This is a genomic window from Thalassospira marina, assembly GCF_002844375.1.
Lineage (GTDB): Bacteria > Pseudomonadota > Alphaproteobacteria > Rhodospirillales > Thalassospiraceae > Thalassospira > Thalassospira marina.
This window is the reverse complement of the sequence record NZ_CP024200.1, coordinates 451,199-532,500: the sequence shown is the minus strand read 5'-3', so window position 1 is coordinate 532,500 and position 81,302 is coordinate 451,199. Positions and strand designations below refer to the sequence as shown.

General features: G+C 54.2%; 63 protein-coding genes (1 of these 63 cut by a window edge). 30 read left to right on the top strand and 33 right to left on the bottom strand.

All coding sequences use genetic code 11. From position 1 onward, the window contains the following. From CSC3H3_RS22540 to CSC3H3_RS22520, 5 genes are all read right to left on the bottom strand, one after another. A protein-coding gene (locus CSC3H3_RS22540; RefSeq protein WP_101286626.1) for a GntR family transcriptional regulator crosses the window boundary here: on the bottom strand, positions 1-460 show its 5' portion. 221 nt of this gene lie to the left of the window's left edge; the window shows 460 of its 681 coding nt (coding positions 1-460); it begins with the start codon at positions 458-460; its stop codon lies off the left edge, out of view. Between the two features lie 149 nt (positions 461-609). After that, positions 610-1,611, bottom strand: coding sequence for a 4-hydroxyproline epimerase (locus CSC3H3_RS22535; RefSeq protein ID WP_101286625.1), 1,002 nt, complete (start codon positions 1,609-1,611; stop codon positions 610-612). Positions 1,612-1,628: 17 nt separating this feature from the next. After that, the gene (locus CSC3H3_RS22530; RefSeq protein ID WP_101286624.1) at positions 1,629-2,876 is read right to left on the bottom strand and encodes an NAD(P)/FAD-dependent oxidoreductase; all 1,248 of its coding nucleotides are present in this window, start codon (positions 2,874-2,876) and stop codon (positions 1,629-1,631) included. A 107-nt stretch (positions 2,877-2,983) separates the two neighbouring features. Beyond that, positions 2,984-3,880, bottom strand: coding sequence for a dihydrodipicolinate synthase family protein (locus tag CSC3H3_RS22525; protein ID WP_101286623.1), 897 nt, complete (start codon positions 3,878-3,880; stop codon positions 2,984-2,986). A gap of 171 nt (positions 3,881-4,051) precedes the next feature. Beyond that, positions 4,052-5,215: a glycosyltransferase family 4 protein gene (locus CSC3H3_RS22520; RefSeq protein WP_101286622.1), complete on the bottom strand. Its 1,164-nt coding sequence runs from the start codon at positions 5,213-5,215 to the stop codon at positions 4,052-4,054. A gap of 180 nt (positions 5,216-5,395) precedes the next feature. On the opposite strand from CSC3H3_RS22520, the gene CSC3H3_RS22515 reads away from it, so the two are divergent. After that, the gene (locus CSC3H3_RS22515) at positions 5,396-7,546 is read left to right on the top strand and encodes a bi-domain-containing oxidoreductase (protein ID WP_101286621.1); all 2,151 of its coding nucleotides are present in this window, start codon (positions 5,396-5,398) and stop codon (positions 7,544-7,546) included. Here CSC3H3_RS22515 and CSC3H3_RS22510 read toward each other — a convergent pair. Both CSC3H3_RS22510 and glpK read right to left on the bottom strand, forming a co-directional pair. Beyond that, positions 7,537-8,481: an AEC family transporter gene (locus CSC3H3_RS22510; protein ID WP_101268512.1), complete on the bottom strand. Its 945-nt coding sequence runs from the start codon at positions 8,479-8,481 to the stop codon at positions 7,537-7,539. The genes CSC3H3_RS22515 and CSC3H3_RS22510 overlap by 10 nt on opposite strands. Before the next feature lie 152 nt (positions 8,482-8,633). Further along, a complete protein-coding gene (glpK, locus tag CSC3H3_RS22505) occupies positions 8,634-10,127 on the bottom strand; it encodes a glycerol kinase GlpK (protein WP_101286620.1) in 1,494 nt (497 codons plus the stop codon). A gap of 238 nt (positions 10,128-10,365) precedes the next feature. Between glpK and CSC3H3_RS22500 the strand changes: the two genes are divergently transcribed. Together CSC3H3_RS22500 and CSC3H3_RS22495 are read left to right on the top strand one after the other, a co-directional pair. After that, entirely contained in the window at positions 10,366-11,535 is a 1,170-nt protein-coding gene (locus CSC3H3_RS22500) for a UDP-N-acetyl glucosamine 2-epimerase (RefSeq protein ID WP_157831992.1), read from the top strand. A gap of 80 nt (positions 11,536-11,615) precedes the next feature. After that, complete coding sequence (locus CSC3H3_RS22495; protein WP_101286618.1) at positions 11,616-12,167, top strand: hypothetical protein; 552 nt, start codon at positions 11,616-11,618, stop codon at positions 12,165-12,167. A 114-nt stretch (positions 12,168-12,281) separates the two neighbouring features. Here the strand turns inward: CSC3H3_RS22495 and CSC3H3_RS22490 are convergent, their stop codons facing one another. Next, positions 12,282-13,742, bottom strand: a complete 1,461-nt coding sequence (locus CSC3H3_RS22490) for an NAD-dependent succinate-semialdehyde dehydrogenase (protein ID WP_101286617.1) — start codon at positions 13,740-13,742, stop codon at positions 12,282-12,284. A 317-nt stretch (positions 13,743-14,059) separates the two neighbouring features. On the opposite strand from CSC3H3_RS22490, the gene CSC3H3_RS22485 reads away from it, so the two are divergent. The 5 genes from CSC3H3_RS22485 to CSC3H3_RS22465 all read left to right on the top strand — a co-directional run bounded on the left by CSC3H3_RS22485 (position 14,060) and on the right by CSC3H3_RS22465 (position 20,434). Further along, the gene (locus tag CSC3H3_RS22485) at positions 14,060-14,923 is read left to right on the top strand and encodes an outer membrane lipoprotein-sorting protein (protein WP_101286616.1); all 864 of its coding nucleotides are present in this window, start codon (positions 14,060-14,062) and stop codon (positions 14,921-14,923) included. 230 nt (positions 14,924-15,153) lie between these two features. Continuing rightward, positions 15,154-17,949 (top strand): MMPL family transporter, encoded by a 2,796-nt coding sequence (locus CSC3H3_RS22480; RefSeq protein WP_101286615.1) that lies wholly within the window; start codon positions 15,154-15,156, stop codon positions 17,947-17,949. 1 nt (position 17,950) lies between these two features. Further along, positions 17,951-19,345: a hypothetical protein gene (locus tag CSC3H3_RS22475; RefSeq protein WP_101286614.1), complete on the top strand. Its 1,395-nt coding sequence runs from the start codon at positions 17,951-17,953 to the stop codon at positions 19,343-19,345. Between the two features lie 163 nt (positions 19,346-19,508). Continuing rightward, entirely contained in the window at positions 19,509-19,958 is a 450-nt protein-coding gene (locus CSC3H3_RS22470) for an antitoxin Xre/MbcA/ParS toxin-binding domain-containing protein (RefSeq protein WP_101286613.1), read from the top strand. Next, complete coding sequence (locus tag CSC3H3_RS22465) at positions 19,955-20,434, top strand: RES family NAD+ phosphorylase (RefSeq protein ID WP_101286612.1); 480 nt, start codon at positions 19,955-19,957, stop codon at positions 20,432-20,434. Before CSC3H3_RS22470 ends, CSC3H3_RS22465 begins: the two co-directional genes overlap by 4 nt. A 486-nt stretch (positions 20,435-20,920) precedes the next feature. On the opposite strand, the gene CSC3H3_RS22460 is transcribed toward CSC3H3_RS22465, so the two are convergent. The 5 genes from CSC3H3_RS22460 to CSC3H3_RS22440 all read right to left on the bottom strand — a co-directional run bounded on the left by CSC3H3_RS22460 (position 20,921) and on the right by CSC3H3_RS22440 (position 26,785). Then, positions 20,921-21,682: a DeoR/GlpR family DNA-binding transcription regulator gene (locus CSC3H3_RS22460; protein ID WP_101268530.1), complete on the bottom strand. Its 762-nt coding sequence runs from the start codon at positions 21,680-21,682 to the stop codon at positions 20,921-20,923. A gap of 28 nt (positions 21,683-21,710) precedes the next feature. After that, a complete protein-coding gene (locus tag CSC3H3_RS22455) occupies positions 21,711-22,646 on the bottom strand; it encodes a sugar-binding transcriptional regulator (protein ID WP_101268532.1) in 936 nt (311 codons plus the stop codon). Between the two features lie 95 nt (positions 22,647-22,741). Further along, positions 22,742-23,674, bottom strand: a complete 933-nt coding sequence (locus CSC3H3_RS22450; protein WP_101286611.1) for a sugar phosphate isomerase/epimerase family protein — start codon at positions 23,672-23,674, stop codon at positions 22,742-22,744. Further along, positions 23,674-25,182: a glycerol-3-phosphate dehydrogenase gene (locus CSC3H3_RS22445; RefSeq protein ID WP_101286610.1), complete on the bottom strand. Its 1,509-nt coding sequence runs from the start codon at positions 25,180-25,182 to the stop codon at positions 23,674-23,676. Before CSC3H3_RS22445 ends, CSC3H3_RS22450 begins: the two co-directional genes overlap by 1 nt. Position 25,183: 1 nt before the next feature. Beyond that, positions 25,184-26,785: an FGGY-family carbohydrate kinase gene (locus CSC3H3_RS22440; RefSeq protein ID WP_101286609.1), complete on the bottom strand. Its 1,602-nt coding sequence runs from the start codon at positions 26,783-26,785 to the stop codon at positions 25,184-25,186. 524 nt (positions 26,786-27,309) lie between these two features. Between CSC3H3_RS22440 and CSC3H3_RS22435 the strand changes: the two genes are divergently transcribed. The 4 genes from CSC3H3_RS22435 (at position 27,310) to CSC3H3_RS22420 (ending at position 31,602) form a co-directional block, all read left to right on the top strand. Continuing rightward, positions 27,310-27,960, top strand: a complete 651-nt coding sequence (locus CSC3H3_RS22435) for a DUF2291 family protein (RefSeq protein ID WP_101286608.1) — start codon at positions 27,310-27,312, stop codon at positions 27,958-27,960. After that, the gene (locus CSC3H3_RS22430) at positions 27,957-29,504 is read left to right on the top strand and encodes a sugar ABC transporter ATP-binding protein (RefSeq protein WP_101286607.1); all 1,548 of its coding nucleotides are present in this window, start codon (positions 27,957-27,959) and stop codon (positions 29,502-29,504) included. The genes CSC3H3_RS22435 and CSC3H3_RS22430 overlap by 4 nt, the downstream gene beginning before the upstream one ends. A gap of 11 nt (positions 29,505-29,515) precedes the next feature. Further along, positions 29,516-30,550: an ABC transporter permease gene (locus CSC3H3_RS22425; protein ID WP_101286606.1), complete on the top strand. Its 1,035-nt coding sequence runs from the start codon at positions 29,516-29,518 to the stop codon at positions 30,548-30,550. A gap of 101 nt (positions 30,551-30,651) precedes the next feature. Beyond that, positions 30,652-31,602, top strand: a complete 951-nt coding sequence (locus CSC3H3_RS22420) for a D-ribose ABC transporter substrate-binding protein (RefSeq protein WP_101286605.1) — start codon at positions 30,652-30,654, stop codon at positions 31,600-31,602. A 206-nt stretch (positions 31,603-31,808) separates the two neighbouring features. Here CSC3H3_RS22420 and fba read toward each other — a convergent pair whose 3' ends face one another. The 4 genes from fba to CSC3H3_RS22400 form a co-directional block, all read right to left on the bottom strand. Beyond that, positions 31,809-32,840 carry a class II fructose-bisphosphate aldolase gene (fba, locus tag CSC3H3_RS22415; RefSeq protein ID WP_101286604.1) on the bottom strand — a complete coding sequence of 344 codons (1,032 nt, stop codon included), beginning with the start codon at positions 32,838-32,840 and terminating at the stop codon, positions 31,809-31,811. A 3-nt stretch (positions 32,841-32,843) separates the two neighbouring features. Next, positions 32,844-33,812, bottom strand: coding sequence for a class 1 fructose-bisphosphatase (locus tag CSC3H3_RS22410; protein ID WP_101286877.1), 969 nt, complete (start codon positions 33,810-33,812; stop codon positions 32,844-32,846). Positions 33,813-34,030: 218 nt separating this feature from the next. Further along, positions 34,031-34,492, bottom strand: coding sequence for a D-erythrulose-4-phosphate isomerase (derI, locus tag CSC3H3_RS22405; protein WP_101268548.1), 462 nt, complete (start codon positions 34,490-34,492; stop codon positions 34,031-34,033). 23 nt (positions 34,493-34,515) lie between these two features. Then, positions 34,516-35,283, bottom strand: a complete 768-nt coding sequence (locus CSC3H3_RS22400; RefSeq protein ID WP_101286603.1) for a triose-phosphate isomerase — start codon at positions 35,281-35,283, stop codon at positions 34,516-34,518. A gap of 135 nt (positions 35,284-35,418) precedes the next feature. Here CSC3H3_RS22400 and tkt point away from each other — a divergent pair, with 135 nt between their 5' ends. After that, positions 35,419-37,425: a transketolase gene (tkt, locus tag CSC3H3_RS22395; protein ID WP_101286602.1), complete on the top strand. Its 2,007-nt coding sequence runs from the start codon at positions 35,419-35,421 to the stop codon at positions 37,423-37,425. Positions 37,426-37,553: 128 nt separating this feature from the next. Here the strand turns inward: tkt and hydA are convergent, their stop codons facing one another. The 8 genes from hydA to aptA form a co-directional block, all read right to left on the bottom strand. Then, on the bottom strand, positions 37,554-39,011 hold the full coding sequence (hydA, locus tag CSC3H3_RS22390) for a dihydropyrimidinase (protein WP_101286601.1): 1,458 nt from the start codon (positions 39,009-39,011) through the stop codon (positions 37,554-37,556). A 136-nt stretch (positions 39,012-39,147) separates the two neighbouring features. After that, the gene (locus CSC3H3_RS22385) at positions 39,148-40,128 is read right to left on the bottom strand and encodes an ABC transporter substrate-binding protein (protein ID WP_101286600.1); all 981 of its coding nucleotides are present in this window, start codon (positions 40,126-40,128) and stop codon (positions 39,148-39,150) included. A 63-nt stretch (positions 40,129-40,191) separates the two neighbouring features. Further along, complete coding sequence (locus tag CSC3H3_RS22380; RefSeq protein ID WP_101286599.1) at positions 40,192-41,346, bottom strand: ABC transporter permease; 1,155 nt, start codon at positions 41,344-41,346, stop codon at positions 40,192-40,194. Further along, positions 41,343-42,272 (bottom strand): ABC transporter permease, encoded by a 930-nt coding sequence (locus CSC3H3_RS22375; RefSeq protein ID WP_101286598.1) that lies wholly within the window; start codon positions 42,270-42,272, stop codon positions 41,343-41,345. Before CSC3H3_RS22375 ends, CSC3H3_RS22380 begins: the two co-directional genes overlap by 4 nt. Beyond that, entirely contained in the window at positions 42,262-43,053 is a 792-nt protein-coding gene (locus CSC3H3_RS22370) for an ABC transporter ATP-binding protein (RefSeq protein WP_101286876.1), read from the bottom strand. The genes CSC3H3_RS22375 and CSC3H3_RS22370 overlap by 11 nt, the downstream gene beginning before the upstream one ends. A gap of 212 nt (positions 43,054-43,265) precedes the next feature. Beyond that, a complete protein-coding gene (locus tag CSC3H3_RS22365; protein WP_101286597.1) occupies positions 43,266-44,132 on the bottom strand; it encodes a nitrilase-related carbon-nitrogen hydrolase in 867 nt (288 codons plus the stop codon). 185 nt (positions 44,133-44,317) lie between these two features. Beyond that, complete coding sequence (locus tag CSC3H3_RS22360; protein WP_101286596.1) at positions 44,318-45,814, bottom strand: CoA-acylating methylmalonate-semialdehyde dehydrogenase; 1,497 nt, start codon at positions 45,812-45,814, stop codon at positions 44,318-44,320. A 21-nt stretch (positions 45,815-45,835) separates the two neighbouring features. Beyond that, positions 45,836-47,167 (bottom strand): omega-aminotransferase AptA, encoded by a 1,332-nt coding sequence (aptA, locus tag CSC3H3_RS22355; protein WP_101286595.1) that lies wholly within the window; start codon positions 47,165-47,167, stop codon positions 45,836-45,838. Positions 47,168-47,590: 423 nt separating this feature from the next. Between aptA and CSC3H3_RS22350 the strand changes: the two genes are divergently transcribed. Both CSC3H3_RS22350 and CSC3H3_RS22345 read left to right on the top strand, forming a co-directional pair. Further along, a complete protein-coding gene (locus tag CSC3H3_RS22350; RefSeq protein WP_101286594.1) occupies positions 47,591-48,232 on the top strand; it encodes a TetR/AcrR family transcriptional regulator in 642 nt (213 codons plus the stop codon). Positions 48,233-48,349: 117 nt separating this feature from the next. Further along, complete coding sequence (locus CSC3H3_RS22345; RefSeq protein ID WP_101286593.1) at positions 48,350-49,240, top strand: substrate-binding periplasmic protein; 891 nt, start codon at positions 48,350-48,352, stop codon at positions 49,238-49,240. 97 nt (positions 49,241-49,337) lie between these two features. Here the strand turns inward: CSC3H3_RS22345 and CSC3H3_RS22340 are convergent, their stop codons facing one another. From CSC3H3_RS22340 to CSC3H3_RS22330, 3 genes are all read right to left on the bottom strand, one after another. Next, a complete protein-coding gene (locus CSC3H3_RS22340; protein WP_101286592.1) occupies positions 49,338-50,615 on the bottom strand; it encodes a Zn-dependent hydrolase in 1,278 nt (425 codons plus the stop codon). A 69-nt stretch (positions 50,616-50,684) separates the two neighbouring features. After that, positions 50,685-51,962 (bottom strand): NAD-dependent dihydropyrimidine dehydrogenase subunit PreA, encoded by a 1,278-nt coding sequence (gene preA / locus CSC3H3_RS22335; RefSeq protein WP_101286591.1) that lies wholly within the window; start codon positions 51,960-51,962, stop codon positions 50,685-50,687. A gap of 26 nt (positions 51,963-51,988) precedes the next feature. After that, complete coding sequence (locus tag CSC3H3_RS22330; RefSeq protein WP_101286590.1) at positions 51,989-53,335, bottom strand: NAD(P)-dependent oxidoreductase; 1,347 nt, start codon at positions 53,333-53,335, stop codon at positions 51,989-51,991. A gap of 748 nt (positions 53,336-54,083) precedes the next feature. On the opposite strand from CSC3H3_RS22330, the gene CSC3H3_RS22320 reads away from it, so the two are divergent. The 8 genes from CSC3H3_RS22320 to CSC3H3_RS22285 all read left to right on the top strand — a co-directional run bounded on the left by CSC3H3_RS22320 (position 54,084) and on the right by CSC3H3_RS22285 (position 69,153). Beyond that, entirely contained in the window at positions 54,084-54,518 is a 435-nt protein-coding gene (locus CSC3H3_RS22320) for a universal stress protein (RefSeq protein WP_101268577.1), read from the top strand. Between the two features lie 88 nt (positions 54,519-54,606). After that, positions 54,607-56,127, top strand: coding sequence for an alanine/glycine:cation symporter family protein (locus CSC3H3_RS22315; RefSeq protein WP_101286588.1), 1,521 nt, complete (start codon positions 54,607-54,609; stop codon positions 56,125-56,127). A gap of 264 nt (positions 56,128-56,391) precedes the next feature. Next, positions 56,392-59,529, top strand: a complete 3,138-nt coding sequence (gene lanM / locus CSC3H3_RS22310; RefSeq protein WP_101286587.1) for a type 2 lanthipeptide synthetase LanM — start codon at positions 56,392-56,394, stop codon at positions 59,527-59,529. A 444-nt stretch (positions 59,530-59,973) separates the two neighbouring features. Further along, a complete protein-coding gene (locus tag CSC3H3_RS22305) occupies positions 59,974-60,291 on the top strand; it encodes a thiocillin family RiPP (RefSeq protein WP_217351177.1) in 318 nt (105 codons plus the stop codon). Between the two features lie 166 nt (positions 60,292-60,457). Beyond that, positions 60,458-62,719 carry a TOMM precursor leader peptide-binding protein gene (locus CSC3H3_RS22300; RefSeq protein WP_101286586.1) on the top strand — a complete coding sequence of 754 codons (2,262 nt, stop codon included), beginning with the start codon at positions 60,458-60,460 and terminating at the stop codon, positions 62,717-62,719. Positions 62,720-62,744: 25 nt separating this feature from the next. Continuing rightward, positions 62,745-65,504 carry a cytochrome P450 gene (locus CSC3H3_RS22295; RefSeq protein ID WP_101286585.1) on the top strand — a complete coding sequence of 920 codons (2,760 nt, stop codon included), beginning with the start codon at positions 62,745-62,747 and terminating at the stop codon, positions 65,502-65,504. Between the two features lie 42 nt (positions 65,505-65,546). Continuing rightward, on the top strand, positions 65,547-67,175 hold the full coding sequence (locus CSC3H3_RS22290; RefSeq protein ID WP_101286584.1) for a S53 family peptidase: 1,629 nt from the start codon (positions 65,547-65,549) through the stop codon (positions 67,173-67,175). A gap of 331 nt (positions 67,176-67,506) precedes the next feature. Then, positions 67,507-69,153: a peptidase U32 family protein gene (locus CSC3H3_RS22285; RefSeq protein ID WP_101286583.1), complete on the top strand. Its 1,647-nt coding sequence runs from the start codon at positions 67,507-67,509 to the stop codon at positions 69,151-69,153. A gap of 138 nt (positions 69,154-69,291) precedes the next feature. On the opposite strand, the gene CSC3H3_RS22280 is transcribed toward CSC3H3_RS22285, so the two are convergent. Continuing rightward, the gene (locus tag CSC3H3_RS22280) at positions 69,292-70,107 is read right to left on the bottom strand and encodes an MmyB family transcriptional regulator (protein WP_157831991.1); all 816 of its coding nucleotides are present in this window, start codon (positions 70,105-70,107) and stop codon (positions 69,292-69,294) included. A gap of 163 nt (positions 70,108-70,270) precedes the next feature. Between CSC3H3_RS22280 and CSC3H3_RS22275 the strand changes: the two genes are divergently transcribed. Beyond that, positions 70,271-70,882, top strand: a complete 612-nt coding sequence (locus CSC3H3_RS22275) for a glutathione S-transferase family protein (protein WP_101286581.1) — start codon at positions 70,271-70,273, stop codon at positions 70,880-70,882. 12 nt (positions 70,883-70,894) lie between these two features. After that, on the top strand, positions 70,895-71,176 hold the full coding sequence (locus tag CSC3H3_RS22270; RefSeq protein ID WP_245881400.1) for a hypothetical protein: 282 nt from the start codon (positions 70,895-70,897) through the stop codon (positions 71,174-71,176). Between the two features lie 33 nt (positions 71,177-71,209). Here CSC3H3_RS22270 and CSC3H3_RS22265 read toward each other — a convergent pair whose 3' ends face one another. Together CSC3H3_RS22265 and CSC3H3_RS22260 are read right to left on the bottom strand one after the other, a co-directional pair. Continuing rightward, on the bottom strand, positions 71,210-71,629 hold the full coding sequence (locus CSC3H3_RS22265; RefSeq protein WP_101268591.1) for a DUF3830 family protein: 420 nt from the start codon (positions 71,627-71,629) through the stop codon (positions 71,210-71,212). A 95-nt stretch (positions 71,630-71,724) separates the two neighbouring features. Further along, entirely contained in the window at positions 71,725-72,177 is a 453-nt protein-coding gene (locus tag CSC3H3_RS22260; protein ID WP_101286579.1) for an immunoglobulin domain-containing protein, read from the bottom strand. A 688-nt stretch (positions 72,178-72,865) separates the two neighbouring features. On the opposite strand from CSC3H3_RS22260, the gene CSC3H3_RS22250 reads away from it, so the two are divergent. After that, positions 72,866-73,999 carry a type III PLP-dependent enzyme gene (locus CSC3H3_RS22250; protein ID WP_101286577.1) on the top strand — a complete coding sequence of 378 codons (1,134 nt, stop codon included), beginning with the start codon at positions 72,866-72,868 and terminating at the stop codon, positions 73,997-73,999. 11 nt (positions 74,000-74,010) lie between these two features. Further along, positions 74,011-74,517: a GNAT family N-acetyltransferase gene (locus CSC3H3_RS22245; protein ID WP_101286576.1), complete on the top strand. Its 507-nt coding sequence runs from the start codon at positions 74,011-74,013 to the stop codon at positions 74,515-74,517. A gap of 92 nt (positions 74,518-74,609) precedes the next feature. Here the strand turns inward: CSC3H3_RS22245 and CSC3H3_RS22240 are convergent, their stop codons facing one another. After that, positions 74,610-76,196 (bottom strand): YbaY family lipoprotein, encoded by a 1,587-nt coding sequence (locus tag CSC3H3_RS22240; RefSeq protein WP_101286575.1) that lies wholly within the window; start codon positions 76,194-76,196, stop codon positions 74,610-74,612. A 198-nt stretch (positions 76,197-76,394) separates the two neighbouring features. Next, positions 76,395-77,282 carry an SMP-30/gluconolactonase/LRE family protein gene (locus CSC3H3_RS22235; protein WP_101286574.1) on the bottom strand — a complete coding sequence of 296 codons (888 nt, stop codon included), beginning with the start codon at positions 77,280-77,282 and terminating at the stop codon, positions 76,395-76,397. Positions 77,283-77,582: 300 nt separating this feature from the next. Between CSC3H3_RS22235 and CSC3H3_RS22230 the strand changes: the two genes are divergently transcribed. Genes CSC3H3_RS22230 through fhuB form a run of 3 tightly spaced genes read left to right on the top strand, consistent with a single transcriptional unit; the run spans position 77,583 to position 81,292 of the window. Then, positions 77,583-78,359 carry an ABC transporter ATP-binding protein gene (locus CSC3H3_RS22230; RefSeq protein WP_101286573.1) on the top strand — a complete coding sequence of 259 codons (777 nt, stop codon included), beginning with the start codon at positions 77,583-77,585 and terminating at the stop codon, positions 78,357-78,359. Between the two features lie 9 nt (positions 78,360-78,368). Next, positions 78,369-79,295 (top strand): ABC transporter substrate-binding protein, encoded by a 927-nt coding sequence (locus CSC3H3_RS22225; RefSeq protein ID WP_101286572.1) that lies wholly within the window; start codon positions 78,369-78,371, stop codon positions 79,293-79,295. Further along, the gene (gene fhuB / locus CSC3H3_RS22220) at positions 79,292-81,292 is read left to right on the top strand and encodes a Fe(3+)-hydroxamate ABC transporter permease FhuB (RefSeq protein ID WP_101286571.1); all 2,001 of its coding nucleotides are present in this window, start codon (positions 79,292-79,294) and stop codon (positions 81,290-81,292) included. Before CSC3H3_RS22225 ends, fhuB begins: the two co-directional genes overlap by 4 nt. Positions 81,293-81,302 lie beyond the last annotated feature (10 nt).

The following is an 81,302-nucleotide window of genomic DNA, read 5'->3' as shown; positions in this document are numbered from 1 at the left end:
TTTCCAACGTTTTGGGGCGGTTCGATGCCTGATAGAGCCGTTCATGGAACTGGCGGTTCAGCTCGCCCCAGCGGGCAATGTCGCCTGCGCGCAGGGCTTCGTCATAGACATCAAGAATTTCAGTGGCCGCGCGGATATCATCGGCACTTAGCCGGGGAACCGAATGACGTAGCAATTCGCATTCAAGAAGACGGCGGACTTCAAAAAGTTCCTCGATCTCGTCAAGGGAAAGCTGGGCGACAATAGCGCCTTTATGCGGCTGAAAAGTTACCAGGCCTTCGGCATCGAGACGTTGTAGTGCTTCGCGCACCGGAATACGGGAGACATTATATTCGGTAGCTATCGCATCCTGACGTAATTGGGTGCCAGCCAGAAAATCACCAGAAAGGATGCGTTCACGCAGATCTTCGGTCACCTGGTCGGTAATGGTACGACGGGTAAAACGGGGGGAAGCTACCATGTTGTTTTGTGTCTATCTTATTGCCTGGCCAGAACGAATGACCACAGCGTGATCATTCGTCCAGAATAGTCATAACGGGGCGACTTGAATGTGGCAATAAAATTACCGGATTTCGGGCATATCCCTCGCAAATAATCCCTGATCGGGTGTTACTTGACGATAAAGCCATGCGCATAGGGATCGCGGTCATCGATGAAAATGGTATTCAGACCATGCATACGCGCCCAGCCCGCAACCGAGGGGACAATAGCAGAATAATCGCCGACTTTGGTTTCCTCGACAACATAGGCCTCGAATTGCGAGCCGATAATGCTTTCATGGACGATCCTGCCATCTGCTGGCAGGCGCCCCTGGGCGGCGAGCTGGGCCAGCCTTGCCGAGGTGCCGGTGCCACAAGGTGAGCGATCAATCCCTTTATCGCCATAAAAGACGGCATTGCGATGCGTACTGCTATCCTGGGTGGGTTTGCCCGTCCATTGAATGTGGGACAGACCGTTGATTTCAGGATGGAGAGGATGAACAAATGTTTCAATTTCGTTGAGGCGTTGGCGCAATTGCGGGCTGAGACGCTGAAAATCGCCGACAGAATAATCGGCCATGTCGCGGAAATTTTCCTGCGGCTCGACAATGGCATAAAAATTCCCGCCATAGGCCACATCAACCGTCAGACGGCCCAGTTCAGGGCAGTCAACCTCGATACCTTCTTTATACAGGAAGGACGGAACGTTGGTGAGGCGGACCTTTTCAACATATTCGCCGACCTGTTCATATTCGGCAATCACCAGCCCCGCAGGGGTATCAAGACGCACAATACCCGGGGTTTTCGGTTTGATCAGCCCCTGTTCCAGCGCCATGGTGACAGTACCAATCGTGCCATGCCCGCACATTGGCAGGCAGCCCGAGGTTTCAATAAACAGGATGGCAACATCGCAATCATCGCGGGTTGGTTCAAACAGGATGGAGCCTGACATGATATCATGACCGCGCGGTTCGAACATCAGACCGGTTCGGATCCAGTCATATTCAGCAAGGAAATGCGCGCGTTTGTCGCGCATATTGGCACCGGCAAGCCGTGGCCCGCCACCCGCAACAATGCGTACCGGGTTACCGCAGGTATGACCATCAATACAAAAGAAACTGTGTTTTGCCATTTATGGCGGGCTCCGGATTAAAAGCGGTTGATGCGATAGGGGGTCAAATCAATGCTGGCAGGCTGGCCTGCAACCAGATCAGCCAGAAGACGGCCAGTGGTTGCGCCCATTGTCAGCCCAAGATGGCCATGACCAAAGGCGAAATAGGCATTGTCGTGCCGGGGACTTGCGGAAATGACCGGTTTTGAATCCGGCATGGAAGGACGAAAACCCATCCATTGTGTGCCGCCTTCTTCACGCAGCCCGGGGAAAACTTGCTGGCCCTTTTTAAACAGGGCAGATGCACGGCTGTAATCTGGCGCGGCATGCAAACCGGCAAGTTCAACCGCACCACCAACACGAATACCCATTTCCATGGGCGTCAGAACAATGCTGTCATCCGGGCTGATGACCATATGATTAAGCGTTACACCATTATAGGGGACGGTGGTGTTATATCCGCGTTCGGTATCTAGGGGCACTTTGCTGCCCAGACGGGCGGCGAGATGGCGCGACCAGGCACCACAACAGATCACCACGCTATCAAACGTGATATTATCGCCAGCCTGATTGATGGCGGCGTGCGGACGGCCATCCTGATAGACAAAATCGGTGATTTCAGCGGTGTTGAATTTTCCGCCACGGTCCAAAAACAGCTGATAAAGACCTGTGACGATTTTATAGGGGTCAAGCACCCTGCCCCAGTCTTCTTCCAGCACGCCACAGACAAAACCCGGTGCGAGGTCCGGTTCGCGGTCATAAACTTCGTCGCGTGAAAGGTCGGTCAGGCGTACACCGTTGCGACGGCGCAGATCGGTATAATAGTCGTCACCGCGCCGGCCCTGTTCACTGCGGTAAACCGCCATTGCGCCATCGCGGAACACTGCATCCTGCAGCTTGGCATCGCGAAACAGCGGATCATAATCATCCCATGCGGAATGCAGGATGGCGGCCAGTTCGGTTGCAATTTGTTCGACACGGCTGCGGCGGCCAGCGGCCATAAAACGCAGCAGCCAGGGCAGCATTTTAGGCAAATAGGACAGACGCAATGTTAACGGACCGGTAGGGTCCATCAACCAGCCCGGAACATTTTTCAAGGTGCCGGGCATGGAAATAGGTGCGCATTCGCTTACGGCGAGACCACCGGCATTGCCAAACGATGTGGCACGCCCCGGCTCGCCCTTATCGGCCAGGGTAACGGTAAAGCCGCGTTTTTGCAGGGCAAGACCGACATTAACCCCCACAATTCCGGCACCAATGACAAGAACATGTTGCGGGTCAGACATCGGGACCTCATCACCCAGAAAATGACAGCAAAACAATGGCTTCAAACCGGCAGGGCAGAATGTGACCTGCCGGTTTGTGCCAAGATGCAGGCGTTAGCGACACACAATCACAGTGACGGACGCGTGTCGATGGCCTTTTGAATGATCGCGGTGATGGTTTCGCGTTCTTCGCCAACCAGGGTCAGGCGCGGGGCACGAACATATTCCTTGCCAACACCGGTCATGGCCTGGGCAAGCTTGATGTACTGAACCAGCTTTGCATGTACATCCATGTGCAGAACCGGGGTGAACCAGCGGTAAATCTTGACGGCTTCGGCATATTTGCCCTCGGTCAGGAGCTTCCACAGGCCAACGGATTCTGCCGGGAAAGCATCGGTAAAGCCGGAAATCCAGCCCACAGCACCCAGGACCTGGGTTTCCATAACCAGATCATCCATGCCGCAGAACAGAACAAAGCGATCACCACAGGCATTATAGATATCGGTGATACGGCGCGGATCACCCGAGCTTTCCTTGATCGCGACCAGATTTTCAACATCGGCAAGCTGGTTGAATTCTTCGGGTTTGATGTCGATGCGATAGGCACCCGGATTGTTATAAATCATGATCGGCAGCGCGGTTTTGGCCGCCACAGCGCGGAAATGCGCCAGATTTTCGCGGGTATCAGCGGTGTAAATCATGCCGGGCAGAAGCATCAGGCCATCGGCACCCAGTTCTTCGCATTTCTGGGCATATTTGATTGCACCTGCCGTGGTGGTTTCGGCAACACCGGAAAGAACCGGAATGCGGCCCTTGGTGATTTCGACAGCAAGTTTAAGGACGGCGATTTTTTCGTCCATTTCAAGGGTGGTGTTTTCACCAACCGAGCCCAGCATCACAAGGCCATCAACGCCAGCATCGATCAAAGATTCGATCTGTTTGGCGGTCATATCAAAATCGATCGAGCCATCTTCGAACATCTGGGTCGCTACAGCGGGGAACACACCAGTCCAGCTTACCTGCATAACAAAATTCCTTTTTCCGATACGCGGTCACACCCCACGGGAACGTCCGCTGATTTGCCTGAAACCAGATATCGCACATTTGAATATTGTATACAATATGGAAAACGAAAAAAGTTGCACTGGTGCTTCCAAGCCGGAAACACGTCCTTCATGCATTCACAATATGCGGATTTATCCTTCGATCACCTGAAGGGTTTTCTGAACGACAACGGCATCGCACAGCTCGTTCTTAACCAGAAAATAGGCGTTAGCAGCCAAATTGTTACGAAAGTCGTTATTTTCCATCAGCCGTTCAATGGCATCGGCAAGGGCTTGGGCATCGCCCAGCTTTACCAGCAAGCCGGTATCGTTATGGCGGACGATCTCGCGGCATCCCGGCACATCTGTTGCGATCATTGCAAGGCGACAGGCCGCAGCCTCAATCAGTGATTTTGGCAAACCTTCCCGCCAGGATGGCAAAACTGCCAAGTCAGCCTGCTGAAGCAGGGTTGGAATATCGCTACGTTTACCAAGCCATTCCACCAGCCCTTCTTTTTGCCAGGTTTCAAGGTCGTCAACCGTTGCGCTGTCCGGATTGGCAAGGTCGACATCCCCAACCAGCAAAAAGCGGTAATGGACGCCCTTTTCCGCCATCAGCCGAATGGCAGCGACCAGTTCCCCCAGCCCCTTGGACCACAACATCCGGGCGACAAAAATAGCCGTTTTGGGCTGACCCTGGGCTTCCTGTTCGGTAAGCTTATCAACAGGAAAGTATTTTTGCATATCCACACCAGAACCCCGGATCAGAGACAAGTTCTGGGAACGGAAACCGAGAAATGCCATTAATTCCTCGTCATCCTGATTCTGGACAATGACCTGTACCGATTTGAAGCAGGCGTAGAACCGCAACACGCGACATACAATTGCACGAATGATTTTGGCCTTGCGCCCGTTTGAAACAAAAACAAAACCAAGCCCCGTGACCATATTGACAATACGGCGCGCGCCGACAAGCAACCCGGCCAGGGTAGAAAGAATGACGCATTGAATAGCGACATTAACAATTACATCGGGCTTTTCACGGCGGAAAATGGAGATCAGATGTGAAACCGTTTTCAGCGAGGAAACCGGGCTTAAGCCGCCCCGCGAGATATTAAGGTCGATGACCCTGAAACCTTCGGCCAGAAGCAACTCGGCGGCCTGATTTTTACGGCAGGCCACAACAATTTCCCAGCCACGGACCTGTGCCGCACGCGCCAGCGCCATGCGGTGCGAGACGAAATACCAGTCCTCGCTGCAGACAAATAACAGCTTTTTGCGTTTTGATGCGGCATTCGGCGTGCGGGAATTTGACATGCTATATTCCAGTTAGACGCAACCCGAAAACCAGCGGATCGCTGTGCTGTTTCACATAGGGACTGTTGCTAGCGACACCGGCCTGTTCCGTCAATCACTGATCGACGATGCGCCATCTGTATGATTTAATCCTGCACGAAGAATACAGCCCAAACGGGTATTTCGGGGGAAAATCGATATATGGCGACGATGCAGGCCCTGCTGCGTTTTCCAGGTGAAAAGCAGGTGAAGGTGGCGCAATGCCCCGTCCCTGCCCTGCAACCTGGACATATTTTGATCAGAACGAGCCTATCGGTAATCAGCCCGGGCACCGAAGCAACGCAAAATGCCGAAACACGCATGCCCCTGCTGGCAAAGGCACTTAAACGCCCCGATTTAAGCGCACAGGTTTTTGACAAGCTGCGCCGCGATGGCATTGCCGCAACCCGCAATGCCGTACAACACCGCCTGGATCAGCCGATTGCCGCAGGTTATGCCTGCTGCGGTATTATCGAAGAAATTGGCGAGGGTGTTCAGGGCTTTGCAAAAGGCATGCGTGTAGCTTGTGGCGGGATCGATTTTGCCCGACATGCCGAATGGAATGTCGTTCCCCAAAACCTTGCCTGCCCGATCCCCGATAACGTCAGTGACGAGAACGGCGTTTTCACCACCCTTGCCTGTATTGCCCTGCATGCCATACGGCAGAGCGAAATTGGTATTGGCATGACCGTTGCCGTTGTTGGTTGCGGCCTGATCGGACAACTTGCCATTCAGTTGGCAATTGCGGCAGGCGCACGGGTTATCGCCATTGACCCGCAAAAAAGCCGCCTTGCAACCGCAAAGGAAAGCGGCGCAATGGGCTGTTTTGAAAACGCTGCCAATATCCCCCCAGGCCAACTGAGGGAGATAACCCACGGCGCTGGTTTTGATGCCGTATTATTATGTGCATCTGACCAAAACGGCGCACTCATTAACGTCGCCGCACCGTTATGCCGGGATCGCGGGATTATCGTTTGTGTGGGCGATATCAAACCGGGTGGAGATCGCGGGCCGTTATTTCGCAAAGAAATCACCCTTCGACAGGTCCGGTCCTATGGCCCCGGCCGTTATGACCCCAGCTATGAACAGCTGGGCCAAGATTACCCGATTGGCTATGCAAGATGGACGATCAAACGCAATATGCAGGCCGTGCTGGACCTGATGGCAGACCAGCGGATTAACCCGGCGAAACTGATTGAAGCCAGAATTCCGCTTTTGGATGCCGCAACCACGCCACATGGTGGCACATCACCACTGGCAACCGTGATTGAATACAATGCCCAAGAGGATAATGAAGAACCCGTAATTGCGCGCCCTGCATCAGCTATGGCCACGCCAAAACCACAAAGCGGGACTGTGACCCTGGGCATTATTGGTGCCGGTAATTTCACTGGCGCCACCCTGTTGCCAGCCTTAAAACAAATGCCCGATATCGCCATCAGATATATCGCCAGCACCCGCGGCCTGGCGGCGATGGGTGCCTGCCGCCGCGTACCGGGCGCCGAAGCCATAAGCGATCCCCAGCAGATTTTTGACAACCCGGAAATTAATGCCGTTATCATTGCCACCCGCCATGACAGCCACGCGGACCTTGCCGCAAAAGCACTCGAACATGGCAAACATGTGTGGGTGGAAAAACCCCTTGCCGTCAGCCTGAAGCAGTTGGATGTCTTGCAGGAAGCGGCGCTGGCAACCACCCCAGGCCACGTTTTGATGGTAGGGCATAATCGGCGCTATGCGCCCTTTAGCTCACAAATGCAAAATGCTTTGCCGGACGGGCCCAAACATTTTTCCTATCAAGTACGGCTGTCCCCCTTGCCCACCGATCATTGGCTAATGCAGCCCCAACACGGTGGCCGAACGATTGGCGAGATCAGCCACTTTATTGATCTGATCAGCGCGCTGGCAAAATCACCCATCCGCGACATCACATGTCACTGGATCAACCACGAACGCGGGGACAGCATATGGGAAATCCAGTTTGCCGATAACAGCCACGCCACCGTGCATTACGCCCATGGCGGGCATAAGCGCGACCCAAAGGAACGGCTGCATATTACCGCGCCCAACACAACAATTGAACTGATCGATTGGCACAAACTGGTCATTTCAGCAAATGGCAAAAGAACCGTTCAGCGCAGCGGAAAACTTTTGAGCAGACCCCCACAAAAAGGCCATGCGGAGGCACTTGAATGCTTTATCCAGCGTGTGCAGGGCAAGCCATTGCACACGCAAAACGGTGCATTACTACCACCAACGGCGCAGGATGAAATCGACCTATGCCGGTTGATTTTAACCGCAGCTTATGGCTGAACCCCGGCATAAAGCACAAGAAGCGGCAGGGTGATAACACTGATCAAGGTTGTGATCAGAATAGTGGTTGCCGAGCGGTCGATACAGATTTGGTAGTTGCCTGCCAAAATGGCGACATTGGCCCCCGCCGGCAAAGCAGCCATGATGGTTACCACCGTTAACCAGAGCGGCGGCAGGTCAAACACGAAATAGGCGACAGAAAACACCAATACCGGCTGAATGAACATTTTGGCACAGGTGCAAATCAGGCTGGCCTTAAGATTACCGCGCACACTTTGCCCATAAAGGCCACACCCCACCAAAAGCAGCGCCACCGTTGGCCCGGCAACACGAAAACGTTCCAGCGTATTATTGGCAATTTCAGGCAGTTTCAACCCCACGAGCGATGCCGCCACCCCGGCAATAATGGCAATAATGATCGGATTTTTAAGAACCCGCACCATACTGCCCGCAACATTTGCCAACCGGGTTTCACCCGATGTTCGGCTGCCTTCGACCAGAAAAATGGTAATGCCCAGCAATGTGAGCGGGTGAATGGCCAGCACGATCAGCAGGGGCACAAGGCCTTCTTCACCATAAACCGCCTGAACCAGCGGGATACCCAACAGCACAACATTGGAAAAGACACCACCCACGGCCGTGATTGCGGCCTCGTCGTTTTTGGCCCCAAGGGTGAAGCGGGCGGTGAAATAAACCAGCGCATAATTCAAAAGTGCGCCGCCATAATATGCACCCCACAGGCGCAAATCAAAATGGGCACGAATGTCTGATTGCGACAGGGTTTGAAACAGCATGGCCGGGATAAATACATTCATCGCGATGCGGGCCAGAACGGGAATGCCATCGCGTGACAGGATGCGGGAACGCATCAACAGATATCCACACAAGATCGTCAAAAAGACGGGCCCAACCTTACTGAAGATCAAATCCAGCATTCATCCCCCAGGCACAGCATGGCTGCGCGTTATATCATCCCCGACAAACAGAACATTGCCGCACAAGGAAAAGGCGGCACAAGCCCGTGCCGCCCGATCCATATTCATACTATAGGGGGATTTTCGCGCTGACCAGCCAGCTTGACGCAACCCTATTCGTCGCCAGTGCGCACCCGCGCAACCGCATCACGCCATCCGACCAGGACATGATCCCGCTGGGGTTGTGCCATTTTGGGCGAAAATTTCGCATCAAGCTTCCAACGACTGCGAATTTCATCCAGATCGGAAAACAGCCCGGCCTGCAAACCGGCAAGGCACGCCGCACCAAGGGCGGTTGTTTCGGTGATTTGCGGGCGTTCAACATCAATCGCCAGAATATCGGCCAGATACTGGCAAATCCAGTCATTGGCGACCATACCGCCATCCACACGAACAGCCTTGGGTGCCACACCATCTGCCGCCATGGCATCAAACAAATCGAATGTCTGGTAACAAACGCTTTCAAGGGCCGCACGAACAAATTCGCGCGGGCCGGTATCACGCGTCAGGCCAAATACGGCACCACGCGCATCAGCATCCCAATAGGGTGCACCCAGGCCGGTAAAAGCCGGGACCATGTAAACACCGCGGTTATCGGCAATATCGGCGGCAAGACCTTCGGTTTCGGCAGCGGATTTAATAATACCCAAACCATCACGCAGCCATTGCACAGCAGCACCGGCAACGAAAATTGCACCTTCCATGGCATAGCTGATTTTGCCATTCAGGCGATAACCAATCGTGGTTAAGAGGCGGTGCTGGGAGGTAACGGCTTCATCGCCTGTATTTAAAATCACAAAGCAGCCAGTGCCATAGGTGCTTTTAATCTCACCAGGATTAAAGCAGCACTGACCAAAGGCAGCGGCCTGCTGGTCACCTGCAATGCCATAAACCGGGATTTCCGCACCAAACAGGTCCTTTTCGGTCTTGCCGAAATCAGCCGCGCAATCCTTGACTTCCGGCAACATCTGCCGGGGGACGCGGAAAATGTCACACAGTTCCGCATCCCATTTGTCTTCACGAATATTGTAAAGATTGGTGCGCGCCGCATTCGTCGCGTCGGTCGCATGCGCTTTGCCACCGGTCAGGCGCCACAACAAAAAGCTGTCTACCGTGCCAAAGGCCAAATCGCCCTGCTCGGCCCGGGCGCGCGAACCGGTTACATGGTCCAAAATCCAGGCGATTTTGGTGGCGGAAAAATACGGGTCAATCAACAGGCCACTTTTGGCGTTGATTTTCTGTTCCAGGCCCGCATCACGGTTCCGCAGATCACGGCACAACGCAGCCGTGCGGCGATCCTGCCAGACAATGGCGTTATAAACCGGCTTGCCGGTTTTACGGTCCCAGACAATGGTGGTTTCACGCTGGTTGGTTATGCCAATCGCCGCGATGTCGGCAATATCAACATGCGACAGTGCCTCGCGGCAGGTTTCAACAACCGTATCCCATAAATCTTCCGGGTCATGTTCCACCCAGCCGGAATTGGGGAAATGCTGGGGAAATTCGCGCTGCGCAACCGCCACGGATTTACCATCACGGTTAAAAACAATCGCGCGCGAACTGGTTGTCCCCTGATCGATCGCAAGGATATATTTCTTGTCTGACATTTCGTTCCTCCCGGTGCATCAGCGACTTTTTATGACAAATACATGCCGTGCACATTCAGTTTTGATAAAAGTCAGATAACATCGCCCGCAAGTCAAGGAATTTTCGTTATGCAACACATTTGCGCATTTCAATTTCATTAACGAAAATTTCGTCATGCTATTTTTGCCTGACTTGCACCCCGTACGCCATACCAACCTATATAAACACCTTCCCACAGCAAAGCGGGCCACCACCACAATGCCAAGCACAGACAAGGACAAAAAAATAATCGATCTGGTGTTTGGTACCCGGCCCAATATCATCAAGGCAGCAGGCCTTTATGCCGCCTGGCAGGAAAATGCAGGCGATTGGCCGTTTCACCTGCGACTGGTCGATACTGGCCAGCATTGGGACGATACCTTATCGCAAAACCAGCGCCTTGCCCTTGGCCTGCCGGAACCGGCCTGTAACCTTGGAATTGGCAAGGTACTTGCCGGACAAAACCGGAATTCCGTCGATAATGGCGCAACCAATTCTGACTGGCGCGAAACGGTTATTTCCGCCGCAGCCCATGCCTATGAACGGCTGGTCAAAACCGCGCCACCCACGGCCAGCATTGCGATTGGCGATGTGAATGGTTCCGTTGGTATTACACGGGCTGCCGCCAGACAGGGAGTTTCGTTATTTCACCTCGAAGCAGGCTTACGCGGCGGTAGCGATGCCATCGCCGAAGAAGCCAATCGACGGGAACTGGACCATATTTGCCAGTATCTTTGGGCGCCGGATGATACGGCACTGGCAAACCTGGTGGCCGAAGGCATTTCGACAGATCGCATCGCCGTAACCGGCAATATCATGATCGATACGCTGGTGCGATGGGCCCCACTCGCGCCTGCAACCGCAACCGCGGACGGTGCCGATGCCGTCGCGGGCGGCCAGCACCCCATTCTTGTAACCATTCACCGCGCGGAAAATCTGGCGCCGCTTGGCCGGTTTCGTGACATTCTATCTGGCATTTCTGCAATTGCGCAGGATCACCCGGTTACTTGGCCGCAACATCCACGTACCCGACAACAAATTGAAAAAACGGATTGGGCAAAACAAACGCCCGGTAACATTTGCCTGCTGCCCGCGCTTACCTATCCCGATTTTATGGCGCAGTTACATCAGGCCAAACTGGTGATAACGGATTCAGGCGGTATCCTTGAAGAATGCGCCTACCTTGGCAAACGCACCGTAATCCTGCGTCCACGCACCGAACGCCCGCACGCGATGGCACATTGTGGTTTTCTTCATGCGACACCGCATGATTTGCCACAACAGACCGCACAGGCATTGCAAAACACCCCCAGCCCGTTTCGCCCGGCGGGATGGGACGGCAATGCCGCAATCAGGATGCTTGAGGATATAACATCCCGGTTGTTTTAACCCGGTGCAAAACAGGCACATAAATTGCTTATATTCCGGGAAATACAACCATATATGGCAGTTTTTACCGGGGAAACATTATGACAGCTTTTCAATCTGTTGGCGGGCTGAGTTCAGGACTGGTGCAAAACCAGAAATCGGCAGCAGGTGGCATTATTGCTTCCAGCAGCACCGGCTATGCCGATAAAACCGCCGATAACGGCCATTCCGACGAGGTCAATAAAATCCGTGAAACCGGTTTCATGGCCTATGTGAAGGATATTGAAGAACAGAAAATCAAGGAAATGCGCGAAAAGATTTTGCAGTCCATGGGCCTGGACGAGGAAAAACTTGCCGCCATGCCTGCCGATCAGCGCGCAGCCCTTGAAAAATCCATTTCCGAACGCATCCAGCAGCAGCTTGACGTTGCCAGCATGACCAACAATTCGGATGATGAAGACGAAAAAGATGGCACAAAAAACCTGGATCGCAACATGGCGCAAATGTCGTTTGATCCGCAAATGTATGCAGCGTTAACAATGATCCAGGAACGCGACCAGCAGATTGCCGAAAACAAGGCCGAACTTCAGGGCCAGCAACCCGAAGCCGAAATTGACACCAGCTTTGGGCTGTCGCGCAGAAACGGCCTTTAAAACCCGCCTGAATTTTTAAATTTCCGGCACAGAAAAGGCCCGGGTCGCTATGATCCGGGCCTTACATCAATTTTTGGCAAATTATAGCTTCATCAGGCAGGCAATCCCTGCCGCTTAGCTATCCAATCCACCCATGCAGACATATTTGGTTTCCAGATAGTCTTCCATGCCGTATTTGGAGCCTTCACGACCAATGCCGGACTGCTTGAAACCGCCAAAGGGTGCAACCTCGGTCGAGATCACGCCGGCATTCACACCAACAAGGCCGCTTTCAAGGCCTTCGGCCATTTTCCAGATCCGCCCGATATCACGGGAATAGAAATAGGATGCCAGGCCAAATTCGGTGTCATTGGCCATTTCCAGCACTTCGTCATCGGTTTTAAACCGGATCAGCGGTGCCATCGGACCAAAGGTTTCTTCACCAAAAACCTGCATGTCGCGGGTCGCATCGACAATCACGGTCGGTTCAAAGAATGTGCCGCCCTTTTCATGGCGTTTACCACCGGTCAGAACACGGCCACCTTTTTCAACCGCATCCTTGACGTGGCTTTCAACCTTCTGCACCGCCTTTTCAGTAATCAGCGGGCCAATTTCAACGCCATCTTCAATACCAGCGCCCACCTTAAGCTTGCTGACTTTGGCTGCCAGTTTTTCGGCAAAGGCATCATAAACGGCGTCATGCACAAAAATGCGGTTTGCACATACGCAGGTCTGGCCGGTATTGCGATATTTCGATGCCAGCGCCCCTTCAACAGCGGCGTCAATATCGGCATCTTCGCAAACGATGAAGGGCGCATTACCTCCCAGTTCCAGGCTGACCTTTTTGATGGTATCGGCACACTGGCGCATCAACAGGCGACCAACCGGGGTAGATCCGGTAAAGGTCAGCTTGCGAACGATGGTGCTTTCGGTCATTTCAAGGCCGATTTCCTTGGCATCCCCGGTCACGATGGATAGCAGGCCCTTGGGCAGGCCAGCACGTTCCGCCAGAACCGCCATTGCCAGCGCCGAATAGGGGGTTTCGGACGCCGGTTTAACCACCATCGAACAGCCAACAGCAAGGGCTGGTGCCGCCTTACGGGTAATCATGGCTGTTGGAAAGTTCCAGGGGGTGATGGCTGCGCAAACACCAACCGGTTCTTTTAAAACGACAATGCGCTTATCTGCGGCAAAGGTCGGGATCACATCGCCATAAACGCGTTTGGCTTCTTCGGCAAACCACTGCAGAAAGGACGAACCATAGGCGATTTCGCCGCGTGCTTCGTTAATCGGCTTGCCCTGTTCGGCGGTCATCAACTGTGCAAGGTCTTCCTGATTTTCCATCATCAGGTCGTACCATTTCATCAGAATAACGGCGCGTTCCTTGGCCGTGCGCTTTTTCCAGAGCTTCTGGGCTTTTTCGGCCGCCTTGATCGCCTGCTTGACAACATCACGACCCAAAAGCGGAATGGTTCCCAGCTTTTCGCCGGTTGCCGGGTTGGTAACATCTTCGGTTTTGCCGTCAGGCGCATCCATCCATTCACCGGCTACGTAAGCCTGCTGGCGAAACAGCGACGGATCTTTGAGCGAAACCATCTTTCCTCCTGATATTCTGAAAATCGGGGCACGAACCGGCCCCCTTTTTAATGATCGTTATGTGACGCGCTTTTGGTCACCTTTGCAACCCAAATCGCTGCCCAAATCATCAAAACACATAGCCAATTAACGCCGCGTGCCAAGGGCAGTTCCGGGGCCCTGCCAAAATTGCTGTGGCCCGGTTCACAACACACCAGCCCAAAGATATAGACGACAACCTGGGATGGTTTAAAAAACGCACCTAGAGGTAGTAAAAGAAACCCTAATATGTTAACCAAGTGAAATATTGGGAATTTTTGGGGACTTTGGGGGAAATAATGCTTCGCCACACTCGACAGTGGGCAGCACCGCTTGCCGCGTTTGCATTTGGGGTTACCGCCTGCATTTTTGCTTTTTCCGCACAGGCCGAGGAACTGACCGGACGTCAGATCCTTGACCAGGTGTCAGAACGTCATGATCGCCCATTCGAGGCGGAAGACCAGACCATGACCCTGATTGACAATCGCGGCAATATCGAAGAACGCACCCTGCGCCGCTATGCCCGCGAATGGGATAACGGGCTTTATCGTTATTTGCTGGTATTTGACGAACCGGCCGGTGTGCGCGGCGTCGCGCTGCTGACCTGGCAAAACCGGGGTGCCAGCGATGACCAATGGATCCACCTGCCCGCCTATGGCCGCGAAATGAAACGTTCTGCCGATGGCGGCAAGCGCAACTATTTCATGGGAACGGATTTCGCATTCGAGGATATGACATCCGAAGACCGCGAAAAATTTCGCTATGAACGCCAGCCCGACGAAAAGGCCGAGCTGAAAGACCAATCCGGCCAGGTGGTGGATACCGTTGATAGTTATGTCGTCGACGCGTACCCGAAGGATGACGAGCTGGCCGCAGAAACCGGTTATAAATACCGTCGCCTTTATATCAGCAAAGATCGCTTTTACATTCGCCGCATCGATTTTTATGACCGTCGCGGGCGGTTCCTTAAAAACCAGTATGCGTGGGATATGACCCAGATCGAAGGTGACACCTGGCGCGCCAACACCATGCTGATGGACAATGCCAAGGAACGCCACAAAACGCTGGTGCATATTGAAAACCGCGACTTGAGCGAAGATGCCGTTCCCGCCCGCATGTTTGAACAGCGCTGGGTAACAAGCGGCCGGCACCTGCGCCAATAATCCTGTTTCCAACCGTTCCCGGTGATCATAACACCGGGAACGGTTTTTTATTTAAAAACACGCAACCCGGCCCGTGAAGATTTTCCACCGGCCAGGTTTGACAAATATTCACAGAACAAAATGGCATTCGGCCCCTGTCCAGCCGCAAATGCCCGCCGGGACCCGTGAAAAAGCCCACACCGGATATAGCCGGAACAGGCCACGACCCCGCCTGCCAAGGGGAACTTTACGTGCAGAATTTCCTGACATTTGGTGTGCGTTACCGCGCCCTGACCGCCCTTTTTATTGCGGCCATTACCATCGCCTGCGCCATGGGTCTTGGCAAATTGCGGGTCGATACCAGTTTCGACAGCCTGATCAGCGATAGTGACCCCACCAAGGTCATCTATGAAAAGATCAAGGATGAATTCGGGTCCGATAACACCACAATAATTTATGTGCGGGCATCGAACCTGTGGACCGAAGACCGCATCAGCGCCCTGCAGGACATGCATTTCGCCCTGGAAGACCTGCCCTTTGTCGAACGGGTTGATAGCCTGTTTAACGTACGCAGCATCCGTGATCGCAGTGGCATGATTGAATCCTCCACCGTGCTTGATGGCGTGCCCTATGACGACGAGGAAATGCAGCAGGCACATGATAATGCCCTGTATTCACCGCTGATTGTGGGCAATTTCATTTCCACGGATGGCAATGTAACCGCGATCAATGTCAGCATCATCAAGGACCCCAACGATCCTGATTTTGACCGTAACGCCTATCTTGCCATTGAAAATGCGATTTCCCCCTATCGCAGTGCCTTTGACGAGGTTTTCCAGGTTGGTCCGCCGCGCGTTAACCAGGATACAGAAACCAATCTGTTTGATGATCTGGGTCTGCTGGTTCCGCTGTCACTTGGTGTGCTAACTGCAACCATTCTGGTTTTCCTGCGCAGTGCCTTTGCCCCGATAATCCCCATGATCACATCGGCAATCAGCCTGGTCTGGGCCTTCGGGTTAATGGGCTATCTTGGTATTCCGGTGAATATTCTATCTGCCATGGTGCCTTCACTGGTTATCGTCATTGGCTCCACCGAAGATACCCACATGCTGGCGGGATACCTAAGCGGGTTGCATCTTGGCGATAAAACCGCAACCGCGAGCGAAAAACGCCGTCTCGCCACCCTGTTTTTAATCCGCCATCTTGGTTTGCCGCTTATTTTAACATCGGTAACCACCACACTGGGTTTTGCCGCCAATGGCATGGCCGATATCAGCCTGGTGCGTGATTTTGCCTTTTCGGCATCGGTCGCGATTGCCGGGAATGGCATTATTACCCTGCTGCTTGTACCGCTGATGTTATCGCTGTTTGGCCCACTGCGCAGCCGCCTGCATGCCGCCGCGACCAATGATGGCACAACAACCAGCCATGGCGATCAAACCATTCGCGGGCCAGTTGCTTTTATTTTGAAATTCTGCCGGGCCGCTGCGGGCAAGCCGCGCCTGGTCATTGGCATCACCCTTCCGATTTTGGTGATTTTTGGCATTTTCGCCTTCCAGACCAAGGTATCCAACGACCCGATTGCCGCTTTCAAATCCTATCACCCGCTGGTCCAGGATGTGAACAAGCTGGCCGATACCCTTTCGGGGATGGAGATTTTTTATATCAACCTTGATTCATCGCAGCCCGATGCCTTCAAGAAACCGGAAAACCTGCAAAAGCTGGCGGATATTAAAAAATACATTCTCGCCGATGGCCGCTTTGATAATGCCCTGTCCATTGCTGATCATTTATCGCTGGTAAACCGGGAATTTCACGGTGGCGACGCAGCCATGATGACAGTGCCCGACAGCGAACAGCTGGTGGACCAGTATTTGCTGTTTTTCCAGCGATCCGATCTGGAAAATTATGTCAGCCACGATTTCCAGCGCGCCAATATTGTGGTGCGCCATAACATCCATAACAGCCACGATTTAAAACAGGCCGTTGCCGACCTTGAAGCCAGGGCGCGCGCCATTGCCGGGCCTGATATTCGCGTCAATCTTGTTGGTCAGAACCTTATGATCAACAATGCTGCCGAAGACCTGATCAAGGCACAGGTGCAGTCTGTTGCGCTGTTGCTGGCTGTGATTTTTGTCATGATGTCGCTGGTCTATACTTCGACCATCGGCGGGCTTCTATCGCTTATTCCCAACATTATTCCCATCGTCATTGTCTTTGGCATCATGGGGATGTTTAACATTCCGCTTAACCCCGGCACCGCAACAGTCGCCGTGATCGCGATTGGCATCGCCATTGACGATACCATTCACCTGTTATCATCCTATGCACAGGAAAGCCGCCAGACCGTTGACCGGCTGGAAGCTGTAGGCCGCACCGTTAGCAGCCAGGCTATTCCGGCCATCTCAACGTCGGTTGCGCTGACCGCAGGCTTTGTCGTTCTGCTATGGTCGAATTTCACCATTCTGGCCCAGTTTGGCGGGCTTTCAGCCATTGCCATGATCACAGCCCTGCTTGCCGATCTGGTGATAACACCGGTTTTACTTTCCTATGTCCGGCTGGTCGGCCTTTATGAAATTCTGTCGCTTAAGGTTGGGCAGGAACTTATCAATAACAGCCTGCTTTTCAAGGATATGAGCCGCTATCAGATCCGCAAGGCGATCCTGCTTTCCGAGGTTGTCGAATTTAAAAAAGGCGACCGGTTGGTGGACCAGGGTTCTATCGGGCGGGACATGTATTTCATCCTTTCGGGCAGTGCATCTGTCAGCCTGGAACGCGATGGTCACACAACTGCCCTTGCCACCCTTAAGGAAGGTGCTGTCCTTGGTGAACTTGGTTTTGTTCACGAACAGGAACGCACAGCCAATGTTGATGCCCTAAGCGATGGGGAAATGCTGCTGTTTAACGCTGATACCGTTCGGCGCAACATGCGCCTTTATCCGCATATCGCAGCCAAGCTCAACCTTAACATTGCCCGTATTCTGGGCGCGCGCCTAGCTGAAACCTCCAGCCGCCTTTCAGATTCCCACCGGGAAAAGGATGCCTAACATGAACATGATCAAGCATCCCCGCCGCCTTCTTGGCACTGGCATTATCACCCTTGGCACCAGCACCGCACTTTGTGGCACCGCAATGGCGGCTGAAGACGGCATTGCCGATTTCTTCAAACAGGTTTTATCTAATGCCACTTATCAATCCGAAGCCGTCATAACCGCCTTTCGGGAAAAACCCGATGACCCCGAAAACAAGGGTATCGAGGATGAACAGATCGAAGGCTGGTCGCACCTTTCAATGGATAGCAACAGCTTCATTGGCGATTACTGGTCGTTCGGCTTGGGCCTTGAAGCCATCGCATCGACCTATCATGGCGGGGAACAGGGCCTGTTTACCGCGCCGGGCCAGGGTGACGGGCAGGGAAAATATGTCGATCTCAGCCGTTTGACCCTGCAATATCTGGGCGATACCACCGAAATCCTGATCGGCAAGGACACCATCCCGCTGGGGGTGGCCGAAATTTATTCCCCGTCTGATCTTTATAACAGCTCGAACCTCATCAATCCGCAGCAAAGCACTGATTTTGGCATCTGGCAGGCCCGCACGGATTTTTACCTTGGCAGTGATCGCCTTACCGCCATCGTCATGCCGCTAACCGAAAGTGGCCCTTCAGCCAGTGAACTCTCGCGCTGGTATGCGCGTGGTTCCAGCGGGTCGGATTTCGCCGCCCTTAACCTGCCGGCCCTGCCCGGTGGAATGACCGCCGATGTCAAAGATGCCGGTTATGACAATGACGATCCCGGCAACTGGGGCTATATGCTGGAATATAAAGGTACGGCAACCGGCATTGATTATTTCGGTTCTGCCTATACTGGGCCAAGCCCCTACCCGGTTTTGAAAAATCCGCCGTCGGGCCAGCTTGGCCCGTTTCTGGTGGACTATCCCCGGGCCAATATCCTGTCGGCCGGTGCTGCACTTACCCATGAATCTTGGAAGTTTTACAGCGAAGCCGTTGGATATTGGTCCGCCCATGAAAAAGATGATGACGTGGCGCGCATGATGGTTGGCACCAAATACCGCGAAACGACATTTGCCAATTCCATCGGTTTTAACGAAATCACCCCAATTGTCGAATTCGACAAGGAATGGCGCCTGGATGAACAATCCCACCCGGATTATTCAACATCATCGGCCGATGCCCGGCCTAACCCGGAAAATGTGATTGCCGCCATCACCGTAACGGTCAATGACGAATGGAAATTCGGCGGGGCCTATAATCGTTCGATCCGCGATCAGGATTCCCTGACCCGGCTGTTCGTTCGGTATGATCCGACGGATAATTTATGGATGTCAGTCACCGCGATGGATTTCCATGGTGGGGACGGCACCGTATTTGGCCGCTATCGCCGCAATGACAATATCGCATTCAAGGTTCATTACAGTTTTTAGCTGTGCACCGGCGCACCTTGGTCCGCAAGATATAACAGGCAGCAAATAACGACAAACCAATCCTGTCTTTGGCTGTTCATTGCATAATGATGTGTCATGTGGTAAATATATTTACATCACATGACACATACAATCATGCATCCTGCAAACAGGAATTGCCATTATGACCGTGCAAACCGCCATTCCCGTAAACCCGATCTATTCTTTTGTCGGCCTGCGTGAACAGGAGATGTCGCCGCACGCCCTGCTTGACCAAATCGAAAAGGGTATTCCGGTGGCAGGGGTGCGCAAACTGGCCGAATTTCTGTTTCCTGATGCTGGTAATCGTGCGGTCGAACATCTGGTGTCACGTTCGACCATCGAACGGATCAAACGCAGCCGCACACCGCGCTTTTCCCGTGCTGCGACCGAACAGATTTATCCGGTCATCAAAGTGACGGCCAAAGCAATGGAGCTTTATCCCGGCGAACCCGAAAAAGCCGTGCGGTTCCTGCAAAAACCCCACCCCATGCTGGGTGGTTTGGCCCCGCTTGAACTTGCCCGTAAATCGGGTGCCGGGGCAGATATGGTGATGGACATGTTTAACCGGATTCAGGCAGGCCTTGCCGTATGACGCATCGCGTCCTGCCGGAAGCCAAAACCGCCTATCGCATTGGTGACCCGGCCGGGATTTACCCGGTTTTTTCCGCCGATGGCGCGCGCCTGTTTGCCGGACGCTGGCATGAGGTTGGCCAGCCCGTTATTTACACGTCCGAACATTATTCCACCGCGATGCTTGAAAAACTGGTGCATTTCAACGGCGAAATCCCGACCGGGCAGCACTTTGTCAAAATCACCATTCCCGGTGGCACTAGTTATGAGGTGTTTAGCCCGGACCATAACCCCGGCTGGCAGGATCAGAATGAAAAGGTCGCCCGTTCGTTTGGCTCTACCTGGTTTCGCGAAAAACGGTCCTGTATTTTACTGGTACCCTCCGTCGTCGCGCGCGAGGAAAACAATATTCTGATCAACACCACACATCCGGATTTCCCCAAAATCAGCACCGAACTTGAACGTCCGATCTGGTGGGATGATCGTCTCTATCGCTAGCTTGCACGACATATGACGCAGGAAAAGCAACGGCAGGACAGGATAGCATAGTCATAACCATTGCCCGGACCAGCCTTACTCCCTATCCAATTACGTAAACGCCCTCACCAGCATCCACGCATTCCCCCCACTCCTCCACCCCAACTCCCCTGACATCCCATCTACCAAGGTGCTCGCGCCTAGGGTGTCACAAATGACATCGTAAACTCAGCGGGGATAGTGGGACCATCGCAGTGACTACCGACCACGTGGAATGTAAGGGAAGCCCTTGAGCAATACAGTGAACGTCCAGCGACGTTCCATTAAGCTGATGGGGGAACTGATTGGGCAGAATGAAAAGTCAACCAGACGAACTAGTATGGCTTTGGCACAGTACGGATTTCGACAGACGCCCCGAAGCAATCCAACCGCCAAACAGCGCACCCCATACATAAAAGGATGAACCATCAAAAACCCGCAGAAAACGCATTCGCCAACCCGGCTAGCCTAGCCCGCAATTACAAGTTCTGTCCCGGCATCTTTGATTTGCGCGCGCGCAGTATCAGACGGGGCCGCATCCGTGATCACAGCAGAAAATTCGGAAAAAGGTGCAAGGACATGCAAAGCGGTATGATCAAATCTGAGATGATTGATCAGAAGGATGGAGCGCGTTGCACCATCCATCATCCGGCGTTTCGCCCGCGTAATATCATCATCCATATGATAAACGCAGCCCTCGCCCGCCGCCGGGGTCGAAATAAAGGCGATATCAGCGCGTAAGCTGCCAAGGGCCTGTTCTGTCACCCGGCCAACCCAGGCATTATATTTTGCGGAATAACGCCCGCCAAGCGCCAGCACAGTAATGCCTGCCTCGGATTTAAGCCCCTCCATCACCGCATCATTATTGGTAATCACGGTGAGCGGGCGTTTTTCGGGTAACAAGGTGCCCAGCACGGTCGCGGTCGAGCCATCATTGACCATAACCGTCATGCCCGGTTCCACCCATTCCAGAGCTGCGCGCGCCATGCGTTCCTTCAGGTCATGCCCCTGAAGGTGACGAAAGCGAAAATCACTTTCAAACTGTGAACCGGGTTCAATCGTTGCGCCACCGCGAATACGGCGTAACAACCCCTCGCCTTCCAGATCATCAAGGTCGCGATGGATGGTCATTTTCGAAACGCCGAAAGTATCAGCCAGTTCATCAAGCTGCACTTCGCCATCCCGTACCAGGGCATCAAGAATTTGCTGCCTGCGATCATCGCGTTTCATGAGGCGTCCTTTATTCGGTCTGCTATCGTCAATCCAGAAGCGCGCGCGCCGTTCGCTCGTCAGTGATCAACCCGGCCACCCGGCCAGATCGCAACACCGCCCGGATCGCATTGATCTTGTCCGGCCCGCCCGCAACCGCGACAATATCCTCTTTCCGTTCAGGATCATAGCCCACCGCAAGGGTGCGCGCAGAAAGCGTGGTTTCCACCACATCGCCCGCAGCATTGAAAAAATCACCCAGCATCTCGCCCTGCGCGCCAGCAGCGGCAATTTCTTCGATCTCAGAAGGTTCAATCATGCCAGATGATACAAGCTGGGCATCGGCCGTTGTTGTGCCGATCCCGACAAGTTTAAGGGTTGCGGCCTGCGCCATATGGAAAACTTCATCGACACCGCGCTGTGAAAGCAGCACTTCGCGGTCTTCGACCGTATTGGCAAAAAACGGCACCGGCATAACATAGGCCCGCGCCCCGGTTTTTTCCGCCAGACGATGCATCACATCATGCGGGTTGGCCGAAAAATTGCGGGTTAACCCACCCAGAAGCGAAACGAAATGAAGCCCCTTGGCATCGATCCGTGGCAATTGACGGGTAATTTCAGCCAGGGTACGGCCATGCCCAAGGCCGATAATTGAATGTTCCCCGGCCTCGAACTGGCGTTTCAAATAGGCTGCACCAGCCAAAGCAAGGGCGCGCACCGGCAGGCCTTCTTCACCAATATCCGGGGCGACTTCGCACAGTTTAAGGTTATAGGCCTCAAACAAGCGGGTTTCGAGTTGGACACATTCAACAATATCCCCCTCGATCGACACCTTTACACGGCCATCGGCCACCGCCTTGGCAATCAGCCGGTGCGCCTTGACAGACGGCAGACCAAGCCTTTTGGCCACCTTGGCCTGTGTCAGCCCGCCAACATAGTGCATCCAGGCCGCACGAATGGCGAGCGTTTCATCGGTATCGTTCATGGCATCCTTTAGCCCGACCGGGCCTTAATTAAGCAACTCATCATGTTATAAGGCCCGGGCAAAGCAGAAGGAAGTCCTGCCCGGACAACAGGTTATCAAAGTTTCAGATCCGATGCACCCGTATCAATATAGGGCGCCCAAAAGGCCACACTTTCCGCGATCTGGGGAATAACCTCGCGGTCATTGGGTTCGCGTTCCTTGAAGGAAAGTTCAAGGCAGATTTCATTATCCTGCGCGCCACCTTTTGCAAAGGCTTCAAGCAGCGGTTCAGGTTGAATACGGCCACGGGCATTGAATTCGGCAGTAAAGGGCCGATGCCCGCCCTTATCCATCAGGCTTTGTTTAATATGAATGATGGGGGAAACACGCGGTACGGCGCGTGCCCAGGCGTAGGGGTCAAAATCATCGGGGTTGTTCGATGTTACATCGCCATGGTCGATATCGGCCATCATCCACATGGGAATTGCCATATCAGCCGCGCTAAGTCTGTCTTGCAGGGCAAGGCATTCCTCAATCGTTTCGCCAAATTCACGCGCGATGCTCATGGGTTCCCAAAACACATATTTCAGGCCAGCGGCTTTGCCGTGTTCAGCCACTTCGGCCCAGCAATCAATCGCGGTGCGGATCATATCTTCGCGTTTTGCTGGGTCGTCCTGGTCCCGATAGGTCAAAATCGCAAATTGCGTACCGACCGATGTTCCGCCCAGATCGGCGGTGATATCGGCAAAGGTTTTAAACCAGTCCACATAATAACGGCGCACATCGCGGTCAGGATGACCAAAATGGTTAAGCCGGCCATATGGCCCCGTCATACCCGATGTTACACGAACACCCGTACGCGCAAGGGCCGCCCCCATCTGCCGGGTCAAACGGCGAATAACCGGAGCGGGCCAGGATGGGTTGATAAATTCGTGCGTCAACTGCAAATCGCGAATGCGCAAATCCCGTGCGACACAATCAATCAGGTCGTCCGGGTCGGCAAAGCGGTTTACCAGCGGGTTGGTATTTAAAGAAAGGGTCAATGCCATCAGCTTGCCTCCGCCGCTAGACCGTCGAACCATTCGCCAAAGGCGGTAATTTCGCCCGGCGTCATATCAAGCCGGTGTTTGGTGCGACGCCAGATAATGTCTTCGGCCGTAACCGCCCATTCATTGGCAACCAGCCAGCGTACTTCGGCTTCATAAAGATGCGCGCCAAAATAACGGCCCAGGCCAGCCGCGCTGGTGGCGGTGCCCACAATATTGCGGGTCAGTGTGCCGTAACGACGACCGTAATATTCACGTAACTGGCGCGACATCCAGGGGAATTCCGCCTTCAGGGTTTCGCGAAAGGCGGCATAATCGGCATTGGGCATGTCACCACCCGGAAGCGGTGCACCTTCGGTCCAGTCTTTGCCCATATTGGGGAAAATATGCCGGATTTCGCGCATGCCCCGTTCGGCCAGTTCGCGGAAGGTGGTGATTTTGCCGCCAAAAATATTCAAAAGCGGCGCGCCTGCAGTTTCATCAAGATCAAACACATAATCACGTGTCACCGCCGACGGATTACCATTTCCATCGTCAAATAACGGGCGCACACCGGAAAAAGTCTCCAGAATATCCTCGCGCCGCAGCTTTTCCTTGAAATAGCGATTTACGCAATCCAGCAGGTAATTGATTTCATAATCATCAATGGCAACGTCTTCGGCCCGGCCATCATAGGCAATATCGGTTGTTCCGATCAGGGCCTTGTTGCCCTCATAGGCATTGATGAAAATCACCCGCTTGTCATCATTCTGCACAAGGTAGCTGTGCGGCCCTTCCCAGAATTTGGGCACAATAATATGGCTACCCTTCACCAGCCGGACATTGCGGGTGGAATTTGCACCGGCAACCCGTGTCAGCACATCGGTCACCCAGGGGCCGGCGGCATTAACCAGACATTTGGCAACAAATTCGCATGTTTCGCCGGTCAGCCGGTTTTGCGTGGTGACATGCCATTTGCCATTTTCACGACGTGCGCTGATGGCGGGGGAACGCGTCATCACAATCGCGCCACGCCGGGCCGCATCAAGGGCATTTAACGTGACCAGGCGCGCATCATCCACCCAGCAATCGGAATATTCAAAACCACGGGTATATTTATCAAGCAGGGGTGCCCCTTCGGGATCGCGCAGCAGATCAAGCGTACGGGTACCGGGCAGTTTTTTGCGCCCGCCCAAATGGTCATAAAGAAACAGGCCAAGCCGCACCAGCCAGGCCGGGCGGTCCTGCGGGGAATGGGGCAGCACAAAACGCAATGGCCAGATAATATGCGGTGCTGCATTCATCAGAACTTCGCGTTCGATCAGGGCTTCGCGCACCAGCCGGAATTCATAATATTCCAAATACCGCAATCCGCCATGCACCAGCTTGCCAGAGCGCGACGATGTGCCTTCGGCCAGATCATCCTTTTCACAAAGCGCAACTTTAAGGCCACGCCCGGCAGCATCGCGAGCAAAGCCCGCCCCATTAATGCCACCACCGATAACAAACAGATCCAGTTCCTGCGTGCTCATGTCACGATCCTCCTTGCGCCGTATCTGGCGCATTTATTTCGGGGGCTGATTTGCCATCGCGATGTGTCGCCAGCCGGTCCCAAACCGGTTCCAGCGCCATGCGGGCCTCGGCATAAGCCGGAAAAAGGGCGGCATAGGTCGCCATCAATTTTTCATCGGGGGCCTCGGCCGCACCCAGAAGCGGTGACACCCATTCGGCAACGCAGCTTTCCATGTCGCGATAGGCACCGATGGCAACGGCGGCCATCATGGCGCACCCTGCGGCACCGGCTTCTTCCCGGGTCGAAACACGTACCGGCGCCCCAACGCAAGCAGCCAGAATACCGCGCAGCGCCTGGGACCGTGCGGCACCACCGGTCAGGCGCAATTCCTGTGGCAGGGCATCCATCGCGCCATAACAATCGCGCGCGGCCATGCCCAGGCTTTCAACAACCGCCCGGATCAAATCGGGAAAACGATGCCCGGCTGACAGGCCAATAAAACCCGCGCGCGCATTGGCATTCACCATCGGTCCGCGTTCACCTGCCTCGGATACATAGGGCTGATATAACAACGCACCGGGTTCGGATCGCGCAAGCCAGCCATCAATGCGCGCCACCAGATCAGCATAATCATGGGGGTGGCCGGTTTCGCTCATCAGATCGGCGGCAAGGCGCAAGGCCCAGTCAATATTCAGCGTCGCAGCCATATTGGTCTGAACCTGTGTCACCATGCGGCTAGCGGGCAGGCAAATGACATAGCCCGATTTGCCATTCAAGCGAACTTCGTCATCGCGCACGGCACGCATATGCACGCCGGTTGACCCGATGGTGGAACACGCTGCCCCCTTGGTGCCGGTATAAACACCCGCGCCAAGAGCCGTCATGACCATGTCAACATAACCAAGGCTAACCGGCGTTCCCGCACGCAAGCCTGTTTGGGCGGCAGCGGAATCGCTTAGCGGGTGTGTATCGCGGTTGCCATCAATAATTTGTGGCAGCAAATGGCGGCGATTGTGCAATCCCAGCGCATCGATCACGGTATCGCTATAGGCGCGGGTGCGAAAATCGCCAAAGGTAAAGCTGGCTTCGGACGGGTCAGTGGCACGAACACCTGTCAGGTTCAGATAAAGCCAGTCCTTGCAATGCAGGGCGACTTCGGCCTGATCCAGCAATTCGGGAAAATGGCGTTGCATATGCGCCATTTGCGCACCCTGCTGGCAGGTATTAAGTGCCGTGCCAGTGGCGACAAAGCGGGCGGCATCGGCCGGGCTTCGGGCCAGACTGCGGGTGGTTTCGGCCGCCCGCGCGTCAAGCCATAACCAGGCATCACCCACCGGGCGGTTGCCCTGCCCGACCAGCCAGGTACCATCGCCCTGTGCGGTTACCGCAAGGGCAGCCGTGCGATCGGCAAGGCCGTCAATCCGGGCGCCAAGATCGCGCAACGCACTGGCGCAATCGGCCCATGTGCGGTCCATATTCTGGGTGGCAGCACCATTTTGGCCGCTGTCATACTGGTTGGTAACGGCAGCAGCACCAAGCTGGCGCCCCTGAAGGCTGAACGCCACCGCCTTGATGACGGATGTGCCCGCGTCGATACCGATGATGATGTCACGTTCAGCCATGCCGCACCCTTTCGTAGTGCGAATGGCCAATCATGCAAAACGCATGAGCCATGTGACCTCCTCCCTATGTTTATGCCCCACGGCCTGCCTGGCCGGTGCGGTTCTTGCCGGAACCATTTCGCCCGGGTTGATTTAAGCATAGCCACACACTCTCACATGTCGAGTGTAATTTTTTTCTTTCGCAGAAATTTTTTTCAGTTATGGTGGTGAGCACGAACCGGATACCCCGACCTGCCAGTCGGCGAAAAAGACTGGCGCAAAAACAAAAGGATTTCGGTGCGTGACAGGCGAAACGGGCGCAAGCACGGCTCGCATTGTAAAACGGGAGGATATGGCCTGCACCAAGACAGGCCGGGCTGGTTCCCCACCGCGACGCGCATTTTTCCACCCCTTTTGGGGGGTGTCAAAACTGCGCAATGCCGGAACAGGGATCAGACAAAGCCGCAAATCGCAGCTTTGCACCAGCACACCTCCCGCAAGGAAACAACAGGTCCGTCGGGGCCCGACGGGAGGAGCGTGAGGCTATGAGTGCCAACGATATTTCAGCTATCTCGATGAAACCGCGTCTTGGCAGGCGGGGCATGATCATTGGCGCAGCGGCGCTATGTGTGGTCGCGGCAATCGCGCTTGATACGACCGTGGTTACCATCGGTTCCGAACAGGATACCCGCGTGGCCGGTTTTTCGCCCGATGCCTATGGCAAAAAAGAATTTCCCCGGATTCGCGACGATATCACAGCCCGCGCGGTGGATGCGCCAACCCTGGCAAACGCACTGGCCGCAGATAAAAAGGCCGCAGCGAAGAAATACGGCACGGGCGGCGCAATGCCGGTTCTGCCCGTCAAGCTGACCGGCACAGTGGGCGAAGGCAAAGCTGGCATTTATGACATCGAAGTTGATGGCGTTGAAAATGTTCGCATCCGTGTGCAGACCGGCCCGGCCATTAACGGCACCGATTTGCGCGATGCACCCGGCGATATCGCCTTTGGCGCCTTTAAAAACCAGATCGAATATCAGGATGCCGGTGCGGGTATTAACCGTGCGATGAAAGCCGAAGTCCTTGCAGGATTTGATAATTCGGACCTGACGGGCAAGACAGTTTCGCTGACGGGCGTATTCAAGCTGATCAACCCGAAAATGTGGCTGATCACCCCGGTCAAGGTGCAGGTCCAATGACCGTGCAGCAAAATATCAACCCTTCCCCGGCGACCAACAGCGAAGTTGTCATGTCCGCCCGCCATGTAGCCAAACATTACGGGCCGATCAAGGCGCTTAAGGGTGTGAATTTTGACATTCACCGGGGTCAGGTCACCACATTGTTTGGTGAAAACGGTGCGGGCAAATCGACCCTGATGAAAATTCTTTCAGGCATCATTGCCCCCACATCGGGCGAAATCCTGCTTGATGGTGAGCCGGTGCATTTTCACGGTGCCAACCATGCGCTGGCGCACGGGGTGTCGATTATCCACCAGGAACTGGCACTGGCCCCGAACCTGAATGTGCGCGACAACATTTTCATGGGCCGCGAAATCCGCACCGCACGCGGCGTTGATTTTGCCGAGGAAGAACGCGTTACCCGTGCCTTGATGAAGGAACTGGAAGAAGACCTTGATCCTTTAACCCCGGTAGAGGAACTGCGCCTGGGCCAGCAGCAGATCGTGGAAATCGCCCGTGCCCTTCAGGCCAAAAGCCGCATCCTGATTATGGATGAACCGACATCGGCCCTTTCGGCATCCGAGGTCGAGGTTCTGTTTAAAGTGATCAATGATCTGACCGCCAAGGGGGTCAGCATTGTTTACATTTCGCATCATCTGGAAGAGGCCCTTGAAATTACCGATCACGCCGTTGTCCTGCGCGATGGCGAAATGACAGCCTGGGCCCCCCGCGCCGAGATCGACCTTGAATGGATCGTGCGCAACATGGTGGGCGAAAACTTTGACCTGGGTTCGCCGCCAGACAGCAAAATGGGCGACCCTGCCCTGTCGATCGAAAATCTGTGTGTGCCAGATACATCCGGCCATGGCCTGGTGGTTGACCATTTGAACCTGAGTGTTCGCGCCGGTGAAGTGGTGTGCATTTATGGCCTGATGGGTGCCGGGCGCACCGAAATGATGGAATGTGCAGCAGGGCGTGTTGCCGCCCAAAGTGGCGCGATCAAACTGCATGGGCAGGATATTTCGCATCTTTCGATTGCCCAGCGCATTAATGCCGGGCTGGTTCTTGTCCCTGAAGACCGGCAGCGGGACGGCCTGGTGCAAACCATGACGGTGGGTCAAAACCTGTCGCTGGCATCAATTGCCGCCTTTACCCGCGGGCTTTTCACCAGTCGCAAGGATGAACGCAGGGTCATCGGCGATTCCATTCGCGAAGTTACCGTCAAAACCGATGGCGGTGGTGCCATGATCGGTTCGCTTTCGGGAGGCAACCAGCAAAAGGTTGTGATTGGCAAAATGCTTGCCACCCAGCCCGATGTCATCCTGCTTGATGAACCTTCGCGCGGGATTGATATCGGCGCAAAGGCCGAGGTTTTCAAATTGCTGGCAAAAACGGCCGAAACGCGCGGACTGGCAGTTGTTTATTCAACATCCGAAGTCAGTGAATGCCTCAGCATTGCCCACCGCATCATTGTGATGAACCGGGGCCGCATCGCAGCCGAGTTCGACCATACCGTAACCAAAGAACAGATCATGGCCGCCTCTGGCGAAGCCGTACACCATTAAGGGAGGCCAACATGGCGGACATTACAAATTCCAAGCCCGCGACAGGTGGCATAGACCTGAATATCGGCAAAATCCTTCTTGAAGGCCGCGCCTTTTTTGCGCTGGTTGCCATCATCATCGTTTTCTCGTTCCTGTCGCCGGTTTATTTCAGCGTCAATAACTTCCTGATCATGTCTTCGCATGTTGCGATTTTCGGCCTGCTGGCCATTGGCATGCTTGTTGTCATCCTTAATGGCGGCATTGATCTTTCAGTGGGTTCAACACTTGGCCTGTCCGGTGTTGTTGCTGGTTTTCTGATGCAGGGCGTCGAACTGCCATCTGCCGGGGTTATTCTGTATCCGCCGGTTTGGGCAGTTGTGGTGCTGACCATTCTGCTCGGGGCATTTGTTGGCGCAATCAATGGCGTGCTGATCGCCTTTTTCCGGGTTCCCGCCTTTGTCGCAACGCTGGGCATGCTTTATGTCGCTCGCGGTGTCGCCCTTCTGATGACCAATGGCCTTACCTATAACAACCTTGGCGGGGCCGATGCATTGGGCAATACCGGCTTTGACTGGCTGGGCTTTAACCGCATTGCAGGTGTGCCAATTGGCGTCATCGTGCTGGCACTGGTTGCGCTGGCGGTTGGCTTGGTTCTGGTCCGTACGGCCTTTGGCCGGTGGCTTTATGCATCGGGCGGCAATGAACGCGCAGCCGAACTTTCCGGTGTGCCCACACGCAGTGTCAAAATATCGGTTTATGTGCTTTCGGGCGTTTGTGCCGCGATTGCTGGGCTTGTTCTTTCATCACAATTGACATCCGCTGGCCCGACGGCGGGCACCACCTACGAACTTACGGCCATTGCTGCCGTGGTTATTGGCGGTGCGGCCTTGACCGGGGGGCGCGGCAATGTGCGCGGCACCATGCTGGGCGCCTTTGTCATCGGCTTTCTTAGCGACGGCCTCGTCATCATTGGTGTGTCGGCTTATTGGCAAACGGTTTTTACCGGTGCGGTGATCGTTCTCGCCGTGCTGCTGAACAGCCTGCAATACGGCCGGGCTGGTCGATAAATTTTCATTGAAATTCGCGGTCGCGGGACAGGGTGGTCCCGCGCCCGAATAACCGCCGGTCTTAACCGGCAAATATCAAAACCCACGGGAGGACACCCATAATGAACCTTTTTAAACGTACGATCCTTGCATCCGTTCTGGCATTGCCCTTCATGGCACAGTCGGCCATGGCCAATGGCCTGATTTCGATCATCGTCAATGATCCGTCCAACCCCTATTGGCTGGCAGAAGGCAATGTTGCCAAGGCAACAGCCGAAAAGCTTGGTTACAGTGCCAATGTTGGCGCACATAAGGGCGATACCAACACCGAAAGCAACCTGGTCGATACCGCAATCACCAACCAGGCAAAGGCGATCATTCTTGACCCGGCCAATGCCGATGGTTCGATTGGTGCCGTGAAAAAGGCCGTTGATGCCGGTATTCCGGTTTTCATCATCAATGCCGAAATCAACCAGACCGGCCTTGCCAAGGCACAGCTTGTTTCCAACAACGCCCAGGGTGCCGCCCTTGGCGCGATGGCATGGGTTGATGCAATGGGCGACAAGGGTTCCTATGTCGAACTGTTTGGCGCACCGTCGGATAACAACGCACAAACCCGTTCCAACGGTTTTGAAACCGTGCTGAGCCAGTATCCCGGCCTTGAGAAAAAAGCACAGGAAGTTGCCAACTGGGACCGTACCCAGGGCTATAACAAAATGCAGTCCATGCTGCAGGCCAACCCGGACATTAACGGTGTTATTTCGGGCAATGACGAAATGGCCCTTGGTGCCATTGCCGCCCTTAAAGAAGCCGGCAAACTCGAAGGCAAGGTTATTGGCGGCTTTGATGGCTCCCCCGACGCTGTTGCAGCGGTCAAAGCAGGCGAGCTGACCTACACCGTATTGCAGCCGGTTGCGATTTTTGCTGAAGAAGCCGTTCGCCAGGCTGATGAATATATCAATACCGGCAAACTTAAAGTCGCTGAAGAAAAGCAGCTTTTCGATTGCATCCTGGTCGATTCAAACGTGCTTGACGTTTATTCCTTCTCTGGTCCGTTCCAGCTTGACCGGTAACCTTCCCTGCCGATCCTGACCTGATGGACCAACAAACCCCGCCCGTTTCATCGGGCGGGGTTTTTTATGTGTTTGCAGCAAAGCACCAACACCCGAACTAAAGGCGTCAACACGATCCAGCATCCCCCAACTGGAACACAGCCAACAAAAAAGCAGGGCCACAACAGCCCTGCCTATCTACGTCTTATCGGGTGATGTTCAGCCCGTCAGGCTGATGCCATTGCCTCTAACGACAATGGTTTGATGCGATCAGCCTGCCCGGCGGTGCCAAAGGCCTCAAACCGGGCCTGGCACAGTTCCATCATAAGGGCGGTGCCTTCTTTCAAATATTTGCGCGGATCAAATTCGCCGGGGTCATTGGCAAGAACCCGGCGCACACCTGCGGTCATTGCCATGCGGTTATCGGTATCAATATTCACCTTGCGCACACCCGAACGAATACCACGCTGGATTTCTTCGACCGGAACGCCCCAGGTCGGGCGCATATCGCCGCCAAAATTGTTTATCAACTGGCGCAATTCTTCGGGTACGGATGATGATCCATGCATCACCAGATGCGTATTGGGCAGGCGACGGTTGATTTCCTCGATCACATTCATGGCAAGGATATCACCATCGGGTTTGCGGGTGAATTTATAGGCCCCGTGGCTGGTGCCCATGGCAACCGCCAGGGCATCCACCCTGGTTTCGCGCACAAAACGTTCGGCTTCTTCCGGGTCGGTCAAAAGCTGGTCTTCAGAAAGTTTTTCTGTTGCCCCGTGCCCGTCTTCCTGGTCCCCCATCCCGGTTTCAAGCGACCCCAGAACGCCCAGTTCACCCTCGACCGACACACCACAGGCATGGGCCATGGCAACAACGCGCGCGGTGATGTCACGGTTATAGTCGTAATCAGCCGGCGTTTTACCATCGGCCAGCAGGGAGCCATCCATCATCACCGATGTAAAACCGTGCTGGATCGCAGTTGCGCAGGTCGCAAGATTGTTACCGTGATCAAGATGCATACAAACCGGAATTTCCGGAAAGGTTTCAACAAGCCCGTCAATCAGGCGCGCCAGTAACCGGTCCCCGGCATAGGCCCGCGCCCCGCGCGAAGCCGCCAGAATAACCGGTGCATTGGCCTTGCGTGCCGCATTCATAATCGCAAGGCCCATTTCCATGTTCGATATATTAAAGGCCGGCACGGCATAGCCGTGTTCGGCAGCGTGGTCGAGCAACTGGCGAAGCGTGATGCGGGCCATTAATCATGTCTCCTCGGTTATATATTTTACAATGATGTCAACTTCTTCGGCTGCGCCAAAAACAAGCGGCACATTCTGATGCGGTGTTTGCCCAATCAGGTCCAAAATACGGTCGGTGCCATTGGTGGCGCGCCCGCCTGCTGCCTCGATCAGGCAGGCAATCGGCACGGCTTCATAGGCCAGGCGCAAACGACCCTGGCGATAGTTTTTGCGCTGGTCCGCCGGGTATAAAAACGCCCCGCCCTGCAGCAAAATACGGTGTAATTCACCCACAGCCGCCGCCAGCCAGCGCATGTTAAAATCACGTCCGCGCGGGCCATCGGCACCAGCGCGCAAATCCGCCGCCCACTGTTTCAGGCCCGGTGACCAGTGGCGTTCATTCGATGCGTTATAGGCAATGGTCGATGCCGCCGGTTTCAGGCGAACATCGCGTGCCGTCATGCGAAAATCCTGGCCATCATGGGTGGCGATCTGCACGCCCTGCCCTGTGGTAAAGCCAAAATCAAGGGAATGCCCGAAGGATGCATAACCGGCAGCCACTGCCTCGCTGCCTTTACGGCGAAAATCAGCCGGGCCGGTCGGGTAAATGACAAATAACATGCCCAATGGCGCGCCAATGCCAATCGACCCGGAACCGTCAATTGGGTCAATTGCAATGTCAAACGCCCCTGCCGGGTCCAGCAGTTCAACCTGTTCGGCTTCTTCCGACAGCATGTGGCGCACACCGCGCCCCTTTAACACGGCCAGGATATGGTTATGCGCGCCAACATCTAACGCCTTTTGCGCATCGCCACTTTCATTTTCCCCGCACAGGGCCGCCGGGTCGCCCGGCAGTTTGCCCGCAGCCAACCGGGCGGCAATGGCGGGCAAGGCACTGGCAATCGCATCAATAAGGCTGCCAAGGGCACCATCAGGCAAGCAGGCATGAAGGATCGCCGCCTCGGACGGACGATCAGTCGGTAATGTCAGCATGTCGGAAAATCCATAATTGATAAGGGCCGGGCATCCTAGCAGATCAGCATTGTTATTGCGCACCAAGATCTGACCTGGCGCAACAGAGCGGCATAGCCTGTGTCCCAACGGCAAAGACCATCAAAAATATCAATCCGTCGGCGACGAAATGCGGCGAACAGGCTGATCACCGCATTTCAAATGGCCGCTACCCCATGCCCGGCGCTATCACCTGCCCATCAGGCCGTATGGTATTTGGCGTCAACCGCGTCAATCGCCTGCACATTGCCTGCCGATTTACCCTGCGGGTCAAAGGCAGCGGACAGGAAGGCATCGGCAATATCCTTGGCAAGTTCGGTGCCAACAACCCGTGCGCCCATGGTGATGATGTGGGCATTGTTCGATGTCGCCGCCTTGCCCGCCGAATAGGTATCGTGGGTTTGCGCCGCACGGATACCCGGCACCTTGTTTGCTGCCAGACATACGCCAATGCCCGTACCACAGCATAAAATGGCGCGGTCATAGGTGCCGGCCTTTACCGCCGATGCCACCCGGTCAGACAGGTTGGCATAAAAGGCATCCGGGCCAGCATCAGTGCGCGAGGCTTCGGTAACTTCGTAATTCGGGTTCTGGCTTAAATATTCGGCCAATGCCCTGGCCAGACCTTCACCGGCGCTGTCGCCGGCCACTGCGATTTTCATGTCAGTTCCTCCGTTTTGGCGTTTCAGGCTTGTGCGTTCAGCGCGGCATCGCAGCGCATTAAAATGTCGAGATATCCCGTCACATCCCAGGCGGACCGGCCAATGAACAGGCCATCAATATGCGGGCAGGTCACCAGCTCCGCACAGTTTTCCGGGTTAACCGACCCGCCATAAAGGCAGGGCACACGCCGGCCAAGAACCTCCTGCGCGATGGCAATAATTTCGGCCTGCCGGGCATCGGCATAATCCGCCGTGGCGGGAATACCGTTTTCGCCAATCGCCCATACCGGTTCGTATGCCAGCCAGATTTCAGCCTGCTTTTGCGGATCACTTAATTTTGAAAGGGCACCGCGCACTTGGCGTGCCAATATCTCGGCGGCCTGGCCCTGTTCGCGGTCCTGCAGGGTTTCACCAATGCAAATCAGCGGGATCAACCCGTGGCGGACGGCGGCTTCGGTTTTCAAACCAACGGTTTCGTCTGTTTCGCCAAAATGTTCACGCCGTTCGGAATGGCCAAGTTCAACAATATCAAGGCCACAATCCACCAGCATCGGCGCGGAAATTTCGCCGGTCCATGCACCCTGGTCCGCCCAGTGCATATTCTGTGCACCGACCAGAACCGGGCTATTGCTCAGGGCATCTTTTACCTGCCGTGCCGCGGTAAAGGGCGGAATGACAAAACTTTGAATGCGCTCAGACAGGTCGGCTTTCGCAATACCTTCGGCCCAGACAAGCGCCTCGGCCAATGTCTTGTTCATTTTCCAACTGGTGCCGATCCATACCTCGGACATGACGGACCCTCCTTTGTTCTGTTTTGGAAGAAATAACACTATTGATGTTAAATTCAACAATTATTTTGTTAGTTTGTTATTTTTGATTGTTAGATCACATCGCCGCTGTTAGCCTTCCCAACACAGGAGGAACACATGAACGCTCAATCCCAAATCGCGGCCAAAGCCGCCATCGACCCCGAAAATTTCGCCCTTGCCAATTGCCTGCGCGCGCTGGCCATTGATGCGGTCAATGCCGCCAATTCCGGCCATCCCGGTGCGCCAATGGGCATGGCCGATGCAGCCACGGTACTGTTTCGCAAACATCTGAAATTTGATGCATCCGCACCCGACTGGCCCGATCGCGACCGTTTTGTGCTGTCAAACGGCCATGCATCCATGCTGCTTTATGGCCTGTTGCATCTGACCGGTTATCAAGACATGACCATCGATCAGATCCGCAATTTCCGCCAATGGGGTGCCATTACCGCAGGTCACCCGGAATGGGGCCATGCCAAGGGCGTTGAAACCACCACCGGTCCACTCGGGCAGGGTCTTGCCACTGCTGTTGGCATGGCATTGGCCGAACGGGCATTGGCCGCCGAGTTCCCCGGCCTGGTTGATCATCGCACCTGGGTCATGCTGGGGGATGGTTGTTTGCAGGAAGGGATCGGCCAGGAAGCCATTTCGCTGGCAGGGCATTTGCAACTTGGCAAACTTAACCTTCTTTATGATGACAACGACATCACCATTGATGGTCCGACATCGGTTTCCTTTTCCGAAGATGTCCCGGCACGCTTCCGCGCCTGTGGCTGGCACGTCATAAGCTGTGATGGGCATGATGCAACCGCACTTGATGCCGCGATGACCGCCGCCAGGGCCGAAACCAGCCGCCCCACCCTGATTGCGATGAAAACCACCATCGGTTTTGGCGCCCCCAACCGGGCAGGCACGGCAAAGGCCCATGGCTCCCCCCTTGGGGACGAAGAAGGCGCGCTGGCAAAGGCCGCCCTTGGCTGGGATGCAGCACCCTTTGATATCCCGGCGGACCTTGCCGCAAGCTGGCAGGAAATTGGCGCGCGTGGTGCAAAAGAACGCAAAGCCTGGGAAGCCACCCTCGCCGCATCAGCCGATGCCAAAGCCTTTAACGACCGTGTTTCAGGCAAATTACCGGAAAATTACGCCGCCGATGTGCAAAGGGCCCGCAGTGACCTGTTTGCCAAGCCGCAAAATGTTGCCACCCGCAAGGCATCGCAAATCGCACTGGAAAGCCTTGCTGCTGCCGTGCCCGCCATGATCGGCGGCAGTGCCGATTTGACGGGATCAAACCTGACACGTGTGGGGGCGGTTGATCGCCAATATACCGCCGAAATGCCGGGACGTTACATTGGCTATGGCGTGCGCGAATTTGGTATGGCAGCCGCCATGAACGGGCTTGCACTGCATGGGGGTTTCAAACCCTATGGCGGGACTTTTCTGGTATTTTCCGATTATGCGCGCAATGCCATTCGCCTGTCCGCGCTGATGGGGCTTGGCGTTACCTATGTCATGACCCATGATTCCATCGGCCTTGGCGAAGATGGGCCAACCCATCAGCCGGTCGAACATCTGGCATCCCTGCGTGCCATTCCCAACCTGAATGTGTTTCGCCCGGCCGATGCCGTTGAAACACTTGAGACATGGGACATTGCCCTGCGATCCCACGCAACACCATCGCTAATGGCATTATCGCGCCAGAACGTGCCACAATTGCGCGAATCCGGGCCGGAAAATTTAAGTGAAAAGGGTGCCTATATCCTTCGGCAATATGGCGAAGGCCGCGATGTCACCCTACTTGCAACCGGCACCGAAGTTGCCCTGGCCATTGAAGCCGCCGAAAAACTGCATAACGAAGGTTACGCCGTAACCGTTGTTTCCATGCCGTGCTGGGAACTGTTCGACGCACAGCCCGAAGAATACCGCGAAAGCGTCCTTGGCACTGCCCCGCGTATTGCAATTGAGGCCGCGTCCGCCTTTGGCTGGACCCGCTATGTTGATCGCGAGGCCAATGTTATCGGCATGCCGGGTTTTGGGGCATCCGCCCCGGCTGAACGCCTGTATGCAGAATTTGGCATCACAACCGATGCCATCATCACACTGGCCAAAACCCGGATCGGCAGATAACCAAACGCCGTTATCTGGCCTTATGCATCACCGCTAACACACAAAACCCCGCCCAAATCAATCGGACGGGGTTTTGTTTTGTCAAATGCACAGCCAATCAGGAAACGGCATAATTGCCTGCAATAGGGTTACACGCCTGCAGGCATGTTTTCCGCCTTGCGTTCAACCTTGCGCGGGGCGGTAATTTCTTTCCATTTCGACAGGGCCTTGTTCACTGCCGGGTATGGTTTACGCGGAACAAATTCACCATCACCGCATTTGGCAAGAACCACGCCTTCCTCGGCTGCGATACGACCACGGCTTAGGGTGTAACGCGGCAGGCCGGTGACTTCCATGCCTTCAAACACGTTATAGTCAATCGACGAAACCTGGTGTTTGGCCGAAATGGTTTTCGATGCTTTCAGGTCCCACACCACCAGATCAGCATCCGCACCAACCAGAATGGCCCCCTTGCGCGGATAGATATTAAGGATTTTGGCAATATTGGTCGAGGTAACGGCAACGAATTCATTCGGCGTCAAACGGCCGGTATTGACCCCATAGGTCCACAAAAGCGGCATGCGGTCTTCAAGGCCGCCGGTGCCATTCGGGATTTTGGTGAAATCGCCCAGACCCATGCGTTTCTGATCGGATGTAAAGGCGCAATGGTCGGTTGCCACCACCTGCAGGCTGCCCGATGCCAGGCCATTCCACAAACCATCCTGATGCAGTTTGCTGCGGAATGGCGGGGACATAACCCGGCGTGCCGCATGGTCCCAGTCCGGGTTGGCATATTCGCTATCATCAAGGACCAGATGCTGGATCAGTGGTTCGCCAAAAACACGTTTGCCGTTCTGGCGCGCCCGGCGAATGGCCTCATGGGCCGGTTCGCAGGATACATGCACAATATAAAGCGGCACATTGGCCATATCGGCAATCATGATGGCACGGTTACATGCCTCGCCTTCCACATCGACCGGGCGGGAATAGGCATGGGCTTCCGGCCCGTTATTACCAGCATCAAGCAAACGTTGCTGCAGGGTGGCAACAACATCGCCATTTTCCGCATGAACCAGCGGCATGGCGCCCAGTTCCGAACAGCGCGAAAATGATGCAAACATTTCATCATCATCAACCATCAAGGCCCCTTTATAGGCCATGAAATGTTTGAAGGTGTTAATGCCCTTTTCCTCGACCACGATTTTCATTTCGTTGAAAATCTGCTCGCTCCAGGACGTAATCGCCATATGGAAGGAATAATCGCACACCGCCTTGGATGATTTGTTATCCCAGGCCTGCAAGGCCTCCAGCAAGGACTGGTCCGGCGAAGGCAGGCAAAAATCCACGACCATGGTTGTGCCGCCGGAAACGGCGGCCTTGGTGCCAAATTCAAAATCATCCGCCGAATAGGTGCCCATGAAAGGCATTTCCATATGCGTATGCGGATCAATCCCGCCAGGCATGACATAGCAGCCATCGGCATCAATCACCTTGTCGCCCGAAAGATCCTTGCCAATCGCGGCAATTTTGCCGTCTTCGATCAGAATATCGGCTTCATAGGTCAGGTCTGCGGTAACAATGGTCCCGCCACGAATAACCATGGACATGGGTGGCTCCTTGTATATCGGTATCGGGTTTGAAGGGTGCGAATGAAACAGGGCACCCTGCCCTGAAATTTCAGGGAACGGCCCGGCAACCATCGGGGCAGCCGCCGGGCCAGATACATGTTATGCAGCGCGTGGCTTACATTTTGTCGGTGACCGCATGGGTCCAGGCACCTTCCGGTTTTTTCGTGATAACCGGGTCAGAACCGCCCGAAAGCAGGCTGTCAACGGTGCGGGTGTAGGCATCTTCGCTCAGAACACCATCCGCGCTCAGAAGTTTGCCAACTTCCTTCATCATGCGGATCTGGTGTTCTTCGGTCTGGGCGCCGGTAGCATCGTTATCAAGAATGATCTGTGCGGCTTCTTCCGGGTTTTCAGCCGCCCATTTCCAGCCTTTCATGCTGGCAGCAACAAAACGCGACATTTTGTCAACAAATGCCGGGTCTTTCAGTTTGTCTTCCATCACATAAAGACCGTCTTCAAGGGTGGCGACACCCTGGTCTTCATATTTGAAAACAACCAGGTCATCTGCCGGAATACCGGCATCAATCACCTGCCAGTATTCGTTATAGGTCATGGTGGAAATGCAATCGGCCTGCTTTTGCAAAAGCGGATCAACGTTAAAGCCCTGCTTGAGAACCGTCACACCCTTTTCGCTGCCATCGGTCGGAATGCCCAATTTCGACATCCAGCTTAAGAACGGATATTCGTTGCCAAAGAACCAGACACCAAGGGTACGACCCGGAAAATCCTTGGGCGATGTAATGCCGGTATCTTTCAGGCAGGTCAGTTCCATGCCCGATTTGGCAAATGGCTGGGCGATATTGACCAGCGGCACGCCCTTTTCACGCGATGCCAGGGCGGACGGCATCCAGTCGACCACAACATCGGCACCACCACCGGCAATCACCTGCGGCGGGGCAATGTCCGGGCCGCCGGGATTGATGGTGACGTCAAGATCGGCGTCTTCGTAAAAACCTTTGTCCTGGGCCACGTAATAGCCAGCAAACTGTGCCTGGGTAACCCATTTAAGCTGCAGGGTCACTTCGTCTGCTGCCATCGCCGAAAGCGATGTCAGGCCAAATGCCATCCCCAGAGCCGTCGCAAACACTTTTTTCATTTTATTGAAGCCTCTCCACAGGTTGAAATTCAATCCTCCCGACGGGTCGCCTTTTTTTGTGCCTTAATGGCGGCGTACCCGGAACGATGGATGCCACGACGTAACCTTGCGTTCCGCAAGGGCCACGGCCCCGTAAAAGGCAGTCCCGGCGAGGGCTGCCAATGCAATTTCCGCCCAGACCATATCCACATTCATCCGTCCGACTTCGGTGGAAATGCGAAAACCCATGCCAACAATCGGGGTGCCGAAAAATTCGGCCACAATTGCCCCGATCAGGGCCAGGGTGGAATTGATCTTGAGCGCATTGAAAATAAACGGCAAAGCCGCAGGCAAACGCAGGCGAAACAGCGTGGACCAGTAACCCGATGCATATGTCGCCATCAAATCACGCTCCAGCCGCCCGGCCGCATTCAGGCCCGATACCGTATTCACCAGCATCGGGAAAAACGTCATGATCACAATGACCGCTGCCTTTGACTGCCAGTCAAAGCCAAACCACATCACCATGATTGGCGCGACACCGATAATCGGCAGGGCCGAAACCATATTGCCCAGCGGCAACAGCCCGCGTTTAAGAAACGGCACCCGGTCAACAGCAATGGCAACCAAAAGCGCACTGCCACAACCAAAAATGTAACCGGCCAGCACCGCCTTCAAAAATGTCTGGCGGAAATCATCCCACAGGATGTCGGTGGAATTGACAAAGCGCACACCAATCATGCTGGGCGGCGGTAACAATACCTGCGGCACGCCAAAACCGGCGGTGATGACTTCCCACAAAAACAGCAGCCAGATGCCAAAGGCCAGCGGCACAATCACATTTGCCGTTTGCTGTTTGCCATGATCGAGGGTGCGGTAATTGGCAATCACATCAATGCCGCGCCACACCAGCGCCCATAAGGACAGGATAAACATCCAGAACCCATAGGATGCATAGCCCGCCAGCCCATGGCCATAAAGCGTGGCAATCGCCTGCCATGCGCCAAATACCACCACCAGTAAAATGATGCATCCGCGCAAAACAGTGTTGACGCCATACCAGGTGAAAAACACACCAGTCACGACACAGGCCACCATTGCGCTGGCAAGGCCCGGCAGGTCCGATACAAAGGCAACATTTTTGCCGGTATCGATATCAACACCTGACAGCGGAAAAACCAGCGACAGCAGCGCAAAGACCGCGCCAACAAGGCAGAATTTATCGATTTTTCCGGTCATGCCCGAACTCCCATGCGCTCAAGCACCCGTTTTTCAAACAGGCTGACAACCACCACCATCATCGCCGCCACAAAGGCCGCGGTTAACAGGGCCGCCCATATCTGCACCGTTTGCCCATAATAGGACCCGGCCAGCAAACGTGCACCCAGGCCTGATTGCGCACCGGTTGGCAGTTCGCCCACAATGGCCCCCACCAGGCTGATCGCAATGGCAACCTTCAGGCTGGCAAACAAAAACGGCATGGCTGATGGCCAGCGCAGGGCCAAAAACGTTTGCCAGCGCGAGGCATTATAGGTGCGCATCAGATCAAGCTGGATCAGATCGGGCGATCGCAGCCCCTTGACCATGCCAATCGTGACGGGGAAAAAGCACAGATAGGTCGAAATCATTGCCTTTGGCACCAGCCCCTTTAAGCCAAGCGCACCAAGTACAACGATAATCATGGGGGCGATGGCCAGAATGGGAATGGTTTGTGATGAAATCACCCATGGCATCAGGCTTTTTTCCAGCGTCTGGACATGGACAATACCAACCGCCAGGACAACGCCCAGAAGCGTACCAATGCCAAATCCCAGCAGGGTCGACGATAACGTCACCCAGGTATGGTAAACCAGCGACCGTTTCGAGGTCAGCTTGGTTGCGAAAATGGTTTTATACATTTCCGCTGCCACCTGGTGCGGTGCGGGCAATACCGGCCGGTCTTGTTCCAGTGTCGCACTGACAAGCTGGGAAACGTTCCAGTCCTGCTTGGCGCGCGCATAACGGTCCAACTGGCCCGGCATATTCATGAAAACCGCGCCGACATACCAGATCACGAACAACCCGATCAGCATCACGCAAACCGGGCCGGTTTGCCCCTTCATCATCCGCCCCCACAGGGTTGGCCCTGCGGCGGCGGGAGGCAGCGTTGCGGCATCAGTCGTCATAGCTGTGCCCTGCCCGCAGCCCTTCGCGTACACGATGGGCCACTTCCAGAAATTCCGGGGTTTCGCGAATATCAAGGGTGCGGTCCTTGGCGAAATCGGTTTCGATCACGTCAATAATCCGCCCGGGCCGTGGTGACATCACCACAATTTTCGATGACAAAAAGACCGCTTCGGGGATGGAATGGGTCACAAAGGCGACCGTTTTATTGGTGCGTGCCCATAATTTCAAAAGCTGTTCGTTCAAATGGTCACGCACAATTTCATCCAGCGCGCCAAACGGTTCATCCATCAACAGCAGATCGGCATCAAAGCTTAGCGCACGCGCAATCGAGGCACGTTGCTGCATCCCGCCTGAAAGCTGCCAGGGGAATTTCTTTTCAAACCCGTTCAGTTCCACCAGTTTCAGGGCCTCGTGGGCGCGTTTGACGCGTTCTTCCTTCGAGATTTCCATAATCTCGAGCGGCAGGGTTACATTGCGTTCAATCGAGCGCCAGGGCAGCAATGCCGGCGCCTGAAACACATAACCATATGCCCGGTCTTCGCGGGCCTGCTGGGGCGATACCCCGTTAATCAGGATATCACCGGCGGTCGCACGCTCCAAATCGGCAATGACCCGCAAAAGCGTTGTCTTACCGCAGCCCGACGGACCAATAAAGGATACAAAATCCCCGCGATTGATGGTCAAATCCACATCGGACAGGGCATAAACCGGCCCATCGGCGGTTTGAAATGTCAGCGACAATTTCTGAATATCTACAACCACATCCTTCGATGCGGCCATCGGCGCCACATTATTGACGACTGCCTTTAACGTCATGGGTATTCCCCTGATCGAATGTCTCTCAAAAACCTCCCTCAGGGACATTGCCCTGGGCCCTGCCGGCTTGTTTTCTGGCCGCCTTGATCACGCGATATTTGCTATCGTCGTGATATGGCTGGCTCTATGCCGGTCAGGACAAACTGGCGAACGAACGGGCCGTTCGCCAGAAAAAATCAGTTACCGTCTGTCAGGCGGGTATAGGTCGACGGGCGGCGGTCGCGGAAAAACTGCCAGTTATTGCGGGCCTCACGCACCAGTGCCATGTCCATGTCATGAACAATCAATTCGTCCAGATCACGTGATGCTTCTTTTTCAATCACGCCGCGCGGATTAACAAAATAGCTTTGGCCGTAAAACTCGCCAATATCCCATGGCTGTTCCCGCCCGACGCGGTTGATTGCACCAATATAGCAGCCATTGGCAACGGCCGATGCCGGTTGTTCCAGTTTCCAGATATATTCCGAAACACCGGCCACAGTGGCCGACGGATTTACAATATATTCCGCGCCGTTAAGGGCCAATGCGCGCCAGCCTTCGGGAAAGTGGCGGTCATAACAGATGTAAACACCCAGCTTGCAATATTGCGTTTCAAAAACCGGCCAGTTTGACGCACCCGGTTTGAAAAAGAACTTTTCCCAAAACCCTGCAACCTGCGGAATATGGGTTTTGCGATATTTGCCCAAATAGGTGCCGTCGGCATCAATCACGGCAGCGGTGTTGTAATAAACACCCGTAATGTCTTCCTCATAGATCGGAACGACAATCACCATTTTATGTTTGGCAGCCAGTTCACACATCAGTTGCGTGGTGGGCCCATCGGGAATTTTTTCTGCCGCCGCGTACCATTTTGCATCCTGGCTCGGACAGAAATAGGGTTGGGTAAACACTTCCTGAAAACACAGGACCTGTACCCCTTTTCTGCCGGCTTCCTCGATATAGGGCAGATGCGCCTCGATCATGGCCTGGCGAATTTCTTCGGGTAACTGGTCCGTGCTGCCCTTCAAGGACATCTGGATCAGCCCGCCTCTCAGCATCGACATGCGAGATACCTCCTTGATAATTTACGCGTTCCTGCCGGTTTTTACCGATCTGAAACGGAACGCTGTTTTGGTTTTCGCCACCATAAACCATCAATGGCGAAAACCTGATATTTCAGGGCCGAACCGCACAGGGACCAGCCAAAACAAGAAGGCGCGGCCCGCATGGGGCCACGCCTTTCATTCCCTTACCCGTTGGACGGGAAGTTGAATTCCGCACCGGAGCGAATGCCTGTCGGCCAGCGCATGGTGACGGTTTTAAGCTTGGTATAGAAATGAACCGCTTCGGGGCCATAAATACCGTGTGATCCGAAAATCGACCGTTTCCAGCCACCAAAGCTGTGATAGCCGACCGGCACAGGAATGGGCACATTCACACCCACCATGCCGACCTGGATGCGGTCAACAAAGTTGCGTGCCGCATCACCGTCGCGGGTGAAAATCGCGGTGCCATTGCCATATTCGTGCTTGTTGATCAGATCAACCGCCGTGTCATAGCTGTCTGCACGCACAACCGACAGAACCGGGCCGAAAATTTCGTCGGTATAAATCGACATATCCGGGGTTACGCGGTCAAACAGGGAACCACCAATGAAATAACCGTTTTCATAGCCCTGCAGCTTAAAGCCACGGCCATCAACAACCAGTTCCGCGCCTTCTTTCACACCGGCATCGATGTAACCCAGCACCTTATTTTTATGGGCTTCGGTAATGACCGGGCCCATATCGGCGTCCGTATCGGTTGACGGGCCAATTTTAAGGGCGGCAACCTTGGGTGCCAATGCCTTCACCAAACGGTCTGCCGTTTCTTCGCCCACGGGCACCGCAACCGAAACCGCCATACAGCGTTCACCTGCCGCACCGTAACCAGCGCCCATCAGCGCATCCACGGCCTGGTCGATATCGGCATCGGGCATGACGATCATGTGGTTTTTGGCACCACCCAGCGCCTGCACCCGTTTGCCATTGGCCGTACCGGTTTTATAGACATATTCTGCAATCGGGGTGGAGCCAACAAAGCTGATTGCCTGCACATCAGGATGATGCAGCAAACCATCAACCGCAACCTTGTCCCCATGCAGAACGTTACAAACGCCCTTGGGCAAGCCAGCCTCGTGCAGCAGTTCGACCACCAGATTGGCAGCAGACGGATCACGCTCCGAAGGTTTCAGAACAAAGGTATTGCCACATGCAATTGCCATCGGGATCATCCACAACGGCACCATGGTCGGAAAGTTGAACGGGGTAATCCCGGCAACAACACCCAATGCATGGCGGTCAGCACAGGCATCAACGGCCGTACCAACATTGCGGCTGAAATCGCCCTTTAACAGGTGCGGAATACCGCAGGCAAATTCCACCACTTCCAGTGCACGTGCCACTTCACCCAGGGCATCGGGGTGGGTTTTGCCATGTTCGGCCGAAATGGTGCTGGCAATTTCATCGGCCCGTTTTTCCAGCAGCGCCTTATAGGCAAACATCACCTGCGCGCGTTTGGCAGGCGGTGTTGCCGACCAGCTTTCAAACGCGGCCTTGGCGGTGGCAACAACGGTGTTCACATCGGCTTCCGATGCCAGCACCACTTCGCCAGTCTGCTCCCCAGTTGCAGGATTGAAGATGGCGCCTGTCCGTGTGCTTTCGGCACTGGTATGTTCGCCGCCAATGATATGTTCAATACGTTTCATAACTCTTCTTTCCGTGCGAAATCAGTCAAGGTTCTTCAGAACGTCGCGCAGCGTTCCAAACAGTTCATCGATATGCGATTTTTCAATGATCAGCGGCGGCGACAGCGCAATGATATCGCCCGTCGTGCGGATCAGAATGCCCTTCTCGAATGCCTGCAAAAAGGCCAAAAACGCCCGTTTGGTCGGCATGCCTTCGATGCTTTCAAGCTCGATCGCGCCAATCAGGCCCAGGTTGCGAATATCTTTCACATGCGGCAGGTCAGCCAGGCTGTGCACCGCATCTTCCCAATATTTGCCCAGTTCAGCGCCACGGGTCAGAAGACCCTCTTCCTCATAAATCTCAAGCGTTGCAAGGCCCGCTGCACAGGCAACCGGGTTACCCGAATAGGTATAACCGTGGAACAGCTCGATCATGTTTTCCGGGCCGGTCATGAAGGCATCATGGATGGCATCGGTGGCAAATACTGCGCCCATCGGAATGGTGCCGTTGGTAAGGCCCTTGGCGGTCGTCACCATGTCAGGCTGCACGCCGAAATAATCAACGGCAAACGGCGCACCGATACGGCCAAAGCCGGTGATGACTTCATCAAAAATCAGCAGAATGCCATGTTTGGTGCAAATTTCGCGCAGCCGCTGCAAATAACCCTGCGGCGGGATCAGAACGCCGGTCGACCCTGCAACCGGCTCGACAATCACAGCGGCAATGGTTGAGGGGTCATGCAGGGCGCACAAACGCTCCAGATCATCAGCCAGCCACGCGCCATTTTCCGGCTCGCCGCGCACAAATTTGTTTTCTTCAGGCAGGTGCGTGTGGCGGATATGGTCAACCCCACCCAGCATGGTGCCAAATGTTTTACGGTTGGTCGGAATACCGCCCACCGAAATGCCGCCAAAATTCACGCCATGATAGCCGCGCTCACGCCCGATCAGGCGGGTCCGCTGGCCATCACCGCGCGCACGATGATAGGCAATGGCAATTTTAAGGGCGGTTTCAACCGATTCCGACCCGCTATTGGTATAGAAAACATGGTTCAGGTCGCCGGGCATCAATTGTGCCAGGCGGGTCGCCAGTTCAAACGCCTTGGGATGGCCCATCTGGAAGGCCGGCGCATAATCCATTTCTTCAAGCTGGGCGCGGACGGCTTCGTTGATTTTCGCGCGCTTGTGCCCGGCATTACAGCACCAAAGCCCCGCCGTCCCGTCCAGGATCTGGCGATTATCATCGGTAGTGTAATACATGCCTTCGGCAGAAACCAGCATGCGCGGCGTCTGCTTGAACTGGCGATTGGCCGTAAACGGCATCCAGAAAGCAGACAGATCATTGGGGCGGTTGTATGATGTGGCGGCAGTCATTTTTATCAGGTCTCCCGAACCCGGTTTGGCTTTTCCAGGGCGCAGGCCCCGGATGATTCGTCGATCATGGCATATCCGCAAATTGGCAAACAATTACAATCATCTGCCAACCGGAAACAGAATCACGTCGCACATGGCGTGGCCCTGCGATCCGGACATGAAAAACTACAGCACAATGACTGTAGCTGTCAGTACCGATTTCGCACAACAAACCCGTATGAGCATGACATCGAAGCGATCCCTGTATTTATTATTATCTGCCGGGCAGATTGATCACCGACCTGCCCTGACGCTCTTGCGCCTTTGGCCGCCAATGGTAAAGTGCCTGGCAAATTTCAGCTTGCTTTTTAGCCGTTAAAACAGAGATTATTTTAACCTGACCAAACGGTCAAGATAAATACATAGAAAGACGGGACAGGGGTTATGACCACAACTGCAAAGCCGGCCAACGGCGCGCACAAGGCCGCCATCCGCCAGGAAAACGAAGTCCAGATTCTTGCCGCTGCCGAACGGGTTTTCGCCGATTACGGTTTCAAGGGGGCCACCACCGCCCGCATTGCCGAGGTTGCCAATGTTCCCAAGGCCAATGTCCATTATTACTTCGCCACCAAAGAGGCACTTTATCGACGCGTGATCGAAAATGTCTGCTCACAATGGCTGGAAGCAGCCATGACATTTGAAAACACCACCGACCCCGCCACCATCCTGCGCGGCTATATCGAGGCCAAAATGGACCTGTCGCGCAGCACCCCCTATGGCTCGCGCGTCTGGGCACATGAAATCGTCCGTGGGGCTAAATTCTCGTCCGATTATATTTCCACCACGGTCAAGGACTGGCTCGATGGCCGGGTGCGCATCATCCGCCGCTGGATCGCGGAAGGCAAAATGGACAATGTCGAACCCTACAGCCTGATGTACATGATCTTCGCCACCACCCAGCACTATGCCGACTTTTCTAGCCAGATTGAAATTTTCAACGGCAACCAGGCATTGAGTGACCAGCAGTTTGCAAAAGCAAAGGAGAATGTCGTGCAAATTATTTTGAAAGGCATCGGGTTGAATTGAGCCCGCTATCGCTGAACAGCACATATGCCGCCTTGATAGCCATTCTAAAGAATAGTTGAATTTCCAGCCTTTACGCCAATTTAGATCAGTAATGGGTCATTCCGGGCAGGCGGTAATATGGGAAAGAAATGGGGCGTTGCAGTTCTGGTTTTGCTTGCCGGTGGTCTGTCGGTTTCGTCCACCAGCAATGCGCGCGTATTGCAAACGCAACCCGGCCTGAACGGCAGTTTGGCCAACAAAGCTTCCATTTCGTCGCCATTTGAAAGTGCCAACGCATCGGCAACATGCACGAAGCTGCATATAACGGGTGCCGCCGGATGGGAGCCAATTTCCTATCAGGACAAAAACGGCGTTGCCCATGGTGTATCGGTCGATATTTTACGGGAATTTACATCATCACGCGGGCTGGAACTGGATGTAAATCTGGATATTCCGTGGAACCGGGGCATGTTGATGCTGGCAAGCGGCGAGATTGATGCCATGGCCGGCGCCTATTTCACCGAAGAACGGGACCGTGAATTTACATATTCGCAGCCCTATGCATCCGACGATATCATGGTCTTTCAAAGCGCCAAGCGGCCCTTTCTGGTGGATCATGTCCGCGACCTTATTGACCGCCGGGGTGCACGGCCTCAGGGTGGCAGTTATGGCGATTTTCTCGATCATTACGCCGAGGACTACCTCGACATCATCTTTTCCCCGACGGGCAACCGCATCCTTGATCTGCTTACCAGCAATCGCGTGGATTATGTGATGCTGGGCCGGTTTGACGGCATGGCCAATATCATCAACGATAATATTGGCGATCAAATTCGCATGGTAGAAAAACCGCTGATGCAAAATCCCGTCATGTTCATGTTTTCCAAAAAATCCCCCTGCCGGGACCTTGTGCCCGAACTGGATGCGTTTATCGAACAGCTTGAGCAAAACGGCCAACTTGCCACCATGACGCAGGCCCATTTGCCCAAACCAGACGCGCAGACTGCGCCAGCGCCCACCCCGGAATAAAACCAGCCCGGCACCGCCATCAAAAAAATACGGGCCGCCCAAAAGGCAGCCCGCGAGGGAGGGGTGTTTCAATAAAATTGCGAACCTGTGGTGCGAATTAAGCGGCCTGCTCACCCGGTTTTTCATCCGCCTTCGCCAGAACGGCATCAAGCAGCACCTGCCCGCCCGCATCTGACCAGTGCTTATGGACTTCCTCGATCTCGTTATGAGAAATGCCATCCACACAGGGGATAAAGATCATCGCGGTAGGCGTGACCTGGGCAAGGTAGCAGGCATCATGCCCCGCACCCGAAACAATTTCGCGTGCCTTATAACCACCGCGTTCCGCACCCTTACGCACCGCATCCACACAGGACGGGTCAAACGGCACAGGTGCGTAATAGAAAATCTGTTCAAATTCGCATTCAAGACCGATGCCGGATTTAATGTCTTCCACCCCTTTGCGAAGGACGGCATCCATATCGGCCAGAACGGCATCATCAGGGTGGCGGAAATCGACGGTCAGGAACACACGACCGGGGATGACATTGCGCGAATTGGGATGGATTTGCATCATGCCCACCGTCGCACAGGCCAGCGGCCCACGATCCAGGCCAATTTTATTTACCAGTTCAATGATACGCGCCGCACCCAGAAGCGCATCTTTGCGTGACGTCATCGGGGTTGGTCCGGCATGGGCTTCTACCCCTGTCAGGGTGATTTCGTACCAGCGCTGGCCTTGCGCATCGGTGACAATGCCAATATCCATGCCTTCATCTTCAAGGATCGGCCCCTGTTCGATATGGGCTTCAAAATAGGCCCCCATCGGATGGGCATCAATCGTGGCCTCGTCATCACCCATATAGCCGATGCGCTTCAGCTCTTCGCCCATGGTTTTGCCATCGATATCCGCGCGGGAATGGCCGTATCCCAGGTCAAACACCTTGGCAAACACACCCGAAGACACCATTGCCGGGGCAAAGCGCGATCCTTCCTCATTGGTCCAGCACACAACTTCCACCGGGGCTTCGGTTTCGTATTTGGCATCATTCAGGGTGCGGATCACTTCAAGCCCGCTTAACACCCCATAAACACCATCATATTTGCCACCGGTCGGCTGGCTATCAAGGTGGCTGCCGGCGACAATCGGCGGCAAGTCGGGGTTTTTGCCTTCGCGACGGGCAAAGATATTACCCATCTTGTCAATCCGGATCGAACAGCCCTCGTCCTTGCACCATTTGATGAACAAATCACGGCTTTCGCGGTCCAGATCGGTCAGGGCCAGGCGGCAGACCCCATCCTTGGCGGTTTTGCCGATTTTCGCCATTTCCATCAGGCTATCCCAAAGGCGGTCGCCATTGATATTGAGGTTACGGGCGGTTGACGCAGCAGTCATAAATCAAAGTCCTTTCATATGTGGGGCATATAAATGCAAATGAATGCACAATTTGCAGGGTTGCTGCGCCTATTCGGCGGCGTCACGCATGGGGTTGAGCGGATGCTGCGGCCAGGTCATATAGGGCTTGTCGGTTTTGACAGGCTCCATCGTGATACAATCGGGCACCGGACAGATGTGGTAACACAGGTTACAACCCACACATTCCTCGTCAATCACGACAAATTCGCGCCCGCCTTCGGGCTTGGCATTCATGGCAATCGCCTGGTGGGATGTATCTTCACAGGCGATATGGCAGCGACCACATTCGATACATTTGTCCGGGTCAATCACGGCCTTGGTATCGAAATTCATATTCAGTTCGTTCCAGTTCGCCACCTGCGGCACGGCCTTGCGGGTAAACTGCTCGACACTGGTGTAACCCTGGTCATCCATCCATTGCGACATGCCGTCAATCAAATCGTCGACAACGCGGAAACCATAAATCATTGCCGCCGTACACACCTGCACCGCATTGGCGCCGAGCGCCATAAATTCGGCGGCGTCTTTCCAGGTAGTAATGCCGCCAATGCCCGAAATTTCCAGTGCCTGGGTTTCTGGCGTGCGGGCAATTTCCGCCACCATATTCAGTGCAATCGGCTTCACCGCCGATCCGCAGTACCCGCCATGGGTTCCTTTGCCATCAACCATCGGCTCGGGCACCATCTGATCAAGATCGACCGAGATGATAGAGTTAACAGTGTTAATCAGCGAAACGGCATCCGCCCCGCCCTTTAACGCTGCTTCAGCCGACCACAGGATATTGGTGATATTGGGCGTCAGTTTGGTGAAAACGGGAATATCGACCGCTTCCTTGACCCAGCGTGTCACCTGCTCCACCATTTCGGGCACCTGCCCAATGGCAGAACCCATACCACGTTCGCACATACCATGCGGGCAACCCAAATTCAGTTCCAGGCCGTGAACGCCGCTTTCGGCAATCTGCTGGGCCAGGTCCTTCCAGGCGCGTTCTTCAATTGGCGCCATCATGGAACCGATAATCACGTGATCGGGCCATTCCGCCCGGCATTCGCGAATTTCCTGAAGGTTGAGTGCCAATGGTCGGTCGGAAATCAGTTCGATATTGTTGATGCCCAAAAGGCGGCGGTTCTGGTCATGATGCGCGCCATAGCGCGACGACACATTGACCACGGGCGGGTCAATACCCAGCGTTTTCCACACAACGCCACCCCAACCGGCCTGGAAGGCGCGCACGACATTGTATTTTTTGTCCGTTGGCGGTGCGGATGCCAGCCAGAACGGGTTAAGGCTATCAATACCGGCAATTTTGCAGCTTAAATCAGCCATGTTCTCTCTCCTTGGCGGGCGCGGGCTCAGGCGTTTTTCAAAAAGGCATCAATGGCGATGGCGGCACATTTGCCATCCTCGACCGATTGCACGGTCAAATCCTCGCCGCTTTTGATGCAGTCCCCACCGGCAAAAATGCCTGCCGCCGTCGTCTGGTAATTTTCATCCACCACAATCTTGCCCCCGGAAATTTCCATCCCGGCAAGATCATCGGTTTTAATTTTCTGACCAATCGCCTTAAGAACCTGATCGGTTTTGACCTCGAAGGTCTCGCCAGTCCCCACCAGCTTGCCACTGGCATCCAGCGCGGTTTTTTCAAACACCATGCCCATCAGGCGGCCATTGGCCTTGATCTCGACCGGTTTGGCCCAATAACGCACGATCACGCCGTTGATTTTGGCCAGTTCCTGTTCGAATTCGGTGGCGGACATATTTTCCGGCCCCCGACGGTAAACCAGGGTTACTTCGTCAGCCCCCAGGCGTTTTGCCTGCACGGCGGCATCAATCGCGGTATTGCCCCCGCCAATCACCACAACCGCATTGCCCACCGGCATGGTGGATTTATCGCTGGCCTGGCGCAGATTTTCGATAAAATCAATCGCATCATCAACGCCGCTGGCGGCTTCACCGGCAAGGCCCAGATTATTGGTTGCGCCAAGGCCCACACCAACAAAAACGGCATCAAAGGATGCTTTGACATCGGCAAGTGAAATATCGCGGCCCAGCGCCTTGCCATATTCAATGGTAATCCCGCCGATACCAAGCAGGAATTCAACTTCGCGCTGGGCGAAATCATTGGTCATTTTATAGGCCGCAAGGCCATATTCATTAAGGCCGCCCGGTTTTGGTTTCGCTTCAAACACCGTCACATCATGGCCCAGCATGGCTGCACGGTGCGCACAGCTAAGCCCGGCAGGACCGGCACCAATAACGGCAATTTTTTTGCCCGTGGCTTCTGCGCGTTTAAACGGATGCGACAGGTTGCGCGCCATTAAATGGTCAACGGCATAGCGCTGCAGGCTGCCAATTTCGACGGCTTCGTCTTCGGCAACATTGCGCACACAGGCCTGCTCACACAGAACCTCGGTCGGACAGGCGCGGGCACAGGTACCGCCCATGATATTGGCCGACAAAATGGTTTTTGCCGCCCCGTCCGGGTTACCGGTGCTGATTTTGCGAATAAAACTTGGAATATCAATCGATGTCGGGCACGCCGTGACACAGGGCGCATCATAACAATAAAGGCACCGGTTGCTTTCGGCCATGGCCTGCAAGGTGGAAAAAGGCGGGTGCAGATCGGAAAAATTGTCGGCGATGGCAACGGCCGACATCTGGCCGGTTTGCAAAGCGGGCTTTGCCTGCTGGGTCGTCATTTCATGTCTCCCTGCCGTAAAGGCGTCCTCTCCTGCGCCAGCGAGAGACATGAAACCAGAAATACAACGCGCAGATACATCACGGGCCTTGATGGCATGGTTTACCCTGCCACCCCTGACATATCCGGCAATGTGTATTCCTGGCGTTTTACAACAATCCCGTCGCATTTTTGCGATCAGGGCTGTCGATCCCTTTTATCCTGCCGTGTTTTTGTCTTTTAACTTTGCATACACGGTCAGGAGCCTCTCTCTGACCCCTATAGGATGACCAATCCTGATCATTTGGTCAAGATTAATTTTAAACCCATTTTCAGACCGGTTAAATCGGTGAAAAGCCCGCTGTTTTAATTGGATTTGCGCAGTTATTTCGTGTTTCGGTCTAATTTCAGACTAAATCCCTGATAGTTTTATCGGAACAAATTACAACCAAAGGCGTTCATCTGCGCAATCCACGGTTTTGCCTGTTTGAAAGAATCAGAACGACACCAGGGTGCAAAACCGCCCGGATATTCAGCGCAAGGCATATGCCCGCCGGTCAGGGAGACGCAAATGACTGCAATCGGCAAATCAATATATGGCATCCGCCTGCCCTCGCCCCCGCCGTTAAAAACCGCCGGGCGCAAGGGTGGCATCTATGGCCTGACCGGTTTGGTCGCACATCCCACGACACCTTCCCGGCACGGACAGATCCTGCCTTTCCTCTCTCAGACGGAACGCTGCACATTTCCCAATCCATGGAGCAACAGACATGTCCGATCACCCCATATTAGTCGGGTTTGACGGCACCGACGCCGCGCACCGCGCGGTTGAATTTGCCGGCGCACGCGCCGAAGCCGAAGGATGCCCCATTCACATCGCCTATATCCTTGAATGGTCGCCTTACAGCTTCCTTTCCGCGCAGGAACTTGAAGAACGCCACCAGCGCCGCACCGAGGAACTTGGCCGGGCGGAAACCACCCTGAACCCCGCGCTGGAAATTCTGCGCAATCGCAACATCAGCGTGACATACGAAGTCCGCTACGGGCATTCGGGCGAACTGATGTGCAAAATCGCCCGTGAAAAACAGGCAACCCAGATCATCATTGGCCGCAAGGGTGGATCGGCCCTTGGCGCACGGCTTCTTGGCAGCCTGGCCCTGACACTGGTTCAGGCTGCGCCCCTGCCCGTCACCGTTGTTCCATGATGCATAGCAACCGGCACTGAACGGCACCGAAATGCGGCAATGCCGCCAAAAATACGGGCAAACAAAAAAGCAAGATCAGGAGCACCTCATGTTTTCGCTAAAATGGATTCCTGCCGCAACGGCCGGTGTCACCATTTTATCCCTTTCGCCAATGGCACAGGCCCAGGAAAGCGGCATGGACCAGGCCATTAACGAAACCATCGCCCCGATTTCCGATGTGATCGCCGGTACTATTTTTTACAGCGTGCAATTTGGCGATATCGAATTTCCCCTTATCGTCGGCTGGCTGGTGATCGCGGCTACCATTTTCACGCTTTATTTCGGCTTTGTGCAGTTTCGCATGTTTGGGCACGCCATATCACTGGTGAAGGGCGATTATTCCGACCCAAATGATGCGGGCGAAGTTTCGCATTTTCAGGCACTGGCAACCGCTCTTTCAGGCACGGTCGGGCTGGGCAATATTGCCGGGGTGGCCGTTGCGATCTCGATTGGTGGGCCTGGTGCAACTTTCTGGATGATATTGGCCGGGCTGTTGGGCATGGCATCCAAGTTCACCGAATGCACGCTCGGCGTTAAATATCGCAACGAATATGCCGATGGCCGGGTATCGGGCGGGCCGATGTATTATTTGACCAAGGGCCTTGCCGAACAGGGTAAACCGGGTCTGGGCCGCGTCCTTGCCGTTCTGTTTTCCATTTGCTGCATTGGCGGGGCAGTTGGCGGCGGCAACATGTTTCAGGCCAATCAGGCCTTCCAGCAAATCGTTAATGTTACCGGTGGCGAACAAAGCTTTATCGCCGATAGCGGCTGGCTATTTGGCCTGGTGATGGCGGCCATTGTGGCAATGGTCATTATTGGCGGCATCAAATCCATCGCCAAGGTAACGGAAAAAATCGTGCCTTTCATGGCGGTGATTTATGTGCTTTCGGGGTTGGTGATTATCGGCATGAATATCGAACATGTCGGCGATGCCTTTTACCGCATTTTTGATGGCGCCTTTACCGGCGCAGGTATTGCCGGTGGTATGGTTGGCGCGCTGATCCAGGGCTTTAAGCGCGCGGCTTTTTCCAACGAAGCCGGTATTGGCTCTGCCGCCATTGCGCATTCCGCCGTCCGCACCAAGGAACCCATCACCGAGGGGTATGTCGCCCTGCTGGAACCCTTCATTGATACGGTTGTCATCTGCACCATGACGGCAATTGTCATCACCATTTCCGGCCAGTTGCAAACCGACCTTACCGGGGTCGAGCTGACATCGGCGGCCTATGCAACTGCCTTTACGTGGTTCCCGCTAATTTTGGCACTGGCTGTTGTTCTGTTTGCCTTTTCAACCATGCTGTCCTGGTCCTATTACGGGCTGAAAGCCTGGACCTATCTGTTTGGCGAAGGCAAAGGCAAGGAAACGGCATTCAAGGCATTTTTCTGCATTTGCGTGGTCATTGGCGCAAGCATGAATTTGGATCCCGTCATCGACTTTTCCGATGCCATGATCTTTGCCATGGCCCTGCCCAACGTGATCGGCCTTTATTTCCTGATGCCAATCGTCAAACGCGAAGCCACCCAGTACTGGCAAAAAATCGACCGCGGCGAGATCAGGAAGGTTAAATAACCTCGACATTTGTGGGGCGATGCAACGCCGTCGCCCCACAAGCTCGCCAAACATACCAGCCCCGTTCACCAGCCTTGCGTCCCTCCCCCACAGACTTTGCATCACAAAAGACACTCTTTGTACGTCCTCGAATGCAGCCCCATCAAACTGCGCAACCTCGCAATTAGAAAAATCTGTTTCTTCCGGGGTTAAAACATCGCCGTACATAAGTGCCCGCAATTGGCTGTCAGGTCCTCCGACTTGCCATCCAACAGGCATGTTCGCATGGACCAAAAAATGAACAATGATGCGCCAAATCGTGACTGGGAATGCCTAAAATCCATCATCGCCCGCGCCGCGCCCCCCAATGAGCGGGCGAATTCCTCCTATCTGGAAGCCATTGACACAGGCGATCCAGCCCTGATCGACCAGCGATACCAATTATGGCTTGAAGCGGCCACAGATGGGGACGAAGCACAAGCCGATACAATTTTAGCCGCCCTTGGCATCAGCAAAGACGAACTGCGAGCCGGTTTCAAAAATGTCCGCTGTCTCGATAATGCAGATTATCCCGACTGGATAAATGCGCTGGTCGATTTCATTGCCATTTGCCGCAATCTCTCTTCGATCCCGGCACATCCATTATCCGGCACGCATGGCAATGACGAAAATTTCGCGATTTTCAAACATATCCACACATATCTGCGCCGCGTTGGCCATGCAATTCTGGGAAAAACAACCGTTAAATCGAACATCGTCATTACCGAAACGGCGCGTAATGGCTTCAGTGACATGTTTGCAAACCGTTTGTTAAATGTGCTGGGGCAGTCGATCCAATATGAATTGAACATTGCTGCACTTCAGAACCAGTTAACCGGTGCTGCCGGGCAATACTTGGCGAAGGTGCCAGATATTAGCGCGCGGGGCTGGATTGAACGGTTTGATAGGTTGCCAGGACTTGCATATGTGCTCGGCATTACTTGCGCCCACTGGCGACAATCTGTTTCTGAACTGCTTGACCGCCTGAATGAGGACAGGCAGATTCTGGCCAATCAGCTGTTTGACGGCGCAGAAATCACAGAGCTTTGCGAATTTTCGGGTGATGCAGGAGACCCGCACGATAAGGGACGATCAGTTGCCATCCTGCAATTTAATAACGGCCGTAAAGTCGTATACAAAACCAAGGACCTTCGCGGTTCAAAAGCCTTCATGGATTTAATCCATTGTCTTAATACGGCAACACCTGCACTGAAATTGCCCACACGCACCATTCTTTGCCGGGGCAAATATGGCTGGGACGAATTCATCGAAGCCAAAGAATGCAATACTTCCCTGGAAGTTGAGCATTATTTCATCCGCATGGGCATGTATGTTCGTCTTCTGCAACTGTGCGAGGGACGCGACTTCTGGCTTGATAATCTCGTGGCGCAAGGGGCGTTTCCACATTTCATCGATCTGGAAACCCTGCTGCAAGGACGCGAAATCACACCCAAGGGTTGGGTCGGCAACAGCAGCGCACTGAAGGCCCTGTTTGATGAATCAATCGTGCCAACTGCTGCTGTTGCCAGCCATGTTTATTTAAAACCGGGCACACCTGCCGAGGATATGGGCTCCCTGACACCCGCCCGTCGTTTACGAACGCCATTTCGCGCGCAGGGCAGCCCGGCGTTGGACCCGTTATTCACACAATCAGAACCCGACAGCCTGGTCGAATGGCGGCCGCCTGCTTTTGCACCCGTTTTGAATGGCAAGCCCGCCAACGTCAGTGAAAACTGGCAAGCTGTTCTGGCCGGATACCGGTCGATGCAGGATGTCCTGATCAAAATGGCACCGACTTTATTAGAACGTGAAGGCAAAGTACTGGCTGATTTAAAAGCACCAGTGCGACACATCGTGCGCGACACCTGGAGTTGCTACCACCTGATACAAATGATGCTTTCACCGCGGGTACTTGATGATGGCATCACACGCGATATTGCCATTGCGCGCCTGTATCGCGAATTATCCCCCGATAAAGCACTGAATGCCCGAACAAAGGTTATTCACGCGGAAATCACTGCTCTTTGTCGTCTTGACATTCCCCTGTTTCAATCACTTCCCGAACAGGATCAAATCCTGTCATCCGATCTGTCACTATTAGGCCGATATTTCGACGGCACAGCCCAGGACCGCTTAAAGACCCGCCTTGCCCACATCACCCAGTTTGACCTTGATCATCATTGCGACATACTACTTTCTTGCCTCGAAACCGGTGCAGCCCCAGCGCCACCCACTGTGTTTGCACCAACTTCATCATGTCCAAAATCCGTGGACTGGCTCGAAACGGCCGATCTGATCGGGCAGGATATTATGAACAATGCCGTAGCAGATGAAAATGGGCATCCGTGCTGGTTTGGCCTTGGATATGATCCTGTCAATCAGGTGCAAATATTGCAGGAACTACGCCGCAACATGCTGTCAGGCACATTGGGGTTGGCACAGTTTTTCGCAGCTTTGCATTCAAAAACGCGCAATCCACTTTATCGCGATCTCTCGCTTGACATTATCCAACCTTTTTCAAACCAAGCAGACCCTGTCGCGACGGAAAACACACCGCAAATCATCCATCGTCATTCACCATTGGGAAGGTTTTTTGGCGTTCAGGGTGAAATTCTCGCCGGGTTATTTTGCGCACATCATCTTGGTAATTCAGACCTCGCGCAGCATTACAATCAATTATTGGCAAGCCTGCCCATAACGGCCCCGTCACAATGCGATGCTGATACGCATAGCGCCCTCATTGACATCGGTAATTTATCGGGTCTGCTCGATGCCCTCAGCCATGTATCCTCTGACCCAAATTATGTCGGAAATATCGAAACAATCAGTGGCAAATTGCTATCAGCAGTCATGCATTGCGATCCAAACGACCCAGGGTTCGATATTGTGGACGCACAGATAAAAACTGTGCCCTCTCCTCTGGTTCTCACAGTGGTTGCCCTGGAACGGCTTTCGCAAACGCACAAAAAAACTGCACCAAACTTCACTCCCGCCCTTAATAAGTTGAATGATTTTTTTGCGCCAAAGATCATTGCTGGACACCTTTCAGACATGTCCCTTGCCGGGTTGCTTGAGAGCAGGCAGCTCCGCCCGCTCGTTATTCAATCCGCGCAGGCTAAATCCAAGTTTTTTGATGACAGCATTTCCTGCCTTGATCTTTTGGTGTGCTGCCGTCTGGCACTGGCACTGTTCAAGCAGTGCCGACAGGAACTGTATTTAAACCAAGCCCGCACTGCCGCTTGGACATTACTGCAACGAAAAAAACAGTCCTATAGCTGGTTCCAGGACAGATTTGCCGCAGACAGGCACAACCTGTCGCTCCATTGGGGTCTTCCCGCCATCGCGCTGACCTTCATCGAACTCGCCGAATGTGATCTGACCTAAAATTTCAGATCACAACCCCACCGCGTTCCCGTCTTAATAAGAACAGTTCAAAATCATATCCCCAAGGCGGAGAACGCTACACAAAAAATGCAGCATATTGCCACCCAGAACATGGGGCAATTCTTCAAAGGGATCGCCTAACCGGGGGAAAAAGGAACCCAAAGATACTTTACATCAAAGTTTTATTTCCTTTTTCCCGATCAACACATGGCCCTGGCAATGCCTTGAGCGCATCACCTACACGCTGCGTATGCGCACAGGCATTTTGAAATTCAGCCACACCTAAAATTACAATTTAAAGTTGATTTAGGCGTGCCTGCACCCGGCTTGATGACGTCGTGCACATCATCGGAAACAGCACCTGCATCACGCAATCGCTATTCCCGGAATGACCCTGTACTGCGCCATTGAGGAAACCCATAACATTACACAGGAGAGCATAAAATGGCGATGGACCTTAAAGCAAAACACGAACAGACCAAAGACTACCCGCACCGACTGGGCCGCTTGATTGTAAAAACCTGGGCAGACCCGGTTTTCAAGAAAAAGGCGGAAACCGACCCGCGCGGCGCGCTGGCCGATTTTGGCATTCATGTTCCGGCCGATGTTCCTGTCGACAAGTTGCCGCTGCCCCCGCGCCCAGCAGATCTCAGCGACGAACAGCTGAACCAGGCAAATGCCAATGATGGCAGCTGTGCAGGTTCTGCCGGTTCTGCGTCCTGCCCGAGTTGCAGTGCCGGTACGGCTGCCTCTGCTCACTAAGCGCATTATTACTCAGCGCAAAATCACATGACCTTCGCAATTTGGCACCTTCTCGAAAGTGCCAAATTGCACCTGCCATTCAGCATGTATCCGCATTGCCTGATCACCAAATGGCGCGCACTGCCTGAAATCCCTTTTCCTTCATGTTCAACGCACAGGGTGTAAGATGCCTGACGTAAAAAAGCCGCGCATAAAACCTTATTTTCATGTCCAGGTTCTTCCGCCCGAAGGCGTTTATCTGCTGTCTGAAACCGGCAGCATCATCCTTAAAGGTGAACGAAATTGTGCGCTGATCCCCTTGATGGATGGCACGCGCACAATTGATGACATTGCCGAAACTGTACAAGACCAATGCAGCTTTGCCGAGGTGCTCTATGTCGTCGATATGCTGCACGAAAAACAGTATATTGATGATGCCAGCACAGCCGGAAATTCGGCCGACCGTAATTTTTGGCAGGCATTAACCCTTGAACCCGAAACAGCACGGCAAAAGCTGGCCGCAACCAAAGTTCGGGTTGTTACGCTGGGGCAGGCACAAGCGGCCCCGTTCATTTCGGCATTGGCAACCTTTAACATTGCCGTTACCCAGGAAGATAACTGGGATATGGGGGTCGTCATTACAGACGATTACCTGCATTCCGGGATGGAAGCCTTCAACAAACAGGCCCTGGCCGCTGGCAAACCGTGGATCGCGGTCAAACCACATGGCGTCATCAGTTGGGTCGGCCCGGTTTTCAAACCGTCCGAGGGTGGATGTTGGGCCTGCCTGGCGCAAAGGCTGCGCCTGAACCGCGAAGTTGACACGTATTTACAAAACAGTTTCGACCAGAAAAATCCGTTTCCGATCAGTCGGGCCTTTAATGGCGCCAGTGTTGAAATCGGCATTCAACTCGCGGCACTGCAAACCGCAAAATGGATCGCGGGCGGCATCGAAAACAGCAATTCGGGCAAAATGTTCACCCTGAACATGCTGAACCTGCATGCAAGTCACCACACCCTGGTTCCCCGTCCACAATGCCCTGTTTGTGGTTGTGGCGATGGCGATGTCGGCGAAATGCCAGCCGCCCCCACCCTTAGCCATCGGGCTAAAACCTACACCGTGGACGGTGGTCATCGTGCCAAATCCCCGCAACAGCTTCTCAATGATTTTTCCCATCACATCAGCCCCTATATCGGTGCCGTTCGCGAACTTGAAAAAATGGACGAAGGGCTACACGAAATATTGCCCGCCTATGGCGCAGGGCACAATTTTGCCGTACGCACCATCAATCTTACTTTTTTGCGGCGTGGTTTACGAACACGCTCGGCGGGCAAAGGCACAACCGATACCCAGGCCAAGGCCAGCGCCCTTGCCGAAGCCCTGGAACGCTATTCCGGCCTGTATTTTGGCAATGAAAACCGGATCACGGCAAGCTACGCAGAATTGGGATCTCGCGCCATTCATCCCAATGACTGCATGCTTTATAGCGACCAGCAATATGAAGACCGGGATGCTTGGAACAGCCGGGATTTAAAATTTGCCGTTGTTCCGCAACGCTTTGACGAAAATGCCAGTATAGAATGGAGCCCGGTTTGGTCGATCACCGAAAATCGCTACAAATATTTGCCAACCGGGTATCTGTATTACAATTACCCGCTTGGAAATGACTTTCAGTATTGGGCGGATTCAAATGGCAATGCAGCCGGCACCTGCCTGGAAGATGCCATTTTGCAGGGCGCGATGGAACTGGTCGAACGCGATGCGGTGGCAATGTGGTGGTATAACCGCTTCCAACGCCCAGCCCTGGATCTCGATAGTTTCCAGGATGATTACGTCAACAAATTGCGCCAAAAATACAAGGAACTAAACCGCCCCCTATGGGTTCTCGACATTACCAACGACCTGGGCATTCCCACTTTTGTCGCTGTATCGCGCCGCATTGATAAACCTTGCGAAGACATCTTGTGTGCCTTTGGCTCGCACTATGATCCACGCTTGGCACTGCGCCGTGCTCTGACCGAGATGAACCAGTTCCTGCACGCCGTTGTCGATATGAAGGCAGATGGCAGCGGGACCTATCGCTTCCCGGAAGATGAAAATCATCATTGGTGGAAAACGGCCACCCTTGAAAATCAGCCTTATCTGGCCCCCTTACCCAATAGCCCCCTGCGCCGGCTCCAGGATTTCCCGATCCGCGAACATGACGACCTGCTGGAGGACGTACTGGCCTTTCAGGAACTGATCGAAGATCGCGGCATGGAATTGCTGTTTTTAGACCAAACCCGGCCGGATATTGACCTGCCGGTTGTAAAGGTGATTGTCCCGGGATTACGCCATTTCTGGGCCCGCTATGCCCCAGGCCGCCTGTTTACCGTTCCGGTCACGCTAGGTTGGCAGGAACGCGAACTCGCCGAACACGAGCTGAATCCGATCCCGTGCTTTTTGTAAAACTTGCCAGGCATAGGAAACAGCCATGACCGCCATAACCACGCAACATTCAAGAAATACAGCCACAGCTCCGTTAATCGTGCTGGCTGACCACGCAGCAATCGTTTCCGATATCAACGATAATCCTCTGGTTGCATATCCGGGCGGTCAGGTGCCGTTCACAGGCATGCCTTTAAGCGTCGTTAATGCCATTACTTCTTTGGCAAATACCGACGGATACAATCTTGATCAGCTTGCCACAACAGTCGCCGCAACCGGACAGGCTACTGACGTTGCATTTCTGTATTTTATGCTCGAAACGCTCGGCAAGCGCGCCCTGCTTCAATATTCATTGCAAATTGATGGCCAAAAAAGACTGTCAGTTCAGCCGATGCGATATGGCGAGCTGTTTACCCCTGCGCGGCTTGACGCAAACAGCAGTTATCAGCTTTCACGCTTCGCACATTGTCGCCAGCATGAAGGCGCCTTTATCCTTGAAACACCGCTGTCGGGGATAAAAATTTCAATCCATCAGCCCGACCTGGCGCAAATCCTTCACACGCTGTCGTCGCCTTTATCGGTTCAACACACCTGCAATCACCTGAAAAATATCAATCCAAGAATCATTTCCGACATCTTCGCATATCTGTTGGCGGCACGTGCAATATGCCCGATCAATGCAGATGGCATCGCCGAAGAAGACACCCATCCTGCCTTGCGGCAATGGGAATTTCACGATCTTACCTTTCACGCCCACACCCGCAGCGGAAGCCATAGCGACCCGTTAGGGGCATATTTCCCCTTTGACGGCATCATCCCGGCACCGCCCGCCCTAAAACCCCTGCCCGAGGGCGAGGTTGTTCATCTTCCCTGCCCCGAAACAACGCCCCCCCATCAGGAGCCCGGTTTTCAAACCGTGATGGAACAACGCCATTCCTGGCGACACCATGACGATGAAAACCCCATCACGCTGGAAGAGCTTGGCACCTTTCTGTTTCGCACGGCCAGAATACGCGCCCTTTATGATATTTCGCCAGAACGCGGACAAAAATACCAGGAAAGCAACCGCCCCTACCCCAATGGCGGTGCCATGTATGAATTGGAACTTTATGTCACGGTTCGGCTGTGTCAGGGGCTTGAAGCTGCGATTTATTATTATGACGCTGCCGCGCATCAATTAATCCGGGTTGATACATCAGAAACCCACCGGCAAAAATTGCTAAGGCAGGCGTCAATCTCCGCTGCCGGAGCCCCAGAACCGCAAATTTTATTTACCATGACGTCGCGCTTTGAACGCATGTCATGGAAATACCGTTCGATGGCCTATGCCACGACGTTGAAACATGTCGGCGTCCTTATGGGGTCTATGTATCTGGTTGCAACCGCAATGGGGCTGGCACCCTGCGCGCTGGGCAATGGCCTTTCGGAATTGAAACTCGACACCAACGCGCTGGATTACTTTTCTGAATCTCCGGTTGGGGATTTCATGCTGGGCCGCAAAGGAAAACAGCCAGAAGACACATCCCCTGATATCTCCAAAGGCAATACCGTGGACCAAACCCGGACGCCAGCCACAAAAGGACGAAAAGCGTCCCCATCCCTGGCCAAAGCAACAAAGTCGTTTCTTGAACAACCCGTCAATCACCCGGACCCAGGCGGTTTATACCGTCGCCTTCTAGACGAAGAACCCATACATCGCACGATGTCTGGTGCATGGCTGATCTCGAGTTACGATGACACAGCCAAATTGATCAGCCATCCCGCCATGAGCGTTAATCACCAGGCAACTGTCGGCACCAGACCATTGGCACAATCACCAGATATTGCGCACTATCTGGCGCAAATGATGTCCATGCGTGACCCACCCGACCATGATCGCATTGCCACCCACATTCGCGGGGCCTTTAAACCCGCTGCAATCAATGCTCTTAGGCCACAAATCGACGATTTGATTAACGAAGCATTGCAACCCGGCCTTGATGCCCGCCGCTTTGATATCATTGCTGATCTGGGGCGCGACCTGCCGGTAAATGTAACCTGTGCGATGCTGGGCATTCCACGCACCGATTGGCCCAAACTTCAGGGCTGGACCGCATTGCTGACCAGCCAAATCGATAACTTTGATCAATCTGCCAGCAGCCTTGAACACGTCACACGCGACATCCATGCCTTCGCCGAATACATCCACATCCTGTTATCGGAGCGTCAAGCCCGTCCACGCCCCAACGATGTTCTGTCCGATATTGTTGCAGCAAACCAGGTCCTGTCCTGGCAGGAAATGACAGCGCAATGCATGCTACTTCTGATTGGTGGCCGGGATACCGTGACCAACATGATCGGGAACAGCCTGCTATTGCTGATACAGCATCCTGATCAGTTGGAAAAGTTACGGCAAAATCGCTCTCTCATTCCCAATACAGTTGAAGAATGCCTGCGCTTTGAAAGCCCGATCCGACTGGCCGTTCGCACCCTGAAACACCCCCTGACCTATCGTCATCATGCCTTCATGCCAGGCGAGGTCATCATGTTTCTGCTTGCTGCGGCCAATCGCGATGCCGCGCACTTCGCAGAACCCGACACATTCATGATCGAACGCCCGCAAAAACCGCATTTTGCCTTTGGACGCGGCACCCATTTTTGCATCGGCCATCAACTGGCCCGGGTTGAAGGTGCCAGCATTTTAACCTGGCTACTTAAGCATTGCCGCTCAATCGAACCGCTTGATGACCTAGCCACGCCAGCATGGTCCAACTGCCTGCCTTTTCGAGGGCTTACACACCTCAACGTTCGTTTTAACGCGGCATAGCATCTTACTTCTCAGCCAAAATCAGGATCAGGGAACACCATCATGACCTCTATAAGGCTTTCCGGTACAGCGCATCCCGTCTTTCAACAAAGCCCAAAAGCCCTTGCCCGCGCCGGTGACGAACGTGTCAAATTCAACATCCATCTTGCGCCGGGTAGCGCGAAAAACATTACGGATGCAAAACTCGCCAACCTGAAAAACAAAGGACGGCGAAAAACACGCGCGACATTGCAACAAAACCTGCATCCTTCGCTGGATGCTATCCAGCAGGTCACGCAATGGGCCACGACCGCCGGGTTACAGCCCATCAACAATGCAGGCATTCCAGGCATTCTTTCTTTTGAAGCTTCCGTCGCTGCCATCAATGCCTCCTTTGGCATTACGCTGGCGACCGTCGTGGTCAATGGTGTGGCCTGCTTTGGTCATGGCGAAGACATTCACATTCCCAAAGAACTTTCTGACATCATCGACTTTGTTTCCGGGCTGGATACCATTCCCCTGGCAGCCCCGCATCTTCGCCATCAACCAAATCATGATCAAATTTCTGAAATTGCGACGGCAATGACGCAGACCGCCCAAAACGGCACCCAAACGGCACAGGGCGATTACCCGACATCATATGATGCCACGACCATTGCCGAAATGTATGACTTCCCGCCAAAACTGGATGGCACAGGGCAGCGCATCGCGATTGTTGAATTGGGCGGTGGTTACACGCAGGCCGACATTGACGCTTACTTTGCCAAATATAACCTCAAGACACCGGCTATTACCGCCATTGGTGTTGCCGGTGCAGAAAATAATCCCGGCCAAAACAGCAATAATGACAGCGAAGTCGTGCTCGACATTCAAATTGCCGGGGCAGTCGCACCAGGGGCAGAGTTTTTCGTCTATTTTGTGCCAAATTACAGCTATTCGTTTGCCCTGGCACTTCAAACCATTCTTGGCGATAAAACAAACAACCCGGACATCATTTCGATCAGTTGGGGGGGATCAGAAGAAACCTATCCGGCCAAAGCACGTGAAATGACGCAAAAATACTGCAAGCTTGCCGCCGCCCATTATGTAACCGTCCTGTCCTCGTCCGGGGATCACGGCGCCAATAATGGCGGTAGCGCTCCGACAACCAATTTCCCGGCCTGTATCCCCGAAATTCTCGGCTGCGGCGGCACACAGATCGAAACCAAAAACAATCGCATCATCTCGGAAGTCGTTTGGGACAATCTGGCCTTCTCGTGGGGAGGGGCATCTGGTGGCGGCATCAGCAGTTCGTTCGCAGTCCCGACTTATCAGCAAAACCTGCCCCTGCCACAAAGCCCGAATGGCCAACCGGGACGGGGCGTGCCAGATGTTTCGGCAAATGCCGATCCTTTAACCGGCTACAAATATTACCGTAACGGTAAATGGAGCTTCGTGGGTGGCACCAGTGCCGTTGTCCCACTTTGGGCTGGCCTTGTTGCCAGGCTTAATCAAGGGCTGGGGGAACCTGTGGGCAATATAAATTCCGAGCTATATAAATGCGCTGCGACCGGCGTCGGCTTTTCCAATATTATCGAAGGCAACAACGGCTATTATCATGCTGGCCCCGGTTGGAATGCCTGCACCGGCCTTGGCTCCCCCGAAGGTGAAAAGCTGTATGCATATTTCCATACCCAGGCTGGCAACGCTTAACCCGCGGGCAGCATGATTGGTCGCAATGCAAAGGTACCCCTCCAAGATCAGCAATGGTCTAGGATGTCGAAACCGACGGCCATTCCGCCCGCCAGTCCCAACTGATCAGACAATGCCTTATTCAAACACCCGCCCTGCAATGCGCTGGCGGGTGTTTTGCTGTGGCATTTGGCGGACTGCCTGCGGCTGATTCAATACAGCCCTGCAGCAGCAGGCCTAGGCAAATTGCGCGAAATATGTAATTTTGGGCGCAATCTGGTGCCAAGGTATGATATGACCGCGCCAGAACGAGAGAGAATTCCCCCGCATTCCATAAATAAAGACCGACGATATGAGTGATCAATCGCGCCGTTCCGAATTGTTGATGCCTGCTGGCTCTTTGGAAAAGCTTAAAATTGCTGTGCTGTATGGCGCGGATGCCGTTTATATGGGCACGCCCGATCTGTCGTTGCGGGTCAAAAGCCAGATGTCGCTGGATGATGTGGTGGATGGCATTGAATTTGCCCACCAGCACGGGGTGCGGGTTTATCTGACGCTGAACCTGTTTTCGCACAACAAGGACATTTCCAAACTGCCGGAATATGTTGAAACCGTGCGCAAGGTTCAGCCAGACGGGTTGATTGTCGCCGATCCCGGCGTTTTCATGTTTGTACGCGAACAGGCCCCGGAAATTCCGCTGCATGTTTCCACCCAGGCCAATGTCTGTTCGTGGCAGTCCGTCAAATTCTGGCAAAGCATCGGCGCAAAACTGGTGGTGCTGGGCCGTGAGGTTTCCTACGAGGAACTGACCGAAATTCGCGAAAAATGCCAGGACATCAAAATCGAAGCCTTTGTGCATGGCTCCATGTGCATGACTTATTCTGGTCGCTGCCTGCTGTCCAACTTCATGGCCGAACGCGGCGCCAACCAGGGCGCATGTGCCAATAGTTGCCGCTGGAAATACAAGGTCCATATGAAGCTGAAGGACGGCACGGTCAAGGAACTGAACCTGACCGAAGAAAATATGGAACTGTTTGATTTCTTCCTCGAAGAAGAAATGCGCCCCGGCGAGCTGATGGAAATTCAGGAAGACGAGCGCGGATCATACATCCTCAATTCGCGCGATCTGTGCATCATGCCGAAACTGGAAGATTACCTTAAAATCGGCGTTGACAGCCTGAAGGTCGAAGGCCGCGGCAAAAGCCCCTATTACGCCGGGCTGGTCGCGCGTGCCTATCGCATGGCAATTGATGACTGGTATGACGACCCCGAAAACTGGTCGCCCGAACCCTATATGAAGGAACTGGCTACCATCCCCAACCGGGGTTACACGCTGGCCTTCCACGAAGGCCGGTTGACCAATTATGCCCATGGTTATGACAGCTCCAGCAACGTTTCCGACTGGGAATTTGCCGGGCTGATCGAACGGGTGGAAGACGACGCCTTTATCGTTTCGGTCAAAAATCGCCTGTTGGCGGGTGATGTGCTGGAAATTGTCCCACCCAAGGGCCGCCAGACCATTTTTATCCGCATGTATGAATTTATCGACGCCAATACCGGCAAAGTTGGTGAAGCCGTTCATGCCGGGGCCAAACCGATGGTTCGTATTCCGTTTTCCCTGCTCGAACAGGAAGACCCGGAATATCTGCGCACCGCCTTCCCGCCCATGACCATCATCCGCAAGGAAAAGGCCCTGACACCGGATGAATGGCAGCGCATGAAGCTGGATCAGGAAGGGCACAAAATTGAAATGGGCAAGGGCAACCCGGAACGCTACGACGCCAAACGCGAAGCCCTGCAGGACGCCCTTGATGAACGCCAGAAAGACCGCACCTTCCGCACCCCGCGTGTCGGAACGCAAGGGTGCTGCGGCCGTGGCTGCAATGGCTGCCTGATCTTCTGGCATGACCCGCAATACGCCAAAGCCCGCGAAATCCTCGCCAAACGCAAACAGGGCGAAATGCTCGAACACGATGGCAAGACGGTGGCGGCGGAATAAACCACCTAACGCATCATCTCAAACATCAAACGGCAGCATCGGTTCCTTTGCTGCCGTTTTTTTTATCCCCCAAAAGACGCCCAAGGCAATGCCAACACCCCATTGCAATAACGCGAAAACAAACAATCAAATCCGAAATCAGTTCTGATCATCGGTAAAAGGGCTGCAATGCTCGTTGGTATAAACCACCAAACGAAGATTGGGGTGGTCTTCATATGAAAATATGCTTAGCTGGAAGGTGATCCACCCTGTTAAGGGATCGTTCAGCTCTATTTTGGTATCGCCAATACGCAATGCTTCAGGGTCATTCCACCATTCTTTGGCTTCAGGAGAAGCCCCCATCACGTCATCTAGCAATGACTCAAGAATGGGGCTGCGTCCACCCGTTAAAAAATCATGCCGAGCCTTTAGAAAAACCAATCTGGCGGCAAAAGACCAGTCCCTGATTTTTTGGCGATACGCGTTCGAGAAAAACACGATCCGCAGCATATTAGGCCTATCGGCTGCCAAATCCTCAAACAGAGTCAAAGCTGCATCGTTATAAGCCAATACGTCCCAGCAGTTATCGAGCACATATGCAGCATCGGGCAAGCGCTTGACGATGCCAATCAAGCTTGGTGGCAGGTCTATCGCTGGCGCAATGGCACGCACGGCTTGGCGTTGCGAAAGTGCGAATAAATGTTCCTGTTCTGCACGATTAAGCCGCAACCCGCGTGAGAGACGCAGCAAAAAATCATCCGAAACCTGAATATCGCGCCCTTGCTCAAACCAGGTGTACCAGGTCAAGCCGACGCCGGCCAATGTGGCAACTTCTTCCCGGCGCAACCCTTTTGTCCTGCGCCGTCGTGTCGCGGGCAGGCCAAGCTGCTCGGGCGAAATGCGTTCCCGGCAGAACCGCAAGAATTTCGCCAGCTCCTCTTTTTCACCCGAGCGCGTCAACCGGTTTAACCGCAAAAGTCCCTCCTGCTTACCATCACTATAGTAACAGCATAAATACCATATAGTAACAGGATAAAGTGAGGTCTAAATTTACAGTCGTGGAAACGCCCTGCACCGCAGGAAGTTGCGTTGGCCATACTTCCTGCTTTCTCCGTACCCTGTGGAAAGATGATTATAAATGTTACTCTATCAGTTTAAGGCCGGAACAAACCCGAGGCGGGTTTCAATCTATTTGGCGGAAAAGGGATTGGATATTCCCCGCTACGAACTTGATTACGCCAATAGAGAACACAAGTCGCCCGCATATCTGGCGTTAAACGCCGCTGGCCGCGCACCCGCTTTAGTCACGGATAGCGGCGAGGTAATAGCGGATTCCGCTGCAATCGTTGAGTATCTCGAAGAACTGTACCCCGCCAATTCAATGATTGGTAACGATGCAGCGACACGGGCCAAGGTTCGAGCGCTTGAGCGATTGGGAACCGATCTTGTTGTTCGGGCACAGATATGGCTGTGGAATGAGACAAACAATTTCCCGTTTATGCAGGCCAGACCTTCATCAGAAATGGCGGGAATCATGTTTCAGCACGTCACCGAAATTCTTGATGCCCTAGAAAAATCAATCGGTGATTATGAATTTCTTGCCGGGAACCGGCCAACGATTGCGGATTTCACTGTATTTGCAATTTTTCAAACGGCACGTGAACGCTTTAATTTGCCTTTTGGCAACCGGCATCCGCGCCTTGATGCATGGTTTGCAAATTTCCGCAAACGCCCCAGTGCAGACTATTAAACGGCGAAACTTGTGACGCAAACAAATGAACGGCCCGATCCAGCCCATCGCCCACAGCGCTGTGAAAGCAATGCAAAAGCAATGCGCCCCTTACGGATGCGACTAGCAATCGTCATGATTGCTTGTGTTTATCCATTGGTGACGATGCTGATTTACCTGATCGCACCCTTCACGCAAGGCTGGCAAATCTGGCATCAAACAATGTTATTAACACCCGCAACGGTCCTTAGCATCGTGTTCGTCATAAACCCACTGGTCTTCAAATATTTCGGGCGGTACATCAATGCCATGTAAAGGAATAACGTACCGCCCAATAAAGAATATTGGTTAATCGGAAACCAACTCAAACCGAATATCCTGCGCGCCTTCCCACAGGGTCATTTTGCCAAGTTTGACGACATCCTCAAGATTGCTGGTGATGGTGATGAAATGGTTGCCGGCAAGCTGGCCGACCTTGGATGCAAAATGGACACCGCCATAAGCCAGCAGGATTTCGGTTTCGCTGATCCCACCGGGATATAGAATAATCTGCCCCGGTGCGGGATAGCTGGTGTGGTTTTCATAATCGACACCAAACTGATAATCCCCCAGCGGCATCCAGACGCCCTCGCCGCTCCAGCGGACATGAACAACCTTGCTGATGAAAGGCAGGCGTTCAACAAAAGCGGCACAGGTTTTGGGTGCGGCCCCGGTTTCCAGTTTTGCGTCAAACACAAACGGGCCTGCCGTGATTTTCAGTTTGGTCATTTTGGTATCTTTCACATCACATCATGGAATGGCCGCCAAGATAACGACCAAACCGCCCTGCAGGCAATGTGATAGATGCATGATCCCCACCGGCATTACGGTTTTGCAATAGATGCCGTACTGCAATTGTCCCCTTCCCTGGCATAACTGAGCCAACCCAGTTGCCAGCCGGTATGGTCGGTAACAGGATAATGTTCATAACATATGCCCGCCTGCGGGGATTTTGGCGGCGGATAGGGTGTGGCCGTATAAACCGGACCTGGCAGGTTCGCAGGCATTTCCTGACGAAACAAAACAGGCTTGCTTTTACCTGCCGGGTCCGTCTGGCAGCGGAAATAAGTGCCGCTATCGCCCATCATATCGATCACGATTTGCCCGTCATTGCCCTGCCCGGCATCAACCACACGCGCAGGCGGTGACGGGTCGGCATTCAGGCAACCAGCGACTTGGTTATAAATAACAGGCAAACCGTCGGACCAGTCATCAGCCATCATCGGGCGATCGGGCATCACAATTGCAGGTGGCTGGCGATCGGGGCTTTCGGCCATATCAGGCGGTGTCCTGGTCTGGCATGCGCCGATGGCCAGCGGGGACAAAGCCGCGATGATAATTTGGACTCTGGAACTATTCCGGATTGCGACCATTAAATAACGCCCCGTTTTTGCCTGCATATGACCATGGGATACAGATTTGCCGTGATGCATGGCAATTATGTGTCGTTAAGCCATTGGCTTTGCAAGACTGGCGAACGATACAGCCCCTGCGCGAAAAAAGGCCTGTTTTCTGATAGTTGGGAATATGAAAATCACGCCAGAAACCAAGGGGATCCGCCGGGTTTGACCCGGTGTTTTGGACCATGACAAAAAACATTTTCCCGCATTAAAAAAACCGCTTGCGCCAAAGATAAAACAGGCGTAAATCCCGGCTTGCCCAAAGTCGCACGTGCCTGTGGTGGTCCTGCCAAGGAACCCTGTAGGACTTACTTAAAGCAACGACGGTGTAGGGCTTTTTTGGTCTCCAGCGGTTGTCCAAATACCGCAGACACTAAAGAGGCACACCATCATTGCCCGCCGTGCGGAATGGCAACTTCCCATTCCTATATCGAGGCAACATCCGCGAACCGGATCATCCGTGTTCACGTCTGGCATATCGATAGACCGCATTCTACGCCTCCACCGCGTCAGGATGCATCAGGTGTCGCTATGCCGCTTTAAAGTGGAATGGGAGAACGCCCCCATGGCAACGCAGCGTATTATTGATTTCCTCGCCCAGAACCGACCGGAAGGTCCGTGCCTTGTTGTTGACCTTGATGTGGTCCAGCGCAACTACGAAACCTTTACCCGTGCCCTGCCTGATTCCCGCATTTTCTATGCGGTCAAAGCAAACCCGGCACCGGAAGTTCTGAGCCTTCTGGCCGACCTCGGCAGCAATTTCGACACCGCATCCGTGCCGGAAATCGAAATGGCGATGGCCGCTGGCGCCACCCCGGAACGCATTTCGTTTGGCAACACCATCAAAAAAGAACGTGACGTTGCACGTGCCTATGAAATGGGTGTGCGTCTGTTCGCCGTGGATTGCGTCGAAGAAGTTGAAAAAATTGCCCGCGTTGCCCCGGCTTCGCGCGTTTTCTGCCGCATCCTGACCGATGGTGCCGGTGCTGAATGGCCGCTGTCGCGCAAATTTGGTTGCGCACCGACCATGGCGCTTGAAGTGCTGCAGCATGCCCACCACATGGGCCTGGACGCCTATGGCGTATCCTTCCATGTTGGTTCGCAGCAGTGCAACCTGGATGCCTGGAACACCGCACTTGCCGAAGCATCGATGATTTTCCGCACCCTTGCGGAAAAAGGCATTGTTCTGCGTATGGTCAATATGGGTGGTGGTTTCCCGACCCGTTACCTGCGTGACGTTCCGGCAACCGAAGCCTATGGCGCGGCCATCATTGATGCCCTGCATAACCACTTTGGCAACCACATGCCCGAAACCATTATCGAACCGGGCCGTGGCATGGTCGGTGATGCTGGCGTGATCAAAGCCGAAGTCGTGCTGATTTCGCGCAAACACGAAGATGATCCGGTGCGCTGGGTTTATCTCGACATTGGCAAATTCGGCGGCCTTGCCGAAACCATGGACGAAGCCATTCGCTACCCCATCACCACGATCCATGATGGCGGCGATGTGGCCCCGTGTGTTCTGGCCGGTCCGACCTGCGATTCAGCCGACGTGCTTTACGAAAAGAAACCCTACGATCTGCCGATCGCCCTGACGATTGGTGACGAGGTTCTGATCGAAGCAACCGGTGCCTATACCACGACCTATGCATCGGTAGCGTTTAACGGCTTTTCGCCGCTCGCTGCCTATATCATCTAGGCATCACGTCAATGATCGTGATCGATCGCGAAGGTGCTTATTCCCACATCGAACGGGAAAAGCTGCTTGATCGCGTAATGGGACCGGACCGGTTTAAAAAATCGTCCGAACTGATCCGTGCTGGCCGGTTGCCGGCTGACGGGTTGGCCTTTGTTGCCCATGACGGCAAACACATGATCGGGACTGTCCGGTTGTGGAATGTCGATGCAGGCAATGCGGGTTTTGCCCTGATGCTTGGCCCACTTGCAGTGGAAAAAGCCTATAATGGTTCCGGGGTCGGGGCCGGTTTGATGTACGCTGCCATCAATGCCGCCTATGATTCCGGCCATCGGGCCATTCTGCTGGTTGGGGATCCACAATATTATGCCCGGTTCGGCTTTACTGCCGCACCGGCTGCGGGCCTGGCGATGCCCGGTTATTTTGACCGGCACCGTTTTCTGGGTTTGAACCTTGATGAAGACGTTCTTGGCGGGACCAGTGGCGTTCTGTCCCCGACCGGACGTTATCAAACCCACTGATACGCACTGCATTTGCCCGTTCCACAAACGACAAAGCCCCGCCAGATCCGGCGGGGCTTTGTTTGTTTCAGCAGCAATTAACCGATGGATAATCAGCTTTGGCAGGCATTGCGTGACAGCCAGCCAATGAAAACACCATCCTTCATCAGCTTTTTATGCTGGTAACAGTCATTATCCGGATACGCCCCCGATGCCGGGGTAAACAGCACATCACGTTCACCCGGCAACACATTGGTTGCGCCTTCAACCGCCTCGACATGGATGTCGCCCAAGCCGGTTGACGGTGCCAGGCAGTCATAGCGCCCGCCATTGATGTTAATGGTGCGTACACCAACCGTACCATGGTTCATCGGCCAGGCTTTCAGGACCGATGGCAAATCGCCCACCGGGCGTTCCAGGCAGGCCTTGATCGCAGGCATCATGTCGTCAAAATGACGGGTCCATTCGTTATTGCCCGTCTGCATCAGGGTTGAAACATTCACCGTCGGGAAATCACCCGGTGCTAGTGCCAGCCCGGCAATTTCGGCCGAAACGGTACAACCGGTTTTGCGGCCATCTACCAGCGTTGCCCAGGTGGCGTTCTGGCCCTTGCCGCGCATTTCATAATCATCATTGCCATACAGGAAACCCGATGCCGCCGGTTTTTGCGGCAGGAAAATCGGGTCGCGGCCCAAAAATTCGATCCGCACCTGTTCATCTTCGCGGTTAAAGGTCGCATAAAAACGCGACTGGTCATCACATACGAAGGTCTGGCGTCCATCCGGTTCAGACATTTCCGTCGCCGCCAGTTCGGTTTTAAGGCGGGTTAAAACCAGTTTCTCCTGGGTCTGGGCACTGCTGATTTCGTGTTTGTCAGGTGCGCTAAGCTGGTCATTGATGCGCTTTTCGCCGGTTTTATATTTGCCTTTGGCAAAATCCAGCATCAAACGGTATTCAATGCCGCCCGCAGTGGCCGATGCCGCCTTTTTGGTGGCGCCAAAACTGGCACGGGTGGCCTTTTCATCAAAGCGCAGCAACGCCCCCTTGCTGAAATAAAACGAGATATCCGAGGTGCCATAATCGCCAAGGTCACGATCCTGACGGATCAGAACCGGGGTGCCATCTTTGGTAACAAATGCTTCAAAGCTGCCTTCGCCGTCATCCTTGGCATATTTCCCCACCACATGGCGGTATTTCGACAGGCTTTTGTCAATCCGGCTGACCAGCTTGTCGGTGGCGGACTTTTGTTCGTCATGGGCCTTGTCAACAGATGGCTGCTGACGCAAACGAACAACTTCGATATTTACCGCATCGGGGTTTCCGGCGGTCAGGACCGGATAGGATGTATCGTTGCGAAACAGGTTTTTACCTGCCCCGTCCGAAATAATCGCCTCGACAGTGTAACGATGCGATTCATCAATATCGGTGGTCTGATAGGGCAGCTCAAATGCCATGGGCGGGTTTGTGGCGGGCTGGGACAATGTCGCAACCTCATTGGCCGGGGCATCGGCCCGCGATACATCACGCAACCTTACCGTCAGGATATTGGACGGGGTCATCGCAATGCGTTCGCGATAGGAAACCGTCCCTGCAATCGTTTCAGTTCGTGGCATCGGAAAAGCACAGGCAGCAACCGACGAGACGGCCGCCAATACCATAACAACGCGCACCTTCTCCCAGCGGAAAGGTGAGATCTTCATATTATTCCTCGGATTTGCTCGTTTTTTAGGGTACAGACCCCTGACCCGACCCTAATGGTGATCGCAAAAGACGAGAAAACCAAGACCTAAAAACCGAAATTCCGCAACTTTTCTAAAACATTACAAAATTGCCACGAAGACCGCACAGCGGGCTTTGGGGAATGTCTGATTACGGAAATTATACTGCCATCCATCAACCTAACCGGCAAAGGCATGGCAGGGCGCACCAGCAACACCCGTTTCAATGGCAAGCAGGGCCCCTTCAAGCGGTTTTGTGCCATCGGTATCATCTGCCGCCGATGTAATATAAAGCGTGGTCATATCCGGCCCGCCAAACACGCAACTGGTGGGGTTGGTAACCGGCACATCAATGATGCGGTCAATTTCACCATCCGGGTTAAACCGGATAATGCAGGACCCGCCATAACGCGCGTTCCAGATAAACCCGTCCTGATCAATCGCCGAGCCATCCATGCCGCCCCGCCCCTCGACCGAGCAAAACAGTCGCGGGTTGCTTGCCATGCCCGATGCCATATCAAAATCATAAACATCCATGCGATTGGCCAGGGTATCGCCAAAATACATTCTGGTGCCGTCGGGCGACCATAACAGTGTGTTGGAAATACCAATATTTTCACAAAACCGGGTCATTTTGCCGTTGGCATCCACCCGGTTTAGCGTGCCGCTATGTTGGGTAATGGCCACGGCCTCGCCATTGGGGCCAATATTGTTTTGCATGGTGCCATGCCAGAACCGGCCCATCGGGTCCACGCGGGCTTCGTTTGAACGGTTTTCAGAATGATCCGCATCGGGTGCCACAAAGGGGGTTAAATTGCCCGATGCCGGGTCAAAAAAGGCCAGCTCACGGTGCAGTGCCACCAAAAACCCGCCTGCCTCGCGCGGTACAATGGCGGAAATCAGGCTGTTAAACGTCCATTTTTGCAAATCATTTTGCGCCGGTTTCCAGGCAAAGGCCGCCTTGCCAATAATATCAACCCAATAAAGGGTCTGGCTGTGCTGATCCCAGAACGGCCCTTCGCCCAGTTGGCAGCGCAGATCGGGCAATGGCGTTTGAATTTCGGTCATGACGTTTCCCTGATAACTGGTTTTATGCGGGCATGGTGCCGGTACACATGGCATGGCGAATAATCACCCATGCCAGGTTGCAGTTCGCTGCAATCCATTGCCTTCATTGCTAGCGCGACCGCGAAACGATGAAAAGCCATAAAATAAGATAAAGTTGGCTTTTATCGAATTTTGCACTGCAATCGCAACTCGGTTGCATTTACATCAGGTTATTGATAAGCATTCTCACAAATTCAATGATCGGCAAAGCCGCCGCCATATTCCATGGAACGGCACTGCCCTAACCGAGTTCAAGAAGCAATGTTTGACCTGAAGGATGTTGGCTTTCGCACCGAAGGCAAAACAGCCAAATCCCTGTTATCCGACATTACGGTTTCGTTCCCGTCGCAGGCCTTTTCGGCCATTGTCGGGCATAACGGGTCGGGCAAAAGTACGCTTCTGAAAATTCTGGCCCGCAAATACCGCCAGTTTGACGGTGACATTCGCATGGGCAATGTCGCCCTTGAACAACGTTCCATCCGCGATTTTGCCCGCGAGGTGGCCTACCTGCCGCAGAACCCCACTGTACCGCCGCATCTGACCGTGCGTGAACTGGTCGGTTTTGGCCGTTATCCCTGGCGCGGGGCCTTCGGGCGTTATCGCGCCGCGGATTATGAGAAAATCGAACAGGCCATGGCATTAACCCATGTCGATACCATTGCCGATCGCATTGTTGCCAGCCTGTCAGGCGGCGAACGCCAGCGGGTATGGCTTGCCATGCTGCTTGCACAGGATGCGCCCATCCTGCTGTTAGATGAACCAACAAGCGCCCTTGATGTCGGCCATCAGCGTGACATTCTGCATCTTGTATCGGACCTGAAAAACACCATTGGGCTAACCGTTATTGCCGTTTTGCACGATATCGACATGGTCGGACGTTTTGCCGATCACATTCTGGCATTGCGGCATGGCAAGACCTGCTGGCAGGGAACGGCACAAAATTTCATGCAGGCTGGCACACTTCGCCAAATCTATGACGCCGATATCGGGGTTATCAACCTGCCGCAAACCAACATTTCCGTCAGCTACATTGCATAGAGGCATCAAATGCGCCGTCTGTTATCCATCGCCATTTCTGCCCTGTGCATTGTTGCGGCTATTGCCAGCCCCGCATGGGCGCAAGGCAAAACCTATAACCACGAAATGGGCACCGTCACCTTTGACACCCCACCGACCCGCATCGCCGTTACCAACTGGTCGCTGGCCGAAACGGTAATTGCGCTGGGCATTGACCCAGTCGCCATTGCCGACCCCGACCTGTATTACGAATGGGTGGTCACACCCGACCTGCCGAAGGATTTCGTTGATATCGGGCAGCGCCAGTCGCCCAATCTGGAAGCCCTGCGCAAGGCAAAGCCGGACCTGATCCTGATTACAAAGGAACTGGCCATGGCCTATGACGCGCTTTCGGAAATCGCACCAACAATGGTGATTTCGATTTTTAATAACGACCAGCCGGCACTTGATAGTATCCGCAAGGCTACCCTGAAAATTGCCGACATTACCGGCAAGCAGGACCGCGCGCAGGAAATTCTAACACAGGTCGACGAAACCCTTGCCCACGACGGGGATCGCATCCGGGCGGTTTTGGGCCCTGATCAGAAAATCGTCGTTATTCGCATCAATTCCGATGCGCAAATCAATGTCTTTGGCCCACCATCCCTGCCCAATACGGTGCTGGCAGCGATGAATATCCCCACCGCCTATAACGGCGAAACAACCGGCTGGGGCTTTGCCCGTGGCGGACTGGAACTGCTCGCCCCCTTTGCCAATGATACCCTTGCCTTTATCGAACCAACACCTGCACCCGTGCGCCAGCGCATTGTTAATTCGCCACTGTGGAAAATGCAGGGCTTTGCCCGCAAAAACCGCGTTTATCAGGTGCCCGCCGTCTGGACCTATGGCGGGCCTTATTCGGTCATGCGCTTTGCCGATCTGCTTGCCACCCAAATTGAAAACGGCCCCTATAAATGATGCTGCGTCCGGCCCGTGCCGCCACCCTGATACCGGCCGTTTTCATATTGCTGGCCACTGCCAGCCTGTTGATTGATCTGGTGCCCTTTGCCCAACATGGTGCGACATGGCAGGCCCTCTTTGCGCCCGATGAAACCAGCTTTGATCAGATATTCTATCATTTCAGCACCCTGCCCCGCACAGTCATGGCCTTTATGTGCGGTGCCGGGCTGGCGGTTGCCGGTGCCGCCATCCAGACCATTTTTCGCAACCCGCTGGCTTCCCCGGTTACGCTTGGCGTGGGGTCCGGTGTTGAACTGGCACTGACGGTTTTTCTGGTACTGGCCCCGGCATCGCTTGCAAACTGGCAGGACCTGTTTACGCTGGCGGGTGGTATGGGCGCGCTGGGCATTGTTTATCTGATCGCATCAGGGCGCAGCAATGCATCGCTGTGGCTCATTCTTGCGGGTATGATTGTTAATCTGCTTTTGCATTCAGCGACTCAAATTTTCATTTTATTTAACCAGCAATTTCTTGATTCGGTTTTTATGTGGGGTGCAGGCGACCTGGCCCAGAATGGCTGGGACAGCACGCTTTACCTGGCCCCGCGCCTGATCATCGCCATACTAGCAGTCGTCGCACTGGTGCGCCCGCTTGATATTCTGGCACTGGGGGATGAAACGGCAAATTCCCTGGGCGCGCCGGTTAAATGGTTGCGCCTCGGCATCCTTGCCATTGCCGTTTTCATCACTGCCAGCATCATTTCCACCGTCGGCATGATCGGCTTTATCGGCCTTGCTGTACCCGCAACGTTGCGGTTCGTTGGCTATACCCGGTCGCGCGGGTTGCTGGCGATGTCGTTTCTGGTGGGCGGCTGCGGGCTGGTCATTATCGATTATGTCATGCGGCACTTTGCCGGTACGGGTGGCGATATTTTCCCGACCGGGGCGGCAACCGCCCTTATTGGTGCGCCCTTTGTCATTATCATTTTGCGCAAGGCGCGCATCATGCCCGATGGCAATGCCAACCGGCAGGACCACCCAACCGATTATAAAATAACATCACGCCACATGCTGCTGACCGGGCTTTTTGCCTTGCTGGTGGTAGGGCTTGTCGCCTCACTTCTGGTATCGCTTGATGGTAACAGCCACCCGGTTTTAACCCCGATCAGCGATCTGTTCGCCTTTACCAGCACCATTGGCGACCGCACCCAGCGCACCCTTGCTGCCATTGTGTGTGGCGCGGCCCTTGCGGTTTCCGGCACATTGATCCAGCGTGTGGGTCATAACCCCATGGCCAGCCCCGAAATCACCGGGGTCAGCTCGGCAACTGCGCTGACCATGATCATCGCCATGGTTTATTTCGGCTTTGATGGCCGTACCGAATTAATGTTGATCGGGTCCGTCGGCGGGATCATATCGCTGTTTGTGCTATTGGCCCTGTGCCGCAATTTCAACCATGCGCCGCATTATCTGCTGTTAAACGGCCTGGCGCTGACGGCGGTTTTGGGCTCGGTCGTGCGCATTGCGCTAACCCATAGTGGCACCAAGGCCACCATGCTGATTTCCTGGCTGGCTGGCACCACCTACTTCACCCGGCTTGATGAAGTCATAACGGTTGCCATCATCACCGCCATCCTTTCCATCCTTATCCTGCTGGCCCGCCGCCCGCTGGAACTGGCATCGATGGGATCGGATCAGGCGGTATCGCTGGGTCTTGGCATTTCGGCGTTCCGCCTTGCCATGATGACGGGTGCAGCCATTCTTGCCGCTGTTTCAACCCTGCTGGTCGGGCCGCTTAGTTTTGTGGGTTTGATGGCGCCGCATCTGGCGCGCATTGCCGGTTTCCGGCTGGCCGGGGCGCATTTGCTGGGCGCCATATTGATTGGCGCCAATGTCATGATGGTGGCCGAATGGCTGGCGCGAAACATCATTTATCCGCAACAACTACCCACCGGCTTGATTGCGGCGTTGATTGGCACCGCCTATTTCCTGATCCTTTCTGCCCGGCGATCCTGAAATTTAAAGC

Excerpts from the sequence above, each read along its gene's own strand:
- CSC3H3_RS22535 (WP_101286625.1), bottom strand. The coding sequence starts at position 1,611 with ATGGCAAAACACAGTTTCTTTTGTATTGATGGTCATACCTGCGGTAAC.
- CSC3H3_RS22530 (WP_101286624.1), bottom strand. The coding sequence starts at position 2,876 with ATGTCTGACCCGCAACATGTTCTTGTCATTGGTGCCGGAATTGTGGGG.
- CSC3H3_RS22525 (WP_101286623.1), bottom strand. The coding sequence starts at position 3,880 with ATGCAGGTAAGCTGGACTGGTGTGTTCCCCGCTGTAGCGACCCAGATG.
- CSC3H3_RS22520 (WP_101286622.1), bottom strand. The coding sequence starts at position 5,215 with ATGTCAAATTCCCGCACGCCGAATGCCGCATCAAAACGCAAAAAGCTG.
- CSC3H3_RS22515 (WP_101286621.1), top strand. The coding sequence starts at position 5,396 with ATGGCGACGATGCAGGCCCTGCTGCGTTTTCCAGGTGAAAAGCAGGTG.
- CSC3H3_RS22510 (WP_101268512.1), bottom strand. The coding sequence starts at position 8,481 with ATGCTGGATTTGATCTTCAGTAAGGTTGGGCCCGTCTTTTTGACGATC.
- glpK (WP_101286620.1), bottom strand. The coding sequence starts at position 10,127 with ATGTCAGACAAGAAATATATCCTTGCGATCGATCAGGGGACAACCAGT.
- CSC3H3_RS22500 (WP_157831992.1), top strand. The coding sequence starts at position 10,366 with ATGCCAAGCACAGACAAGGACAAAAAAATAATCGATCTGGTGTTTGGT.
- CSC3H3_RS22495 (WP_101286618.1), top strand. The coding sequence starts at position 11,616 with ATGACAGCTTTTCAATCTGTTGGCGGGCTGAGTTCAGGACTGGTGCAA.
- CSC3H3_RS22490 (WP_101286617.1), bottom strand. The coding sequence starts at position 13,742 with ATGGTTTCGCTCAAAGATCCGTCGCTGTTTCGCCAGCAGGCTTACGTA.
- CSC3H3_RS22485 (WP_101286616.1), top strand. The coding sequence starts at position 14,060 with ATGCTTCGCCACACTCGACAGTGGGCAGCACCGCTTGCCGCGTTTGCA.
- CSC3H3_RS22475 (WP_101286614.1), top strand. The coding sequence starts at position 17,951 with ATGAACATGATCAAGCATCCCCGCCGCCTTCTTGGCACTGGCATTATC.
- CSC3H3_RS22470 (WP_101286613.1), top strand. The coding sequence starts at position 19,509 with ATGACCGTGCAAACCGCCATTCCCGTAAACCCGATCTATTCTTTTGTC.
- CSC3H3_RS22465 (WP_101286612.1), top strand. The coding sequence starts at position 19,955 with ATGACGCATCGCGTCCTGCCGGAAGCCAAAACCGCCTATCGCATTGGT.
- CSC3H3_RS22460 (WP_101268530.1), bottom strand. The coding sequence starts at position 21,682 with ATGAAACGCGATGATCGCAGGCAGCAAATTCTTGATGCCCTGGTACGG.
- CSC3H3_RS22455 (WP_101268532.1), bottom strand. The coding sequence starts at position 22,646 with ATGAACGATACCGATGAAACGCTCGCCATTCGTGCGGCCTGGATGCAC.
- CSC3H3_RS22450 (WP_101286611.1), bottom strand. The coding sequence starts at position 23,674 with ATGGCATTGACCCTTTCTTTAAATACCAACCCGCTGGTAAACCGCTTT.
- CSC3H3_RS22445 (WP_101286610.1), bottom strand. The coding sequence starts at position 25,182 with ATGAGCACGCAGGAACTGGATCTGTTTGTTATCGGTGGTGGCATTAAT.
- CSC3H3_RS22440 (WP_101286609.1), bottom strand. The coding sequence starts at position 26,785 with ATGGCTGAACGTGACATCATCATCGGTATCGACGCGGGCACATCCGTC.
- CSC3H3_RS22435 (WP_101286608.1), top strand. The coding sequence starts at position 27,310 with ATGAGTGCCAACGATATTTCAGCTATCTCGATGAAACCGCGTCTTGGC.
- CSC3H3_RS22430 (WP_101286607.1), top strand. The coding sequence starts at position 27,957 with ATGACCGTGCAGCAAAATATCAACCCTTCCCCGGCGACCAACAGCGAA.
- CSC3H3_RS22425 (WP_101286606.1), top strand. The coding sequence starts at position 29,516 with ATGGCGGACATTACAAATTCCAAGCCCGCGACAGGTGGCATAGACCTG.
- CSC3H3_RS22420 (WP_101286605.1), top strand. The coding sequence starts at position 30,652 with ATGAACCTTTTTAAACGTACGATCCTTGCATCCGTTCTGGCATTGCCC.
- fba (WP_101286604.1), bottom strand. The coding sequence starts at position 32,840 with ATGGCCCGCATCACGCTTCGCCAGTTGCTCGACCACGCTGCCGAACAC.
- CSC3H3_RS22410 (WP_101286877.1), bottom strand. The coding sequence starts at position 33,812 with ATGCTGACATTACCGACTGATCGTCCGTCCGAGGCGGCGATCCTTCAT.
- derI (WP_101268548.1), bottom strand. The coding sequence starts at position 34,492 with ATGAAAATCGCAGTGGCCGGCGACAGCGCCGGTGAAGGTCTGGCCAGG.
- CSC3H3_RS22400 (WP_101286603.1), bottom strand. The coding sequence starts at position 35,283 with ATGTCCGAGGTATGGATCGGCACCAGTTGGAAAATGAACAAGACATTG.
- tkt (WP_101286602.1), top strand. The coding sequence starts at position 35,419 with ATGAACGCTCAATCCCAAATCGCGGCCAAAGCCGCCATCGACCCCGAA.
- hydA (WP_101286601.1), bottom strand. The coding sequence starts at position 39,011 with ATGTCCATGGTTATTCGTGGCGGGACCATTGTTACCGCAGACCTGACC.
- CSC3H3_RS22385 (WP_101286600.1), bottom strand. The coding sequence starts at position 40,128 with ATGAAAAAAGTGTTTGCGACGGCTCTGGGGATGGCATTTGGCCTGACA.
- CSC3H3_RS22380 (WP_101286599.1), bottom strand. The coding sequence starts at position 41,346 with ATGACCGGAAAAATCGATAAATTCTGCCTTGTTGGCGCGGTCTTTGCG.
- CSC3H3_RS22375 (WP_101286598.1), bottom strand. The coding sequence starts at position 42,272 with ATGACGACTGATGCCGCAACGCTGCCTCCCGCCGCCGCAGGGCCAACC.
- CSC3H3_RS22370 (WP_101286876.1), bottom strand. The coding sequence starts at position 43,053 with ATGGCCGCATCGAAGGATGTGGTTGTAGATATTCAGAAATTGTCGCTG.
- CSC3H3_RS22365 (WP_101286597.1), bottom strand. The coding sequence starts at position 44,132 with ATGTCGATGCTGAGAGGCGGGCTGATCCAGATGTCCTTGAAGGGCAGC.
- CSC3H3_RS22360 (WP_101286596.1), bottom strand. The coding sequence starts at position 45,814 with ATGAAACGTATTGAACATATCATTGGCGGCGAACATACCAGTGCCGAA.
- aptA (WP_101286595.1), bottom strand. The coding sequence starts at position 47,167 with ATGACTGCCGCCACATCATACAACCGCCCCAATGATCTGTCTGCTTTC.
- CSC3H3_RS22350 (WP_101286594.1), top strand. The coding sequence starts at position 47,591 with ATGACCACAACTGCAAAGCCGGCCAACGGCGCGCACAAGGCCGCCATC.
- CSC3H3_RS22345 (WP_101286593.1), top strand. The coding sequence starts at position 48,350 with ATGGGAAAGAAATGGGGCGTTGCAGTTCTGGTTTTGCTTGCCGGTGGT.
- CSC3H3_RS22340 (WP_101286592.1), bottom strand. The coding sequence starts at position 50,615 with ATGACTGCTGCGTCAACCGCCCGTAACCTCAATATCAATGGCGACCGC.
- preA (WP_101286591.1), bottom strand. The coding sequence starts at position 51,962 with ATGGCTGATTTAAGCTGCAAAATTGCCGGTATTGATAGCCTTAACCCG.
- CSC3H3_RS22330 (WP_101286590.1), bottom strand. The coding sequence starts at position 53,335 with ATGACGACCCAGCAGGCAAAGCCCGCTTTGCAAACCGGCCAGATGTCG.
- CSC3H3_RS22320 (WP_101268577.1), top strand. The coding sequence starts at position 54,084 with ATGTCCGATCACCCCATATTAGTCGGGTTTGACGGCACCGACGCCGCG.
- CSC3H3_RS22315 (WP_101286588.1), top strand. The coding sequence starts at position 54,607 with ATGTTTTCGCTAAAATGGATTCCTGCCGCAACGGCCGGTGTCACCATT.
- lanM (WP_101286587.1), top strand. The coding sequence starts at position 56,392 with ATGGACCAAAAAATGAACAATGATGCGCCAAATCGTGACTGGGAATGC.
- CSC3H3_RS22305 (WP_217351177.1), top strand. The coding sequence starts at position 59,974 with ATGGCGATGGACCTTAAAGCAAAACACGAACAGACCAAAGACTACCCG.
- CSC3H3_RS22300 (WP_101286586.1), top strand. The coding sequence starts at position 60,458 with ATGCCTGACGTAAAAAAGCCGCGCATAAAACCTTATTTTCATGTCCAG.
- CSC3H3_RS22295 (WP_101286585.1), top strand. The coding sequence starts at position 62,745 with ATGACCGCCATAACCACGCAACATTCAAGAAATACAGCCACAGCTCCG.
- CSC3H3_RS22290 (WP_101286584.1), top strand. The coding sequence starts at position 65,547 with ATGACCTCTATAAGGCTTTCCGGTACAGCGCATCCCGTCTTTCAACAA.
- CSC3H3_RS22285 (WP_101286583.1), top strand. The coding sequence starts at position 67,507 with ATGAGTGATCAATCGCGCCGTTCCGAATTGTTGATGCCTGCTGGCTCT.
- CSC3H3_RS22275 (WP_101286581.1), top strand. The coding sequence starts at position 70,271 with ATGTTACTCTATCAGTTTAAGGCCGGAACAAACCCGAGGCGGGTTTCA.
- CSC3H3_RS22265 (WP_101268591.1), bottom strand. The coding sequence starts at position 71,629 with ATGACCAAACTGAAAATCACGGCAGGCCCGTTTGTGTTTGACGCAAAA.
- CSC3H3_RS22260 (WP_101286579.1), bottom strand. The coding sequence starts at position 72,177 with ATGGCCGAAAGCCCCGATCGCCAGCCACCTGCAATTGTGATGCCCGAT.
- CSC3H3_RS22250 (WP_101286577.1), top strand. The coding sequence starts at position 72,866 with ATGGCAACGCAGCGTATTATTGATTTCCTCGCCCAGAACCGACCGGAA.
- CSC3H3_RS22245 (WP_101286576.1), top strand. The coding sequence starts at position 74,011 with ATGATCGTGATCGATCGCGAAGGTGCTTATTCCCACATCGAACGGGAA.
- CSC3H3_RS22240 (WP_101286575.1), bottom strand. The coding sequence starts at position 76,196 with ATGAAGATCTCACCTTTCCGCTGGGAGAAGGTGCGCGTTGTTATGGTA.
- CSC3H3_RS22235 (WP_101286574.1), bottom strand. The coding sequence starts at position 77,282 with ATGACCGAAATTCAAACGCCATTGCCCGATCTGCGCTGCCAACTGGGC.
- CSC3H3_RS22230 (WP_101286573.1), top strand. The coding sequence starts at position 77,583 with ATGTTTGACCTGAAGGATGTTGGCTTTCGCACCGAAGGCAAAACAGCC.
- CSC3H3_RS22225 (WP_101286572.1), top strand. The coding sequence starts at position 78,369 with ATGCGCCGTCTGTTATCCATCGCCATTTCTGCCCTGTGCATTGTTGCG.
- fhuB (WP_101286571.1), top strand. The coding sequence starts at position 79,292 with ATGATGCTGCGTCCGGCCCGTGCCGCCACCCTGATACCGGCCGTTTTC.